Source organism: Geodermatophilus sp. SYSU D00698 (genome assembly GCF_054050335.1).
Genome location: NZ_JBJGZD010000013.1, coordinates 1 through 110,831, shown reverse-complemented (window position 1 = coordinate 110,831; position 110,831 = coordinate 1). Strand labels below are relative to the sequence as shown.

Genomic DNA, 110,831 nt, shown 5'->3' with positions numbered 1-110,831 from the left:
CCGGGCGTCCCGTCGTGCCCGCTGACCAGAGCCCGTCGTCGCCATCGTCGCGCGCTCCCTCCGTGACCGGCCGCCCCGCGGATCCCCGTGATCCCGGCCGCTCGGAGGGCCGTGTACCCGCCGGACGCCCGGTGATCACCTGCTGGTCACCCGCTGGTCACCCGGGCGTCGACCGGAGGAGCCCGCGTGGGGTAGGGGAGGGCCATGTCGATGTGGGAGCCGATGACGCCGAACCGGTACCGCCCGGACGACGAGGTCGCCGCCGCCGACCCGGGCGCCGGCGCACCGCCGCCCGCCGAGGGGTTCGGCGTGGGCGGCGAGGAGCCCGACCGTCCCGAGGAGGGCGGCGGGTCGCCCGCGGGCGCCGAGGGCCAGGACACGGTCTTCCGCACACCCGACCCCGGCGACGTCCGGCGGGGGACGGACGCCGGCTAGAGCAGCGGGCTGGGCGCCGTCCCGGGGACCTCGTCGGCCTGGTCGGGCTCGCGCAGGTCGTGCGCGGCGCGCACCCGGTAGGCGGGGTAGACGTCGATGCTGCCGTCGGAGGTCTCCACCCAGCACCAGCCCTCGGTGAACAGGACGTGGCAGCGCTCGTGCACCTCGCGCGCCGTCGGGAGCCCGCCGGGCTCGGTGATCTCGATGCGGGCGGCTCTGTGCCACTGCCCGGGCCTGACCCTGCGGAAGTCCATGGCGGTCACCGTGGCACCGGCCGGGCGGCGCGGCCAGCCGTGCGCCGGGCGTCTCGTACCGTCGGGGGCGTGGACCTGACCGTGCTGCCCCCGCGGACCGCCGACGAGCTCGACACCATGCGCGAGGCCGGGCGCGTGGTGGCGCGGACGCTGGCCGCGGTGCGGGCGGCGGCGGTCCCCGGCGTGCGGCTGCGCGAGCTCGACGACCTCGCCAAGACCACGATGTACGAGGCGGGCGCGACGTCGTCGTTCCTCGGCTACAAGCCGGCGTGGGCGCCGACGGCCTACAACGGCGTGCTGTGCCTGTCGCCCAACGAGGTCGTCGTGCACGGCCGCCCCAGCGGCCAGCGGCTGAAGGACGGCGACCTGCTCAGCGTGGACTGCGGCACCGTCGTCGACGGCTGGAACGGCGACGCCGCGATCTCGCTGCTGGTGGGGGAGCAGGCCTCGGACGACGACGCGCGGCTGGTCACCGCGACCGAGGAGGCGCTCGCCGCGGGCATCGCCGCCGCGGTGCCCGGCGCGACGCTGCAGGACGTCGCCCGCGCCGTCGACGACGTCGCCCGGCGGTACGGCTACGCGCACCTGCCCGACCACGGGGGGCACGGCATCGGCCGCTCGATGCACGAGCCGCCGTTCGTGCCCAACCGGCCGTCGGCCGGCCTGGACCGGGTGCGCCTGCACACCGGCAGCACCCTGGCCATCGAGCCGATGCTCCTGGCCGGCGGCGACCGGTACAGGCACAAGAAGGACGGCTGGGCGGTGGTCACCGCCGACGGCCGGCGCGCGGCGCACGTCGAGCACACCGTCGCGGTCACCGACGACGGCCCCGTGGTGCTCACCGCTCCCTGAGGTCAGCGGCGCCGGCGCCGGGTCATCGCCCGGCGGACCGCGCGCCGCTGCGCCGCGGCCAGCGGGGGCGGCGCCCACGACGCCGCCGGCGGCTGCAGCGCGGTGCCCAGCTCCACGCGCAGCAGGTCCAGGGCGTCGAGCAGGGCGCCGTGCTGGGACCAGGCGGCGGGATCGGCCCGGGGGTCGACGAGCAGCGCCTCGGCCAGCCGCCCGCGCAGCGCGAGCAGCGTCTCCAGGCAGGCGGGGTCGATGCCGGCGGCCGGCCCGGTGCCGGCCGCCACGGCCGCGGCGTCGCGGAGGGTGGCCGCGACGGCGACCAGCAGGTCGGCCAGCGCCTCCCGCGCCGGCCGCGACCACGCCCGGTCGGCGTCGTCCTCGGGCAGGAAGTAGGTGCGGTCCAGCAGCACGCGGGCGACGTTGCGCAGGGTGACGTGCACCCGCTCGAGGGCGGTCAGCGTGTTCCGCAGCCGCGGCTGGGCCTCCCGCGCCGCCCGCCCGCGCGGGTTGAGGCGGGCGCTCTCCTCGGTGCGGGCGAGCCGGCGGTCGGCGCGGGCCACCTCCGTGCTCACCGCACGGGCGCGGGCCAGCAGCTCGTCGGTGAGGCGGCGCGACCACGGGCCGCGCAGCGCCGCGGCGAGGTCCTCGCAGAGCCCGGCCATGCGCTCGGCGAGCTCCGCGATCGCCTCGCCGGCCGGCTGGACGTAGAGCGGCGGAGCGACCACCAGGTTGACCAGCACCCCGACCGCCGCGCCGACCAGCGTCTCGGTGACGCGGGCCAGCGCCGCGCTCTCCGCCCCGCCGACGGCCAGCACGAGCATCGCGCTGATGGGCACCTCGGCCAGGTGCGGCCCCAGCCGCAGCAGCCGGCCGACGACGAGCGACAGCCCGACGACGAGCCCGAGACTCCACCAGGACAGGCCGACGACGGAGGCGAACAGCGCCGCGATCAGGACGCCGGCGGTGACGCTGGCGATCCGCTCCCAGCCGGTCGCCACCGTCTCGTACATCGTCAGCTGCACGACCAGCAGCGCGGTCAGCGGCGCGAGGACCGGCGAGCTGCTGGTGTCCAGCCAGGTCGCGACCTGGAACGCCAGCACCGCGGCGAGCACGGTCTTCCCGGTGCGCAGCCCGGGCGTGCGCCCGCGCCGGACCAGCCGGGGCAGCCGGCGGGGCAGGGCGTGCGGTCCGGCCACGGTCTCCGGTGTTCCCGCGGAGCGGGCCCGGACACGCGCCGGCCGCCGTCCGCGGGTGCGGACGGCGGCCGGGGACGTGCGGTCAGCCGAGGCCGAGCGCGGTGGTGGCCCGGTCGACCAGGGAGAAGTGCCCGACCGCCCAGATCGCCAGCGCCGCCGCCGCGAGCCCGCCGACGGTCGCCACCGCCGAGCCGGCCGGGTGCTGCCTCGCGTGCTGCCACGCCGCGACCGCCCTGCGGCGGAACGCGGCGAAGAACCGCCGCGCCCAGTCGAACTCCGTCGACCACACCCACAGCCCGGCCAGGACCGGCGGGATCGTGAGCGGCCCGGGCAGCACCGTGAGCGCGACGCCGAGCAGCACGAACAGCAGCCCGGCCACGAGCACCGCGATCCGGTACGCCAGGTGCAGCGGCGGGTTCTGCCGGATGCGGTCGCGCCACGAGCCCGGCGGCACCGGCCGCGGCCGGCCGAGGCCGTCGCTGCAGTGCGCGCAGACGGTGGCGCCGCGGCCACCCGGGCCCGGACCCGCCACGGTGTTGCCGGAGGACGCGGTCGTGCGGGTGTCGGTCCGGGACACGGGTCCCCTTCGGGGTCGGCGCGGGTGGGTCGGTGCCGCGGTCAGCGGCGGGCGACGCCCTTCGCGACCTCGCCGGGCCGCTGCTGCTCACCCGCGTAGGAGCTGACGGCGACGAGCGCGCCGGTCAGCGCCGGGATGACCCACTGCAGCGAGTCCAGCTGCTGCTGCGCGTGGGCGATCTCGGCCTTGGTGCGCTTGGTGGGCTTGGTGCCGGACTTCGCCGACGGGTTGTCCTGGCTGTTGACGACCTGACCCAGCGAGCGGCTGTAGGCGGTGACGCCCAGCGCGGCGGCGGTGAGCAGGGTCTTGACGGCGGACATGCCGGCCACGCCCTCCTGCTGGGCCACCCGGCCGCGGTTGCCGATGAGCTGGCCGACGCTGCCGACCAGGTGCGCGCCGATGGCCAGCGCGTTCACCGGCGTCCACCGGTTCCAGCCGGTGTTGGCGACCCGGCCGGCGTCCCCGCCGGCGTCCGCCGCGGCGGCGTTGAGGGCCACGGCGTTGGCCAGCGTGCCGCCGAACCAGGCGGACAGACCGAGGTCGTGCAGGGCGCGGGACAGGGTGTTGCGGGCCATCGGGACTCTCCTGGAGGGGAAGGGGTCGGGAGACCGCCCCCTACCCGCTCCGCCGGAGGCCATGCCCGGGGAGAGCAAGTGGGTCGTGCACGACCCGCTGGCGTCTCAGGTCCCGTAGCGGACGGCGGCGCGGGCGCGCGCCCTGGCCGCCTCGACCTCGCGGTCCTTCGGCGGGGCCGTCGTCACCAGGGACTCCAGCAGCCGGGCGGACGCGGCGGCCACCTCCTCGACGGCGCGCTCGAAGGCCTCCGCGTTGGCCCGGGACGGGTGCGTGGACCCGCTGATCTTGCGGACGTACTGCAGCGCCGCGGCCCGGACCTCGTCCTCGGTGGCCGGCGGCTCGAAGTTCGACAGGGGGCGGATGTTGCGGCACATGCGGCGCAGCGTATGGCCGGGGTACGACCGCGGGGCCCCGGTCGTCGACGGGGGCCCCGCGGTCGGTCAGACGCCGAAGCCGGCGCGGTCGACCCTGCGGTGGTAGCGGGTGCCGAGCTTGCCGCCGAGCAGGGCACCGGCCAGCGTGACGACCAGGACCGCCGCCAGCGTGACGATCCCGGCGGTGGTCGCGGTGCCCTCGTCGATCGGGATGTGCGGCAGGTTCAGCTGCTCGAGCACGTTGTACTGCGCCCCCAGCACCGTCCCGGCCGCGGCCAGCAGCACGACGACGAGCAGCCCGATCAGCCACACCGCCAGCCCCTGCCGGGCACCGTCGAAGCGGGCCATCCGCCCGGCCACGTACCCACCGGCGAGGTAGGCCAGGAACAGGACGACCAGCAGCGCGATCCCGCCGGCGACGCCGAGGGCGGTGGTCGGGTCGGCCGGGACGTCCTCGACGCCGTCGACCTCGGCGAGGCTGAGCCCCACACCGGCGGCGGCCAGCAGCGCGACGAGGACGACCGCCAGCCCGTTCGCCGAGAGCCAGCCGAAGAAGGCCGCGCCCCACTTGATCCCGCCGAAGCGGTGGCGCTGCGCGTCGATCGCGTCGCGGGCGGCGCCGCGGGTGGCGTGCGCGCCCTCGGTGGTCGCCGTCGCGTCGTGGTCGTGGTGGGTACGGTCGGTGCTCGCCATCGGACCTCCTCGTCTGGGGGAACTGGCGCCCCGGTACCCGCCTCCGGACCTGCGCGAACGAGGTCACCCGCAGGGAGGACACGTGGCCGTCCTGCTCGTCGACGCCGCCAACGTCGTCGGCGCCCGCCCCGACGGCTGGTGGCGCGACCGCGCCGGCGCGACCACCCGGCTGCTGCGGCGGCTGGCCGACGCGGCGCTCCCGGCCGGCGAGCCGGACGTCGGCGGGGTGGACGTCGGCGGGGTGGACGTCGACGAGGTGGTGGTCGTCGTCGAGGGCGCCGCGCGGGAGGTCCCGGCCCCCGAGGGCGTCCGCCTGGTGCGCGCGGCCGGCAGCGGGGACGACGCCCTGGCCGCGGAGGCCGCCGCGCTGGCCGGCACCGGCCGGACGGTGCTCGTGGTGACCGCCGACCGCGGCCTGCGCGCCCGGCTGCCCGCCGGCACCGACGTCCGCGGGCCGGGCTGGCTGCTGGGCGTGCTCGATCGCATGGCGGGCAACCGACCGGGGTAGCGGGGGAGGACCGCCGAGCCGAGGAGTCGTCCCCGCATGCCCCAGACCGTGCTCATCACCGGTGCCTCGAGCGGCATCGGCCGCGCCACCGCCCGCCTGTTCGCCCGGCGGGGCGCGTCGCTGGTCCTGCTGGCACGCGGCCGCGAGGCGCTGGAGGAGACCGCGGCCGAGGTCCGCGCGGAGGGCGCGGCCGACGTCGTCGTCTGCCCGGCCGACGTGCTCGACGAGGACGCGCTGCGCGACGTCGTCGAGGGCACCGTGGTCCGCTCCGGCCGCCTCGACGTCGTCGTCCACGCCGCGCAGGTGGTCGCCTACGGGCGGATCGAGGACGTGCCGAAGGCGGTGTACGAGCGGGTGGTCGACACCGCCCTGCACGGCACGGCCAACCTGGCGCGCGTCGTCCTCCCGCAGTTCCGCCGCCAGGGCACCGGGCACCTGGTGGTGGTGAGCTCGCTGCTCGCCTCGGTGACCACGCCGCTCATGGGCAGCTACATCACCGCCAAGTGGGGCCAGCTCGGGCTGATCCGCGTCCTGCAGCAGGAGACGCGCGACGTCGCGGGCATCCACGTGTCGGCGGTGGCGCCGGGCGGGGTGAACACCCCGATCTACTCGCAGGCCGGCAGCTACATCGGCCTCAAGGGCCGCCCGCCGATCCCGGTCTACTCACCGGAGCGGGTCGCCCGCTCGGTCGTCGCCCGGCTGGACCGGCCGCGCCGGCTGATCCAGTCCGGCTTCGCCAACCCCGCCGTGATCCTCGGCTTCCGGCTGCTCCCGGCGGTCTACGACGCCCTCGTCGGGCCGCTGCTGCGCGTGTTCGCCCTCGCCGACGACCACCGGACGGAGCCGACGGAGGGCAACGTCTTCCGGTCCCGGCCGGCCGGCAACGCCGAGAAGGGGCGCTGGCACGGCATCCCGTGAGCGGCGCGTCCGGTTCCGTCCCGCCCCGTTGACCCGCCGGGCGGCGCCGGGCCACGCTGACCGGGCCGCCGACCCGGGGAGCCGCCGTGACCGTCCGCCGCACGACCCTCGGCGGCTCCACCTACGAGTTCCCCACCCTCGTCGAGCTGCTGGCGAAGGCCACCCCGCTGCGCTCCGGGGACGTGCTCGCCGGGTGCGCGGCCGGGTCGGCCGCCGAGCGGGTGGCCGCCCAGACCGTGCTCGCCGACCTGCCGCTGGCCACCTTCCTCGACGAGCAGGTGGTCGGCTACGACGAGGACGACGTCACCCGGCTGGTGCTCGACACCCACGACGCCGCGGCGTTCGCGCCGGTCGCCTCGCTGACGGTGGGCGAGTTCCGCGACCGCCTGCTGGCCTGGGCGGCGGCCGGCGACGAGGCGTCGATCAGCGCGCTCGCGCCGGGCCTCACCCCGGAGATGGTGGCGGCGACGTCGAAGCTCATGCGCAACGCCGACCTGGTCGCCGTCGGCCGGCGGACGCGGGTGGTGACCGGGCTGCGCAGCACCGTCGGGCTGCCCGGCACGCTCGCCTCCCGGCTGCAGCCCAACCACCCCACCGACGACCCGGTCGGCGTCACCGCCTCGATCGTCGACGGGCTCCTGCACGGCTCCGGCGACGCGGTCATCGGCATCAACCCGGCCACCGACTCCCCGGCCCGCACGGTGGCGCTGCTGGAGCTGGTCGACGCGGTGATCGGCCGCTACGGCATCCCGACGCAGTCGTGCGTGCTCGCCCACGTGACGACGACGCTGCGGGCGCTGGAGCAGGGCGCGCCGGTGGACCTGGTGTTCCAGTCGGTCGCCGGCACCCAGGAGGCCAACCGCGGCTTCGGCGTCACCCTCGACCTGCTCGCCGAGGCCCGCGCGGGGGCGCTCGCGCTGGGCCGCGGCACCGTCGGGGGGAACGTGACCTACTTCGAGACGGGGCAGGGGTCGGCGCTGTCGGCCGGCGCGCACCTCGGCGTCGGCGGGCGGCCGGTGGACCAGCAGACGCTCGAGGCCCGCGCGTACGGCGTCGCCCGGCACTTCCGCCCGCTGCTGGTGAACACCGTCGTCGGGTTCATCGGCCCGGAGTACCTCTACGACGGCAAGCAGGTGCTGCGCGCCGGGTTGGAGGACCACTTCTGCGGCAAGCTGCTCGGCCTGCCGATGGGCGTCGACGTCTGCTACACGAACCACGCCGAGGTCGACGGCGACGACACCGACTCCCTCGTGCTGCTGCTCGGCGCGGCCGGCTGCTCGTTCGTCATCGCCGTCCCGGGCTCGGACGACGTGATGCTGCACTACCAGTCGCTGTCGTTCTCCGACGTCCTCACCACCCGGCAGGTGCTCGGCCTGCGCCCGGCCCCGGAGTTCGAGGCGTGGCTGGCCCGGATGGACCTGCTCGACGACGCCGGCCGGGTGCGGGAGCTCGCCCCCGACGCCCCGGCGGCGCGGGCCCTCCTCGCGGCGGCGTCCTCGTGACCGGCGACCGCCTCCCGCGCGTGGACGGTGATGACCCGTGGGCGGTGCTGCGGGCGGCGACCCGGGCGCGGGTGGCGCTCGGGCGGGCCGGGGACGCGCTGCCCATGCACCGCGAGCTGGAGTTCCGCGCCGCGCACGCCGCCGCCCGGGACGCCGTCCACTCGCCGCTCGACGTCGGCGCGGTCCGCGCGGCGCTCGGTGGGGAGGTCCTGACCGTCGCCTCGGCCGCGCCCGACCGCGCCATCTACCTGCAGCGCCCCGACCTCGGCCGGCAGCTCGCGGAGGGGACGGCGCTGCCGCGGACCGGCGCCGACCTCGCGGTCGTGCTGGCCGACGGGCTGTCCCCGCGGGCGGTGCAGGCGCACGGGCCGGCGCTGGCCGCCGCGCTGCTCGAGCGGCTGCCCGGCTGGTCGGTCGCGCCGCCGGTGGTCGCCACGCAGGCGCGGGTGGCGCTGGGCGACGCGGTGGGGGAGGCCCTCGGCGTGCGCGCGGTCGTGGTGCTGATCGGCGAGCGGCCGGGGCTGTCGTCGGCGGACTCCCTCGGCGTGTACCTCACCTGGGACCCGCGGCCGGGGCGGGTGGACTCCGAGCGCAACTGCGTCTCCAACGTCCGCCCGCCGCACGGGCTGTCCCACGCGCAGGCCGCCGACACCGTGGCCGCCCTGCTGTCGGCCGCCCGCGAGCTGGGCGCCTCCGGCGTCGCGCTCAAGGACGAGGGGCCGGTGCTCCCCGCGGGCGGGGTCAGCTGAGGAACGCGTCCACCGCCGCCTGGTCGGCGTGCGCGTCCCAGACCTCGGCGATCCGCCCGTCCTCGAAGCGGTGCACCTGGGCGGCGAGGACGTCGAGGTGCCGGTCGCCGCGGGAGGCGGTCATGCGGACGACCGCCACGCCGTCGGTGTCGTCGGCGAAGGCGGCCCGCACCTCGACCCGCAGGCTGCCCTCGGTGACCTCGAACGCCAGACCGAAGAGGCCGACGACCTCCTGCGGACCGGTGTAGTCGCCGGCGAGCGGGTGCGCTCCGGGCTCGTGCCAGCGGATGTCGTCGATCCAGAGCTCGGGCAGGCGGTCGAGGTCGCCCTTGCCGAAGGCCTCGTAGGCCTCCAGCAGCACGGTGGCGTGGGGGTGCGGGGAGCCGGCCACGGTCGCCTCCTCGTCGTCGGCGGGCTCAGCTGTAGAACGCGTCCATCGCGGCCTGGTCGGTGTTCGCCTCCCAGAACTCGGCGATCCGCCCGTCCTCGAAGCGGAAGACGTGGGCCGTGAGGACGTCGAGGGCCCGGTCACCGCGGGAGGCCGTGAGCCGCAGGACGCCGACGCCGTCGGTGTCGTCGGCGAAGGCGGCCCGCACCTCGACCCGGAAGGTCCCCTCGGTGATCGCCGCGAGGCGCCCGAACATCCCGAAGACCTCGTCGGCGCCGGTGAACTCGCCGCTGAGCTGGTTCTGCCCGGGCTCGTGCCAGCGGACGTCCTCGGCGAACAGCTCACGGAGGCGGTCGAGGTCACCCTTGCCGAAGGCCGCGTACGCCTCGTGGATCCGGACGACGTTGGGGTGCTCCGGATCCGTCATGCCCGCTGCTCGCCGAAGAAGGCGTCGAGGACGGCCGGCTCGGTGGGGCAGTTCCAGAACTCGGCCAGCTTCCCGTCCCCGTCGAAGCGGGCCACCTGGGCGGTCAGCGTGTCCAGGTGCGCGGTCCCGCGCCGGGCGGTGAACCGGACCAGGGCGATGCCGTGCTCGTCGTCGGCGCACATCTGCAGCGGCTCGGCGCGGAAGCTGTTCTCGGTCAGCTCCATGATCCGGGCGAACATGCCGAAGACGGCCTGCGGTCCCTCGTAGTCGCCGGCCAGCTCGGTGGTGCCCTGCTCGTGCCAGCGGACGTCCTCGCGCCACTGCTCGGTCAGGAAGGCCAGGTCGCCCTTGGCGAACGCCTCGTAGCCCTCGCGGCTGCGGACGAGGTTGGGGTGCTCGGACACGGTGCTCTCCCTCCCGAGGACGGGTCCCCCGTGGACGGCTCCGCCAGTGTCGACCCGCCGGGGGTGCCGGAGGAGGGCCGGTGCGCGACCCGGTGTGGCGGTCGCCGTCCGTCCCCGCGCGGGAGTCCTGCGTCAGCGGTGTCCGCGGCCGTCTCCTGGGTACTGACGGGGAACTGTCGGACCCAGGCGGTAGGCATGACCTCGTTCCCCCCGGCGTTGTACGGGAGCACGGGGGAACCGCCCCTGGAGGCTCGTCATGGCCACCACGACCCTCACCGTCGTCTCCCTCCCCGCGAGCACGCACCCCGGCCCGTCCGACGCCGCCGGGGACCTGCTCGCCGTCGCCTGGGCGCCCGGCACCGCGCCGCCCCGCGAGATCGCCGTCCGGCCGGAGCTGTACGAGCGCCTGTGCGCGCAGCTCGGCCGGCACGGCACCGGTCCGCGCTCGCTCGGTGAGCCGGCCGGCGTGCCGCTCGTCGTCGACCCGCGGCTGCCCGCCAGCCCGGGCTTCGAGGTGCGCCGGGTCCGGCCCGGCGTCCGCCGCTGGTCCGGCGCCGCTGCCGCCTGAGGAAGGACCCCCGCAGGCTCGGGGCGGGCCCCGAGCGGGCCCCGGGCGGGGGCCGGCGGCGCCGGGACGTGCGCCGTCGGATCCCGTCCTCAGCCGGTGAGCACCAGCCGGTCGCCCAGGTCGAGCACGGTGTCCCCGGGCTGCTCGACGGCGTCGTCGTGGGTCACGCAGACGACGACCCGGTCGGCCAGCGCGTCGCGCAGGTCCCGCACCAGGGCGGCCGCCGTCGGCGGGTCCAGGTGCGCGGTCGGCTCGTCGAGCAGGACGACGTCGCGGTCGGCGAGCAGGGCGCGGGCGGCGGCCAGCCGCCGCCGCTCGCCGCCGGACAGCGCGGTGCCGCCGGCGCCGACCGGGGTGTCCAGCCCGTCGGGCAGCCCGGCCAGCAGCGGGCCGAGGCCGGCGGCGGTGAGCGCGGCGGTCATCCGCGCCTCGCCGCCGGGGCCGGCCAGCTCGCCGCGCGGGGCGGCCAGGGCCAGGTTGGCGCGGATCGTCGAGGTGAAGACGTGCGCGTCCTGCGGGAGCCAGGCGGTGCGCGCGCGGACGGCCGCGCCGGTCAGCCGGGCGGTGTCGGTGCCGCCGAGTGCGTAGCACCCCGCCCGCGGGCGCAGCGCCGCGAGCAGCACGGCGAGGAACGTCGACTTGCCGGCGCCGGACGGGCCGCGGACCACCAGCCAGCCGCCGCCGGCGGCCGCCCGCGCGGTGAGGCCGCGCAGCACGTCGGGGCCGCCGGGCCAGCCGGCGACCAGGTCGGCGACGGCGAGGTCGCGCACCGGCGCGGGCGCGGGCAGCGGATCGGCGGGGTCCGCGGGTGCCGGGACGGTGAGGACGGCGCCGAGGCGGGCGCGGGCGTCGGCCAGCGCGCCGCGCCGCTGCAGCGCGGACACCAGGCCGGCCAGCGGCTCGGCCAGCGCCAGCGGGGCCAGGCCGAGGACCGCGACCTCCGGGCCACCCAGGCCCGACGCCGCCCCGACCGCGGTGGCGGCGACGGCGGCCAGCCCGGTGCCGAGGACGACCAGGCCGGTGCCGAGCGCGCCGGCCCGGGCGCCGGCCGCGGCGACGGCGGACCGGCGGCCGGCCACCGCGGCCAGGTCGGCGGCGGTGGCGGCCGCGAGGCCGTGCGCGCGCAGGTCGGCCGCGCCGTCGAGGGCGGTGGTGACGTCGCGCAGCGCGGCCACCCGCAGCGCGCCCTCGGTGCGGGCGGCGCCGGCGTCGACCCGCCGGTGCGCCAGCAGCACGCCGGCCGCGGTGAGCGCGAGGACGGCCGCCGCGGCGCCCGCGGCGGCCGGGGAGAGCAGCGCCAGCGCGGCCAGCGTGAGCCCCGGGACGGCGGCGGCCACCACGGCGGGCGGCACCACCCGCACCGACAGGTCCTGCACCAGTCCGACGTCGCCGACCACGCGGGCCAGCGCGCTGCCCGGCGTCCGGTCGGCGGCCACGCCCTGCGCGGCCAGCGCCCGCCACACCCGCACCCGCAGGCCGGCGGCCGTGCGCAGGGCGGCGTCGTGCGCGGTGAGCCGCTCGACCCAGCGCAGCGCCGCCCGGCCCAGGCCGAAGGCGCGCACGCCGACGATGGCGACCAGCAGCGTGAGGATCGGCGGCATCTCCGCGGCCCGGACGATCAGCCAGCCGCTCACCGCGGTGAGCGCGACGCCCGCGCCGGCCGAGGCGGTGCCGGCGGCGACCGCCCGCAGCAGCGCTCGCCGCGGCCAGCCGAGCCCCGCCGTCGGAGTGGTCGCGGGGGCGGCCGTCGTCGGGCCCGCGAGATCGGCGGTCTCGTGGCCATCAGCCGCCGATCGCCCCGAGACCGCCGATGTCGCGCCGGGGGACGCGGCGACAGCGGGGCCGGACAGCGTGACGGTGCGGTCGGCGAGCGCCGCCGGCGCCGGGTCGTGGGTGACCAGCAGGACCGTGACCGTGCCGCGCAGGCCGGCCAGCACGGCGGCGACGCGGGCCGCCGAGGCCTCGTCGAGGTGCGCGGTGGGCTCGTCGAGCAGCAGCAGCCGGGCGCCGCGGCGCACGCGCACCAGCGCCCGCGCGACCGCCACCCGCTGCAGCTCGCCGGGGGAGAGGGTGGTGCAGTCCCGCCCGGCCAGCGCCTCGGCGCCCACCCGCTGCAGCGCCTCGACGACGAACGCCTCGGCCACCACCGCGTCCACGCCCGGCGAGGCGGCGGCGTGCCGCCGCAGCTCGTCGGCCACCGTGCGCGCCGTCGTCCGCGGGTGCTGCGGCACCAGCGCGATCCCGCCGGCGGGGACGCCGGTGACGGTGCCGGCGACGTCCGCGGCCGGGTCGAGCGCGCCGGTGAGCGCGGCCAGCAGGGTGGACTTGCCCGAGCCGCTGGGGCCGCGGAGCACGACCAGCTCGCCCGGCCGCAGCGCGAGGTCGACCGGCGGGAGGGCGGGCAGCGCGCGGCCGGGGTGGCGCACGGTCAGCCCGGAGACGACGACGTCGGCGCCGCGCGGGTCGTCGTCGTACGCCGCCGGGGGAGCGGGGGCGGCCGGTGCCGACAGCACGGCGCGCGCCTCCGCGGCGGCCAGCGTGGCGGCCTCGCCGGCGTGGTGGGCGGTGCCCAGTGCGCGCAGCGGCGCGAAGGCCTCGGGGGCGAGCAGCAGCGCGGTGAGCCCGACGGCGAGCCCGAGGTCGCCGTGCACCAGCCGCAGGCCCACGGTGACCGCGACCAGCGCCACCGACAGCGTGGCGATCAGCTCGAGCACCAGCGCGGAGAGGAACGCCAGGCGCAGGGTGGCGAGCGTCCGGCGGCGGGTGGCCTCACCCAGCTCGGCGAGCGCGGTGACCTGGTCGGCGGCGCGGCCGAGGCCGACCAGCACCGGCAGCCCGCGGACCAGCTCGGCGACGTGCGCGGCCAGCCGGTCCAGGGCGCGGGCGGCGCCGGTGGTGCCGTCGCGGGTGGCCAGCCCGACCAGCGCCATGAACAGCGGCACCAGCGGCAGGGTGGCCGCGACCAGGCCGGCCGAGAGCAGGTCGGTGGCGGCGAGCACGACCAGCAGCACCGGCGGGACGACGGCGGTCTGCGCGAGCGCCGGCAGGTAGGTGGCGAGGGCGGGCGCGAGGTCGGCCAGCCGGGTGGTGGCCAGCACCGCGGCGGGGGCCGGGCCGCCCGCGGCGGCGACCGCGGCGGGGGAGGCGGCCAGCCGGTCGAGCAGCGCGCGGCGCAGCGCGTCCTCCGCGCGGCGGGCGTCGCGGGCGGCGGCGCGGTCGCCCAGGGTGCCGGCCAGCGCGCGCAGCACGGCGCCGCCGGCGGCGAGCGCGAGCGGGCCGGTCAGGGCGCCGTCGGCGTACCCGGCGGCGCGGGCGACGGCGTGCGCGAGGCCGGCGGCGAGCAGCACCAGCCCCGCCGTCGAGCCGAGGGCGGCGGCCGCCGCCCGGGCCAGCGCGCCGGGCAGCCCCGGCACGCCGGCCAGCGGGGCCAGCGGCCCCCGCGAGGGGCCCCTGTCGTGCACCGGGCTCCTCACGCGGCCACCGGCTCGGACTGCGGCTCGGCGGTCAGGCGGCGGCGGAACACCCAGTACGTCCAGGCCTGGTAGGCGAGCACGACCGGCAGGCCGACCGCGGCCACCCAGGTCATCACGGTGAGCGTGTAGTCGCTGACCGCGGCCTCGGCGACGGTGACGTCGAAGGCCGGGTCGACCGTCGAGGGCACCACCACCGGGTGGGACGAGCCGAACAGCGTGGCCGCCGACGCGAGCAGCACGGTGGCCCAGCCGGCGAAGGCCTGCCCCTCGCGGTCCAGCCGCACCCGGGTCCAGGTGACGACGACGGCGAGCGCGGCCACCAGCCACAGCGCGCCGGTGAGCGCCGTGCCCGAGCGCAGCTGCACCAGCCCGGCCCACACCAGCAGCGGCAGCGCGGCCAGCGGCGACCAGCGCAGCGCGAACGCCCGCGCCCGCAGCCGCACCGGGCCGTCGGTCTTGAGCGCGAGGAACAGCGCGCCGTGCACCAGCGAGTAGCCGACCACCGCGGCCGCGCCGAGCAGCGAGGACCAGCCCAGCCCGGCGAACGCGCCGCCGACCCGGGTGCCCGCCGCGTCGATCGGCAGGCCGAGCGTGGTGGCGGCCAGCGCCGCGCCCACGCCCGCCGCGGCCACCAGCGAGCCGCCGGTGATGACGCGGGTCCAGGTGGCGTCCCAGCGGGGGTCGTGCGAGCTGTGCCGCCACTCGAAGGCCACCGCCCGCACGATCAGGCCGAGCAGCACCAGGACGAAGGGCAGGTACAGCGCCGGCAGCCAGGTGGCGTACCAGCCGGGGAAGGCGGCGAACACCGCGCCGGCGGCGGTGATCAGCCAGACCTCGTTGCCGTCCCAGACCGGGCCGATGGTCCGCAGCATGAGGTGCTTGTCCGCGGTGCGGCGGCCGAGCACCGGCAGCAGCGCCGCGACGCCGAAGTCGAACCCCTCGAGCAGCAGGAAGCCGGTCCACAGCACCGCGACGGCGGCGAACCACAGGGTCTGCAGGTCCATGTCAGGCACTCCGGTCAGTACGCGAAGGAGAGGACGTCGTCGTCGGCCCGGTCGTCGCCCGGACGCGGGTCGTCGTCGTCCCTGTGGGACGACCCGACCGCCGGCGGGGTCGGCGTCGTGTCGCCGGTGGTGACGCCGCGGCGGACCAGCCGGACGAGCAGGAACAGCTCGACCACCGCGAGCGCGCCGTAGAGCAGGCCGAGGCTGATCAGCGAGGTCCAGACCTCGGCGGCGGTGACGCCGGGGGAGACGGCCTGGGCGGTGAAGAAGTACACCTGCTCGCCGACCGGGACGTCCGGGTTCGGGTAGACGACGAAGGGCTGGCGGCCCATCTCGGTGAAGACCCACCCGGTCGCGTTGGCCACGAACGGCGCGCCGACGGCGAGCAGCGAGCCGTACACGCCGATCCGCGACGTCGGCACCCGGCCGCGGCGGGTCGCCCACAGTGCGTAGGCCGCGATGCCGGCCGAGACCGCGCCCATGCCGATCATGAGCCGGAAGCTCCAGTACGTGACCGCCAGCACCGGCGTGTAGTCGATCGGCCGGCCGGCGCGGTCGCCGAAGGACGGGTCGTCGGGGTAGGTGGCGCCGTAGACCGCGGAGTACTCCTCCTGCAGCTCGTTCACGCCGGGGACGGCGGTCTCGAAGTCGCTGTGGGCGAGGAAGGAGAGCAGGCCGGGAACGGTCCAGCTGTGCACGTCGTCGCACTCGTTGGAGCCGAGCTTGCCCCAGGCGAAGACCGAGAACGGCGCGGGCGCCTCGGTCTCGCACAGCGCCTCGGCCGAGCTCATCTTGAGCGGCTGCTGCGCGTACATGAGCTTGCCCTGCCAGTCGCCGGTGACGGCGACCAGGACGAACGCGGCCAGCGACACGTACCCGCCGAGCCGCACCGAGCGGCGCCACACCGAGTGGTCGACGTCGGTGGTGGGGGCGCCGGCCAGCTCGCGCCTGCGCAGCTGGTACAGGCCGATGCCGACGAGCAGGGCGCCGGCGACCATGAGCGCGGCGACGATCGCGTGGCTGAAGGCGGCCAGGGCGGTGTTGTTGGTGAGGACGGCGAGGAAGTCGACCTGCTGCGGGCGGCCGTCGTCGCCGACGGTGACGCCGACCGGGTGCTGCATCCACGAGTTGGCCGCGATGATGAAGTACGCGCTGACGATCGAGCCGATGACCGCGGCCCACAGCGCCGCCAGGTGCAGCTTCTTCGGGATGCGGCCCCAGCCGAAGATCCACAGGCCGAGGAAGGTCGACTCGAGGAAGAAGGCGAGCAGCGCCTCCATCGCCAGCAGCGAGCCGAACACGTCGCCGACGAAGCGCGAGTACTCGCTCCACGCCAGGCCGAACTGGAACTCCTGCACCAGGCCGGTGGCCACGCCGAGCACGAAGTTGACCAGGTAGACGCGGCCCCAGAACCGCGTCATCCGCAGCCACTCCGGCTTGCCGGTGCGCACCCAGAGGGTGTGCATGACCGCCACCAGGATCCCGAGTCCGATGGTCAGCGGGACCATCAGGAAGTGGTAGACGGTCGTGATGCCGAACTGCCACCGGGCGATGTCGAGCACGTCCACGCGCGCCGCTCCTCGTCTGTGCCTTGCGCCGACACCTTCTTTCTACGCCTCGTAGAACTCGTTTTCTACACCGTGTAGACGACCGGCGTGTGAGGTCGCGGACAGGCGGGGACCTCCGTCCGGAGGGGGCGGGGACCTGCGGCACGGCCGGCCGGCGAAGCACGTTCTACGCTGGGTAGAGAAGCCGGGCCGGGGGAGGAGTCGTCGTGGCGTCGCTGGGAGACCTGGAGCGCACCGTCATGGACGTGCTGTGGGCGGCCGACGGGCCGGTCGCGGCGGCCGAGCTGCGCGACGCGCTGGCCGACCGCGAGCTGGCGCTCACCACCGTGCACACCGTGCTGTCCCGGCTGGAGGCCAAGGGCTTCGTCGAGCACGACGACGCCCGGCCGCGCCGCTTCCGGCCGCGGGCGAGCCGCGCCGACCACGCCGCCGAGCTCATGCACGAGGTCCTCGGCCAGGCCGGCGACCGGCAGGCGGTGCTCGCCCGGTTCGTCGGCGGCGTCGACCCGGAGGAGGCCCGCCTCCTGCGGCAGCTGCTCAGCGAGACGGCGCCGGACGCGCGCTGACGTGCTGCCCGCGACCGCCGCGGCGCTCGCGGTCCTCGCCGCCCTGCTGGCCTGGCCGGTGCCGGCGCTGCTCGGCCGTGCCCGGTGGCCCCGGCGCGACCCGCTGGTGGCGCTGGTCTGCTGGCAGGCGATCGGGCTGGCCGGCGGACTGTCGATCATCGGCGCGCTGCTCGTGCACGGGCTGGCGCCCTGGGGGCACTCGCTGCCGGAGGCCGGCTGGGCGGTGCTGAGCGGGCACCCCGCCCGCGACCCGGTCCGGGGCGACCACTGGGTCACCCTCACCCTGGCCGGCGTCCTCGCCGCCGAGCTGCTCGGCGTCCTCGCGCTGTCGTGGGTGCGGACCGCGCGCACGCGGCGGCGGCACCGGGCGCTGCTGGAGCTGGTCGTGCAGCCGTCGCCGGCCGCCCCCGACGCCCGGCTGCTCGAGCACCCCGCGCCGGTGGCGTTCTGCATCCCCGGCGCCCGCCCGCTGCTGGTGCTGTCCTCGGGGATGGTCGCCGAGCTCGACGACGGGCAGCTGGCCGCCGTCGTCGCGCACGAGCGGGCGCACCTGGCCGAGCACCACCACCTCTACCTGCTGCCGTTCGTCGCGTGGGAGGCGGCGCTGCCGGTCCTGCCCGCGGCCGCCCGCGCGCACGCCGCGGTCCGCGAGCTGGTGGAGATGCGCGCCGACGACCGCGCGGTGACCTCGCTGGCCGGGCCCGACCCGCGGCGCACGCTGGCGCAGGCGATCGTCGTCACGGCCGGGGGAGCGGGCGGGGGCGTGCCGAGCGGCGCGCTGGCGGTGACCGGCGGCGCGGTCGCCGCCCGCGTGCTGCGGCTGGTCAGCCCACCCGCCCCGCTGCCGGCCGCCGCCCGGGCCGTCGCCCTGCTCTGCGCCGGCCTGCTCCTGCTGGTCCCGACCGCCCTGCTCCTGCTCCCCGCCCTGTGAGGGGCGCCTCCGCGGAGGTGCTCAGGCCCGGGTGGGCAGCGTCGCGGGGAAGTCGACGCCGGTGAGCTCCGCCGACGCCGTCCACAGCCGGGCCGCCGTCGCGACGTCGCTCGCCGCGTTCGAGCGCCCCACGAGCGTCGGGGCGCCGCGGGTCTCCATCAGCTGCCCCGGGCCGGCGTAGCTGCCGCCGGGGAGGTCGGCGGTCGCGGCGAACAGCGTCGGCAGCGCGCCCTGCTCGGCGGACTGGGCGACCACCCGGTTGCCCAGCAGCGCGAACGCGTCCTTCAGCCGGTTCCCGGTGCGGCCCTGCAGGTTGGTGGCCGCCCAGCCCGGGTGCGCGGCCAGCGCCCGCACCGGCGAGCCGGCGGCGGTGAGCCGGCGCTGCAGCTCCAGGGTGAACAGCAGGTTGGCCAGCTTGGAGGCGCCGTAGGCGCGTTCGGCCGAGTAGCGCCGGGTCTGCCAGTCGAGGTCGGCGAGGTCGAGGCCACCCATCCGGTGCGCCGTCGAGGCGACCGTGACCACCCGGTCGGTGAGGTGCGGCAGCAGCAGGTTGGTGAGCGCGAAGTGGCCGAGGTGGTTGGTGCCGAACTGCAGCTCGAAGCCGTCGGCGGTGCGACCCCGGGGGACCATCATGATCCCGGCGTTGTTCACGAGGACGTCGAGCGGACCGTCCCAGGCGTCGGCGAAGGCACGCACCGAGGCGAGGTCGGCGAGGTCGAGGGAGCGCGCCTCGACGTCGCCCGGCAGGCCGGCGGCGGCCGACTCGCCGCGGGCGGGGTCGCGGACGGCGAGCACGACGCGCGCGCCCCGCTCCGCGAGCGCCCGGGCGGTGGCCAGGCCCAGGCCGCTCGTGGCACCGGTGACGACGACGGTGCGCCCGGTCTGGTCGGGGATGTCGGCGGGGGTCCAGCTGCTCGTCATGCCGGGTCCAACGCGGCGGCGGGCGCCGGTGTGCCGGACGGCACCGCGGAGGTGTCGTTGCCCGGCAGCGGGCGGAACCGGCGCAGCCGCAGGCTGTTGGTGACGACGAAGACGGAGCTGAACGCCATCGCGGCCCCGGCGATCATCGGGTTGAGCAGCCCGGCCATCGCCAGCGGCAGCGCGGCGACGTTGTAGGCGAACGCCCAGAACAGGTTCCCCTTGATCACCGCGAGCGTGCGGCGGGCCAGCCGGACGGCGTCGGCGGCGGCGCGCAGGTCGCCGCGGACGAGGGTGAGGTCGCTGGCCTGGATGGCGACGTCGGTGCCGGTGCCCATCGCCAGCCCCAGGTCGGCCTGGGCCAGCGCGGCCGCGTCGTTGACGCCGTCGCCGACCACCGCCACCGTCGCGCCCTCGGCCTGCAGCCGCCGGACGACGTCGACCTTGTCCTGCGGCAGCACCTCGGCGACCACGTCGTCGACGCCGACCTCGGCGGCGACCGCGCGGGCGGCGGCGGCCGAGTCGCCGGTGAGCAGCACCGGCCGCAGCCCGAGGGCGCGGAACTGCCGCACGGCGGCCGCCGACGTCGGCTTGACGGTGTCGGCGACGACGAGCACGCCGCGCACGGCGCCCTCCCAGCCGACGGCGACCGCGGTGCGCCCGGCGGCGTCCGCGTCGGCGACCGCCGCGGCCAGCTCCGGGGGCAGCGGGCCCACCAGCGCGGGCCGGCCGACGACGACCGGCACCCCCTCGACGGTGCCCCGGACGCCCAGCCCAGCCTCGCTGCGGAACCCGGTGACGGCCGGCAGCGCGCCGGTGCGCTCGCGGGCGGCGGACGCCACGGCCGCGGCGATCGGGTGCTCGGAGGCGTCCTCCAGCGCGCCGGCCCGGCGCAGCACCTCGGCCGCGTCCTCGCCGTCGGCGGCGACGACGCCGGCCAGGCTCATCCGGCCGGTGGTGACGGTGCCGGTCTTGTCGAGCACGACGGTGTCGACCCGCCGCGTGGACTCCAGCACCTCCGGGCCGCGGACCAGGATGCCGAGCTGCGCGCCGCGGCCCGTGCCGACCATCAGCGCGGTCGGCGTGGCCAGCCCGAGGGCGCAGGGGCAGGCGATGATCAGCACGGCGACGGTGGCGGGGAACGCCCCGGCCACGCCGGCGCCGGTGCCGATCCAGAAGCCCAGGGTGGCCAGCGCCAGCGCGAGCACGACCGGCACGAACACCCCGGACACCCGGTCGGCCAGCCGCTGCACCTGCGCCTTGCCGTTCTGCGCCTCCTCGACCAGCCGCGCCATCTGCGCGAGCTGGGTGTCCGCGCCGACCCGGGTGGCCCGCACGACCAGCCGGCCGCCGGCGTTGACCGTGGCGCCGACGACGGCGTCGCCCGGGCCGACCTCCACCGGCACCGACTCGCCGGTGAGCATCGAGGCGTCGACGGCGGAGGAGCCCTCCACGACCTCGCCGTCGGTGGCCACCCGCTCGCCGGGCCGGACGACGAACAGGTCGCCGGCGTGCAGCTGCTCCACCGGCACGCGCACCTCGGCGCCACCGTTGCGGAGGTCACCGCGCAGGACGGACACCTCGCGGGCGCCCATCTCCAGCAGCGCCCGCAGCGCCGACCCGGCCCGCCGCTTGGCGCGCGCCTCGGCGTAGCGGCCGGCCAGCAGGAAGGTGGTGACGCCCGCGGCGGCCTCCAGGTAGACGTCGCCGCTGCCGTCGCCGCGGGTGACGGCCAGCGAGAAGGGGTGCGTCATCCCGGGCTCGCCGGCGGTGCCGAGGAACAGCGCGTACAGCGACCAGCCGAACGCGGCGAGGGTGCCCAGCGAGACGAGGGTGTCCATGGTGGCCGCGCCGTGGCGGAGGTTGGTCCAGGCGGCGCGGTGGAACGGCCGGCCGCCCCACACGACCACCGGGGCGGCCAGCGTCAGCGAGGCCCACTGCCAGTACTCGAACTGCAGCGCGGGGACCATGCCGAGCAGCACGACCGGCAGGCTGAGCGCCGCGGAGACGAGCAGCCGCTGCCGCAGCCCGGCGTCCGGTGGGAGGACCCCGTCCTCCTCACCCCCCGCGGGCTCGGGGCGAGCCTCGGGACGGGGCCGAACGGGGAGGGCGGCGGTGTAGCCGGCCTTCTGCACGGTCGCGACGAGGTCCTCGGGCGCGACGCCGTCGCCGAAGGTGACCCGGGCCTTCTCCGTCGCGTAGTTGACCGTGGCGGTCACGCCGTCGAGCCGGTTGAGCTTCTTCTCGATGCGGGCCGCGCAGGAGGCGCAGGTCATGCCGCCGATCGACAGCTCGATCTGCGTGGGGGTGGTCACGGGGCGCTCCGGGCGGTGAGGGAGAAGGCGGCGGTCCGGACGACGTCGCCGTGGCGGAAGTCGAGGAACAGGCGGTGCTCGCCGGCCGCGGGCACCTCGACGGCGAAGCGCACCTGCCCGCCGGCGTCCCCGGTGGGGTGGACGTGCAGGTAGCCGAGGTCCCCGGCGCGCAGCGCGACCAGGTGGCCGCGGGCACCGAGGTGGGGCTGCAGGTCGGTCACCGGCGCGCCGTCGCGGCTCACGGTGAGCACGACCTCGGACTCCCGGCCGGCCACCAGGTCGCCGTCGAGGGTGACGGTGTAGCCGTCCACCTCCGCGGTCGCCGCGGGGGCGGGCAGCGGCGCGGGCTCCCACGCGCCGCCGACGGCGAGGTCCGCGCCGAGCACGACGTCGCGCCCGAGGTCGGTGGGCGTGGCGTCGGCCAGCACCCGCCAGGCGCCGGGCTCGAGCGCGACCGTCGTCGTCCAGGTGCCGTCGGGGGACAGTTCGGGGTGCACGTGCTGGTAGCCGGTGAGGTCCCGGCGGACGACGACGAGGTGCAGGTCCTGCTCGTGCACGGTCTCGTAGGCGGTCACCGGGTCGCCGTCGGGCCCGAGCAGCCGGAACGACAGCGGGACGGCGGCCCCGGCGGGCAGGACGTCGTCGGCGAGGTCGAGGGTGTGGCCCTCGGCCGAGACGGCGAGCCCGGCGGGCAGGTCGTGCTCCTCGGCGGGAGCCGCCGCCGCGTGCCCGCCCTCGTCCGCGTGCTCCGCGGTGGCGGCCGGCGGCGCGCCCACCGGGCCGGCGAGGGCGCCCACGCCCCAGCCGGCGCCGAGGACGGCGGCCGCGGCGCCGAGCGTGGCGGCGACCCGGGTGGCGGTGCGCACGACGGCTCCCTCCCGACCGGCCGCGTCAGCGACCGGCGACCTCGTAGCCGGCCTCCGCGACGGCGGCGCGCACGGCGGCGTCGTCGACGGGGGCGTCGCTGGTGACGGTCAGGCCGCCGCTGGCCAGGTCGACCTCGACGTCGGTGACGCCGGGGATCCCGCTGACCTCCTCGGTGACCGAGGCGACGCAGTGCTGGCAGGTCATGCCGGTGACGGTGTAGCTGGCGGTGCTCATGGCGGGGTCCTCCGGGCGGGGGTGGGGGTCAGGAACGGACGAGCCGGGCGATCGCGGCGGAGGCCTCGCGGACCTTCGCGTCGGCCTCCGGGCCGCCGGTGGCGACGGCCTCGGCGACGCAGTGCGACAGGTGCTCCTCGAGCAGGCTCAGCGCCACCGACTGCAGCGCGGAGGTCATCGCCGAGACCTGGGTGAGGATGTCGATGCAGTACTTCTCGTCCTCGACCATGCGCTGCAGCCCGCGGGCCTGCCCCTCGATGCGCCGCAGCCGCTTGAGGTGGTCGTCCTTGCGGTGGATGTAGCCGTGGACGTGGCCGGGGGCGCTCTCCGAGTCGGTCACGCGGACGACTGTACCCCTACCCCCAGGGGGTATCAACTCCCGTCCTGCTCCGGCTCCTCCGGGCGGCCGGCGCGCAGGCGGGCGACGGTCTCGCGCAGCCGCACGGTGTCCGCGCGCGCGTCGGCGAGCTCGTCCTGCAGGCCGAGGACGACCTCGGCGGAGGCGAGCGTGTGGCCGTCGTCGAGGAGGCCGCGCAGCCGCGCGGCGAGGACGAGCTGGTGGCGCGAGTAGCGCCGGTGGCCGCCGGGGGAGCGGTGCGGCTGCAGGACCCCGGAGCCGTCGAGGCTGCGCAGGAAGGCGGCCTGGACGCCGAGCAGCGTGGCGGCCTGGCTCATCGTGAGCGCCGGGAAGTCGGGGTCGTCGAGCCGGCGCACGGCGTCGGCCGCCGGGTCGGCCTGCTGCGGCTCGCCCTGCCGGCGGTCGTCGGGGCCGGCCACGGGACCTCCTCCTCCCTGCGGTGCCGGGGCCCGACGGGCCCCGGATGTGGCGCGGGGGCCGGGCCGTACCGGCCCGGCCCCCGCGGACGGGACGCCGATCAGCTCTCGACGGCCCGGGTCTCGCCCTGGGCGGGCTCCTGCTCGCCCTCGATGGTCCGGCTCTCCACCGCGGCCGGCACGTCGGCGCGGGTCACGGTGATCTTGCGGGCGCGGGCCTTCTCCGCCACGGGGATGCTCACGGTGAGCACGCCGTCGTGGTAGCTGGCCTCCAGCCGGTCGGTGTCGAGGCTGCGGCCGAGGACCAGCTGCCGGGTGTAGGCGCCGTAGGGACGCTCGGCGACGGCCCACTCCGCGCCCTCCAGCTGCGGGACGGAGCGCTCGGCGCTGACGGTGAGCGTCGTGCCCTCGATCGACAGGTCGATCGAGCCCGGGTCCACGCCGGGCAGGTCGAAGTGGGCGACGAACTTGTCACCGACGCGGTAGGCGTCCATCGGCATGCCCGACAGGGCACGGGCGGTGCCGGGGCGGCCGGTGAGCTGGTCCAGCGCGCGGAAGGCGGCGGACGTGGCGGCGAACGGGTCGTACGCGGTCAGCATGGCTGGTGAACCTCCTGGGAGATCCGGTGTGGAGTTCGCTGCCCGGGGATTAACCTCCAGTGGCGACTGAAGATTACCTCGATCAGACACCCTTGTAAACGTCTCTCGCCGGCTGTTGTTCCCGGCCGCGCATGGACCGCGGGCAACGGGGGCAGACCCCGGGCATGGACGAGCACCGAGAGACCGGTGGACCCGCGGCCGAGGACCCCGGCGCCGCGCCCCACGAGGGCGAGCCCCAGGTCGACGCCCGGCTCGACGGCGACGTCAGCTGCATCACCGTGACCGGTGAGCTCACCGAGGCCGCCCGCCGGCCGCTGGTCCGCGTGGTCACCGACCAGCTGCTGTCGGTGCCCACGCTCTCGCGCGTGGAGCTGGAGTTGAGCGGCGTCTCCTACATGAACTCCGCCGGGATGGCCGTCCTCGTGCAGCTGCAGCGGATGACCCAGCCGCGGGCGGTCACCGTCGCGCTGGTCGAGCCGCCGGCCGCGGTCGCGCGGCCGCTGCAGCTGACCGGCCTGTGGCGCCGCTTCGAGGTGGTCGGCGAGGGCGCCGGACCGGCCGACGCCGGCGGCGCACCGCCGTCGGGGGGTCCCTCGCGGCGCCCGGACGGGCCGGACGGCCGCAGCGCCTGACCTGCGCCGCGCGACCGCGGTGTCGGGCGGTCCCGGGCCGGGGGCTGCTCCTAGCCTGGCCGGGTGCCGCCCCACACCCACAGCCACGGGCCCGACCCCGACGCGCCCCCGCCGAGCCCGGAGACGCTGACCCGGCGACGCCGCGCGGTCACGCTGATGCTCCTGCTGCTCGTGCCGGTCGGGCTGGCCACCGTGGTCGGCCTGGTCGCGCTCTGGCCCGGCGGCGAGCCGACCCGCGCCGAGCAGGTCGCGGCCACCTTCCTCCCGGCGGGGACCACCTACGCCGACGCGCGGGTGGTCTCGCTGCAGACGCTGCCCTGCGGCGAGGCCGGGACCGGGCAGGCCACCTGCGCCACCGCCGTCGTCGAGGTGCTGGAGGGCGACGGCGCGGGGGACTACCAGCAGGTCGACCTGTCGGCCGAGGTGGTCGCCAACGGGGTGGGCGAGGGCGACACCCTCGTGCTCACCCGCGACCCCGGCGCCGAGGGCGGCCCGGACTACCAGTTCGCCGACTTCGAGCGGACCACGCCGATCGTCGTCCTCGCGGTGGCGTTCGCCCTCGTCGTCGGGGCGGTCGCCCGGCTGCGCGGGCTCGCCGCGCTGGTCGGCCTCGCCTTCGCGTTCTTCGTGCTGCTGCGGTTCGTGCTGCCGGCGCTGCTGGCGGGGTCCTCGCCGACGCTGGTCAGCCTGGTCGGCTCGGCGGCGATCATGTTCGTCGTCCTGTACCTCGCGCACGGCTTCTCCGCCCGGACGACGACGGCGCTGGTGGGCACCCTGTTCGGCCTGGCGCTGGTGACCGTGCTGGGGTCGGTGGCCGTCGACGTCGCGCGGCTGACCGGGCTCACCAGCGAGGAGACCATCCAGCTGCTGACGTTCGACCCGACGCTGGACTTCTCCGGCCTGGTGATCGCCGGGGTCGTCGTCGCCGGGCTCGGCGTGCTCAACGACGTCACGATCACCCAGGCCTCGGCGATCTGGCAGCTCAACGAGGTGGACCCGGCGATGGGGTGGCGGCAGCTGTACCGCCGCGGCATGGCCGTCGGCCGCGACCACATCGCCTCCACCGTCTACACGATCGTCTTCGCCTACGCGGGGGCCGCGCTGCCGCTGCTGCTGCTGTTCGAGGTCTACACGCAGCCCGCCGGCGTCACGCTCACCAGCGCCGCGGTGGCCGAGGAGGTCATCCGCACGCTGGTCGGCGCGATCGCGCTGGTGCTGGCGGTCCCGGTGACGACGGCGGTCGGCGCGTTCTTCGCGACCGCGGCCGGGACGGCGGCCGGCGCGGCCCCCGAGCGACGCCTGTCGGGGCTGCGTGCGAGGTTTGCCCGGTGAACGATCTACTGGCGGCCGCCGAGGCCGCACCCGGGTTCATGCCGGCCGACGAGGGCCGCGCCCTCTACGAGGCCGCCCGCGCGGTGGCGGTGCCCGGCCCGCTGCTGGAGATCGGCTCGTGGATGGGCAAGTCGGCGCTGTACCTCGCCGCCGCGGCGCGGGAGACCGGCCGGCAGGTGGTCACCGTCGACCACCACCGCGGCTCCGAGGAGCACCAGCCCGGCTGGGAGTACCACGACCCGTCGCTGGTCGACCCCGCCGTCGGGCGCATCGACACGCTGCCGCGGTTCCGCCGCACGATCGCCGACGCGGGAGCCGAGGACGTCGTCGTCGCCGTCGTCGCGCGGTCGGAGGTGCTCGCGCCGCTGTGGACGACCCCGCTGGCGCTGCTGTTCCTCGACGGCAGCCACACCGAGGAGTCCGCGCGCCGCGACCAGGACGCCTGGGTGGCCAAGCTCGCCGTCGGAGGCACGCTGGCCATCCACGACGTCTTCCCCGACCCCGCCGACGGCGGCCAGGCGCCCTTCGGCGTGTACCGCCGGGTGCTCGCGTCCGGGGACTTCGAGGAGCTGCCGGGCACCGGCTCACTGCGGCTGCTGCGCCGTGTCCGCTGACGCGCTGGGGGCGGAGCGGGCGGCCGCCCAGGCGCAGATCGAGGCGCTCACCCGCCAGTTCGACGAGATCGTCGCGGCGTCGCGGGCGTCCAACGCCGACGACGAGCACGACCCGGAGGGCGCCACCATCGCCTTCGAGCGGCAGCAGGTGGCGGCGCTGCTGGAGCAGGCGCGCCGCCGGCTGGCCGACGTCGACGCCGCGGTGACCGCCGTCGAGGCCGGCACCTACGGCCGCTGCGAGACCTGCGGCGGGCCGATCGCGCCCGAGCGCCTGGCCGCCCGGCCGACCGCCCGCACCTGCATCAGCTGCGCGCGCTGACCTCCGCTCGCACCGACAGGCGGGGCAGCAGCAGCTGGGTGAGCGGGCCGATGGCGAGGGCGTAGGCGACGGTGGCGACGCCGAGGGTGCCGCCGAGCACCCACCCGGTCGCGACGACGGCGACCTCGATCGTGGTGCGCACCAGCCGCACCGACCCGCCGGTGCGCCGCACGAGCCCGGTCATCAGCCCGTCCCGCGGGCCCGGCCCCAGGTGCACCCCGACGTAGGCGGCCGTGGCGACGGCGTTGAGGACGATGCCCGACACCGCGAACGCCGCCTGCACCGCCAGGTGCGCCGGCGCGGGCAGGACGGCGAGCGTGCCGTCGACGGCGACGCCGATGACGACGACGTTGCTCACCGTGCCGATCCCCGGCCGCTCCCGCAGCGGGATCCACGCGAGCAGGACCAGCGCACCCACGACCACGGTGACCAGCCCGAGCGACCAGCCCAGCCGCTGCGCGAGGCCCTGGTGCAGCACGTCCCACGGCGTGACCCCGAGCGAGGACCGCACCAGCAGGGCCATCGACGCCCCGTACAGCGCGAGGCCGGCGTAGAGCTGGACGAGGCGGCGCGGGAGACGGGCCGACACGGGAACCGGACGGTGCTGCAACACGACCGCCACTCTGCTGCGCGCCCGGCCCGGCTCCTACGGGCCAATCGCCCGGATTGGCCTGGTCCCGGGGCGCCCGTCGTCGACCTGGTGCCGTCTCAGCGGGGCCGGGACAGCAGCAGGTCGACACCGGGCGCCGGAGCGCCGGCGCTCACTCGCCGGTGACGCCGTCCAGGGCCTCGCGGATCAGGTCGGCGTGGCCGTTGTGCCGGGCGTACTCCTCGACCAGGTGCACCAGGATCCAGCGCAGGGAGAACTCGTCGTCACGGCCCCACGGCCGGTCCGCGGTGTCCAGCGGCAGCCGGCCGACGACCGACCGCACCGCCTCCGTGACCGCCCGCCAGGTCGCCCACGCCGCCTCGACGTCGGCCGCCGTGACGGTCGCGGGGTCCACCCGGAACTGCTCGTCGCGGTCCCGCTCCACGTCGGGCCAGAGGTCGAACGGCAGCCCGCCGAACCCGACCAGCCAGCCGGCCTCCACCGCGGCCAGGTGCCGGACCATCCCGAGCAGGGTCAGCTCCGACGTCGGCACCGCCCGGGTCGCCAGCTGCCGCGGCGTCAGCTCCGCGCACTTCCACTCCAGCGTCTGCCGCTGGTACTCGAGGAACCCCAGGAGGGTGGCCGTCTCCTCCGCCACCAGCGGCGGGTCGGTGCGGTGGTCCGGCGGCGTCACGGGAGTCCCCTCAGCTGACGTAGCGGCGGGCGGTGGAGCGGCGCTGGACGGCGTCGAGCGCGGCGAACCGGGCCTCCGCGTGCGGCGGCAGCACTCGCCGCTCGCGCACCAGCCAGGGGATCCCGCGGACGGCGGCCCACAGCCCCTGCGCGGTCACCCGGTCCCGCGGCAGCGTGGCCAGGAGGTGCACGGTGCGCCGCAGCGCCGGGCCCAGCGGGCGCCGCAGCCACGTCGTCCAGAGGGTGTTGCGGATGCCGTCGCGGCGGCGGCGGTGCCCGTCGCGGGCCTTCGACGCCTGGTGGTGCACGGTCAGCTCGGGCAGGTAGCACAGCTCCCAGCCGGCGGCGGCGAGGTCGCCGGCCATGAGCTCCTCCTCCCCGCCCAGCCACAGCCGCTCGCTGAAGCCGCCGACCTCGAGGAACGCCTCCCGCCGGACGACGCTCGCGCCGGCGAGGAAGGACCCGAGCGCCGGGCCGGGCAGCCAGCCGGCGCCGGGGACGGGGGAGTCGCGCAGCTCCGGCACGATCGGGTCCTCCCGGCCGCCGGGCTCGACCAGGATCCGCGCGGTCACCACGGCCAGCCGCGGGTGCGCGTCGAGGACGTCGGCCGCCGTCCGCAGCGACCCCGGGTCCCACCAGGTGTCGTCGTCGCAGAAGGCCACGTACGGCGTGTCCAGCCGGCCGACGCCGACGTTGCGGCCGATCGCGCCCAGGTTCTCCGGGCTGGCGACGAGCTCCACGGCGGGGAAGCGCCGGGCGATCGCCTCCGCGGTCCCGTCGGTGGAGCCGTTGTCGACGACCACCACGCGCGGCCGCTCGGGCAGCGCCCGCAGCCGGGACAGCGCCCCGAGCACCTCGTCGCGGCGCTGGTGGGTGATCACGACGACGGCGACCCGCGGGTCGCTCCCGATCTCCTGCGGCCGTGCGGCGGTGGCCGTCACGCGGCGTCCCCGGCCAGCAGGCGCAGGTCGGCCAGGACGTGGGCGGGCAGCCGGCGACGGCGGCGCAGCGCGGCGGGCAGGTCCGGCAGCGCCCGCCGCAGCCCCTGCCGCGCGGGCGCCCCGGCCCGGAGCGCGGCGCCCACGGTGCGGGCGACGTCGCGCAGCGGCAGTCGCATCACGGCGGTGAGCAGCTTCGAGCGCCAGATCGCGGCCTGCCGGGCGGCGGGGTCGGACCGCCGGACCGAGGGGTGGTGGTGCACGGTCACCGAGTCGACGTAGGCGATGTCCCAGCCGGCGGCGGCCAGGTCCAGTGACAGCCGCTCCTCCTCGCCGGGGAAGCGCACCACCGGGTCGAAGCCGCCGACGGACAGGAACGCCTCGGTGCGCACCATCGCCGCGCACGCGATGAAGCCGAGCAGCCGCGGTCCGGGCAGGTGCGCCGGGGTGCCGAGCGGGCTCGCGGCCAGCTCCGGGCACAGCGGGTCCAGCCGCTCCTCCGGGCCGACGAGGACCCGCGCGTTGAGCACCGCCAGCCGCGGGTGCGCGCGCATGACCGCCGCGGCGCGGGCGAGGTCGCCGGGCGCCCACCACGAGTCGTCGTCGGCGAAGGCCACGAACTCGCTGCCCGCGTGCCCGGCGCCGATCGTGCGGGCGTGGGCCCCGGCGTTCTCGGCCAGCGGCAGCACGGTCACCTGCGGCAGCGCGGCGCGGACGGCGTCGACGGTCCCGTCGGTGGAGCCGTTGTCCACCAGCACGACCGGCGCCTCGTGGCGCGGGAGCGTGGCCAGCAGGTCCGCGCGCCGGTCGCGGCTCATCACGACGACGCTGACGCCGTCGGGGGTGGGGGTGCGGGGGGTGCGGGGCCGTACCGACGTGCGCGTCACGCGGAGGCACTGCCCGGCAGCGTCGCTGCCGAACCGGCGTCCTCGGTGCCCGGCGCGGGCAGCGCCGCCGGGTCGGCGAACAACCCGCAGGCGGGTGTGGCGCCGGCCAGCGCGTCCGCGGCGAGCACCACCGCCGCCGCGGTCCACGTCGTCCGCTCGACCGGCCAGCGCGCGTCGTCGGGGTAGACGAAGCCGGTCCAGTACGAGCCGTCGTCGTGGCGCAGGTGCTGCATGGCCGCCACCTGCTCCAGGGCGGCCTCCGGCTGCCCGGCGACGACGAGCGCCAGCGCCAGCTCGCAGGTCTCCGCGCCGGTCACCCACGGGCGGTCGGCCACGCAGCGGGCGCCCAGGCCCGGGACGACGAAGCGGTCCCAGTCGGCCGCCAGCCGGGCGCGGGCGGGCCCGCCGGTGACCGCGCCGGCCAGCACCGGGTAGTACCAGTCCATCGACCAGCGGGAGCGGTCGGCGAAGGCGGCGGGCTCGGTGCGCAGCGCCGTGCCGAGGCCGGTGACCGCCAGCTCCCAGTCCGGCTGCGACTGCCCGGCCAGCTCCGCCAGCGCGATGCCGCAGCGCAGCGCCTGGAACAGGCTGGCGTTGCCGGTGAGCAGCGCGACGTCGTCCGGCGTGCCGTCGGGCCGCAGTGCCCACCCGATGGCGCCGGAGGCCAGCTGCATGTCCACGACGAGGTCCAGGCCGCGGCGGACGGCCGGCCACAGCTCGCGGACCAGTCGCTCGTCGCCGCTGGCCAACCACGTGTGCCACGCCCCGACGGCGAGGTAGCCGGCGTGGTTGCTCTCGACGGCGGGCTGGGTCTCGGCGCCGTCGCGGTACTCGGCGGCCCAGGAGCCGTCCGGGCGCTGCCGGGCGGCCAGCCAGCGGTAGGCCGCCGCCGCCCGCGCGTGCTCCCCGCCGACGTCGAGGGCCATCGCCGCCTCGACCGAGTCCCACGGGTCCAGCTGCCCGCCGCGGAACCACGGCAGCGACCCGTCGCGGCCCTGCTCGGCCGCGATCGCGGACACGGTGCGCCGCACGGCGGCCCCGTCGAGGACGCCGGGCAGCTCGGGCAGCTCAGCGGACCGCAGCGGTCTTCTCCCGCTCCGGGCGGGCGCCCGCCGCCGGCACCCGGGGCTTGTCCGCGTAGACCACGAGGCTCTTGCCGATCAGCGGGTCGAGCACCCTCTCGGCGAGCCGGGTGACCCACGGCCGCCTCGTCAGGTCCCACACCAGCAGCCGGTGGTAGGCCCGGACGACGGCGGCGTCCCGGTCCACCCCGACGGCGCACTTGAGCCACCAGTAGGGCGCGTGCAGCGCGTGCGCGTGGTGGCTGCGCCCGGGCACCAGACCCGCCACCGACAGCCGGGCGCGCAGCACGTCGCCGCGGTAGATGCGGACGTGCCCGCCCTCGTTGGCGTGGTAGGCGTCCGACAGCGCCCAGCACACCCGCTCGGGGCCGTACCGCGGCACGGTGACGGCGACCCGCCCGCCCGGCTTGAGCACCCGGGCGATCTCGGTCATCGCGGTGCCGTCGTCGGGGATGTGCTCGAGCACCTCCGAGGCGATCACCCGGTCGACGCTGCCGTCGGGGAACGGGAGGTGCCGCAGGTCGCCGCGGACCACCTCGTGGTGTGCCCCGGCCGGTGCCTCGCCGGCCTCGGCGATCGCGCCCAGCCACCGCTTGGTCGTCTCCACCTCGGGCACGCCCCAGTCGACGGCGACCACGGACGCGCCGCGGCGGTAGGCCTCGAAGGCGTGCCGGCCCTCGCCGCAGCCGAGGTCCAGCACGGTCATGCCGGGGCGCAGGTCGAGCAGGTCGTAGTCGACGGTCAGCACGGACGGCCCTCCCGGTCGCGCGTCGGGCCCGGCGTCATCCGCGGCGCCCCTTCCGGTCCAGCACCTCGGCGTACCAGTCCGCGGTCCGCTCCGCGGTCGAGCGCCACGTGTAGGCGGCCAGCACCCGGCGGCGCCCGGCGCGACCGAGCTGCTCCTGCAGCGACGGCTTCTCGAGCACCAGCTTCAGCGCCGCCGTCAGCTCGTCGACGTCCCCGGCACGCACCCGCAGGCCGGCCTGGGAGCCGACCACCTCCGGCAGCGCGCCGGCGTCGGTGGTGACCAGCGGCGTCCCGCAGGCCATGGCCTCGACCGCGGGCAGCGAGAAGCCCTCGTAGAGGGAGGGGATGGCGGCGACGGTGGCCGTCTGCAGCAGCCGCACCAGGTCGGCCTCGGGCAGCGGCCCGGTGAAGCGGACGGCGTCGCGCAGGCCGAGGCGGTCCAGCGCCGACTCGGCGGGACCGCCGGGCCGGGCGGTGCCGACGACGGTCAGCCGCACCGGCCGCTCGGTGCGCAGCTTGGCCACCGCCTCGAGCAGGTGCACCAGCCCCTTGAGCGGGACGTCCGCGCTGGTGGTGACGACGATCGAGTCGGCCTCGCGCGGCCGGTCGGCCGGCGGCGGGGTGAAGACGTCGGGGTCGATGCCGACCGGGATGACCTCGACGGCCGCGGCGGGGACGTGCAGGTGGGTCTCGATGTCGCGCCGCGAGCTCTCCGACACGGTGGTGACCGCGTCCAGCCGGGGGGCCACGCGGGCCTGCATGGCGGTGAAGGCGTACCAGCGGCGCAGGGTCAGCCGGCGGCGCAGCGTGGGCGCGGCGGCGAGCTCGAGCTGCCGGTCGATGGCGACCGGGTGGTGCACCGTGGCCACGGTCGGGACGCCCGCGCGGACCAGCCGCAGCAGCCCGTAGCCCAGGCTCTGGTTGTCGTGCACGACGTCGAACTCGTGCGCGCGGGGGAGCAGCAGCCGGGCGGCGCGCAGCGTGAAGGTCAGCGGCTCGGGGAACGCCGCGGTGCACATCGCCGCCCACTCCAGGACGTCGATCCGGTCGCGGAACTCCGAGGGCCGCGGCGTCCGGAACGGGTCGGGGTCGCGGTAGAGGTCCAGGCTCGGCACCCGGGTGAGCGGGACGCCGTCGTCGAGCTCGGGATAGGGCTGGCCGGAGAGCACCTCGACGTCGTGGCCGAGGGCGGTGAGCTCGCGCGAGAGGGCCCGGACGTAGACGCCCTGGCCACCGCCGTGCGGCTTGCTGCGGTACGACAGCAGTGCGATCCGCAGCCGTCGTCCCATGCGCCGGACCCTACCGACCCCGTCCGGTCCCCTTTCCGGGCCCGCCTGACAGGGTGACCGGCGTGATCCGACACGTCGTGCACTTCACCTGGTCCGACGCCGCCGACGACGCCCGGCGGGCCGAGACGGTGGCCGCGCTGCGCCGGCTGCCGGAGCAGGTGCCCGGGTCGCTGGCGTTCACCGTCGCCCCCGACGCCGGCCTGGTCGAGGGCAACGCGCACACGGTCCTGGTCGCCGACTTCCCCGACGCCGAGACCTTCCGGCGCTACGCCACCGACCCGGTGCACCTCGCGGTCATCGCCGAGCACGTGCGCCCGTACCTGGCCGCCCGCAGCGCCGCCCAGTACGAGCTGTGACCCGATCGGGCGGCTGACCTGCGGTTCTGCCCGGTGCTGGATAGCGTCGGGCGCATGACCGGACGCCGCCCCGTCCTCGCCACCGCCGGCCTGCTCGCCGTCCCGCTGCTCGCGGCCTGCGGCGGGGAGGACGTCCGGGGCGCGGCCTCGCCCGCCTCCACCTCCTCGTCGTCCTCGGCCTCGAGTTCGTCCTCGGCGTCGCCCTCCTCACCGTCCTCGTCGTCGTCCGCCGGGACCGACCTCGCGCCCGGCCTGCTGCCGGCCGAGGCGTTCGGCACGGGCGCGCAGGTCACCCCGCTGACCGAGGCCCAGCTCGCGCAGGGCGCGGCGGTGGCCGGCGGCACGGCCGAGGACCTGCAGGTGACCCCGCCGGAGTGCGGGCCCGCGGTGCAGGGCACCCAGCCGTCCTTCGACGAGTACGACGACGTCGCCGCGCAGGTCGCCGTCACCGGGACGGTCACCACCGTGCAGGCGCTGGCCTCCGGCGGCCCGGCCGAGGACGCGCTGGCCGGCTTCGGGCAGCAGCTCGACCGGTGCCGGGAGGTGCAGGTCAGCGCGCCGCAGGTCGGCACGGTCACCATCGCCTTCGCCGGGCTCGACGTCCCCGCCCTCGGTGACGGCTCCGCCGGGGTCACGTACACGACCACGGTGACCGGGCCCGACGGGCAGCAGCTGACCGTGCCGGCGCTGGTCGGCGTGGTGCAGGACGGGGACCGGGTGGTCGTGCTGCTGACCACCGACACCTCCGGCGGGCGGCCCGATCCCACGGCGTTCACCGGCCTGCTCGAGCAGGCGTACGAGACGCAGGCCGAGGCCCTCGACTAGCCGGGACCGACACCCCCGGTCCCGGCCGTCCACAGGGGCGGCCCCCTCCACAGGCACCCTGCGCGAGCCCGGCGAGGGCCCGTCCGGCCCCAGGGTCGGCCGGGTGGACCAACCCCCCATCCCCGTCATCCGGCTCGGCGACACCGGCGAGGTCGCCGCCGCCCTGCCCCACCTGCTCGGCTTCCACCCCGCCGAGTCGATCGTGCTGGTCGGCCTGCGCGGCCCGAACGGCAGCCGCGTCGGCCTCACCGTGCGCGCCGACCTCCCGCCGCCCGCCGCGGCCCGCGCGCTGGCGGTCACGCTGGCCGGGAAGGTGCTCAGCGACGACCCCGTCGCGGTGCTGCTGGCGGTGGTGTCCGAGGCCCCCGACGACCGGTCGGTATCCGTCCTCCCGTCCGGGCCGGGGGAGCCGGCCCCGGAGCTCCCGCACCGCGACCTGGTGCACGAGCTCGTGCTCGCCCTCGACGCCCGGGACGTGCCGGTGCGCGAGGCGCTGCTGGTCCGGTCGGGCCGCTGGTGGGACTACGACTGCCCGTACCCGTGCTGCGAGCCCGGCTCCGGGACGCCGCTGCCGGCCGGCGCCAGCCCGCTGGCCGCCGCGGCGGTGGCCGGCGGCGCGGTCCTGGCCGCCGATCGCGCCGCGCTCGCCGCGCGGATCACCCCGCCCGACGGCGACCCGGCGGCGCCCGCGATGGCGGCGGCCTGCCTGGCGGAGGGCCGCGAGCACGCCGCCCGGCTCCGGGCGCTCGGCCGGGACGCGGTCGCCGCGGAGGCCGCCGCGGCGATCGCCGCGGCCCTGGCCGACTGCCGGCCCGGACCGGCCACCGCGGCCACCCGGCTCGCCGACGCCCGGGTGGCCCGGGTGCTGTGGGGGCTCACCGTCCCCGACGTCCGCGACCGCGCGCTCGGTCTCGCGCTGGGCGAGGACGCCGCGGCCGCCGAGGTGCTGTGGACCGAGTGCACCCGCCGCGCGCCGGTGCCGCTCGACGGGCCGCCGGCCACGCTGCTCGCGGTCAGCGCCTGGCTGCGCGGCGACGGCGCCACGGCCAACGTGGCCCTGGACCGCGCGCTGGCCGCGGACCCGGACGCCCGGCTGCCCCGGCTGCTCGCCGACGGCCTGGCGCAGTGCCTGCCGCCCGCCCAGCTGCGCGTGCTGATCAGCAGCACCCTCGAGGAGGCCGGGTGAGCGGGCTCAGACGAGCTGGGGGCGCTGCCACCCCTGCCCGAGGACGTGCTCGGCGAGGAAGGCGAGCACCGTCTCGTACCAGACCGTCGCGTTCCCGGGCGTGAGCACCCAGTGGTTCTCGTCCGGGAAGTACAGGAACCTCGACGGGACGCCGCGCTTCTGCAGGTCGTACCAGAGCCGCAGGCCCTCGCCGATCGGCACGCGGTAGTCCTTGTCGCCGTGGATCACCAGCACCGGCGTGCGGATGGCGTCGGCGAACCGGTGCGGGGAGTTCTGCTCGTAGCGCTTGGGCTCGACCAGCGGCGCGCCCCACTCCCGCTCCCAGTAGTAGGCGGCGTCCGTGGTGCCGACGAACGAGTCGAGGTCCCACAGGCTCGCGTGGGTGACGATCGCCCGGAAACGGTCGGTCCGGGTGGCCACCCAGTTGGCCATGTAGCCGCCGAAGGAGCCGCCCATCGCCGCGGTCCGCTCCGCGTCCACCTCGGGCCGCTCGAGGGCGGCGTCCACGGCGGTCATCAGGTCGGTGTAGGGCGCACCGCCCCACTCGCCCCAGCCGCGGCGGACGAAGTCCTGGCCGAACCCCTGCGACAGCGCCGGGTTGGGCAGCAGGACGGCGTAGCCGCGGGCGGCCATCACCCACGGGCACCAGCGCCACGACCAGGAGTTCCAGCTCATCAGCGGCCCGCCGTGGATCCACAGCAGCAGCGGCGCCGGGTCCTCGGCGCCCGCACCCTCGGGCAGCACCAGCCACGACTGCACCTCGGCGCCGTCGGCGGCGGTGGCGCGCACCTCGTGCAGGGTGCCGGGCAGCGGCCCGAGCGCGCCGGGGGCGGGCAGCGGCTCGGGGTGCTGGCCGGTGGCGCGCGGGTCCAGGCGCACCGGCGCCGGCGGCTCGTCGTAGGCCGAGCGCAGCGCGAACAGGGCGCTGCCGTCGCGGGCCACCCGCAGGTCGCTGTAGGCGCCGTCGGCGGTCAGCCGGACCGGGGCGCCGCCGGTGAGCTCCACCCGGAACAGCGCGTGCCGGCCGTCGTCGTCCGCGAGGAAGTAGACGGCGTCGCCCTCGGCACTGAACTGCGGGGCGCTGGGCCACCGGTCGAAGTCCGGGGTCAGGTCGCGGGCGTCCCCGGAGGCGACGTCGACCAGCAGCAGCGTGTAGTCCGGCGGCTCGGCGTAGGTGGTCATCGACTCGCGCACGCAGACCACCCAGGCGCCGTCGGGGGAGAACGCGGCGGCGTACACGTCGGCCAGCGGGTCGTCGACCAGGACCCGGCCGTCACCGGTCGCGGTCTCGACGAGGACCAGCCGGTCGCGCCGGCCGGCCGGGCCGTCGGCGACGGAGTCCACGCGCACCAGCAGCCGGCCGTCGGGCGAGAGGGCCACCGCCTCCCCGGCGCCGAGCGGCGGGAGGGCGTCGGGCGTGAGGTCGCGCAGCGGCACCGGCCCGGCCGGCTCGCCGGCGGGGTCCTCCGCGGGCAGCGCGCCGGCCCAGAACAGGTGCGGGGCCGCCGGCCCGAGGTCGCTGTCCCAGTACCGGACGGGATAGGCCTCGTGCAGCACCGCCGACACCCCGGCGTCGGTGCGGGCCTTGCGGCGCTGCTCGTCCTCGTCCGCGTCAGCGGCGCCGGGCATGGTCGAGGCCACGACGACGACCTCACCGCTGTCGGCGGACACGGCGAACCCGCCCACGCCGCCGGGGCGGGTCACCACCGGCCGGGCCTCCCCGCCGCCGGGCGGCAGCGCCCACAGCGCCGGCTTCGGGTCGCCGCCGTCCTTGCCGGCGGCGGGGTCGGGGCGGGCCGAGAGGAACAGCAGCGTGCCGTCCGGGGCGAACGCCGGCGCCGCCTCCCCGGGTGCGCTGCGGGTCAGCCGGCGCGGCGGGCGGTGCCCGTCGGGGTCGACGTCCCACAGCGCCGAGACCCACTTCTTCCGGTCGGCGTCGAGGGTCTGCACCGAGACCGCCAGCCGGCCGTCGTGGGCCAGCGCCAGGCCGGTCACCCGCGGGATCGCGACGAAGTCGGCCAGCCGGGCGAACGGGTGCGCCGGATCGGGATCGGGAGCGGTCTCGGGCACGGCGTCGGACGGGCTCACCGGGGCTCCTCGCGGGGACGACGGGACGGTGCCGCCCACCGTAACCAGCAGCGCCCGGTCCCCCACCGGAGCGGGGGACCGGGCGCCGGGCTCGGTGACGTGCTGGGACGGCCCCGCTGCGGGGCCCCGCGCCGAGCCCGCGAGGCGTCGGCGGCGGGGTCCTCTCAGAGCTGGGCGGCGGCCTCGACCGGGGTCAGGTCCTCGTCCATGGCCGAGACGAACAGGTGCTGGGCCACGCCCTGCGGCAGCGGGTGCCCGTCGAGGCTGATCGTGCCGTTCACCGACTGCGCCACCATCGTGGCGCCGGGTCGGATGCCCTGGTCGGCGAGCTGCCGGAGCAGCGCGGCGTCCTCCTGGAGCTGCTCGCTGATCCGCCGGATGGTCACCTGCCGGCCCTCGGCGGTCGCGGTGTTCGACAGCAGCGTCAGGGCGTCGAGGACGGCCGAGGTCTCCCCGCCGAGCGCGTCCAGGCCCGGGATCGGGTTGCCGAAGGGCGAGACCGTCGGGTTGCCGAGCAGGGACAGCAGCCGGCGCTCCACCGCCTCGCTCATGACGTGCTCCCAGCGGCAGGCCTCCTCGTGGACCTCGGCGTAGTCCAGGCCGATGACGTCGACGAGCAGGCACTCGGCCAGCCGGTGCTTGCGCATGACCGCGGTGGCGAGGGCGCGTCCGGTCTCCGACAGCTGCAGGTGGCGGTCGCCCTCGACGGTCAGCAGGCCGTCGCGCTCCATGCGGGCCACGGTCTGGGACACCGTCGGGCCGCTCTGGTGCAGCCGCTCGGCGATGCGCGCCCGCAGCGGGACGATGCCCTCCTCCTCCAGCTCGAAGATCGTGCGGAGGTACATCTCGGTGGTGTCGATGAGGTCGTTCACTGGCACTCCTCCGTGTCGGACCCGATCGTACGGTGCGCGGCGCCCCGTTCCGGGGATCGCGGACGGGCTTCCCGGGCGGGCGACCGGGGTCACGGCCGCGGTGCCGTGGAGGGGACGGCCGGAGGGCGCGGCGGTAGCGTCCGGACCGGGCACCACCCGCGCGGGCACCGGCCCGGGCGGCGCGCCCGGCGGGGACGGCGACAGGGAGGGCTCGTGAGCGACTCGGTGGCCGTCGTCTGGGACGACGCCCTGCTCGGCTACACGATGGGCGGTGACCACCCGCTGCACCCGGTGCGGCTGGACCTCACCATGCGGCTGGCCGACGGGCTGGGCGTGCTGGCGCCGGGCCGGGTGGAGGTGGTCCGTCCCACGCCGGCCGGCGAGGACCTGCTCACCCTGGTGCACGACCCCGCCTACCTGGAGGCGGTGCGGCGCGCGCCCACCCACCCCGACGAGGCGTTCGGCCTGGGCACCGCCGACAACCCGGTCTTCGAGGGCATGTACGAGGCGGCCGCGCTCATCACCGGCGGCAGCGTGCAGGCCGCCGAGCTGGTGCACTCCGGCCGGGCGCAGCACGCGGTCAACATCTCCGGCGGCCTGCACCACGCCATGCGCGACCGCGCCTCGGGCTTCTGCGTGTTCAACGACGCCGCGATCGCCATCGCCTGGCTGCTCGGCCAGGGTTACGAGCGGATCGCCTACGTCGACCTCGACGTGCACCACGGCGACGGCGTGCAGGCCGCGTTCTACGACGACCCGCGGGTGCTCACCGTGAGCGTCCACCAGACCCCGCTGACGCTGTTCCCCGGCACCGGCTTCCCCGAGGAGACCGGCGACCCCGAGAAGGCGCTGGGCACCGCGGTCAACCTCGCCCTGCCCAACGGCACCGACGACTCCGGCTGGCTGCGCGCCTTCACCGCCGTCGTCCCCAGCGTGGTGCGCGCGTTCGCCCCGCAGGTCCTGGTCACCCAGTGCGGCTGCGACGCCCACCACGAGGACCCGCTGGCCGACCTCGCGCTCACCGTCGACGGCCAGCGGGCCAGCTACCGGGCGGTGCACGAGCTCGCGCACGAGGTCTGCGACGGCCGCTGGGTCGCCCTCGGCGGCGGCGGGTACGGGCTGGTGCGCTGCGTGCCGCGGGCCTGGACGCACCTGCTCGCCGAGGCGTCGGGGGAGCGGCTGGACCCGGTGACCGCCATCCCGCAGTCCTGGCGCGACGACGTCGTCGCCCGCGGGCTGCGGGCCCGGCCGCCCACGCACATGACCGAGGGCGGCTACACCGGCTTCTCCGCGTGGGACCCGTTCACCGAGTCCCGCGTCGACCGGGCGATCTCCCGCACCCGCAAGGCGTCCTTCCCCTGGTTCGGCCTCGACCCGGACGACCCCCGTGACTGAGCAGCAGACCGTCGACCAGGCCCCCGCCGAGGTGGCGCCGCAGCCGCCCGCGCGCTGGGAGGCCGACATCGTCGCCGCGGACGGCGGCACGGTGCACCTGCGCCCGATCTGCCCGGAGGACGCCGAGGGGCTGACCGGGCTCATGGACCGCAGCTCCGACCAGACCCGCTACTACCGGTTCTTCGGGCCGATGAAGCGGCTGTCGGACAGGGACCTGCACCGGTTCACCCACGTCGACCACGACACCCGCGTGGCGTTCGTCCTGCTGCTCGGCGACCAGCTGATCGGCGTCGGCCGCTACGACCGCCTCCCGGGCACCACCGAGGCCGAGGTCGCCTTCCTCATCGAGGACGCCCACCAGGGCCGCGGGCTCGGCTCGGTGCTGCTCGAGCACCTGGCCGCCGCCGCCCGCGAGCGCGGCATCACCACCTTCGTCGCCGAGGTGCTGTCGCAGAACGGCCGGATGGTCCGGGTCTTCCTCGACGCCGGCTACCAGGCCCGCCGCTCCTACGAGGAGGGCGTGGTCCACCTGACCTTCCCGATCGCCCCCACCGAGACCTCGCTGGCGGTCGCCTACGAGCGCGAGCAGCGCAGCGAGTCCCGGTCGATCGCGCGGCTGCTCACCCCGTCGTCGGTCGCGGTGGTCGGTGCCAGCAACGACGAGGGCAAGATCGGCAACCTCGTCCTGCGCAACCTGCTCGACTACCGCTTCGACGGGCCGGTCTACCCGGTCAACCCCGGCACCCGGCACGTGCGCGGCGTCCCCGCCTACGCCTCCATCGAGGACGTCCCCGGCGACGTCGACCTCGCCGTCGTCGCGGTCCCCGCCGACGAGGTCGCGGACGTGGTGGAGGCCTGCCGGCGCAAGCGGGTCCGCGGCCTGGTGGTCATCTCCGGCGGGTTCGGCGAGACCGGGCCCGGGGGCCGGGAGGCCGAGCGGCGGCTGGTCGCCGCGGCGCGGGCCTCGGGCATGCGGGTGGTCGGCCCCAACTGCCTGGGCATCGTCAACACCGACCCGGCGATCCGGCTCGACGCCAGCCTCGCCCCGCGGGTCCCCGGCCGCGGGCGGGTGGGCTTCTTCGCCCAGTCCGGCGCGCTCGGCGTGGCCCTGCTGGAGCGGGCGGCCAGCCGCAACATCGGCCTGTCGAGCTTCGTCTCGGCCGGCAACCGCGCCGACGTCAGCGGCAACGACCTGCTGCAGTACTGGGCCACCGACCCGGGCACCGAGGTCGTGCTGCTGCACCTGGAGAGCTTCGGCAACCCCCGCAAGTTCGCCCGGCTCGCGCGCAGCGTCGCCCGCACCAAGCCGGTGGTGGCGGTGAAGAGCGGCCGGCACGGCGGGCTCACGCCGGGCCTGGCCGGCACGTCGGTCGCGGTGCCCGAGCAGTCGGTGGCGGCGCTGTTCGCCTCGGCCGGCGTCATCCGGGTGGAGACCGTCGCCCAGCTGTTCGAGGTCGGCATGCTGCTGGCCCACCAGCCGCTGCCGGCGGGCGACCGGGTCGCCGTCGTCGGCAACTCCACGGCGCTGGGCGTGCTGGTCGCCGACGCCGTCCTCGACCAGGGCCTGACCCTGGCGCACGAGGCGCCGGTCGACATCGGCACCGCCGGCACCCCGGAGGCCTTCCGCGCGGCGCTGCAGGAGGCGGTCGACGACGACGGGGTGGACGCCGTCGTCGCGGTGTTCCTCCCGCCGCTGGTGCGGACCTCGCCCGACGCGTACGGCCGGGCGCTGCGCGAGGTGTCGCGGGGCTCGGCCAAGCCGGTGCTCGCGACGTTCCTGTCGGCGGAGGGCATCCCGCCGGAGCTCACCGTGCCCGACGACGAGGGCATGCCCGCCCGCGGCTCGGTCCCGTCCTACGCGACGCCGGAGCGGGCGGTCATCGCGCTGGCGCGGGTCGCCGAGTACGCCCGCTGGCGCCGCCGGCCGGCCGGCACCGTGCCCGAGCTGCCCGGCGTCGACGCCGACCGGGCCCGGTCGGTGGTGCTCGGCGCGATGGCGGGGTCCCCCGGGGGGCGGCAGCTCCGCGACGACGAGGTCATCGCCCTGCTGGGCGCCTACGGGGTGCCGCTGCTCGGCACGCGGACGGCGACCACCGCGGACGAGGCGGTCGCCGCGGCCGACGCGATCGGCTACCCGGTGGTGCTCAAGTCGACGGCGCCGTGGCTGCGGCACCGCACCGACCTCGGCGGCGTGCGGCTGGACCTGCCCGACGCCGGCGCCGTCCGTGCCGCGTTCGAGGCCATCCCGGCCGGCGACCCGGTGATCGTGCAGGAGATGGCCGCGCCCGGCGTGGCCACCGTCATCGAGGTCGTCGACGACCCGTCGTTCGGCGCCCTGGTGAGCTTCGGCCTCGGGGGAGTGGCCACCGAGCTGCTCGGCGACCGCGCCTACCGCACGCTGCCGCTCACCGACCTCGACGCCGCCGAGCTGGTCCGCGCGCCCCGAGCGTGGCCGCTGCTCGACGGCTGGCGGGGGGCCGAGCGGGTCGACGTCGCGGCGCTGGAGGACCTGCTGCTGCGGGTGGCCCGGCTCGCCGAGGACCTGCCCGAGGTGCTCGGCCTCGCCCTGTCGCCGGTGATCGTCGGCCCGGCGAACCCCTGGCACGGCGGCCGGTCGCTCGTGGTCGCCGGCGGCACCGTGCGCGTCGGGCCGCCGACCGCCCGGGTCGATCCGGGTCCCCGCCGCATGCGCGACTGATCACACCGTTGACCACACCGTCGGCCTCCGGCCGACACCGCCCGCGGAGACCTCCGGCCCCCTCGGGCACGACACCGCGGGGTGCGTCACCTCCGCCAGAACAGGTGGTGGGTGACGCCGCTCGGGCTGAGGACGACCTCGTGGTGGAAGCGGTCGAGCAGCTCGTCGGGCGAGGTCCACAGCCGGGAGCCGGCGCCCAGCTCGACCGGTGCGACGGCGACGTGCAGCGTGTCGACGAGGTCGGCGTCGAGGAACTGGCGGATCACCGTGGCGCCGCCCCCGAGCCGGACGTCGGCACCGCCGGCCGCCGCGCGCGCCTTCTCCAGCACCGTGGCCGGGTCGGCGTCGACGAAGTGGAACGTGGTGTCCGACAGCGTGAACGACGGCCGCACGTGGTGGGTCATCACGAAGACCGGCGTGTGGAACGGCGGGTCCTCGCCCCACCAGCCCTGCCACTCGAGGTCCTCCCAGGGGCCGCGGTGGGGCGAGAACTTGTTCCGGCCCATGATCTCGGCGCCGATGCCGTGCGCGAAGTCGCGGGTGAAGTAGTCGTCCAGGCCGCGGCTGCCGCCCGGCCGGGTGCGGTTCGGGAAGCTGGCCGTGGCGACCGCCCAGGCCATCAACGTCATGGGGTCGGCGTGCCCGAACGGCCGCTCCAGGCTCTGGCCCTCGCCGGCGCCGTACCCGTCGCTCGAGACGGTGAAGTTCTGCACCCTCAACAGCTGGCCCACGGTCCCTCCCTCGGTGTCGACGAGGGGCTGACCGCCGGCGGCGCCGGAACTCATCGGCGCGCCTGCCTCAGGGACGGCGGCCGGTGAAGGCGAGCAGCTTCACCCGGTCGTCGGCGTCGTCGGGGACGGTCACCCGCGGGCCGTAGTGGCCGCTGCCGCGCAGCGCGGCGTCCCACGGCTCGATGCCGGCGAGGAACGCCGAGGCCTCCTCGGCGTCGATCGTCTCGTCCTGGCCGGTGGCGCGGGCGAGGTCCCAGGCGTGCACCAGGAGGTCCATGAGGCCGGTCATGGCGACGAGGTCCTCGAGCGGCATGTCCCCGGCCCGGGTGCCGGTCGGCCGGCGGGCGAGGTCCGGGTCGGCGAGCAGGGCACGGATCGCGGCGTCGGTGGCCCGCCAGGCGCCCGCGGGGTCGTCGTCGACCGGGGGGTGCGCGGGCAGCGGGAGGTCCACCGCGGGGAAGTAGAGCGCGGGCATCCACTCCACCAGGTGCCGGACGACGTCGCGGGCCACCCAGCCCTCGCACGGCGCCGGGTCGTCCCAGCGTCCGGCCGGGACGCCGTCGACCCTGCGGCCGAAGTCGTCCGCGAGCCTCGCCCACCGCTCCGCCGTGCCCGCCATGGCCGCCTCCTCAACCGTTCGGTTGAGCACGAGCCTGGCCCGGGTCGCGACCCCTGTCAACGCCGAGAGCCGGCTCCCCGCGAGGGGGAGCCGGCTCTCGGTGCGGCCCCTCTGCGGGGTCCCGCCGCGAGCGTGCGAGCGGTCGGGGCAGAGGGGGCCTTCGTCTACGCCAGGTAGTCGCGCAGGGCGTCGGCGCGCTGCGGGTCGCGCAGCTTGGCCATCGTCTCGCGCTCGATCTGGCGGACCCGCTCGCGCGACAGGCCGAACTGCTTGCCGATCTGCTCGAGCGTGCGGGGCTGGCCGCCGTCGAGGCCGAAGCGCAGCACGACCACGTCGCGCTCGCGCTCCTCCAGCGTGGAGAGGACGTTGCGCACGTCGCCCTTCATCATCTGGAAGGCCACCGCGTCCTCGGCCACCGCGGCGTCGGCGTCCTCGATGAAGTCACCGAGGCGGGACTCCTCGTCGGCGCCGACCGTCTGGTCGAGGCTGACCAGGTCCCGGCTGTACTCAAGCAGCTCGGTGACCCGCTCGGGCGTCATGTCGAGCTCGAGGCCGAGCTCCTCGGCGGTGGGCTCCCGCTCGAGCTCCTGGTGCACCCGCCGGCGGGTCCGCACGACCTTGTTGACCTGCTCGGCCAGGTGCACGGGCAGCCGGATGGTGCGGCCGGAGTCGGCCATCGCGCGGGTGATCGCCTGGCGGATCCACCACGTCGCGTAGGTCGAGAACTTGAAGCCCTTGGTGTAGTCGAACTTCTCGACGGCGCGGATGAGGCCGACGTTGCCCTCCTGGATGAGGTCCAGGAACGTCATGCCGTGGCCGGTGTAGCGCTTGGCCACCGAGACGACCAGGCGCAGGTTGGCCTCGAGCAGGTGCCGCTTGGCGGCCTTGCCGTCGACCGCGAGGGCCTTGTAGTCGCGCTGCAGGGCAGGGGTGAGCTGCCGCTCGGCGAGCAGCCGCTCGGCGTAGAGGCCGGCCTCGATGCGCTTGGCCAGCTCCACCTCCTGCTCGGCGGTCAGCAGGGCGGTCTTGCCGATGGTGTTGAGGTACACGCGCACCAGGTCGGTCGACACCAGGCCACTGGTGTCCGGCTCGCGGCGGGGCGAGCGGACCTCGAGGGCGTCACTGGGGGAAGACTGGAGGAGCGTCACGGGATGTCTTCGTCCTTGCTCGGAGTTCGGATGCACCGCCGGCTGTCCGGTGGCGGTGGCGCACCCGCGTCGGGAGTGGGGCTCCGTTGTCCGGCGGGGCCCCCACGGTTCGTTCGTCCGTTGTGGTCCGTTGTGTTTCGCCCCGTACAACGGTCCCGACGGGGCCGGGTGTTCCACGCGGCCCGGGTTCACAGTGAACGCACAGGCCGTGTGTTCGGTCACCACCCGTACCCGTCCGGTCGCCGGGTCAGACCTCCAGCAGCAAGGTCATCGGCCCCTCGTTGACCGACGCCACCGCCATCCGCGCGCCGAACACGCCGGTCGCCACGCCGGCCCCGCGCCGCCGCAGCTCCGCCACCACCTCGTCCACCAGCGGCTCGGCGACGTCCCCGGGCGCGGCGGCGTCCCAGGACGGGCGGCGGCCCTTCCGCGTGTCCGCGTAGAGGGTGAACTGGCTCACCACGAGCACCGGCAGGCCGAGGTCGCCGGCCGAGCGGGCGCCGTCCCCGGTGGGGAACACCCGCAGCTCGTGGACCTTCCGGGCCAGGGCGCGGGCCCGGTCGGCGTCGTCGTCCCGGCCGACGCCGACCAGCGCGAGCAGGCCCGTCCCGATCTCCCCGACGACGGCCCCGTCGACGGTCACGGAGGCCGAGGACACCCTGCTCACCACCGCGCGCACCGATCCATCCTGCGCGAGCGGTGCGCGGCGACAGGACCCCCCTGGGCGGAACGGGTCAGCGGGCCGCCCCACCGGACACCCCCCGCGGAACCGCACCACCCGGGGCCCGGGGCGTGGGGACGAGAACCGCCGGCGGAGCGGGGACCCGGACGGAGCCCTCCTCCGACCACCAGCGGAGGTGGGTGTCCTCCCCGACGGACTCCGGGGGACCGTGGTCCGCGACGCGTGCGCCCGGAGGGCCTCCGGTTCGCGACGCGCGGTCCGACCGTGCGCGCGGACCTGCAGGGGCACCTCCGCGTCGGGCACGGACGGCGGATGGGCCCCGGGCACCCAGACGGCGGAGCGCTCCACGAGCGGTCCCCGGTGGCGGTGGAAGCTCCCCGTGAGCGTGGCCTGCAGCAGCAGGGTGCGGCCCCCGTCCGCCCGCCCAGCCCGCTCGACCCAGCCCGCTCGACCCAGCCCGCTCGACCCAGCCCGCTCGACCCAGCCCGACACGGCCGCGTGGTCGGGGTGTCCGGCCAGGCCGTCGCGGCCGGAGGTGACCACGGTGTCCGGCGCACGTCTCGAGCAGGGCGCGCACCGCCCGTCCCGGATGCCGACCCACCGGTGGTGGCGGTGACCACGACGGTCCGACCCGGTCTCTGGGTCGGCCAGGCGGCACCCCGCGTCCAGGGGCGGTCGCACCAGGGTCCTCCGGTCACCGTCGACCGGCGTCTCGACGCCCGGTGGCCCCGGTGGGACGCTCGGCCCGCGGGGCGGCAGCCGCCCCGCACCACGGCCAGCAGCATCGTCGAGGGGCCGCCGTGGACGTCGTCGAGGCCGGCGGGTGGACCATCGCCTACCACCGTGCGGGTGCAGGAGCGCCTCTGCTCCTCCTGCACGGCGCGTGGAGCGACGGCCGGGAGTGGCGGCCGCAGCTGGAGGGGCTGTCGGACGGGTTCGACGTGGTCGCCTGGGACGCGCCCGGCTGCGGTGCGTCCCCCGACCCGCCGGCCGACCTGACGCTGGCCGGGTACACCGACGCGGTGGCCGCGCTCGTCGGCGGGCTCGGCCTGGGCCGGGTGCACCTGTGCGGCCTGTCGTTCGGCGGCGGGCTCGCGCTCGCGGGTGTGGCAGCGCCACCCGGAGGTGGTCCGCTCCCTGGTCCTCGCCTCCGCCTACGCCGGGTGGAAGGGGTCGCTGCCCCCGGAGGAGGTCGAGGCCCGGCTGCGGCGGGTGCGCGCGGAGCTCGACCGCCCCCCGGCCGAGTGGGTCGACGGCTACCTGCCCGGCTTCTTCGCCGGCCCCGTGCCGCAGGAGACCCTCGACCTCGTCCGCGCGGTCGTGCTCGACGTCCGTCCGGCCGGGACGCGGTCGATGCTCACCGCGTTCGCCGACGCCGACCTGCGGGACGTGCTGCCGACCGTCGCCGTCCCGACTCTGCTGCTCCACGGCACCGAGGACGTGCGGGCGCCGCGGCCGGTGGCCGAGGCGCTGCACGCCGCGATCCCCGGATCCCAGTTGGTGCTCCTCCCCGGCGTCGGCCACGTCGTCAACCTCGAGGCCCCCGCGGCGTTCGACGCCGCCGTGCGCCGCTTCCTCCTCGCCGTGCCGTGAGCCCGGGACCGTGCCGTGAGCCCCGGGACGCCGCGGCGACACGGCGCTGCGCGCCTGGTGGGGCACGCTGCAGCGCCTCGGCGCCAGCCCCGGGACGGCCGCCGCACGTCCGAGCTCCACCCGCGCATCGACCTGCGCGACGTGCTCCCCTCCATCCGGGTGCCGACCCTGGTGCCGCACCGCCGCGGTGACCTGGTGATCCCGATCGGCATCGGCCGGCACCCGCCCGGCGGCGCACCCCACCACGACGGTGCTGTCGACGGGTGCTGTTCGTCGACGCGGCGGGCTCCACCGAGCTCGTCGCGCGGGTCGGCGACGCCGCCTGGGCCTCCATCCGCGACCGGTTCCTCGCCCCGGCGCGCGGAGCTGTCCCGCTGGGGCGGGCACGAGGTCGACGTCCCCGGGGACGGGCTCCTCGCCACCTTCGACGGGCCGGCGCGCGCCATCCGGTGTGCGATCGCGGTGCGCGAGGCCGCCACCACCGTCGGGCTGGAGGTGCGGGCGGGGGTGCACGCCGGGGACACGCCGGGGAGGTGGAACGGACCGACGGCGGCGGGGTGAGCGGCCTGGCGGTGCACATCGGGGCGCGGGTCGTGGCGGAGGCCGCGCCGGGGGAGGTGCTCGTCTCCGGCACGGTCCGGGACCTCGTCGTCGGCTCGGGCTCGCCTCCGACGACCGCGGCGTCCCCGTCCTGCGCGACGTGCCCGGGAGCCGGCCGCCGTTCTCCGTCTCCGCCTGACGTCGGGCCCTATGCCCCGCCGCTCGCGCGCTCGGCGAGCAGGCCGCGGCAGACGGCGGGGAGGTCGACCAGCCCGACCAGCCGCCGGTCCTGCACCACGGGCGCGTAGACGACGCCGGCCGCGAGCATCTGCTCCGCGGCGTCGGCGACCGGCGTGTCCGGCGCAACCAGCACCATCGGCAGGAGGGGCAGGTCGGTGAGCCGCACCTGCTCGAGGTCCCGCCCGTCCGCGACCGCCTGGGCGACGTCGCCGTCGCAGACCAGGGTGACCGGCTCCTGGGTCGCGCCGTCGGTGACGACGACCAGCGCGTTGTCGTGGTGTTTCTTCATCAGCCACGCGGCCGCGGCCACGTGGGCGTCGCGCTCGACCGTCGTCACCGGGGGCCGCATCACCTCGCCGACGGTCACGTGGCCGGTGGTGGTCGTAGTCATCGGGTCCTCCTCTCGAGCGGGGCCGCCGCAGGAAGGGGAGCCCTCCAGGGGCTCGACACGAGTCTGCTCCCGAGCACGGGCGCGGCACCAGCAGCACCGGGGCCCGGCCTCCTCCCGGTGCCCGAGCAGCGGTGCGGGAGGAGCGGACGACCGTAGGCTGCAGGGAGACGCGGAGGTCGAGCGTGACGGTCCCTGGGGAACTGCGGCGTCGGGTCGCCGACGTGGACTCGTTCCGCGCGGGTCCGGCGCCCCCGGTCCTGGACCCGACCCCGTGCGCGAGGGCGCGTCCGGGTCGTCGGGCAAGGCGTCGAAGACGGCCGCGGAGCAGCGGGCGACCGGCGCTCCCCGGTCCGTGGGCCGGACCGACCCGGCTCCCGGACCGTCGGACCGCCGCGTCCGCGACCGTCACGCAGCACCGGGACCGGGGATGACGCCTGCCGAGCGAAGGAGGGTCGCATGGACCTCGAGGACGTCCGCCTGGCCGTCTACACCGGGTTCGCCCTGGAGGGCCGCCCACCGGCTCCCGACGAGCTCGCCCACCGGTTCGACGTGTCACCGCAGCGCATCCGCGACGCCCTGGAGCAGCTCGCGGCCGCGCGGCACCTGGTCCTCGACCAGGGCGGCAGCATCGTCATGGCCCACCCCTTCTCGGCCATCCCCCTCGGCTTCTCCGTGATGGGCAGCTCGACGCTGTGGTGGGGTGGCTGCGCCTGGGACTCCTTCGCGATGCCCCACCTGCTCCACCGGGAACCGGCACTGCTCGTCGCGACGACCTGCCCCGCCTGCGCGGCCCCGCACGCGTGGAACGTCACGCGCACCGCACCGCCGGAGGGGGACCAGGTCGCCCACTTCCTCGTCCCCGCGGCGCGGATCTGGGACGACGTCGTCCGCACCTGCGGCCATCAGCGGATCTTCTGCGGCGAGACGTGCGTCGACGCGTGGCTCGACCGGACCGGGAACGACCGCGGCTACGTGATGGACCTGACCACGCTCTGGCGCCTCGCCTCGGACTGGTACACCGGCCGCTTCGACCGCGGGTACACCCGCCGCGAGCCCTCCCGGGCCGCCGACTACATGCGCAGCGTCGGTCTCTCCGGCCCCTTCTGGGGGCTCTGAGGGGCCGACGGGCGGGTCCCCTCGACCTCCTCCGGGTCGGCCTGCGTCGAGGTCGGTGATCGCTCCGGATGCCCTCGTCGCACGGTGCGGCAGGATCGGGGGCGTGCCGAGCCTCCGCATCACCCAGGACGACGCCGCCGACGACCTGCTCGGCCGCGACCCGCTCGCCCTCGTCCTCGGCATGCTGTTCGACCAGCAGTTCCCGATGGAGCGCGCCTTCGCCGGCCCGCGGCTGCTCGCCGACCGCATGGGGGTGGACACCCTCTCGGCGGCCGCGATCGCCGACGCCGACCCCGACGTCCTGCTCGCCTGGTTCCAGGGGCCGCCGGCCGTGCACCGCTACCCGGGCTCGATGGCCCAGCGCGCCCAGGCGCTGTGCCGGCTGCTCGTCGACCGCTACGACGGCCGGGCGGAGGGCCTGTGGGACGGCGTCCCGGACGGCGCCGCGCTGCTGCGCCGGATCGGCGAGCTGCCCGGCTTCGGCGCGCAGAAGGCGAAGATCCTCGTGGCGCTGCTCGGCAAGCAGTACGGCGTGACCCCGCCGGGGTGGCGCGAGGCGGCCGGGTCCTACGGCGAGGAGGGCTCGCGCCGGTCGGTCGCCGACATCACCGGCCCGGAGTCGCTGGCCGAGGTCAGGGCCGCGAAGCAGGCCGCCAAGCAGGCCGCCAAGCAGGCCGCCGAGCAGGCGGCCGAGGAGGCGGCGGAGCAGGCCGCCGGATAGGCGGCGGGGAGTCCGTCGCGACACGCTGGATCTGGCCCGCGATCGTCCGCGGAGGCACCTGCACAGCCCCTGTCCCGGTGGCACCATGGGGGCCGGACCGGGGATCCCCGGGGCCGGCCAGCAGGGACCGGACCCGGCCGCGAGGCGACAGCGTCGGGCCCCGGGCCGGCGGAGGGGATGGGTGTCCGTGGCCTCGAGCCAGCAGTCCGCACGACCCCGACGGTCGGAGCCGGTGCTCATCACGCAGGCAGAACCGAGCCTGGCCGAGCAGCACGCGGCCCGGAAGAAGCGGTACGTCCTCACCATGGCCGTCCGCGCCGTCGCCCTGGTGCTGGCCGCGGCGACCTACCAGATCCTGTGGCTGGCGATCGTGTTCGCCGTCCTCGGCACGGTGCTGCCGTGGATCGCCGTGGTCATGGCCAACGACCGGCCGCCGAAGAAGAAGCTCGACGCCCACCGGTACCGGGCGCCGCAGCCCGACCGCATCCTCGACGACCCGGCCCGCCGCCGGCGCGCCATCGAGGGCGGCACCGTCATCGAGGGCTGAGCCCCGGCCTCCGAGCCTCCTCAGCGCGCGCCCGGCCGGCCGACCACCTCGGCGGCCCGGACCAGCCCCGCGTCCAGCGCGGCGGCCGGGTCGGCGTCCGGCCCGCCCAGCCACACCGCGAGCAGCCCGGCGGTGAACGCGTCCCCGGCGCCGGTGGTGTCCACGACCCGGGCGGGGCGCGCCGGGCGGTGCAGCACCGCGGTCCCGGCGGCCCACAGCGCCCCGTCGCCCCCGAGGGTGACCGCGACCGCGCCGTGCCGGGCGGCCAGCGCCCGCGCGGCGTCGGTCACGTCCGCGCAGCCCGACAGCAGCCGCGCCTCGTCGGCGTTGGGCAGCAGCAGGTCGACGCCGGCGGTGTCGGCCAGCCACCGGTCCACGCCGTAGCCGGCCAGCGGGCCCGTCGACGCCGGGTCCAGCGACACCGTGCACCCGGCCGCCCGGGCCGCGGCCAGCGCCGCGAGCCCGGCCGCGCGGGGGCGCTCGTCGAGCAGCGTGTAGCCCGACAGGTGCAGGTGGGCGCCGGGCAGCGGCGGCGGGACGTCGTCGGGCCGCAGGTCCAGGTTGGCGCCGCGGTCGGCGAGCATGCTCCGCTGCCCGTCCGGCTCGACCAGGCTGACGATCGTCCCGCTGGCCGCGCCGGGCACGGTCCGCACCGCCAGGCCCACCCCGGCGGCGGCGAGCCCGGCCACCAGCGCCGCGCCGGCCGGGTCGTCGCCCACGCACCCGGCGAGGGTGACCGGCACCCCGAGCGCGGCCAGGTGCGCGGCGACGTTGGCCCCCGCCCCGCCCCCGCGGGTGCGGATGGCGGCCGGCCGGTCCGAGCCCGGCGCCGGCTCGCCGGACAGGACGGCGACGACGTCCGTGGCCAGGTCGCCGACGACGACGACCGGGCGGGTGCTCAGCGGGCCGCGGCGGCCAGCGCGGCCGCGATCCGCCCGGCGAGCTCCGCGTTGCGCAGCACGAGCCGCACGTTCACCGCGAGCGTCGCGCCCTCGCTGGCCCGGTGCAGGTGGTCGAGGACGAACGGCGTCACCGCCTTGCCGCGCACCCCGGCGGCCTCGGCGGCGGCCAGCGCGTCGGCGATGACCCGGGCGTGCAGCTCCGGGTCCAGCTGCTCGTCGGCCGGCAGCGGGTTGGCGACGACGACCGCGCCCGGCGCCACCGCGCGCCGCGCGGCGAGCACCGCGGCCGCCTGCTCGGGGGACTCGACCGCCCAGTCCACCTGGGCGCCGGAGTCGGCGACGTAGAAGCCGGGGAAGGTGCGGGTGCCGTAGCCGACGACGGTCACCGAGAGGCTCTCCAGCCGCTCCAGCGTGGCGGGGACGTCGAGGATGGACTTCACGCCGGCGCAGACGACGGCCAGCGAGGTGCGCGAGAGCGCGGTGAGGTCGGCGGACTCGTCGAAGGTCTCGGCCGACTGCCGGTGCACCCCGCCCAGGCCGCCGGTGGCGAACACGCCGATCCCCACGGCCTCCGCCAGCAGCGCGGTGCTCGAGACGGTGGTGGCGCCGGACAGGGCGAGCGCGGCGGCCACCGGCAGGTCCCGGACGCCGAGCTTGGCCAGGTCGGGGTCGGCGCACACCCGGTCGACCTGCTCGGCCGTCAGCCCCACGTGCGGCACGCCGTCGAGCACCGCGATCGTGGCCGGCACCGCGCCGCCCGCCCGCACGGCCGCCTCGACGTCGTCGGCGGCGGCGCGGTTGTCCGGCCGCGGCAGGCCGTGGGCGAGCAGCGTGCTCTCCAGGGCGACGACGGGGGCGCCGGCGTCGAGCGCCTCGGCCACCTCGGGGGAGAGGGTCACGGGTGCGGTGGCAGCACGGCGGGGCTCGGTGCGGGGAGCTTCGGGGAGCACCCTGCCATCATGGTGGGCGGGGCGGTCGCGCCCGGCCACCACCTCCGCCGGAGGACGCCGGGGTGCCCGCGCAGGAGACGTCCCCGAGCCAGGGAGAGACCGTGAGCAGCACCGACCTCCTCGAGAAGCCCGACGTCCGCGACTCGGACACCGGCAACGCCAACGAGGTCTTCCACTACGTCCGCAAGAACAAGATCGCAGAGAGCGCCGTCATGGGCACGCTGGTCGAGGCGCTGTGCGGCGAGGTGTTCCCGGTGACCAAGTCGCCCAAGCCCGGCAGCCCCGTCTGCCCGGCCTGCAAGGAGATCTACGAGCAGCTCCGCAAGGACTAGCGGAGTCCGAGGCGCTTGGCCTCGGCCTCGAGTTCGGCGGCGCGGCGGCGCTGCGCCCGGCGGGTGTGCCGGCGCAGCGGCGCCGGCCACCGCTCCTGGACGGTCGCGTTGAGCTCGGCGCCGAGCAGCACCGCCATCCCGAAGAAGAACAGGAACAGCAGCGCCGCGATCGGGGTCGCCAGCGCCCCGTAGGGCAGCGCGGCGACCAGGATGTCGGACACGTACAGCCGCAGCACCGTCGCCGCCACCATGAAGAAGCCGACGGCCAGCAGCGTGCCCGGCAGGTGCCGCCGCCACGGCAGCCGCCGCGGCAGGACCACGTGGTAGAAGCTCGTCAGCGCGAGCAGCAGGCCCACGACCACCACCGGCCAGTAGACGGCGTTGATCAGCACCGTCGCCGTCTCGTGCCACTCCGGCGGGAGCAGCCCGACCAGCACCCCGCGACCGAGCACCAGCAGCGGCAGCATGACCACCGCGAGCACCAGGCCGACGACGAACAGCCACAGCGCCATGAGCCGGGTGGCGATCGGGCCGCGGACGTCGCGCTGGTCGTAGGCGATGACGATCGTGTTCATGAACGTCGCCGTCGCCGAGGACCCGGCCCACAGGGTGAGCAGGAAGCCCACGCTCACGACGTCGAGCCGGCCCGAGGTCAGGATGTCGCTGAGCGTGGGCCGCACCAGCGAGTCGACGACGTCGGCGGTGAGCACCTCGCTGGAGGCGTCGACCAGCGTGTCCTCGATCGTCTGCACCGACTGCGCGCCGATCCAGTCGCCGAGGAAGCCGAGCGACCCGAGCAGCGCGATCAGCAGCGGCGGCACCGAGAGGATCTGCCAGAACGCCGCCTCGCCGGACAGCCCGAGGATGCGGTCCTGCCAGGCCTTGGCCACCGTGCGCCCGAGCACCTGCAGCGGCACCCGGACCACCGGCGGCCAGTGGTCGAGGCGGCCGGGGGCCGGGAGGTCGGCGCGGCTGGCGCCGGCGGGGGGCGGGGCGGCCGCGGGGGCGTGCGTGTCCTCCGCGGCCCCGTCGGTACGGGACCGCCCGCCGGCCCGCACGGTGCTCACCAGGCCAGTGTGCACGCCCGGCGCCCGCCCCTGCCGACGACGGGGCGGGGCCGGGCGTCGGTGGACCCGATCGGGGAGCGGGTCAGGCCGTGGGCCCCGCCGGCGGCGTGCCGCCGTCGGGCGGAGGTGCGGCCGGGTCGGCAGCCGGCGCCGGGGCGACGCAGCGGATGACCGCCTCGGCGGCGTAGCTGGTCTCGAACGTCTCCCGCTTGATCTCCGAGCCGCTCTGCAGGTCGCGGAACACCCGGGTCACGGTGACGTCGAAGCCCTGCACGCCGGACTGCGGGATGCAGTCGCCGTCGTCGACCTTCTCCTGCACCGCCGGCTGCCGGTAGTTCGTCCGCGGGCCCTCGACCGCCTCGATCTCGTAGCGCCGCGTCCCGTAGAAGGTCACCGTGATCGACCCGCCGGAGGCCCCGGGGGTCCACCGGGTGTCGACGAAGATGCCGGTGTCGGAGTCGTTGCGCCACTGCAGGTCGATCTGGCCCTCGTACACCGTGGCCTCGCGGCCGGCGGGGTAGCGGCTGATGTAGAAGCTGTGCGGCTTGTGGTAGATGTCCTCGAGCCCGGCGAAGAAGACCGCGTTGAACATCGTGGTGGCGAACTGGCTGATGCCGCCGCCGACCGCCGTCGACAGCTCGCCGCCGCTGATCACGTTGGCCGGCACGTAGCCCTGCGCGGTGCCGCGCGGGCCGGTGTGGGTGTTGAGGCTGAACGTCTCGCCGGGCAGCACCAGCGCGCCGTCGACCTCCTCGGCCACCGTCCGGATGTTGGTGGCGCTGGCGTTGTTCGTCGTCGTGGTCGTGAAGGAGCTGACCTCCTCGACGATGCCGAGCGCCTGCGCCTCCTCGGTGGTCAGCTCGGCCGGCACCGGGCCCAGCTGCGCGGTGACCGTGCGCGGCGCCGGGTCGTCCAGCACCTCGAGCAGCTGGCCGGACAGGGCCTGCGGGTCCACGCCGGTGCCGTCGACCGACGGCACGACCCGCACGCCGTCGCCCACGACCTCGAAGCGGGCGTCCTGCGCCGGCTCGCCGAAGGCGGTGAAGTCCTCGGCCATGGCCGACTGCAGCGCCGCCGGGTCGACGGCGACGGCGAGCTCGCCGCCGTCCTGCGGGGTGAACGTCAGGGACGCCGCGATCGCCTCGACCGGGACCTCGACCGAGGTGCCGCCGTCCTGGCTGGTCACCGTGACCGGCGCGGCGAGCGCGGGGGTGACGGTCTCGTCGAGGACGCGCTGCGCCTCCTCCGTGCCCACCCGCACCGGCTCGACGTCGACCGGCAGCTCGATCGGCGTCTCCGGGTCGCCGCCGGAGGCCAGCGCCGCGGTGATCGCCTCGGCGGCGCCCTCGCGGTCCAGCGTCCGGCCGTCCGCCGGCTCGACCAGGGTCGGCGTGGTGCCCTCGATCGCGATGGTCGCGTCGACCGGCACCCGGTCCACCTGGGTGGCGATGGTGTCGACCTGGGCGACCAGCGCGGTGTCCTCGCCGGTGATGACCGGGTCGACCTCGCGCTCGCTGAACAGCGACACCAGGCGGGTCCAGGGGTTCAGCGGCTGGTCGTCGGCGGCGTCGACGGTCGCGTCCACGTCGAGGGTGATGCCGGCGGTGGCGGGGGACAGGGTGGCCTCGACGTCGTCGGCGACGACGACGTGGTCGGCGGCCACCCGCGGGGCGAGGTCCTGCTCGAGCCGGTCGGCGGCGGCCGCGGGGGACAGGCCGCCGACGTCGATGCCGGCCACCACCGTGTTGCGGGGGACGTCGTCCCCGGCCACCAGCACGTCGACGCCCCAGGCCAGCCCGAGGACGGCGAGCAGGCCGACGGGGGCCAGGACGGCGGGCCGGCGCCAGCGGGGACGGCGGGCGCCCGCGGGCGGCTGGCCGGGACCGCCGCCGTCGCCCGGGCCGTCGCCGGAGCCGGGCGGGGGGACGGGGGGAGCGGCGGGCGACCGGGGAGCCGGCGGGTCGGCCGGGACGGCGGCACCGCCGAGGACGACGGTGTCCGAGGCCTCCCCGGCGGGAGCCTCGGCAGCGGCCGGCTCGACCGGGTGGGTGGTCCGCTGCCCGGTCTCCGGCGCGGCCGGGCCACCGGTCAGCGCGACGGTGTCGTGGACCGGGTCCGGCCCGGGCGTGTCGCCGGCGTCCGGGGCGGAGTGCCCCGGTGTGTCGGCGGGGGCGGCGGCCGGCGGAGGGGGTGCGTCGGGCCCGACGGGACCGCGGTCGCGGGGGACCGGGCGGGTGTCGTCGGACAGGCCCGCGTGCGCGTCGGCGTCCGCCTCGGGGGCGGTGCCGGTCGACGGGGAGGAGGCAGGGGGCTGCGGCATCGGGGGTTCCTCGGGTCGCCGTCGACCGGGGGACCCCGGGAACGACGGAGCCGCCGGGTCCCCGTCCGCGTCAGGCGGATCGGGGACGCCGGCGGCGGCGTCGGGTGAGGGCATCATCGCGGTGAGCGACGATAGCGCCTCTCTCAGTGTGCGAGGCGCTGCTCGCCGTCGGTCTCGATGATGTCGACGGCGATGTCACGGAGCTTGGACTCGTACTCGCGGGCGTGGTGCCCGCAGAACACGAGGTCGCTGCCACTGGCGAGCACGACACGCACCTTGGCCAGTGCGCCGCACCGGTCGCAGTGGAAGGGCACGACCAGGTCGTCGGCGGCGGGGGTCGTCGTCAGCGTCTGGGTCATCTGGGTCATCACTCGCTCTCTACCGCACGGACCCGCTGCTGCGGATCGGCCTCCTGCACAGCGCCAGGATGGATCCTCCTGTTCCCGTGCCTCGTGTCACTGCGGGCGACTCGCCGGGTTCCGGTGAGCCGGTGACCGCTGGGACCGGTGGGGACGGTGGTCAGCAGGGACCTCTGGGTGGTGCCGGTCTGTTGGTGGTGCTGGGTCGTTCCGGGCGCCGGGCTGGTTTCCGGCTGTGGGTCCGCTGCTGTCTCGACGTCGCCCACGCTACGCCGTCTACCCGGCCGGTGCCGCCGTACACCGCGCCGTCCGCCCGGCAGGGTGAGATCGTGACCATCCCGCAACGCGGCCGACACACGCCGATGGCCGGCACCCGTGCCGGGTGCCGGCCATCGTCGGTGCCGTGCTGGAACGGCCTCCTCGCAGGGACCCGGCCCGAGCGCCAGCGAGGGTCGGGGGGCGAGGAGGTCCTTCGTCAGTCGAGGTAGTCGCGCAGCACCTGGGAGCGGCTGGGGTGGCGCAGCTTCGACATCGTCTTGGACTCGATCTGCCGGATCCGCTCGCGGGTGACCCCGTAGACCTGGCCGATCTCGTCGAGCGTGCGCGGCTGGCCGTCGGTGAGGCCGAACCGCAGCCGGACCACGCCGGCCTCCCGCTCGGACAGCGTCTGCAGCACGCTGGTCAGCTGGTCCTGCATGAGGGTGAAGCTGACCGCGTCGACGGCGACGACCGCCTCGGAGTCCTCGATGAAGTCACCGAGCTGGCTGTCGCCCTCGTCGCCGATGGTCTGGTCGAGGCTGATCGGCTCCCGGGCGTACTGCTGGATCTCCAGCACCTTGTCCGGGGTGATGTCCATCTCCTTGGCCAGCTCCTCCGGGGTCGGCTCGCGCCCGAGGTCCTGGAGCAGCTCGCGCTGGATGCGGCCGAGCTTGTTGATGACCTCGACCATGTGCACCGGGATGCGGATGGTGCGGGCCTGGTCGGCCATGGCACGGGTGATCGCCTGCCGGATCCACCAGGTGGCGTACGTGGAGAACTTGTAGCCCTTGGTGTAGTCGAACTTCTCGACCGCGCGGATCAGGCCGAGGTTGCCCTCCTGGATCAGGTCCAGGAACGCCATGCCGCGGCCGGTGTAGCGCTTGGCGAGGGAGACCACCAGGCGGAGGTTGGCCTCCAGCAGGTGGTTCTTGGCGCGCTCGCCGTCGCGGATGATCCAGTTGAGGTCGCGGCGCATCTGCGGGGAGAGCTTCTGGCCCTCCTCCTCGACCTGGCGCATGCGCTCGGCGGCGTACAGGCCGGCCTCGATGCGCTTGGCCAGGTCGACCTCCTCCTCGGCGTTGAGGAGGGCGACCTTGCCGATCTGCTTGAGGTAGGCGCGGACCGAGTCGGCCGAGGCGGTGAGCTCGGCGTCCTTGCGGGCCTGCCGCAGCGCCTCGGACTCCTCCTCGTCGTCCCACTCGAAGTCGCCGCCCTCGGCGGTCTCCTCGGCGGCGGGCGCCTCGGCCTCGGCGCCGTCCGGACCGGCGACGACGGTCTCGTCGATGGTGAGGCCCTCGGCCCCGGCGTCGACCACCGCGACGGCGGAGTCCTCGGACGCGACGGCGGTCAGCACGGTGCCCTCACCGGTACCGGGGGAGGGGCTGATGCTCGGCTTCGCGGCTCCCTTGGGGGCGGCCGTCTTGGCCTTGCCCGTGGCGGCCCGCTTGCGTGCGGCGGGCTTGGCCGGCGCGTCGTCGGCGACGCCGACGGTGGCGCTGGTCCGGGGAGACCGGGTGCTCGCGGCGACCGTCTTCGAGCGGGTGCTGCTCGCGGCGGTGTCGTCCGGTGCAGGCTTGTCGGCGGGCACTCAGGATCCTTCCCGTGCTGGGTGCGTTCCCCGGGGGCGGTGTGACTCCCGGGCAGCGGCCCCGGCCGTCGGCCGCGGAGCGGGGAGGGCCCCAGAGTCCGGAACGGTGTTTCGCCGCTGCTCGGACGGGGGATGACTCCCGGCTGGGTGGTGACGGGCTGGGGCTCTTCCATTGTAGCGACGGGAGCCGGTGTGACCACCGCCTCGAACGGCGCGGGATCGCCCGGAAGGGCGGGACCGTGCCCCGGTCAGGGCTCCAGTCGCTCCGCGGCGGCCAGCGCGGCCCCGACGATGCCGGCGTCGTTCTGCAGCTGGGCGGGCACCACCGGCGTCCGCGTGCTCAGCAGCGGCACCCACTTGTGGGCCTTCTTGCTCACCCCGCCGCCGACGATGATCAGGTCGGGCCACAGCCCCGCCTCGAGGACGTCGAGGTAACGGTCGACGCGCTTGGCCCAGTGCGGGTAGCTGAGGTCCTCCCGCTCCCGGGCGGCCGCCGACGCGCGCTTCTCGCCGTCCTCGCCGTCGACCTGGATGTGCCCGAACTCGGTGTTGGGCACCAGCCGCCCGTCGACGAACAGCGCGCTGCCGATGCCGGTGCCGAAGGTGAGCATGAGGACGACGCCGTCCTGGTCCCGGCCGGCGCCGTAGCGCATCTCGGCCAGCCCGGCGGCGTCGGCGTCGTTGAGGGTCTCGACGGTCCCGGGCACCAGCGCGCTGAGCCCGGCGTCGACGTCGGTGCCGATCCAGGCCTTGTCCATGTTGGCGGCGGTGTGCGCGACCCCGCGCTTCATCACCCCGGGGTAGGTGACACCGATGCGGCTGGTCCAGCCGAAGGACGACACGATGCCGGCGACGACCTCGTAGACCGCCTCCGGTGTGGACGGCTGGGGCGTCTCCACCCGCACCCGCTCGCCCACGAGCGCACCGGCCTCGAGGTCGACCAGGCACCCCTTGATGCCGCTGCCGCCGATGTCCACGCCGAACCCCTGCACGCCGGTCACCCTAGTGACCGGGACCGCACCCCGGGCGGCGGCTCGGGCAGGATCGCCCGGGTGAGTGCCCCGCCGCCCCCCGCCGAGCTGCTCGGCCTCGCCGTCGCGACCGCCCGCGAGGCGGCCGACCTCGTCGCCCGCGAGCGCGGGTCGGCCGCGGCCGCCGTCGACGTCAAGAGCAGCCCCACCGACGTCGTCACCGCCGTCGACACCGCCTCCGAGCGGCTGATCACCGGCCGGCTGCTCGCCGCCCGGCCCGACGACGGCCTGCTCGGCGAGGAGGGCGCCTCCCGCGCGGGCACCAGCGGCGTGCGGTGGGTGGTCGACCCGATCGACGGCACCGTCAACTTCCTCTACGGGCTGCGCGGGTACGCCGTGTCCATCGCCGCCCAGGTCGACGGCGTCACGGTGGCCGGCGCGGTGCTCGACGTCCCCACCGGCGAGCTGTTCACCGCCACCGCGGGCGGCGGGGCGTTCCTCTCCACCCCGGCGCGGCCGGAGCCGGTGCGGCTGGAGGGCAACCGGCCGCCGTCCCTCGGGCAGACGCTGGTGGCCACCGGGTTCGGGTACCGCGTGGAGCAGCGGCGGGCCCAGGGCGCCGTCGTCGCCCAGCTGCTCCCCGAGGTCCGCGACATCCGCCGGCAGGGCTGCGCGTCGCTGGACCTGTGCTCGGTGGCCGCCGGGCGGGTGGACGCCTACTACGAGCTGGACCTCAAGCCCTGGGACCACGCCGCCGGCGCGCTGGTCGCCGCCGAGGCCGGGCTGGTGGTCACCGGCCTGCCCGGCCGGCCGTTCGCCGAGCCGATGGCGGTCGCCGTCCCCGAGACGGTGGCCGGGCCGCTGCTCGCGCTGCTCGACCGGCTCCACCCGGGGCTGCGCTGACGGGTCGTCAGCAGGCGGCCTCGGCGCTGGCGATCGGGGTGAGGGTGGCCGCGACCTGGTCGGCCGGGGCCAGCCCGGTGAACTGCGGGCCGATCACCAGGTCGACGCGGGCGTCGGCGCGGGTGTCCTGGTAGGCGCCGGCGTCCGGGAGGAACAGCGACAGGTACCGGGCGGCGTCGGTGCCGCGCGCGCCGTGCCGGATCTCGCCCGGGCCGGTCACCTCGCGGTCGGTCGGGTCGTTGGCGACCTCCTCGACGACGAAGCCGCGCGCGGTCAGCTCCCCGGCGACCTCCTGCGCCTTGCCCGCGAGGTCCGAGGCGTTGTAGACGCGCACCGTGACCGTGCTGGGGTCCAGCGACGGCGGCGCCGCCTCGGCGGTCTCGCACGCCGCTGCCTGCGCCGCGTCGCGGGCGCCCTCGTCGGAGAAGACCTTCCACCACACGGCGAGCGCGCCCAGGGCCAGCACGAGCAGGAAGACCAGCGGCGGCAGGTAGCGACGGTCCTTGCGGGGACGCACCGGCGGGGTGGCGGTGCTGGTGCTCACGGTCGTCCTCCTCGGCGGCGACCCGGAGGGGTCCGGCGGGCCGCGCCAGGTCGGGTCGCGCGGAGTCCAGGTCGGGTCGCGCGGAGTCTAGGCACGCCGCCGGCGCTCAGAGGGCACCGTCCTCCAGCGCGGCGCGTCCCAGCTCGACGCACGGGTCGATGCGGTCGGCGTAGCCGGAGGTGTCCTTGCCGGCCATCGCGCCGGCGGCCGAGCGGGCCACGATGCCGGCGACGATCGCGGCGAACTTGAAGAAGGCGAACCCGACGTACCAGTCGAGGTCGGAGAGGTCCACGCCGCTGCGCTCCGCGTACCGCTCGGCGATCTCCCGGCGGGTGGGGAAGCCGGGCAGCGTCGTCACCGGGCTGAGCACCGGGCGGGTCTCCCCGGCCTCGGGCCAGTAGACGAACAGCATCCCGATGTCGGTGAGCGGGTCGCCGAGGGTCGACATCTCCCAGTCGAGGACGGCGCGGACGGCGCCGGGGCGCTCGGGGTCGAGCAGGCAGTTGTCCAGCCGGTAGTCGCCGTGCACGATCCCGGTCCGCTGGGTGGCCGGCACGGTCTCGGCCAGCCGCTCGGCGAGGGCGTCCATGTGCGGGCGGTCGCGGTCGCGCGTGGCGTCCCACTGCTTGGTCCACCGGCGCACCTGCCGGGCGAGGAAGCCCTCGGGCCGGCCGAAGTCGCCCAGGCCCACGGCCTCGGCGTCGACGGCGTGCAGGTCGGCCAGGACGTCGATCAGCCCGTCGCCGATCCGCCGCCGCAGCTCCGGGGTGTCGGCGTAGCCGGCCGGGATCTCGTTCACCACGTGCAGGCCGACGACCCGCTCCATGACGTAGAACGGCGCGCCCAGCACCCCGGTGTCGGTGCACAGGTGCAGCGTCCGCGGTACCGGGACCGACGTCGGCCCGAGCGCGGAGACGACCTTGTGCTCGCGGACCATGTCGTGGGCGGTGGCGAGGACCGCGCCCGTCGGGGGCCGCCGCAGGATCACCGCGTCGTCGGCCGTGCCCCCGGCCGGGGTGACGACGTAGGTGAGGTTGGACATGCCCGCCGCGATCAGCTCGACGCTCACCTCCCGCCAGCGCTCGTCGTTGAGCACGGAGGCGAGATACGGACCGACGACGGCGGGGTCAGCTCCCACGGGACTCGACACGGGCGGCAGGGTAACCTCCGGCACTCCGCCTCCCGACCGCCCGCCCGGGCCGGTCCCGGCGCCCCGGACGGGCCGTCGTCCGTCCTCGTGTGTCCCGCGTGGACAGGCGGGCACAAACCGGGGCCGCACGGCGTTGGGGGGCTGCCGGTCCCGTACCGAGCCGACCCCGTGGTCGGCCGGGAGCAGGTCCGGTCCGTGACCAGCGGCCGCCCCCGGGCGGCCGGCCAGGCCGACGGCGGACCCCGCCGCCGTCGGACGAGGCGGACGCCCTGCGCGTCCGCGAACTACCCCGGAGGAGGGGCACACCCCATGGCCACCGACTACGACGCCCCGCGCCGCAACGAGGCCGACGAGCTCGGCGAGGACTCCCTCGAGGAGCTCAAGGCCCGTCGGGCGGAGGCCCAGTCGGCCTCGGTCGACGTCGACGAGACCGACTTCAACGAGAGCCTCGAGCTGCCCGGCGCGGACCTGTCCAACGAGGAGCTGACCGTCCGCGTGCTGCCGAAGCAGGAGGACGAGTTCACCTGCTCGCGCTGCTTCCTCGTGCAGCACCGCAGCCGGCTCGCCGCCACCCGCGGCGACCAGATGTACTGCCGCGACTGCGCCGCATGAGCCGCACCACCGCTTGACCGGACACGGGGGGAGCAGCCGATGACCGACCCGAGGGAGCGCATCGGCGCGCCCCGCGACGTCCCACCGCCCCGGCCCGTGCAGGACGCGCCCCGGCCGGGGCCGGACCGGTCGGGGGACGGTCCGGCCTGGCTGTCCGAGGACACCGGCCTGGGGCGGGCGGCCCGCACGGTCGCCGACGCCGTGACCCGGCTGCTCGGCGGGGGCGCCGACGAGGCGCCCGCCCCCGGGCAGCCGGACACCCGGCGGTCGGCCGCCGGTGTCCTCCGCGACGTCATCACCGCCCTGGGCGCCGCCGCGGCCGGCGCCGCCCGCCGTCCCGAGCAGCCGGAGGGGAGCGGACCAGACGACGAGGAGTCGGCCCGCGGCCCGGTCGGCGTGCTCGGCGAGCTGCTCACCGCCGCCGCACCCCGGCTGCCCGTCCGCGACGCCGCCCGGCTGCGTGCCGCCTACCCCGGGAAGTCGGACGAGGAGATCGCCGACGCCCTCGTCACCCGCTCGGCGCGGCTCACCGCCGCGGTCGGCGCGGCCACCGGCGGGCTCTCCGCGGCCCACTGGTTCGTGCCCGGGTCGCTGGTGGCGCTGCCGCTCGAGCTCGGCGCCGAGACACTGCTCACCGCCGGCATCGAGGTCGTCCTCCTCGGCGAGCTGCACGAGCTCGCGGGCCGGCCGGCCGGCGGCACACCGGCCGAGCGCGCCGCCGCCTACCTCTCCAGCTGGACCCAGCAGCGCGCCGTCGAGACCGGCGCGCGGGAGGGGCTGGGCGTCGTCCTCGGCACCGCCGGGTTCCGCGCCCTGCGCCGCCGGCTGTCCCGCCGGATGGCCCGCGGCCTCGGCTCGGCCGCGCCGCTGTTCGTCGGCGCGGCGCTCGGCGGCCGGAGCAACCTCAAGGCCACCGAGACCCTCGCCCGCCGGGTCCGCGCCGACCTGCGCCGCGGCCCGGCCTGAGGTCCCGGCCGGTCCGCCGACCCCGCCCCGGCGCGGTTAGGGTCGCCGTCGTGGCCGACCCCCTGGAGGTCCCCGTCCGGCTGACCGCGGCGGGGGCGACACCCCCGCGCTACGCGCTGCCCGGCGACGCGGGCGCCGACCTCACCATCACCGAGGACGTGCACCTGGCGCCGTTCGAGCGCGCGCTCGTGGGCACCGGCGTGGCCGTGGCCATCCCCGAGGGCTACGCCGGGTTCGTGCACCCGCGCTCGGGCCTCGCCGCCCGGCACGGCCTGAGCCTGGTCAACGCCCCCGGCACCATCGACGCCGGCTACCGCGGCGAGATCAAGGTGAACCTCGTGAACCTCGACCCGGCCACCCCGCTGACGCTGCGCGCCGGCGACCGGGTCGCGCAGCTGGTCGTGCAGCCGGTCGTCACCGCCCGCTTCGTACCGGTCGAGGCGCTGCCGGAGAGCGTCCGCGGCGAGGGCGGACACGGGTCCACCGGCGCGGGACAGGAGGCCTGAGATGCCCTTCGGACGACGGCGCAACCGGATCGACCGCAGCCTGCGCGAGCGCGGCGTCCCGCCGGAGCCACAGCACCGCGAGCGCGACGTCGAGGAGACCACCGGCCCCTACGACGAGGCCGACGCCCCCGACGACGGCACGCCCCGCGTCGACCTGGGCTCGCTGCGGCTGCCCGCCGTCCCCGGCACCGAGCTGCGGGTGGACCTCAACCAGCAGCAGAAGGTGATCGGCGCGACCCTGCGCTACGGCGACTCGCTGCTGCAGCTGTCCGCCTTCGCCGCACCCCGCGCCGCCGGCATCTGGGACGACGTCCGCGCCGAGCTGGCGCGCAGCGCCTCCGGCCAGGGCGGGCGGCTGCAGGAGACCGAGGGCCCCTTCGGTCCCGAGCTGGCCGGCACCGTCGTGGTCGCCCCGCCGCCCCAGCCCGGCGGGCCCCCGCCGAAGCCGGTGCGCCGGGCGGCGCGCTTCCTCGGCGTCGACGGGCCCCGCTGGTTCCTCCGGGGGATGATCAGCGGCCCCGCCGCCGAGTCGCCCGAGGCGGCGGCGGTGCTCGAGGACGTCTTCCGCCGGGTGGTCGTGGTCCGGGGCACCTCGCCGATGCCGGTGCGCGAGCAGCTGCCGCTCACCCTCCCGCCGCAGGCCGCCGCGCAGCTGGCCCGCCAGCAGCAGGCGGGGCAGCAGCCGGGGCAGCAGCCGGGGCGACCGGCGGCCCCGCCGCGGCCGACCGGGTGACCCCCGCGGTCGTCGCCTACGGCTCCCACCCCGACCAGTTCCTCGAGCTGACCCTGCCCGGCGGGCACGACCCGGCGCCCGTGGTCGTCGTGCTGCACGGCGGGTTCTGGCGGGCCGCGTACGGCGTCGAGCTGGCCCGCCCGCTGGCCGCCGACCTCGCCGCCGCCGGGTACGCCGCCGTCGCCGTCGAGTACCGGCGGGTCGGCAGCGGCGGCGGGTGGCCGGCCACCCCGGAGGACGTCGCCGCCGCGCTCGACGCGCTGCCGGACCTCCCGGACGCCGGCCGGCTGGACCTCGGCTCGGTCACCGTCGTCGGGCACTCCGCCGGCGGGCACCTGGCCGCGTGGGCCGCCGGGCGGACGCGGCTGCCGGCCGGCGCGCCCGGCGCCGCCCCGCGGGTGCGGGTGACCGCGGCGGTCCTGCAGGCCGGCGTCGTGGACCTGGGCCGGGCGGCGGAGCAGCGCCTGGGCCGCGGCGCGGTCCAGGAGTTCCTCGGCGGCGAGCCGGGTGAGGTGCCCGGCCGCTACGCGGCCGCCGACCCGGTCGGGCTGCTGCCCACCGGCGCCGACGTGCTGTGCGTGCACGGCACCGAGGACGACGTCGTGCCGCCCGAGCAGTCGCAGCGGTACGCGGCGGCGGCCGCGGCGGCCGGCGACCGGGTGACCGTGCGCACCGTCCCGGGCGGTCACCGGGTGCCCATCGACCCGGCGGGGGAGGCCTGGGCGGTGGTCCGCGCGTGGCTGGGGGAACGCACCGCCGGCCGGGTGGGCGGCACTACCCTGGAACCGTGACACAGACCCGTCCCGGCGGCTGGCTCGCACGCACGCTGCAGCGGCTGACCGCCGACGACTCCGCCATCGACGCGCAGGAGCTGCGCGAGGAGTCCGACCGCGCCGGCTGCGAGCCGGTGAGCGCCTGCCGCAAGGGGGCGGTGGTGACCGTGACCGGCCGGCTCAAGTCGGTCGTCTACACCCCGCGCGAGACGGTACCCACCCTGGAGGCGGAGCTGTTCGACGGCTCCGGCTCGGTCACCCTGGTCTGGCTGGGCCGCCGGCGCATCCCGGGCATCGAGCCCGGCCGGACGCTGACCGCCCGCGGCCGGTTCGCCAACTTCGACGGCCGCAAGGTCATCTACAACCCCTGGTACGAGCTGAGCGCGGGGTGATCCCGGCGGCCGACGACGACGGCCGGCGCGATCCGGGGGGAGCAGCACCGCACCAGGAGCCCACGCACGCGGACGGCACCACGACCGAGGACACGGGCCGGGGCGTCACCTTCGACCGGCACCTGGTGCTGGAGCAGCTCGGCGGCTGGCGCGGCATGGTCGACGCCACGCTGCCCACGCTGGCCTTCATCGTCGCCAACTCGATCGGCGACCTGCGCACCGGGATCTGGGCCGCCGTCGGCGCCGCCGTGCTGGTCCTGCTGGTCCGGCTGGTGCGCCGGGAGAGCGTGCAGCAGGCGTTCAGCGGCCTGTTCGGCGTCGCGGTGGCGGTCGCCATCGCCGCCGCCTCGGGGCAGGCGCGCAACTACTTCGTGCCGGGGATCATCCGCAACGCCGTGATCGGCGTGGTGCTGCTCGGCTCCGTGCCGCTGCGCTGGCCGCTGGTCGGCGTGGTCGCCGAGTGGCTCGCGCCGAGCCACCTGGGGTCGATGGCCGCGCACACGCTGCCCGGCCTGCGGCGCCGCGTCGACAGCGCCCGCGCCCGGCTGCACCACCAGCCGCGCCCGCACCCCCCGGAGCCCGGGCCCGCGCAGACCGGGCGCCCGGCCGACCCCGAGCCCGAGCGGCACTGGCGCGACGACCCCCGGATGGTGCGCGCCTACGGCTGGCTGACCGTCGTCTGGGCGGTGACGTTCCTGCTGCGCGTCGCCGTGCAGACGCCGCTCTACCTCGCCGACGAGGAGGACCTGCTCGGCGTCGCCTCGCTCGTCCTCGGCCTGCCGGTGACCGCGGCCGCCCTCGCGCTCACGCTCTGGGTCGTCGCCCGCCTGCACCGCCACCGCGTGGAGACCGACGCCGGCGGCGGGTGAGAGGGCCTCGCACCGGGTGTCCCTGGTCGTGGCGCGAGCCAGGGAGTCGCGTTCACCGGACCTGCCGGGGAGCGACGGGGAGTCAGGAGACCGTCGGCGGCCAGCGATGCCTGCGCCACGCGTCCCATGACGCGTACCCGGCCGGCGGATCGTCGATCGGTTCGTCGCCGTCGAGCTCACCCGGCGTCGGGGGCTGGATGATGCCGGCCCACTCGGCGAGTTCCTCGTCGGACATGGGCCACGTGGTGTGCGGCTCGTCAGCCTGCCGCTGGTCCAGACGCGTCCGCTGTTCCGCCGGGGGCACCTCGAAGTAGCGCATCTCCACGCGTGCGCCGCGGTCCGCTGCTGCCTGTCGTAGCGCGGACCGCTCGTCCCGCCGCCACAGTCCGAAGTCGATCACCACGTCGTTGCCCAGTTCGAGGGCCCGCAACCCGATCTCGATGAGCCGTCCTTCGATCACGTCCGAGGCCGACGGTGGATTCTGCCGCCCGAAGAGGGCCTTCACCCACTCGTCCTTGGTGAGGCGAAGCGCACCGCGCTCGATCTCGAGGGACCGCGCAGCAGTGGTCTTCCCCGTGGCCGGCAACCCCACGGTCAGGAAGAGCGTCGGTCGCCTCGAGACCACCGTCATCACTCTCCCTCGGCTGCGCGAACGCTCCACCGTCGCGGGCCGCGCACTCTCGACGCGCACCCGTGACGGGTCGGGAAGGGAACCGACGTCGGACCGGTCCCCGCACGGTGACCGCCGGCGCCGTCCGTGCACCGGAGGCGCACCCGGTCAGAGAGCGGTCGGCGACAGGACCTGCTGCAGCTGCTCCTCGACGTCGGCGTGCGTGACGAACAGCAGCTCGTCGCCGACCTCGAGCGGCTCGTCCGGGGTGGGCGTGATGACCCGGTCGCCGCGCAGCATCGCCGTCAGCACCGTCTCGCGCGGCAGCGGCACCTCGCGCAGCGGCCGGCCGGCCCACGGGGTGTTCTCGGCGAGGGTGATCTCGACCAGGTTGGCCGCGCCCTTGCGGAAGCTCATCAGTCGGACGACGTCACCGACGGTCACCGCCTCCTCGACCAGCGCGGCGAGCACCCGCGGGGTGGAGACGGCGACGTCGACGCCCCACGCCTCGGTGTAGAGCCACTCGTTGCGCGGGTCCTTGACGCGGGCGACGACGCGGTTGACCGCGAACTCGGTCTTGGCCAGCAGCGAGACGACGAGGTTGGCCTTGTCGTCGCCGGTGGCCGCGACGACGACGTCGCAGGTGGCCAGCTGGGCCTCCTCGAGCGAGGAGACCTCGCAGGCGTCGGCCTGGACCCACTCCGCGCCCGGCACCGCACGGGTGCGGACCTTGCGGCCGTCCTTCTCGATGAGCATCACGGTGTGTCCGTTGTTGAGCAGCTCCCCGGCGATGGAGCGGCCGACCGCCCCGGCGCCCACGATGGCCACGCGCATCAGGCCCTGCCCTCCTCGGGGTGCTCGATCGTCCGGTGCACGCGGTCGGAGATCTCGTCGGTGGCCGCGACGACGAGCTGGTCGCCGTCCTGCAGCACGGTGGACGCGGTGGGCAGCTGCGCCTCCCCGAAGCGGACCAGCCAGGCGGCCCGGGCGCCGGAGGCGGCCTCGAGCTCGGAGAGCCTGCGGCCCACCCAGCCGTCGGTGACGGTCACCCGCATCAGCAGCACCCGGCCGGTGGGTTCCCGCCAGATCTCGCTGACCTTGACCGACAGCAGCTCGCGCAGCAGCCGGTTCACCGTCCACGGCACGGTCGCGACGCTCGGGATGCCCATCCGCTCGAACACCTCGGCGCGCTTGGAGTCGTAGATCCGGGCGACGACGTGCTGGACGCCGAAGGTCTCCCGCGCCACGCGCGCGCTGATGATGTTCGAGTTGTCGCCGCTGCTGACGGCGGCGAAGGCGCCGGCGGAGTCGATGCCGGCGTCGAGCAGCACCTGCCGGTCGAAGCCCAGGCCGGTCACCTGCCGGCCGGTGAACTCGGGCCCGAGCCGGCGGAACGCCTCCGGGTCCTGGTCGATCACCGCGACGCTGTGGCCGATCTGCTCCAGCCGTCGCGCGATGGCCGAGCCGACACGGCCGCAGCCCATGACGACCACGTGCACGTGTCGCTCCCGCATGCCTCGCACGGGCGCCGTCCGCCCGCGGTCCAGGGCGCGAAGCTACACCCGTCCCCGGGTGGTCCGGGGGGTGCGCCGGGACCGCGTGCCCCCTCCGGGCGGGACGCCCGGCGCGGAGCGGCACCGGGTGCCCCCGCGTCCGTACCATCGCCGCCGTGCCCAAGCTGTCCGACCTCGGACAACTCCCCAAACGGCTCGTCGTCGGCCGGCCGGTCCGCAGCGACCGCGCAGGGGAGTCCCTGCTCCCGAAGTCCCTGGCCCTGCCGATCTTCGCCAGCGATCCGCTCTCCTCCGTGGCCTACGCCACCCAGGAGATCCTGATCGTCCTGACGCTGGCCGGCACCGCGTTCCTGTTCCTCGCGCCGTGGCTGGCCGTCGTCGTCGTGCTGCTGCTGGCGACCGTCGTGCTGTCCTACCGCCAGGTGGTGCACGCCTACCCCTCGGGCGGCGGCGACTACGAGGTCGCGATGAAGAACCACGGCCAGTTCGCCGGGCTCACCGTCGCCAGCGCGCTGCTGGTCGACTACGTGCTCACCGTGGCCGTGTCCGTGTCGGCGGGCACCGACAACATCATCTCGGCCTTCCCCACGCTCAACGAGCACCGGGTGCTCATCGCCGTCGGGCTGGTCGCGCTGCTGGCGGCGACCAACCTGCGCGGCGTGCGGGAGTCGGGCAAGACGTTCGCCGTCCCGACGTACCTGTTCGTCGCCGGGATCATGGTCATGATCGTCACGGGGCTGGTCCGCGACCTCTTCACCGACTCCCCGGTCATCGCCGAGAGCGCCGGCTGGTCGGTCCTGCCCGAGGCGGGCTACGACGACCTCGGTGGCGTCGCGCTGGTGTTCTTCGCGCTGCGGGCCTTCGCCTCCGGGTGCACCGCGCTGACCGGCGTTGAGGCCATCGCCAACGGCGTCCCCGCGTTCCGCCCGCCGAAGTCCAGGAACGCCGCCACGACGCTGGCGCTCATGGGCGGGATCGCCGCGACGATGTTCGCCGGCGTCACCGCGCTCGCCCTCTTCGGCGACGTCCGGTACGCGGAGAACACCTGCGACCTCGTCGGCTTCCCGGGCGACTGCGAGACCGACCCCCAGCGCACGGTCATCGCCCAGCTCGCCGCGGCCACCTTCGGCGGGGACACCTCGGTCGGCTTCTTCTACATCCAGGCGGCCACCGCTCTGGTGCTGATCCTCGCCGCCAACACCGCCTTCAACGGCTTCCCGCTGCTGGGCTCGGTGCTCGCGCAGGACCGGTTCCTGCCCCGCCAGCTGCACACCCGCGGCGACAAGCTGGTCTACAGCAACGGCATCCTGCTGCTGGCCGGCTTCGCGGCGCTGCTGATCCTCGCCTTCGAGGCCGACCCGAACCGACTGATCCAGATGTACATCGTCGGGGTCTTCACCAGCTTCACGATCGGCCAGTGGGGCATGGTGCGGCACTGGAACCGGGAGATCCGGCTGTCGGGCGACGCGGCCGAGAAGCGGCGGATGCGCCGCTCGCAGGTCATCAACACCATCGGCGGCAGCCTGACCACCGTCGTGCTGCTGATCATCGTGGTCACGAAGTTCACCCGCGGCGCCTACCTGGTCATCCTCGTGATGCCGGTGCTGTTCCTGCTGATGAAGGCGATCAACCGGCACTACTCGCACGTGGCCTCGCAGCTGGTGCCCGACACCGACGCCCGCATGCTGCCGAGCAAGGTGCACGCGATCGTGCTGGTGTCCAAGGTGCACAAGCCGACGCTGCGGGCGCTGGCCTTCGCCCGCGCCACCCGGCCCGACGTGCTGACCGCGCTGACGGTCAACGTGGACCCGGGTGACACGCGCGCGCTGCAGGCGGACTGGGAGCGCTACGACGTCCCGGTCCCGCTGACCGTGCTGGAGTCGCCGTACCGGGAGATCACCCGGCCGGTCGTCGACTACGTCAAGGGCATCCGCCGGGACAGCCCCCGCGAGCTGGTCATCGTGTTCGTGCCGCAGTACGTCGTCGGCCACTGGTGGGAAAACGTGCTGCACAACCAGAGCGCGCTGCGGCTGCGCGCCCGGCTGCAGTTCCAGCCCGGCGTCATGATCACCACGGTGCCGTGGCAGCTGGAGAGCTCCATCGGCCGCGGCGACGAGGACGACCGCCGTTCCGGCCCCATGCCCGGCGACCTGCGCCGCGGCCTCACCGACGACCAGGTCGAGGCCACCCCCTATGGCTGACCGGCGGCGCCGCCCGGCAGCCCGCCCGGCCCGCCCGCCCCGGCCCGACCGGGGTGCGGGGTGGACCGGCCGGGAGTTCGAGGTGACCGTCGGCCCGGTCGCGCACGGCGGGCACTGCGTGGCCCGGCACGAGGGCCGGGTGGTGTTCGTCCGGCACGCGCTGCCCGGTGAGCGGGTGGTCGTCCGGGTCACCGAGGACCGCCAGCCCGGCTACTGCCGCGCCGACGCCGTCGAGGTGCTCGAGGCCGCGCCCGACCGGGTGGAGCGGCCCTGCCCGCACAGCGGCCCGGGGCGCTGCGGCGGCTGCGACTGGCAGCACGTCTCCTGGGAGGGGCAGCGGCGGCTCAAGGCCGACGTCGTCCGCGAGCAGCTGACCCGGCTCGGCGGCCTGGACGCCGCCGACCCCGTGCTGGCCGGCCTCGCCGTCGAGGCGCTGCCCGGGGGGCCGCTGCGCTGGCGGTCCCGGGCGCGGTTCGCCGTCGGCCGGGACGGGGTGCCCGGGCTGCGCCGGCACCGCTCGCACGACGTGCACGTCCTCGACGACTGCCCGATCACCGTCGAGCCGGCCGCGCGGGCGGTGCTGTCGCGGCGCTGGCCGGGGGCCGGGGCGGTGGACGTCGCCGTCGACTCGGCGGGCACGGTGACCACCACGCGGCTGGACCGCCGCGGCGTGCCGACGTCGACCCGCGTGCTCCGGGCCGGCGACGACGTCCCCGCCGAGCCGGCCGGGCGGGCCGGGCGCCACGCCGCCGGGCGGGACTGGGAGGTCGAGGGCACCGGTTTCTGGCAGGTGCACGAGGCGGCCGCCGACGCGCTGGTGGGCGCGGTGTCCGCGCTGGCCGGCGTGCGGCCGGGGGAGACGGTGCTCGACCTGTACGCCGGCGCCGGGCTGTTCGGCGGCGCGCTGGCGCCCGGGGTGTGGGAGTCCGGCCGGGTGGTGTGCGTGGAGGCCGACGCCGAGGCGTGCGCCGCCGCGGAGGTCAACCTGGGCGACCTGCCGCAGGCCGAGGTGTGGCAGGGCGAGGTGGACGCCGAGGGGCTCACCGGGCTGCTCGAGGAGCTCGGCGGCGTGCCCGACGTCGTGGTGCTGGACCCGCCGCGCGCCGGGGCGGGCGCCGCGGTGAGCCGCGTGCTGGCCGGCACCGGGGCGCGGGCCGTCGTCTACGTCGCCTGCGACCCGGCGTCGCTGGGCCGCGACGTCGCCGCCTTCACCGGTGCCGGGTACCGCCTGGCCGCCCTGCGCGCCTTCGACGCCTTCCCGATGACCGCGCACGTGGAGTGCGTCGCCCTGCTGGTGCCCGCCCCCTGATCGGCCCCACGGGGAGGGCCCGGCACGGTGGGCGGCGGGGCGTGCAGGTCCCCGTCGGCACCCATCCCGGGGTCCTGGTCGACCCGGCCGTGCCGTCCCCGAGGGGGCTGTCCGACGCCCGCCGCGCGCGGCTGCAGCACCTGGTCGCGCTGCCGTGGACGGTCCGGCTGGCGCGGGTCGTCTCCGGCGCCGGGCGCCAGGCCGGTGGGACCGCGGCCGCGCTGCGGAGGCCACCGACCTGACGGTCGCCGTCGACCCGGAGCTCGGGGAGGACGACCGCTCCGCCACCGGTCTCCTGCCGCCCGCGGAGTGCGAGGCGACGGCGGACGCCTCCTCCGCCCGGCCCACCGGGAGCGAGCGGTGGGGGAGCGGAGGGGTGGGCACGTCGTTGCCGTGCCGGGTGCTCGGTGTGCCCATCGCCCGGTGGTGGGACCAGCCCGGGCAGGGGAGCGTCTTCCCCCACGACCCGGCGACCGGCCACGGCGCCGGTTCCTGGGCGCGGCTGGGGCTGCCGGACGGCGCCTCGCTACCGTGTCCTCCGTGACCACCTGGGAGTACGCCTCGGTCATCACGGCCAACGACACCGAGTCGCAGCGCGCGGGGGTGAGCGTCAAGCTCCCCGGCGGCTCGCTGGAGCGGCAGCAGGGGGACACCAGCTCGGTGCTCAACCGGCTCGGCGGCGAGGGCTGGGAGCTGGTCAGCTACCACTCGAGCGGTGCGGGCACCTGGGGTTTCGAGCAGTTCTGGCTGAAGCGACAGCGGGACTGATCGCGCTCCGCCCGTGTCGATCACCGGCTGCGTGCACGCGACGCGCGCCGACACGCCGGTACGGGCGGCACGCAGCCGATGACCAACCCGACCGTGGTCGGGCCGGTCCGTCGGTGATCACGACCGGGTGACGACGGCGCGCCTCCCGTCGAACACGTGTTCGACCTGCGGCAGGATGCCGGACGTGGGTGGGAGCGTGCCTCCGGGTTGGCCGGAGCAGGTGCGGCCCCCGGGCGCCCCCGACTGGGAGCACACCGCGGTGGCCTGGCTGTTCGACCTCGTCCCGCCCGACTACCGCGCCCACGAGGTGCTGCGCCGCTATCCGCTGCTGCTCGCCCGGTTCGCCGGCGACCACGTCGCGGCCGGCCTCGAGGCGGCGCGGGCGGGCTGGCGCACGGTCCGCGTCGAGCTGGCCGACCACCTGCCGCCGGACGCCATCGAGGCCGCTGTCACCGCCTACGAGCGGGAGGGCGCGCGGCTGGCCGCGGCGGCGCGCGGCGTCGAGGTCGTCGCCGGGGCGCTGCGCGGCGAGGTCTGGGTCCCCCGCCTGTGAGTAGTGGCACCCGGGGGCCCGGTCGTCGTCCGCGGGCCCCCGGGGCCCTAGCCGGTCAGCCGGTCGGCCTCCCGGAGCGCGACCGCCAACGCGCCGAGCACCTCCGCGCGGGCCCCGAGCGAGCCGGGGACCACGGTCAGCTGCTCGGCCGCGGCGGGGATGGCGGACTGCTCGAGCGCCCGCCGCAGCGGGTCGACGAGCAGGTCGCCGGCGGTGCCCAGCTCGCCGCCGACGACGATGCGGTCGGGGTTGAGCACGTTGACCAGGCCGCCGAGCACGAAGCCGACCGAGGCCCCGGCGTCGGCGATCAGCCGACGGCAGGCCTGGTCGCCGTCCTGGGCGCCGGCCACCAACGACCGCAGGTCGGTGTAGTGGGGGGCGGCGGTGTTGATGGCCCGCAGCAGCGCGGTGCCGCCGGCGGTCAGCTCCAGGCAGCCGCGGTTGCCGCAGCGGCACAGCGGGCCGGTCGGGTCCAGGCTCACGTGGCCCATCTCGCCGGCGGTGCCGGTGACGCCGCGCAGCAGGTCGCCGTCGATGACCAGCGCCCCGCCGACGCCGGTCGCCATCTTCAGGTAGAGGGTGGCGCACGAGCCGCGGCCGGCGCCCCAGCGGACCTCGGCGACGGCGCCCAGGTTGGCGTCGTTCTCCACGATGACCGGGACGCCGAGCCGCTCCTGCAGCGCCGGCGCCGGCGTCCGGCCCGACCAGCTCGGCAAGATGTTCGACCGCGCCACGGTGCCGCGCGAGCTCGCCGCCCGGCCGACCACCGGCGTCGGCAGGCCGACCACCGCGCCGACGACGTCCTCGGTGCAGGCGCCGGCCCGCCGCAGCTCGGCCCGCACCTGCCCGGCCACGGTGTCGAGGACCGCGTCGGAGTCCAGGTCGGCGACCGGCAGCGTGGTGGTCTCCTCGCCGACGATCTCGTGCGAGAGGTCGGCCACCGCGACCCGGACGTGGGTGCGCCCGATGTCGACCCCGACGACCACGCCGGCCCGGCGCGTCAGGTGCACCAGCCGCGCGGGCCGGCCGCCGGTCTCCACCGCGCCCGCGTCGTCGCCGGGCGCCACCAGCCCGCGGTCGACGAGGTCGGCCACGTAGCCGGAGACCGTGGCGCGGGAGAGCCCCGTCCGCTCGACCAGCTGCGCCCGCGTCGAGGGGCCGCTCACCCGCAGTGCCTCGACCAGCCGCCGCGAGGGGCCCGTGATGTCGGGCAGCCACGGGCGGAGGTCCATGGCGGGCATCGTCCGAGCGTGCTCGTGTTCTGTCAATCACCGACAGAAGGGACGCCCATCGGTCGGGTGAGCGGGATGCGGCGCGTCGGGAGTGACGGAACCGTCCCGTCTCGGACCCGGCTCGACAGGAGGTGTGCGCCGTCGCGCGACTACAGTGGGTCGGCGGCCGTCGGAGGGCCGTGCCCCGCCGCCGACAGAGAGGACACCGCCGCCCCGTGTCGCTCCTGCGCTCGCTCCGCGACCCCGCCGACCTCCGGGCCCTGCCCCCCGAGCAGCTGCCCGCGCTGGCCGCGGAGATCCGTGACGCACTCGTCACCAGCGTCGCCCGCACCGGCGGCCACCTCGGGCCGAACCTCGGCACCGTCGAGCTCACCATCGCGCTGCACCGGGTCTTCGAGTCCCCGCACGAGCCGATCGTCTTCGACACCGGCCACCAGGCCTACGTGCACAAGATGCTCACCGGCCGGGTCGAGGGCTTCGACCGGCTGCGCCAGCGCGGCGGGCTGTCGGGCTACCCGAGCCGCGGCGAGAGCGAGCACGACTGGGTCGAGAACAGCCACGCCTCGACCGCGCTGTCCTACGCCGACGGGCTGGCCAAGGCCTTCGCCGTCCGCGGTGACAAGCGCCCGGTCGTCGCGGTCGTCGGCGACGGCGCGCTGACCGGCGGCATGGCCTGGGAGGCGCTGAACAACATCGCCGCCGCCCAGGACCGGCCGGTGGTCATCGTCGTCAACGACAACGGCCGCTCCTACTCGCCGACCATCGGCGGCGTCGCCGACGCGCTGGCGGGCCTGCGGCTGCGGCCGGGCTACGAGCAGGCGCTGCTGGCCATCCGTCAGGCCCTGCACAAGGCCCCGGTCGTCGGCTCGGCGCTCTACGACGCGCTGCACGGCCTGAAGAAGGGTGTCAAGGACGTCCTGGCGCCGCAGGGCATGTTCGAGGACCTCGGCCTCAAGTACCTCGGTCCGGTCGACGGCCACGACGTCGAGGTGCTCGAGTCCGCGCTGCGCCGGGCTCGGTCGTTCGGCCGCCCGGTGATCGTGCACGCGGTCACCACGAAGGGCTTCGGCTACCCGCCGGCCGAGACCGACCAGATCGACGCCTGGCACGCCACCGGCGTCTTCGACCCCGACAGCGGCACCAGCCCCGCGGTCGCCCGCGACTGGACGACGGCGTTCTCCGACGAGCTGGTGCGCATCGGCGCCGAGCGGAGCGACGTCGTCGCGGTCACCGCGGCGATGCTGCACCCGACGGGCCTGGCCGCCTTCGCCGAGCGCTTCCCCGAGCGGACCTACGACGTCGGCATCGCCGAGCAGCACGCGCTCACCAGCGCGGCCGGCATGGCGATGGGCGGACTGCACCCGGTCGTCGCGGTCTACTCGACCTTCCTCAACCGGGCCTTCGACCAGCTGCTCATGGACGTCGCGCTGCACCGCCAGCCGGTCACCGTCGTCCTCGACCGCGCCGGGGTCACCGGGACCGACGGCGCCTCGCACAACGGCATGTGGGACATGTCGATCTGCTCGGTCGTGCCGGGGCTGCACCTGGCCGCGCCGCGCGACGAGCCGACCCTGCGCGAGGCGCTGCGCGAGGCGGTCGCGATCCCCGACGCGCCGAGCGTGGTGCGCTTCCCCAAGGGCCCGCCGCCGCTGGACATCCCGGCGCTGGAGCGGCGCGGCCCGGTCGACGTGCTGCGGCGCGGGGAGCGGGAGGAGGTGCTGCTGGTCGCCGTCGGCGCGATGGTGCCGATGTGCCTGGCCGCCGCCGAGCGGGCCGCCGACCACGGCATCGAGGTGACCGTCGTCGACCCGCGCTGGGTGCTGCCGGTCTCCGACGAGCTGGTCGAGACGGCCGCCGCGCACCGGCTGGTCGTCACCGTGGAGGACGGCGGCCGGGCCGGCGGCGTCGGGACGACGCTGTCGCAGGCGCTGCAGGACCGCCAGCACGACGTGCCGGTGCGCGCGCTGGGCCTGCCGCAGGCGTTCCTCGACCACGGCAGCCGGGGCCAGGTGCTCGCCGACTGCGGCCTGACCGAGCAGGACGTCGCCCGCCGGATCGCCGAGTGGACCGCGGTGCTCACCGAGCGGGCCGAGCAGCAGCTGGCCGCCGAGCCCGTGGACGGCGCCCAGCAGTAGTAGGAGGACCCCGTCCCCCTCACCCCTCGCAGGCTCGGGGTGAGCCTCCGGACGGGGTCGGCCGGGGACGTCGGACCGGAGGCTGTCGTGCAGGTCATCGCGGAGATCCAGGTCGCGCCGTCGCCGGCCGGGACGCCCGACGACCCGCACGCGTACGTGGAGGCCGCCGTCCGGGTGATCCAGGCGTCCGGCCTGCACTGCGAGGTCGGGGCGCTGGGGACCACGCTGGAGGGCGACGCCGACGCCGTGTGGGCGACCCTGCGGGCCGCGCACGAGGCGATGCTGGCGGCGGGCGCCACCAGCGGCATCTCGCACGTGAAGGTCGCCTCGGTCGACCGCACGATCGAGTCGCTCACCCACAAGTTCCGCTGAGACGGCGAACGGCCCGGGCCCCGCGCGGGGACCCGGGCCGTTCGCCGTCCGGTGTGCACCTCCGCGGAGGTGCACGGCATCACGCCGGGAGGCTGGCCACGCCCCTCGGCAGGAACCGCGAGCCGGTGACCGCCTCGGAGACGCCGGTGCGGTCGAGGTGGGCGGAGATGCCGCCCAGCCAGAACGGCCAGCCGGCGCCCAGCACCATGCACAGGTCGACGTCCTGCACGGCCTGGACGACGCCCTCGTCGAGCATCAGCCGGATCTCCTGGGCCAGCGCCCGCACGGCGCGGTCGCGGACCTCGTCCTCGGTCAACGGGGAGTCGCCCGCGTCGATGCCGGCCAGGTCGGGGTCGACCACGCCGGGCTCGGAGTAGACGCTGGTCTTGCCCAGCTCGACCATCTTCCTCAGTCCCTCGCCGACGGCGAACCGGTCGGGGAAGGCCTCGTGCATCCGCTCGGCCACGTGCAGCGCCACCGGCGGGCCGACCAGCGTGAGCAGCTCGAACGGCGACATCGGCAGGCCCAGCGGGTCCAGCGCCCGGTCGGCGACGGCCACCGGCGTCCCCTGCTCGACGGCCGAGGTGACCTCGCCGAGGAAGCGGGTGAGCAGCCGGTTGACGACGAACGCCGGGGCGTCGGCGACCAGCACGCAGGACTTCTTCAGCGCCTTGCCGACGGCGAAGGCGGTGGCCAGCGCGGCGTCGTCGGTCTGCTCGGCGCGCACGACCTCCACCAGCGGCAGGACCGCGACCGGGTTGAAGAAGTGCAGCCCGACGACCCGCTCGGGGTGCTCGAGCTTGGAGGCCATCTCGGTCACCGACAGCGCCGAGGTGTTGGTCGCCAGCACGCACTCGGGGGAGACGACGGCCTCCACCTCGGCGAACACCTGCTGCTTGACCGACATCTCCTCGAACACGGCCTCGACGACGAGGTCGGCGTCGGCGAAGACGGCCTTGTCCAGCGCGCCGGTGACCAGGCCCTCGAGCCGGTTGAGCTCGTCGGGGGAGAGCCGGCCGCGGGCGGCGAGCTTCTCCAGCTCCCCGTGGACGTAGCCGACGCCCTTGTCCACCCGCGCCTGGTCCACGTCGGTGAGGACGACGGGCACCTGGAGCCGGCGCACGAACAGCAGTGCCAGCTGCGAGGCCATGAGCCCGGCACCCACGACGCCGACCTTGGTGACCTTCCGCGCCAGCGACCTGTCCGGCGCGCCGGCCGGCCGCCTGGCCCGCTTGCTGACCAGGTCGAACGAGTAGAGGGAGGCGCGGAGCTCGTCGCTCATCAGCAGGTCGGTGAGCGCCTGGTCCTCGGCGGCGGTGCCGGCGGTGAACGCCTCGCCCTCGACGCCGTTGCGGGCGAGGTCGAGCAGCTCGACGGCGCGCAGCGCGCCGGGGGAGGCGTCGCGGGTCCGCGCCCGGACGACGGCCCGGGCCCGCTCGATCGCGGCGTCCCAGCCCGACCGGTCCACCGCGGGCCGCGCGACGGTCACGTCGCCGTTGAGGACCGCCACGGCCCACTCCAGCGACCGCTCGAGGAAGTCGGCGGGCTCGAACAGCGCGTCGGCGATCCCCAGCCCCGCCGCCCGCGGGCCGGAGGTGACCTTGTTCTGCGCCAGCGCGTTCTCGACGATCACGGTGACCGCCGGGTCGATCCCGATCAGGTCCGGCAGCAGCTGCGTGCCGCCCCAGCCGGGCACCAGGCCGAGGAACACCTCGGGGAAGGCGACGACGGCGGTGCTCGCGATCGTCCGGTAGGTGCAGTGCAGCGCCAGCTCGAGGCCGCCGCCGAGCGCCGCGCCGTTGACGAACGCGAACGTCGGGACGCCGGCGTCCTTGAGCCGCCGGAACACCCGGTGGCCGGTCTCGGCGATCTCCCGGGCGGCCGCGGCGTCGGTCACCGCCGGGACGCCGGAGAGGTCGGCGCCCACGGCGAACACGAACGGCTTGCCCGTGACGGCGATGGCCGCGGGCGCGGGGGTGTGCGCCGCGATCCCGTCGAGGGCGGCGTCCAGCGAGGCGAGCCCGCCGGGGCCGAAGGTGGACGGCCGGGTGTGGTCGTGCCCGTTGTCCAGCGTGATCAGCGCGATCTCGCCGGCCAGGCCGGGCACCCGCACGTACCGCACCCTGGCGGCGGTGACGACCTCGTTCTCGAAGACGGCGGTGCTCACCTGGCCGCACCCTCCCAGTCGGTGTTCTCCCAGATGACGGTGGCGCCCATGCCCAGGCCCACGCACATGGCGGTCAGGCCGTAGCGGACGTCGGGGCGCTCGGCGAACTGCCGCGACAGCTGGGTCATCAGGCGGACGCCGGAGGAGGCCAGCGGGTGGCCGACGGCGATCGCGCCGCCCCACGGGTTGACCCGCTCGTCGTCGTCGGCGATGCCGAAGTGGTCGAGGAAGGCCAGCACCTGGACGGCGAAGGCCTCGTTGAGCTCGAACAGCCCGATGTCGTCGATGGTCAGGCCGGTGCGGGCCAGCGCGCGCTCGGTCGAGGGGACCGGGCCGACACCCATGACCTCGGGCTCGACGCCGACGAAGCCGTAGCCGACCAGCCGCATGCCGGCGGTCAGGCCCAGCTCCTGCGCGACCTCCTCGGCGGCCAGGATGCAGCCGGTGGCGCCGTCGTTGAGGCCCGCGGCGTTGCCGGCGGTCACGTGCCCGTGCGGGCGGAACGGCGTCTTGAGCGTGCCCAGGCCCTCGAGGGTGGTGTTCGGCCGCGGCGGCTCGTCGGCGGTGGCCAGGCCCCAGCCGTGCTCGGCCGAGCGGGTCGCGACGGGCACCAGCTCCGGGCCGATCTGCCCGTTGGCGAGGGCCTTGGCGTACTTCTGCTGGCTGGTCAGGGCGAACGCGTCGGCGCGCTCCCTGGTCAGGTGCGGGAAGCGGTCGTGCAGGTTCTCCGCGGTGGAGCCCATGACCAGCGCCGAGCCGTCGACGAGCTTCTCGCTGAAGAACCGCGGGTTGGGGTCGGCGCCCTCGCCCATCGGGTGGCGGCCCATGTGCTCGACCCCGCCGGCGATGGCGACGTCGTACGCGCCGAAGGCGATGCCGCTCGCGGTGGTGGTCACGGCGGTCATGGCCCCGGCGCACATGCGGTCGATCGCGTAGCCGGGGACCGACTTCGGCAGCCCGGCCAGCAGCGCGGCGGTGCGGCCGATGGTCAGGCCCTGGTCGCCGATCTGGGTGGTGGCGGCGATGGCCACCTCGTCGACCCGGTCGGCCGGCAGCGCCGGGTTGCGGCGCAGCAGCTCGCGGATCACGCGCACGACCAGGTCGTCGGCGCGCGTCTCCGCGTAGACGCCCTTCGGGCCGGCCTTGCCGAAGGGGGTGCGTACGCCGTCGACGAAGACGACCTCACGCAGCGAGCGGGACATGGGACCTCCGCAGCAGGGGGAGCCGGCCCGGGCACGGGGACGGCGCAGGTGAAGTTACCCGTCGGTAACCGCCGCTCCAAGCGCGACCCGACCCGTGCGGGGCACCGGGGCCCGCGACACCTCACCCGGACGGAGGTCACGGTCCGGCAACGCCACCGACCCGGGGTTGCGACCCGTGTGACCCGGGGCGCATATTGGCCGCCGCACTTCTGCAGATTCCCGACGGAACGGTGGACCCATCCATGGCGCGACGGCGCACCACGATGACGGCCCTGGCGGCCGCCCTGGTCTTCAGCCTCGCTGCGTGCGGCAGCGACAGCGGCGGCGGCGACGGCGGCGGCGGCGACAGCGGCGGCGGCGGTGGCGGCGAGGCCGCCGGCAAGGTCGGCGTGATCCTCCCCGACACCGAGTCCTCGGTGCGGTGGGAGAACTTCGACCGCCCCTACCTCGAGGCGGCCTTCGAGGAGGCCGGTGTCGAGTACGACATCCAGAACGCCGAGGGCGACGCCCAGCGGCAGGCGACCATCGCCGAGCAGATGATCACCGAGGGCGCGACCGTCCTCGCGATCGTCAACCTCGACTCGGCCTCCGGCGCGCAGATCCAGGAGCAGGCCGCCGCCGAGGGCGTCCAGACGATCGACTACGACCGGCTCACCCTCGGTGGCTCGGCCGAGTACTACGTCTCCTTCGACAACACCGAGGTCGGCCGCCTGCAGGGCCAGGGCCTGCAGCAGTGCCTCGAGGCCAACGGCGTCACCCAGGGCAACATCGCGTTCCTCAACGGCTCGCCGGACGACAACAACGCGACGCTGTTCTCCTCGGGCGCGCACGAGATCCTCGACCCGCTGACCCAGTACACCCAGGTCGCCGAGCAGGCCGTGCCCGAGTGGGACAACCAGCAGGCCGCGACGATCTTCGAGCAGATGTACACCCAGGCCGGCGGCAACATCCAGGGTGTGCTGGCCGCCAACGACGGCCTCGCCAACTCGGTCATCCAGATCCTCGGCCGCAACAACGCCGCCGGCCAGGCCAACGTGACCGGTCAGGACGCCACCGTCGAGGGCCTGCAGAACATCCTCAACGGCGACCAGTGCATGACGGTCTACAAGTCGGTCCGCGACGAGGCCAACGCGCTGGCCGAGCTGGCCGTCTCGCTGATCAACGGCGAGGAGGGCGAGACCACCGGCACCGTCGAGGACACCGAGGGCGGCCGCGAGGTCCCGTCGGTCCTGCTGACGCCGCAGGCGATCTTCCGCGACAACGTCAAGGACGTCGTGGACGACGAGTTCGTCACCGCCGAGGAGCTGTGCACCGGCGACTTCGCCGCCGCGTGCCAGGAGCTCGGCATCTCCTAGTGGTCACCAGCCGCCGGGGCGCCCATCATGGACGCCCCGGCGGCTGCTGTCTCAGCCCCACCAGCGCGACCGAGAGGCCCGGTGTGTCCGCTCCCACCGACCGTCCCCAGGACGGCACCCCCACCCTGGAACTCCGCGGCGTCAACAAGAGCTTCGGTGCCATCCAGGTCCTGCACGACGTGCACATGAAGGTCTACCCCGGACAGGTCACCGCGCTCGTCGGCGACAACGGGGCGGGCAAGAGCACGCTCATCAAGTCCATCGCCGGCATCCACGCCATCGACTCCGGCGAGTTCCTCTTCGAGGGACGGCCGGTCACCGTCAGCGGGCCGCGCGAGGCCGCCGCCCTCGGCATCGAGATCGTCTACCAGGACCTCGCCCTGGCCGACAACCTCGACGTCGTCCAGAACATGTTCCTGGGCCGCGAGCGCAAGAACGGCATCCTCCTCGACGAGACGTCGATGGAGGAGGCCGCCCGGGACACGCTGAGCAAGCTCTCCGTCCGGACCCTGAAGTCCGTGCGCCAGCTCGTCTCCAGCCTCTCCGGTGGTCAGCGGCAGACGGTGGCCATCGCGAAGGCCGTGCTCTGGGAGTCCAAGCTCGTCGTCCTCGACGAGCCGACCGCGGCCCTGGGCGTCGCGCAGACCCGGCAGGTCCTCGACCTGGTCCGGCGGCTGGCCGACACCGGTCACGCGGTGGTCTTCATCAGCCACAACATGGTCGACGTCTTCGAGGTCTCCGACCGGATCGCGGCCCTGTACCTGGGCCGCATGGCGGCCGACGTGCCGATCTCGCAGGTCGACCGCCCCCAGGTGATCGAGCTCATCACGGCGGGCCGGTCGGGCGACCTGGGCATCGCACCCGCCGAAGCCGCGGCCGTGGAGGTCTGACCGTGTCCAGCACCATCTCCAAGCCGACCAGCTCGCAGGAGCCGGGTGGGGCCCCGTCGGGCTTCGAGGCCGACCGCGGCGCGGACAGCCTCGGCGCGTCCGTCCGGGCGTACGTCGACCGCGTCCGCGGCGGTGACCTCGGGGCGCTGCCGGCCATCCTCGGCATCGTCGTCCTCGGGCTGCTGTTCTTCGCGCTGCGGCCCGAGACGTTCCTGACCCCGCGCAACATGGCCAACCTGGCCGACCAGGCCGCGCCGATCATCATCCTGGCGATGGGCCTGGTCTTCATCCTGCTGCTGGGCGAGATCGACCTGTCCGCCGGTGTGGTCAGCGGCGTCTGCGCCGCGGTCATGGCCAAGCTGCTCGCCGACGCCGGCTCGCCGTGGTGGATCGCGGTCCTGGCGGCGATCGCCACCGGCGTGGTCATCGGCCTGTTCACCGGCAGCCTCGTCGGGATGGTCGGCATCCCGTCCTTCGTCGTCACCCTCGCGCTGTTCCTGGGCTGGCAGGGCTTCACCCTGCGGCTCATCGGCGAGGGCGGCACGGTGCCGGTGCGCGACCCGGTGATCTCGGCGATCAGCGACAAGAACGTGCCGGTCGCGCTCGGCTGGGTCCTCGCCCTGCTGACCATCGCCGTGTACGCGGCGCTGCAGCTCAACCGGTTCCGGGTCCAGAAGGCGAAGAACCTGGCGCACGCCCCGCTCGCGGTGGTGCTCGTCCGGATCGGCGTGATCGCCGCGGTCGTCGTCCTGGTGACGGCGGTGCTGAGCGTCGACCGCGCCCCGGCCGTCGGCGTGGTGCTCGCCGGCATCCCGTACGCCATCCCGCTCGTGGTCCTGCTGCTGCTGTTCCTGACGTTCGTGCTCGGCCGCACGGGCTTCGGCCGGCACGTCTACGCGGTCGGCGGCAACGCCGAGGCGGCCCGGCGGGCCGGCATCAACGTCACGAAGATCCGGGTGGCCGTGTTCGTGATCGGCTCCACGCTGGCCGCGATCAGCGGCATCGTCGCGGCCGCCCGCCTGGGTTCGGTCGCGCCGGGCTCCGGCGGCGGCAACACGCTGCTCTACGCCGTCGGCGCCGCGGTCATCGGTGGTACCAGCCTCTTCGGTGGCCGGGGCCGGGTGCGCGACGCCGTCCTCGGTGGCCTGGTCGTGGCGATCATCGCCAACGGCCTGGGCCTGCTGGGCACCGAGGCGTACCTGAACTTCATCATCACCGGTGGAGTCCTCCTGCTGGCCGCCAGCGTCGACGCGCTGGCCCGCCGGCGGGCCGCGGCCACGGGGCACTAGGAGGACCCCCTCGCCCCCGCCGCTCGCGGCGGGGGCGAGGGGGCCGTTCCAGCACCTCACGACGGGCCCGCCGTCCGGTACCGGACGGCGGGCCCGTCGTCGTTGCGGGCTAGGCCCGGGAGAGTGCGTCGGTGAGCAGGTCGCGGGTGAGCTCGACCTGCCACTCGCGGGCGCCCCCGGCGCGCAGGGCCGCGGCCACCGTCCCGGCGTCGCGCGGCTCGGGCGGGGTCCACATCAGCCGGCGCACCAGGTCGGGGGAGAGGAGGTTCTCCACCGGCACGCTGAGCTCCTCGGACAGGGCAGCGAGGGCCTTGCGCGCGGTCTGCAGCCGGGTGGCCGCGGCGGGGTCGCGGTCGGCCCAGCGGTTGACCGGCGGCGGCCCGTCACCGGGGCGGCTGTGCGGCGGGAGCTCCGCCTCCGGCAGCGCCCGGCCGCGGGCCAGGGCGCCGAACCAGGTCCCCACCAGCCGCCGGTTGGCCCGGCCGCGGAAGACCGGCAGCTCCAGCAGCGCGGCCTCGGTCTGCGGATCCGCCTGGACGGCGGCGACCATCGCGGCGTCCGGCAGCACCCGGCCGGGGGCGACGTCGCGCCGGCGGGCCATGTCGTCGCGCGCCTCCCACAGCGAACGGAGCATGCCGAGCTGACGGCGGTTGCGCAGGCCGTGCACGCCGGAGGTGCGCCGCCACGGGTCCTGCCGCGGCGCCGGCGGGCCGGCGGCGAGGACGGCGGCGAACTCCTGCCGCGCCCACTCGGTCTTGCCCTGCTGCTCGAGCAGGGCGGCGAGCGCGTCGCGGAGGTCGACGAGCACCTCGACGTCGAGGGCGGCGTAGACCAGCCACTCCTCGGGCAGCGGGCGGGTGCTCCAGTCGGCGGCCGAGTGGCCCTTGACCAGCGAGTACCCGAGCAGCGACTCGACGACGGCGGCCAGCCCCACCCGGGGCAGCCCGGCGAGGCGGGCGGCCAGCTCGGTGTCGAACAGGCGGCTCGGCACCATGCCGATCTCCGCCAGGCAGGGGAGGTCCTGGTTGGCGGCGTGCAACACCCACTCGGCGTCGGCGATCGCGTCCTGCACGACCGACAGGTCCCCGAGCGGGACGGGGTCGACCAGCCCGGTGCCCGCGCCGGCGCGGCGCAGCTGCACCAGGTAGGCGCGCTGGCCGTAGCGGTAGCCGGAGGCCCGCTCGGCGTCCACGGCGACCGGGCCGGTGCCCGCGCGCAGCGCGTCGGCGTAGCGGGCGAGCGCGTCGGGGGTGTCGATGACCGGCGGCAGCCCGTCGCGCGGGGCGAGCAGGGGCACCGGGGCGGGCGCCTCCGGAGCGGACTCCGGGGCGGTCTCCAGGCCGTCGAGGGGGAGGGGCTCGGTGCTCAGTTGCCGTCCACCTACTCGCCGTCCCGTCCGTGCGCGCCAGCGGTCCCGCCGGCTCCCGGGGTGTGCAGGCCGAGCGGCGCGGACCCGGAGGAGTGCGTCCCGTCCCCACCGATGGTAGAGACCGCGGTGGACCGGCCGGTCAGGGGGCGGGCGTCAGGGGGTGCCGGGGACCGGGCCGGACGGGCCGAGCAGGGCGACGCCCGGCGGCGGCAGCCCGGCCGCGTTGGCCAGCACCTGCAGCCAGGCGTCGAGGTGGCGGCCGAGCGCGGTGTCCTCGGCGGTCCAGGAGGCGCGGAGCTCGACGTCGACGGTGTGCTCGGGACCGGCGAGGTCGCCGAAGCGGGTCGAGGCGGTGCGGGTGACCGTGCCGCCGAGCGCGTGCGAGGCCGCGCCGCACTCCTGCAGGGCGTCGGTCAGCCAGCTCCAGGCGACCTCGGAGAACATCGCGTCGTCGACCATGTGCTCGTCGGTGCTCGCCGACAGGTACCCGACGCAGCGGGTGGTGCCGTCCCAGGCCTCGTGGCCCTCGGGGTCGTACAGCACGATGAACCGGGCGACGGCGACCTCGACCTCGTCGTCGCCCTCCCCCTCGACGACCCGGGCGGCCAGCGCGTGCGCGTACGGCGCCAGGCGCTGGGGCGGCGGGATCGTCTCGAGGACGACCTCGGGGCGCACCCGCACCGCGGCCAGGGACTCCAGGCCCGCGAGGAAGGCGGCCGGACGGTCGTCGGAGCCCGCACGCGCACCGGACCCGTCCCGGGACCCGGCCAGGCTGTCTGGCTCCACGCTCGCAGGGTAGGGGCCGCGGGCCCGGTCTGTCTCGGACGCGCCGCCGCTGCGGGGTCTGGGAGGATCGGGCGTCGTGAGCACCGCACCCGCCGTCCCGCCGTCCCCTGCCGACTCGGACCTCGTGCGGGCCGCCCGCGGCCTCCCCGTCGGACGGACGCCGGTGTGGTTCATGCGGCAGGCCGGCCGGTCGCTGCCGGAGTACCGGACGCTGCGCGCCGGGACCGCGATGCTCGAGGCCTGCCAGGACCCCGACCTGGTCACCGAGATCACCCTGCAGCCGGTCCGCCGGCACGGCGTGGACGCCGCGATCCTCTTCTCCGACATCGTGCTCCCGCTGGTGGTGGCCGGGGTGGACATCGAGATCAAGCCGGGCGTCGGCCCGGTGGTGGCCAGCCCGGTGCGCACCGTCGCCGACGTCGACGCGCTGCCCGACCTCGAGCCCGACCGGCTGGAGTTCCTCGCGACGGCGGTGCGCCGGCTGGTCGCCGAGCTCGGCCCGACGCCGCTGATCGGCTTCGCCGGGGCGCCGTTCACGCTGGCGACCTACCTGATCGAGGGCGGCCCGTCGAAGGAGCACGCCCGCACCAAGGCCTTCATGTACGCCGAGCCGGAGGCGTGGAAGCGGCTCCTCGACCGGCTCGCCGTCTCGGCGGCCACCTTCCTGCGCGTGCAGGTCGACAACGGCGCCTCCGCGGTGCAGCTGTTCGACTCCTGGGCCGGGGTGCTGTCCGCCGCCGACTACGGCACCCGGGTGCTGCCGCACTCGCGCGCGGTCTTCGACGGGCTCGGGGACCGCGACGTGCCGCGGGTCCACTTCGGTGTCGGCACCGGCGAGCTGCTCGCGCTGATCGGCGACGCGGGGGCCGACGTCGTCGGCGTCGACTGGCGGGTGCCGCTGGACGAGGCCGCCCGCCGGGTGGGGCCGCAGCGCTCGCTGCAGGGCAACCTCGACCCGGCCGTGCTGCTGGCCGACCGGGAGACCGTCGACCGCGAGGTCCGCCGCGTCGTCGAGCAGGGCCGCGCCGCCCGCGGGCACGTGTTCAACCTCGGCCACGGCGTGCTGCCCGAGACCGACCCCGGCGTGCTCACCCACGTCGTCGAGCTGGTGCACGAGCTCTCGGCGCGGTGATGTCGTCCCGCCCCGCCGCCCCGGCAGCCCGCGTCGTCGTCGTCGGGGCCGGCATCGCCGGGCTCACCGCGGCGTTCGAGTGGCGCCGGCGGCGGCCCGCCGACGAGGTCGTCGTCGTGGAGGCCGGCGGGCGGATCGGCGGCAAGCTGGACCGGGTCGAGCTCGCCGGCGTCTGGTACGACACCGGGCCCGAGGCGGTGCTGGCCCGCGTGCCGGAGGCGGTCGAGCTGGTCGGGGACCTCGGCCTGGCCGACCGGCTGGTCGCGCCGCGCACCACGCAGGCGTCGATCGTGCTCCCCGACGGCCGCCACCCGCTGCCGCCGGGCACCGTGCAGGGCGTGCCGACGTCGGCCGACGGGCTGGACGGCGTGCTCACCCCCGACGGCGTCGCGCGGGTGCGGGCGGAGGCCGAGCTGCCGCCGCTGCGCCTGGAGGGCGACGTCTCGGTCGGCGGGCTGCTGCGCGCGCGGCTGGGCGACGAGGTGGTCGACCGGCTGGTCGAGCCGCTGCTCGGCGGCGTCTACGCGGGCCGCCCCGACGACCTCTCGCTGGCCGCGACCATGCCGGCGCTGGCCGCGCAGCTCGCCCGCGCCGACTCGGTGCTCGCCGCGGCCGTCGCCGCCCGCGACGCCGGCGCCCGCAGCCGCGGCGACGCCGACGGGCCGGTGTTCGTCACCGTCGCCGACGGGATCGGCGCGCTGCCGGCCGCGCTGGTGGCGGCGGCGGGCGCGCAGGTGCGGCTGCGCACGCCCGCGCACGCGATCCGCCGCGCGGGCGGCCGGCTGGAGGTCGCCGTCGGCCCGGTGGCGGCACCGGAGGTCCTGGAGGCCGACGCCGTCGTCGTGACCGCGCCGGCCGGGAAGTCCGCGCGGCTGCTGGCCGGGGTGGCGCCGGACGCCGTCGAGCCGCTGCGCGGCATCCCGTACGCCTCGATGGCCGTGGTCGCGATGGCGTTCCCCGCCCAGCCGGTCGACGCCGGGTCGGGGCTGCTGGTCCCGCCGGTGACCGGGCGGCTGGTCAAGGGCGTGACGGTGTCGTCGTCGAAGTGGCCGCACCTGTCCGGCGACGGCCTGCTGCGCGTCCGCGCGTCGGTGGGCCGCTACGGCGACGAGGTGCAGCTGCAGCGCGACGACGACGACCTGACCGCCGCGGTGGTCGCCGACGTCGCCGACCTGCTCGGCCTCGAGCGCCGTGAGCCGGTGGAGGCGCGCCTGGTGCGCTGGGGCGGCGGGCTGCCGCAGTACCTGGTCGGCCACCCGCAGCGGGTGGTGGCGGTGCGCGACGCCGTCGCCGCGGTGCCCGGGCTGGCGGTCGCGGGCGCGGCGTACGACGGCGTCGGCGTCCCGGCCTGCATCCGCGGCGCGCGCCGCGCCGTGGAGGCGCTGACCTGACCGGGGCTGACAGGGTGTGCCGGTGACCTCCTCCCTCGTCCTGCGGGCCGCGCTGCTCGGGATCGCCGCCGGCGGCCGCAGCTCCCTGGGCCTCGCCGCCCCGGCGCTCACCGCCTCCCGGCGCCGGCCGGTGCGGCTGGCCGCGCTCGCCGCCGTCGCGGGGGAGCTGGTCGCCGACAAGCTGCCGGTCACGCCGTCCCGGACGATCCCGCCGAGCGTCGCCGTCCGGCTCGCGGCGGGTGCCGCCGGCGGCGCGCTGCTGGCCCGCCGGCAGGGCGGCCGGTTGCTGCCGGCGCTCGCGGGCGCGGCCGGCGCCGCGGCGGGGACCCTCGGCGGCGCGCGGTGGCGGGGGCTCGCCGGACGGCGGGTGCCGGACCTGCCGGCGGCGCTGGCCGAGGACGTCGTCGTCGTGACGATCGCCTCGCTGGCCTGCCGGGGGATCGCCGCCGGTCGCTGACCGGCCGCGCGACAATGGGGGCATGAGCGAGCAGACGGAGACCAAGAGCGTCGGCAAGCGGGCCAACGAGCTCAACGCCCTCATCCGCTACACGATGTGGTCGGTGTTCCGCCTCGCCCGGCCGCTGGCCGACGACCGGCGCACCGCCGCCGCCGACGAGGTCACCGGGCTGTTCGAGGAGCTGGCCGGCAAGGGCGTCGTCGTCCGCGGCACCTACGACCTCGCGGGCCTGCGCGCCGACGCCGACCTCATGGTCTGGTGGCACGCCGAGACCCCGGAGGCGCTGCAGGAGGCCTACACCCGGCTGCGCCGCACCGAGCTCGGCCGCGCGCTGGAGCCGGTGTGGTCGCAGATGGCGCTGCACCGCCCGGCGGAGTTCAACCGCAGCCACATCCCGGCGTTCCTCGCCGACGAGGAGCCGCGGCGCTACGTCTGCGTCTACCCGTTCGTGCGGTCCTACGAGTGGTACCTGCTGCCCGACGAGGAGCGGCGGGACATGCTCAAGGAGCACGGCATGCAGGCCCGGCCCTATCCGGACGTGCGGGCCAACACCGTCGCCTCGTTCGGCCTGGGCGACTACGAGTGGATGCTCGCCTTCGAGGCCGACGAGCTGCACCGCATCGTCGACCTCATGCGCGACCTGCGCGCCAGCCGCGCCCGCCGGCACGTGCGCGAGGAGGTGCCGTTCTACACGGGCATGCGCAAGCCGGTCGCCGAGCTCGTTCGCGACCTGGCGTGAGGCCGGGCCCGCGAACGATCAGCTGACCTGATCGTGCTGCGTCCGGGCTCACCGTGGGAGGTGAGCCCGGACGCGTCAGCGTGAGCCAGGACGGCGGGACGGCGTCGGCTCAGCCCTCGGCGGGGACCAGCCGGATGGACACGGAGTTGATGCAGTAGCGGTCGCCGGTCGGCGTCTGCGGGGCGTCGTCGAAGACGTGCCCGAGGTGGCTGTGGCAGGTGCCGCAGACGACCTCGGTGCGGACCATCCCGTGGCTGCGGTCCTCGCGGAGCACCACGTCGTCGGCGGACGACGGCTCGTAGAACGACGGCCAGCCGCAGTGCGAGTCGAACTTGGTCCGCGAGCGGAACAGCTCGGCGCCGCAGGCCCGGCAGGTGTAGACGCCGACGGTCTTCGTGTCGACGTACTCCCCGGTCCACGGCCGCTCGGTGCCGGCCCGGCGCAGCACCGCGTACTCCTGCGGGGACAGCTGGGCGCGCCACTCCTCGTCGCTCTTGGTCACCTTCGGCTGCGAAGCGGACGTCGTCATGCCCGGGAGAACGGCCCGCGCCCCTCCCGGATTCCTCGCCCGATTCCCCGCCTCACCGCCCCAGGCCCGCCTCCCGCGCCCGCACGATGGCCTGCGCGCGGTCGGTGACCTGCAGCTTGGTCAGCACGTTGGAGACGACGTTGCGCACCGTCTTCGGCGACAGGTACAGCACCGCGGCGATCTGCGCGTTCGACCGCCCCGCGGCCACCAGCTCCAGCACCTCGCGCTCGCGGGCGGTCAGCTGCGGGAACGCCGTCTCGGGCCCGGCGGGGCCGGCGGTGAAGAACTCGGCGATCCGCCGGGCCAGCGCCGCGCCGAACACCGCGCCGCCCGACGCGACGGTGGTGATCGCGCGGACCACCTCCTCCTGGTCGGCGCCCTTGAGCAGGTAGCCGCGGGCGCCGGCGCGGACGGCGGCGAACACCGTCCCGTCGTCCTCGCTCATGGTCAGCACCACCACGCCCACCGACGGCGCCTCCCCGGTGATCCGCCGGGTGGCCTCGATGCCGTCGAGCACCGGCATCTGCACGTCCATGACGACGACGTCGGGCAGCTGCTCGCGCACCACCTCGACCGCGGCCGCGCCGTCGGCCGCCGTGCCGACCACCTCCAGGCCCGGCACCGAGCCCAGCAGCAGCGCCAGCCCGTCCCGGTAGACCGGGTGGTCGTCGGCGACGACCACCCGCAGCGGCTCGTCAGGTTCGGTCACCGGTCGCTCCTCCCTCGGCGGGCAGCACCGCCCGCACCTCCGTCCCGCCGTCGGGCGGGCAGCTCACCGTGCACCGGCCACCGAGCTCGGCGGCCCGCTCCCGCAGCGACACCAGCCCGACGCCGGCCGCGCGGTCCGGCGCGATCCCGACGCCGTCGTCGGCCACCGCGACGACCAGGTCGCCGTCCGCGCGGGCCAGCGTGACCCGCACGCGGGAGGCGGCGGCGTGCCGCGCCACGTTGGCCAGCGCCTCGGACGCGATCCGGTAGGCGGCCACCTCGACGGCGGCGGGCAGCTCGTCCAGGCCCTCGGCGTCCACGGTCACCGTGACCGGCGGGGCGAGCAGCCGCTCGGCCTGCTGGCGCACCGCCCCGGCCAGGCCCAGGTCGTCGAGCGCGGGCGGGCGCAGGTCGTGCACGAGCCGCCGGACGTCGGCCAGCGCGGCGGAGACGTCGTCGCGGGCCTGGCGCAGCAGCCGGTCGGCGTCCTCGGGCCGGGCGGCGGCGAGGTTGCGGGCGGTGTCGATGCGCAGCACCACGGCACCGAGCGAGGGGCCCAGGCCGTCGTGCAGGTCCCGGCGCAGCCGGCGGCGCTCCTCCTCCCGCGCGGCGACCAGCTGCTCGCGGCTGGCCTGCAGCTGGGCGGCCAGCGAGCCGGCGCGGGCGGCCGCGGCGGCCTGCCGGACGACGTCCGCGAGCAGCCGCTCGTCGCGCGTGACCAGCTGCGCGCGGACGCCGTCGCGGGGGAGCAGCAGCCGGCCGACCCGCTCGCCGCGGTAGGCGATCGGCAGCGACTGCACCACGGTGGGACGGGTGCCGTGCTCGGCGACCAGCCGGCCGCCGTCGGCGGAGTCCACCTCGACGCCGACGTAGGGCGTGCGGAAGGCCTCGGCGATGCCGGCGGCGACCGCCATGAGCTGCTCCTCGGCGCCGTCGGAGCGCTCCAGCCGCTCGGCCAGGCCGGACACGACGCGGTAGGGGTCCTCGCGCTCGCCGAGCACCCAGCGGCGGACCAGCCGCCACAGCGGCGCGCGCAGCGGCACGTAGACGCCGGCGACGAGCAGCAGGGTGAGCAGCGTGGCGTCGCGACCGCCGAGGGCGTCGCCGAGCAGGGCGCCGGCGGCGGCGAGCACCAGCAGGTCGAGCAGCACCACGCCGACGGCGAGGCCGCCGTGGACGAGGGTGCCGCCCAGCAGCCGGTCGACGTCGACCGCGCGCGGCCGCAGCACGCCGACCGCGACCGCCGACCCGGTCAGCGCCACGGCGACGGCCAGCGCCAGGGTGCTCGGGTCGGCGGGCAGCAGCAGCGTGGCGAGCATGACGAGGACGTCGACGACGGCGGCCCACAGCAGCCAGCGCATCCGGGTGCGGTCCTCCCCGTCCGCCCGCCGGTACCGGGCGACCACCGAGGCGGCCGGGACCGCGATGCCCAGCACCGCGAGCGGGAAGCCGATCCGCAGCAGCGGCAGCGCGACGGCCGCCGGCAGCGGCAGCGAGGTGAGGTCCAGGTCGAGGGCGCCGTGGAGGGGGGCGATCGCCGTCCCCTCGTCGGCGGTGAAGGCGACGTCCGCGGGGACGACGAGCAGCAGTGCCGGCAGCAGCGCGGTCGAGGCGAGGCTGGCCACGCTCAGCGGGCGCCACCGGCCGCCGGGCAGCCGGCCGTCGGGGTAGAGCAGGAGCAGCAGCGGCAGCCCCAGCAGCAGGGCCGAGCCGAGCCGCTCGACGGTCCAGAACGCCAGGCTGCCGCCGACGCGCGGGGTGCCGTCCTGCAGCGACCACGACACCCACGACTCGGCGAGCCCGTCGACGGCCCAGAACGCGGCCGTGCCCGCCACCACCCACGAGACGGCGTTGCGCGGCGCGCGCAGCAGCAGGAGCACCGCGGGGACGGCGAGCGCGAGGCCGGGCAGGGTGGCCGGCCAGCCCGGCTCGCGGCCCAGCGCCGCCCGCACCGCCGGCGGCGTGGTGGCGTCGAGGACCGCGGCGGTGACCGCCGAGCCGACGACGACGGCGAGGACCCCCGCGGCCGCCGTCGTCCGCGCCCACCGCCGCCCGCCGGCACCGGGCCGGGGGAGGGGCTCCGGTGCCGGATCGGTCCGCCCGTCCACCGGGGCCTGCGCCTGCACGCGCGCATCCTCGCCTGCCGGTGTCCCGACGGGCACGAGGCAGCCGTCCCGTGTCCCCCGGGACACGGGACGGGACCGGATCCGTGGCGGCCGGCCCTGGGTGCCCGGGACGCGTTCCCGCGACGGTTCTCCCCGGACGGCGCACAGGGCGCCGCAGACGACGGAGGACCCGATGTCCCTCACCACCGCCCCCGCTCCCGCCCGCACCGACCTCGCCGCAGCGGCCGGCGCCCGGCCGGCCGCCTCGATCCGCTCGGTCCGCACGGCCGGGATCGCGGTGACCGCCGGCTCCGCCTCCTGGGCGGCCGCCTGCGCCCTGCTCGGGACCACGCCGCCGGCCGGCACCTGGCAGGCCACGGTGGTCAACCTGACCGCGTTCGCCTTCCAGGTCGGTCTCGTGTTCCTCGTGTCGGCGCAGATGCGCACCGGGGCGATCGGCACCGGCCGGCTGGCCCGGACGCTGCTGCACGTCGAGCACGCGCTGCTCGCGGTGGCGATGGTGTCGTCGCTGATGTGGGCCCTCACGCCCTCGCTCTACGACACCGGCCTCTTCTTCGTGATCGACCTGTTCTGGCCGCTGTCGATGCTCGGCATGGCCGCCATCGGTGTCCGCATCGCGATCGCCGGGCGGTGGACGGGCGTGGCCCGCTACTGGCCGGTGGTCGCCGAGAGCTGGGCGCCGGTCACCGTGCCCACGGCCTTCCTGCTGCCCTCGGTCACCCAGTACGTCGGCGCCGCCCACCTGCTCGTCGGCTACGTGGTCCTGGGGATCGTCCTGGCCACCCGCCCCCACCTGACCGGCGCGCGCTGAACCCGACCGCGGCGCCCCGCCACCCCGTGACCCCGGGTGGCGGGGCGCCGTCGCGTGCGGCGGAGACTTCCCGGGTGACACCTCCTGGCCAGCCGCCGCTCGACCGGCCCCTGCCCGACACCTGGTTCCGTCGCGACCTGCCCGTGCTGCGGGCCATCGCCCGGCTGGTCGACGAGCCGAGGCACGGCGGCGCGCCGTACCTGCTCGGCTCGGTCGTCCCCGGCAGCGGGCTGCCGAAGGCCGACGTCATCGCCGCGGCCAAGGCGCTCGCCGCCGCCGGCTACATCGAGCCGCTGACCAACCACGCCGGTGACATCGTCCGCATCACCGGGATCTCCGCCGAGGCCCGCCGGCTCGCGGGGCTGTGGCCGACCCCGCAGGGGGAGTGGGAGCGGCTGCTGGAGCAGGCGGCCACCCGGGCGGAGAAGGCGCCGACCGACGTCGAGCGGCAGCGCTGGCGGGCCTTCGCCGACGCCGCCCAGGCGGTGGGCCCGGACGCGGGGGCGCTGTTCATGCAGGCGCTCGTCGGCGGCTACGTGCCCCGGGCCCGCTGAACCGGCCCCGGACGCGACAGCGCCCCCGCCCGGCGGACCGGACGGGGGCGCTGACGGAGGCTCAGGCGATCAGAGCGGGGTGACGTTCGCCGCCTGCGGGCCCTTCTGACCCTGCTCGACGTCGAACGAGATGCGCTGCCCCTCGTCGAGCGTGCGGTAACCGCTGGTCTGGATGGCCGAGTAGTGGACGAAGACGTCCGGTCCGCCACCGTCAGGGGTGGCGAAGCCGAACCCCTTCTCCGCGTTGAACCACTTGACAGTTCCTTCGGGCATTGCGCTCGCTCCTAGCTGCGATGGTGCATCGGGGTCCTGCCAGTGCGCAGGGCCTTCCCGACGCGCAGACCATAGCCGTCCCGGCCCCTTCTGGTCGCCCCGGGGCCGCGCGCGTCGGGGCGCGGACCTGCCGGGACCGGTCTTGCGGGAACCCTGCGGTTCTGTGGAGGGAGGGCTGCGGGAGGCCGGTCAGGGTCGTCGGTGCCGGGACGGACCCCGGCCCGCCGACCCGAGGAGCCCGTCATGGAGACCACCGCGCGTCCCGCCGAGCCGCTGGTGCTCGTGGAGCTCGCCGACCTCGACACGGCCGACCTCGACGCCCTGCTGGCCGGGGAGCTGGAGGAGCGCCCGGTCGAGCTCGCCGAGCTGCTCGCCGACGTCCTGCGCTCCACCGGCGCCGCCGCGGCCCTGGCGCACCGCCTGGGCGCGCACGCCGCGCTGCTCGCCGACTGAGCACCCCTCGATCTCGCCGGCCCGACCCGCGCCACGGGGGTGGGGGTCGGGCCGGCGGTCACGACTCGCAGCCGACGCCGTCGTGGTCGCGGTCGAACTTCTCGTCCCAGCCGGGGTCCCCGGGGTGGATGGGAGCCGCCCCGGCGGCGCGGACGGCGTCGCAGTTGGCGTAGCCGACCGAGGTGTCGGGCACCGGCGCGGGCACGGGTGCGGGCGCGGGGGCCGGCGCAGGAGTGGGCGCCGGGGCCGGCGTGGTCGGCCGGGGGGTCGTGGGCACCAGGGCGGTCGGCGCCGCCGTCCGCGGCACGGCGGCGACCACGCCGCCGGGCAGCGGCTCGGCCGGGCAGGTGCTCAGCACGGTGGCGACCGCGTTGCGCTCGGCCCGCGTCATCCAGAGTCCGTAGCTGACCTTCACCGCCACCTGCCGGGCGACGTAGGCGCAGCGGTAGGAGCGGTCCGGCGGCAGCCAGGTCGCGGCGTCGCCGTCGCCCTTCTGCGTGTTCAGCGGCCCGTCGACGGCGAGCAGGTTGAGCGGGTCGTTGGCGAACTGCGCGCGGCGGGCGCCGTCCCACTGCTGGGCGCCCTTCTGCCACGCGTCCGACAGCGCGACGACGTGGTCGATCTGGACGTCGTCGCTGGTGGTCTGCCCGCGCTGGAAGGCGATGGTCCGGCCGGAGTAGGGGTCGTCGAGGGTCCCGGTCACGACGACGCAGTCCCGCGTGCCCGGCTTGAACGTCTCCCCGGTCAGGTCGCGGGCGAGCACGTCGTTGCGGGTGTCGCAGCCGTTCCGGTCGGTGTCCACCCAGCCGTTGCCGAACAGGTCACGGTCGTAGCCGGTGCGCGGCGCCCGGCCCTGCACCGGGACGGCGGCGAGGGCGGCCAGCGCGGTGGTCGGGGCGGCGGACCCGACGGCGTCGTCGGTGGCGTCGTCGGAGAGCAGCCCGGTGGCGGAGTCGACCGCGGGGACGGCGGTCTCGGCGGTCTCGGTCTGCGCCAGCGCGTCCTCGGCGGCCTCGGTGGCGGCCTCCGCGGCGGCGCTCTCCTCGGCCGCGGAGGGGGTGGGCGCGGCCGGGGAGGGGCGCGCGGGGGCCGAGGCGGCGGTCGGTTCGGCGCGCGGCGCCGTCACCCCGCCGACGACGACGGCCGCCAGACCCGCCGCGACCACGGCCCCGCCGACCCGGCGGGAGGCGATGAACGCCCACCGCGCCCGGCCGGTGACGACCGCGCCGAGGCCGACGAGCAGCGCCACGAGACCCAGCGCCAGCAGCCCACCGGGGACGCCCGAGGTCGTGGTCCCGGCGACCACGAGCAGCACGGCGACCGCGGCGACGACGCCGAGGACCGTCCGCTGCCGCCGGGCCCCGGCGGGGACGGGCACCGGCGGGAGGACCGGCGCGGGCGGGAGGAACGGTGCCGGCGCGCGGTCCGCCTCGGCGGAGAAGGCCACCAGGACGTCGAACGGGTCGCTGCCGGCGAAGGGGAACCGGACGTCCACCCGGGTCGGGTCGGCGCCGGGCAGCGCGGCGGCGAAGGCGCGCTCCGCGGGGGAGGGCGAGGTGAGCTGCCGGCCGTCCACCAGGAGCGTGACGCTGCGCCCCGACGGCGCCCGCCGCACCAGGCGCAGCGTGGGCTCGGTCCCCCACGGCTCGGGCGCGACGTCGTAGCCGAGGGCCGCGGCCTTGGACACGACCGCGCGCATCGGCGTCCCCGGGGACCGTCCGGTGTGGTGCCGCAGGACGGCCTCGACGGCAGGGTCGGACGACGACGCCATGTGTGCTCTCCCCGTGGGTGCTCCGGTGCGGCGGCCCGTCATCGTCCGACGAGCGGACCCGTGGGTACAGGAACCGCAGCGGCCCCGGGGCGTGTGGGGTCAGAGGGGCGAGCCGTGACCTCCGCGCGCTGTGTCTCGCCACCGGGCGCGGACCCATCGACCCCGGTGCCGCCCGGTCGTAGCGTTCGAGGTCCCACGGGGGCCGGACAGACGCCGTCGGCGGGGAGGTACGCCATGTTCGCTCAGGTCATCCAGGGCAGGACGACGGACACCGAGGCCGTGTTCTCGGCCGTGGAGGACTGGGTGGCACAGCTGTCGCCCGCCGCGGAGGGGTGGCTCGGCAGCACGACCGGCGTCACCGACGACGGCTGGTTCGTGACCGTCGTCCGCTTCGAGTCGGCCGACGCCGCCCGCCGCAACTCCGACCGTCCCGAGCAGGGCCGGTGGTGGGAGGGGGTCCGGCACCTGTTCGAGGGCGAGCCCGCGTTCCTCGACAGCGAGGACGTGACCGTCGACCTGTTCGGGGACCCGGACCGCGCCGGCTTCGTCCAGGTCATGCAGGGCCAGACCACCGACCTCGAGCGCGCCAGGGAGCTCGTGCGGCAGATGCCGCGGGAGCGGCTGGCCGAGTACCGGCCCGACGTCCTGGCCACCATGCGCATCGGCTCCGACGACGGGCGCTGGGTCCAGGTCACCTGGTTCACGTCGGAGGACGAGGCCCGCGAGGGCGAACGCAGGGAGCCCCCGGCGGAGTGGCGGGAGGTCGTCGAGGAACTGACGCGGCTGGCCAAGGAGCCGCCCACCTACCTCGACCTCCGCGGGCCCCTCCTGCACTCACCCGGCTGAGCCGGCGCCGGGTCCTGGTGCCCTGTCCCCGCCTCTCGGGAGCGGTCTACGTTCGCGGGTGCCGGCTCTCCCGTCCGGACGGTGCGACATGACCGAGCACCAGTACGACGCCGTCGTCGTCGGAGCCCGCTGTGCAGGCTCCGCCACCGCGATGCTGCTGGCCCGCCAGGGCCACCGGGTCCTGGTCGTCGACCGGGCCACCTTCCCCAGTGACACGGTCTCCACCCACCTGGTCCACCCCCCGGGGGTGGCGGCGCTGCAGCGCTGGGGCCTCCTCGACCGGGTCGTCGCCTCGGGGTGTCCGGCGATCGACACCTACGCGTTCGACTTCGGGCACTTCACCCTCGCCGGCGCGCCGGGCACCCCGGAGAGCCCGGTCGCGTACGCCCCGCGGCGGACGGTGCTGGACGAGCTGCTGGTCGAGGCGGCTGCCGAGGCGGGCGCCGAGGTCCGGCAGGGCTTCCCGGTCGACGAGCTGCTCGTCGAGGACGGCGAGGTCGTCGGGGTCCGCGGCCACGGCCGGGACGAGCGCCGCCCGGTCGACGAGCGCGCGCGGGTGGTCGTCGGCGCGGACGGTCTGCACTCGCTCGTGGCCCGGGTCGTCCGCCCGGAGCAGTACCGGGAGCACCCGCCGCTGCTGTGCGGCTACTACGCCTACTGGAGCGGCCTGCCGATGCACGGCCGCTGGGAGGCCTACGACCGTCCGGAGCGGGCCTTCGCCGCGTGGGCCACGAACGACGACCTGACGCTGGTCATCGCCGGGTGGCCGTACCGGGAGTTCCGGGCCAGGAAGCAGGACCTCGAGGGCGCGTACCTGCAGACCCTCGGCCTGGCTCCGTCGTTCGCCGAGCGGCTCCGTGCAGCCACCCGCGAGACCCGCCTCGTCGGTGCGGTCGTGCCGAACTACCTCCGCAAGCCCCACGGGCCCGGCTGGGTCCTGGTGGGCGACGCCGGCTACAACAAGGACTTCGTCACGGCGCAGGGCATCCAGGACGCCTTCCTGGACGCGGAGCTGTGCGCCACCGCGCTGCACGAGAGCCTCACCGGCGGGCGTCCGTTCGACGCCGCCCTGGGCGAGTACCACTCCCGCCGGGACGCACGCGTCCTGCCGATGTACGAGTTCACCCTGCAGTTCGCGTCCCTGGAGCCGGCCCCGCCCGAGCTCCAGCGGTTGCTCGCCGCCGCCGCCGGCAACCGGGAGGCGATGGACCGGTTCGCGCGGGTCAACGCCGGGGTCGAGTCACCTGCCGAGTTCTTCGCGCCGGACAACGTCGCCCGCATCCTGGCCGCGGCCGAGCCGCCACCGGGTCCCCGCACACCGGACGGCCCGGTCGCGGTCGGTTGACCCCGCACCGGCCGGGCCGAGCCCGGTCCGGTCAGGGCTGGTCGAACAGCAGGGAGTCGAGGCCGCGGCGGACGCCGGTCGCCTCGGCCACCCGCCGGACGGCCAGCAGGGTGCCGGCGACGTAGGGGTCCGGGGACTCGCCGGCGTCGTGTCGGATGACCAGTCGCTCCCCGGTGCCGCCGAAGACGACCTCGGTGCTGACCACGAAGCTCGGCAGCCGGACGGAGTGGACGCGGCTGCCGGCCACCTCCGCGCCCCGCGCCTCGACGGGGCCGTGCAGCTCCGGCAGCGGGACGGCGGAGGCCGGCCTGCGGACCGCACCGAGGGCCTCGGCGAGCTGGCGGGCGGTGCCGCTGGGCACGTCGGGCTTGCCGGCGCTCGCGTAGTCGACGATCTCCCAGCGGTCGAGGAGCCCGGCGGCCAGCGTGGCGGCCCGCTGCAGGACCGCTGCCTGGACGGAGAAGTTGCCCGCGGCGATCACCCCGACGCCCCGGTCACGGGCGAGCCGGTCCAGCCGGGTGTAGTCGTCGTCGGTCAGCCCGCTGGAGCCGACGACCGCGTGCACACCGGCCTGCACGGCGGTCCACACGTTCTCCTCGACGGCGGTGGCGCTGGTGTAGTCGACCAGCACGTCGACCTCGGCCGAGTGGAGCGCGTCGGCGACGGATCCGAAGACCCTGCCCTCGCTGCGCGACGCCGTCACCTCCGACAGCGCCCGGCCGGCCGCGGAGCGGGACACCCCCGCGGTGAGGACCAGGTCGTCGGCGGCGTCGACGGCGGCCAGGATCGGCGGCGCGGTCCAGCCGGTCACGCCGGCGAAGCAGACCCGGATCACGGACCGACCCTAGGTCGGCGCCCCGTCGTCCCCCGGCACGAGGCTCCGCGAGGTACGGGTCGTCCCTCGGATCCCTGGAGGAGCACGCCATGAGCACGGTCGAGTACGAGCAGCGGGACGGCGTCGCGCGGATCCGGCTGGCCGACCCGGAGCGGGGCAACCCCCTCACGCCGGCGACGGTCGGGGAGCTGGGCCGCGCGGTGCGCCGGGCCCGCGCCGACGACGTGCACGTCGTGGTGCTCTCCGCCGCCGGCCGGACCTTCAGCGTGGGCGGGGACGTGTCGGCCTTCGCCGCCGCCGAGGACGTCGAGCAGATGGTCGACGACCTGGCCGAGTCGCTGCACCGCGTGGTCAGCGACCTGCACCGGATGGACGCGGTGGTGGTCTCGGTGGTGCAGGGCACCGCGGCCGGAGCCGGGGTGCCGCTGGCCGCGGCGGCCGACCTCGTGCTCGCCGCCGAGTCGGCTCGGTTCACCCTCGCCTACACGCGGATCGGCTTCTCCCCGGACGGCGGCAGCACGCTGCTGACGGCCTCGCTCGGGCTGCACCGGGCGCTGCACCTGGCGCTGCTCAACCCCGTGCTGTCCGCGGACGAGGCGCGGGCCGTGGGCCTGGTGGCCCGGGTCCACCCGGACGCGGAGCTCGACGCCGCCGTCGAGGACGTGGTCGCGACGCTGCGGTCGGGCTCGCGGACGGCGCAGGTGGCCGCCAAGCACCTCCTGCGGGAGACCGCCATCCCCGCCGCGGAGGCGGCGCTGCGCCGCGAGACCCTGTCGATCCGGGCCCGGGCGGCGAGCGCGGACGGGCGGGAGGGCGTGGCGGCCTTCCTGGGGAAGCGCCCGCCGCACTTCCCCAGCAGCACGCCCTGACACCGGCGCAGGGTCCTCCAGCGCAGGGTCCTCCCAGGACGGATCGTCAGCCGGTGACGTCGGCGCGGTGCGAGGTGCGCCCGCCCTCGACGAGGACCTCGGCCCCGCGGAGCGAGCGGATGACGGGGTGACGGCGTCGTCGAGCGGACCCGCGGTCCCGATCCCGGGCCGTCCGTGCGCCGGACGGCCGAGGAGAGGTCCGCGGAGGTCCCCCGGGCGGTCCTGTGCCGGTGCCCGTCCGGTTCAGCCTGTTCCCTCGCCTCGTCCCCAGGGCGGGCGGATGCGTGGCCCCTTGTTGCAGCCCCTCTGCGATGACCTCTCGTGCGGCGCGGTGCGCAACCGCGTGCAGGTGTCCTCCACGTCACCTCGATGTGACGTGAGGCCACCTCGGGGCGAGACTGTGTAAAAGGTCACTTTCGGCCCTTGTTCCCCCGTCGACACTCTGGTTCCCTCATGCGAAGTCGGTCTCGGATGACGCAACAGAGTTGGGGGACGTCATGGAGAACCCGCACGAGCCCGCCTCGCCCCCTTCCCGGCCGAAACGGTCAGGACCCCTCGGGGCGGATCCGACGCCCGGCGGGGGCGCTGCGGCCGGGGAGGACCACCCCACGGTCCACGCCTCGGACGTCACCGTGACCGGGACCCACCCGGCGATCGCGGAGCCGCCGCCCTGCGTCGCCGACCGGCACTGGGCCGTGGACCGGGTCCTGTTCGCCATCGCCGCGGTCATGGCGCTGGGCTTCGTCGTCTGGGGTTTCGCCACCCCGACGGGCCTCGGCACCGCGAGCGGTTCGGTCCTGGACTGGATCACCGGCAACCTCGGCTGGCTGTTCGTGCTGCTGGCGTCGGCGTTCGTCATCTACGTGATCTGGCTGGCGGCCGGCAAGTACGGGCGGATCCCGCTGGGGCGCGACGACGAGCGGCCGGAATTCCGGACGATCTCGTGGATCGCGATGATGTTCAGCGCGGGCATGGGGATCGGCCTGATGTTCTTCGGGGTCGCCGAGCCGCTGTCGCACTACGTCTCCCCACCGCCGCTCACGACCGAGGCCGGGTCGTCCGAGGCGATCCAGACGGCGATGGCGACCACGCTGTTCCACTGGACGCTGCACCCGTGGGCGATGTACGCCGTCGTCGGGCTGGCGATCGCCTACGGCACCTTCCGGAAGGGCCGCCGGCAGCTGATCAGCTCCGCCTTCATCCCGCTGCTCGGCCGGCGGCGGGCCGAGGGGCCGGCCGGCCGGGTCATCGACGTCCTGGCCATCTTCGCCACGCTGTTCGGCTCGGCGGCCTCCCTCGGCCTGGGCGCGCTGCAGATCGGCAGCGGGGTGGAGATCCTGGGCTGGGCCGGCGACGTGGGCAACGGCGTCCTGGTCGGGATCATCGCGGTGCTGACCGCGGCGTTCGTCGCCTCGGCGGTCTCCGGCATCGAGCGCGGGATCCAGTGGCTGTCCAACACCAACATGGTCCTGGCCCTGGTCCTCGCCGTGTTCGTCTTCGTCCTCGGGCCGACGATCTTCATCCTCAACCTGATCCCCGACGCGGTCGGCAGCTACTTCTCCGACCTCGGCGAGATGGCCGCGCGCACCGAGGCCACGGGTGGCGATCCCATGGCCACCTGGCTGCGGGGCTGGACGGTCTTCTACTGGGCCTGGTGGATCAGCTGGACACCGTTCGTCGGGTTGTTCATCGCCCGCATCAGCCGCGGCCGCACCATCCGGCAGTTCGTCACCGGCGTGCTGCTCGTCCCCAGCCTGGTCAGCCTGCTGTGGTTCGCCGTCTTCGGCGGGGCGGGGATCGCCGCCCAGCGCGACGGCGTCGACGTCGCCGGTCAGGGCACGACGGAGGGCCAGCTGTTCTCCGTCCTGGAGCAGTACCCCCTGGCCACCGCCGCGACCGTGCTCGTGATGGTCCTCGTGGCGATCTTCTTCGTGTCCGGTGCGGACGCGGCCTCGATCGTCATGGGTTCGCTCTCGCAGCGCGGCACCCTGGAGCCGAGCCGCTGGGTCGTCGTCTTCTGGGGCGTGGTGATGGGCTCGGTGGCAGCGATCATGCTGCTGCTGGGAGAGGACGGGGCCGCGCTGACGGGGCTGCAGAACCTGACCATCATCGCGGCGCTGCCGTTCGCCCTGGTGATGGCGGCGATGGCGGTGAGTCTGGTCAAGGACCTCCGCCACGACCCCATCGTGCTGCGCGGCAACTACGCCTCCCTGGCGATCGAGCAGGCCGTCGTCGACGGCATCAGCCGCCACGGCGACGACTTCGTCCTGGTCGTGGAGAAGACGCCGAACCCGCCGTCGGACACCGCGGCCGGGGCGGGACATCCGCCGCTCGGGAACCCGGAGGTCACCGGCCAGCCGTTGGTCAGTCCGGGCGGCAACTTCGTGGCACCTGCAGGAGGTGACCCGTCCGTCCCCGCGCAGGGCCAACCCAGGGCGGAGGCGATGGGCCGGCCGTCGGATCCGCGCCCCTAGCGCCCCGGCCGGCAGGGGGAGCCTCCCGGCGCGCCGGAGCTGCTGCGGTCGCTCCGGTGCCGGGGGTCCCCTGCGTCGGGTCAGCCGGGGGGCTGGGCCGGGCGCACCTGACCGGCGAGCCAGCCGGCCGCCGTCCGCCGCGCACGGTGCAGCGGGTCGCCGGTGTCCAGCCCCGGTGTGGCCGCCTGGCGTGCGAGGCGGGCCAGCGCTCCGTCGTAGAGGGCCAGCAGGCCGTCGGCGATCCCGGTGGGGTCCCCGACGCCGGCGGCCTCGGCGAGGTCGTGGAGCCGCTCGGTCAACAGCCGGGAGTCGGCGGCCAGCCACTGCCGGCCGGGATGGCCCGGCGCCAGCTCGACGGCCGCGGCGAGGAACGCGCAACCGCGGCGGGTGCCCTCGACCTCGCGGTAGCGCACCACCGCGTCGAAGACCGACAGCAGCCGGTCGACCGGGTCGGTCCGCTCGTCGAGGACCTCGTCCCAGATCTCCCGCCACTGGGCGAAGCGCTGTTCGAGATAGGCCGCCACCAACCCGTCCTTGCCGGAGAAGTGTGCGTACAGGGTCGCCGGTGAGACCCGCGCCCGGGCCAGGACGGCGTCCACCCCGGTCGCGGCGATGCCGGACTCGTAGAAGAGCTCGCCGGCGGCGTCGAGCAGCCGCTGCCGGGCCGGTCGGCTCGCGGCGTTCCCGGACACGGACCTAGCATAACGACCGTTATGCTGAAACGATCGTTACAGCCGATCCCCGGCACGCGAGCGCCGCACGTGCTGGTGGTCAGCGGGCTGGCCGTGATCGCCGTGACCTACGGCCTGACCCGGTACGGCTTCGGCCTCTACCTGCCGCAGTTCCGCGCCGACCTGGGGCTGACCTCCGGCGCCGCCGGCGGCATCGCCGCGGGCAGCTATCTCGCCTACTGCGTCGCCGCCGCCCTGGGTCTGTACCTCGTCGACCGTGGTCGGGCCCGTCGGGCCCTGTGGTCGGCGGGGGTCAGTGCCGCCGGGGGTGCGCTGGTGGTCGCCGCCGCGGAGGCGACGCCGGTCCTGGCGATCGGGGCACTGGTCGCCGGCAGCGGAGCAGGAGCCGCCAGTCCGGCGCTGGTGGCCGCCGTGGCCCGGACGGTGCCGCCGTCCGCGGAGCCCCGGTCGCAGGCGGTGGTGAACAGCGGCACCGGGGCCGGGGTGCTGGCAGGGGGCGTGGTGGTCCTCGCCTGGCCGGCGGAGTGGCGGTGGGCGTGGCTCGGCTTCGCCGGTGGTGCGCTGCTCGTGACCTGGTGGGTCGACCGATCCGCGTGCTGGTCACCCCCGGTCGACCCCGGCCGGCCGGGCTCCGGCCTGCGGCCGCTGCGCCTCGTCCGCCCGCTGACCGCTGGGCTGCTCGCCGGGGCCGGCGGGGCGGGGGTCTGGACCTTCGGCCCGGACGTGACGACCCGGAGCGGACTGTCTCCCCAGGTCACCGGGCTGTTGTGGTGCCTGCTCGGTGCAGCCGCCCTCCTCGGCGGCCTGAGCGGGAGCGCCGTGCGCCGAGCCGGCCCGGCCGCCGCCTGGCGGGTCGCGGCGGCGATCACCGCCACCGGCACGGTGCTGCTCGCCTGGTGGCCGGGCTCCGGTGTGGTCGCCGCCGGGGCGCTGGCGCTGTTCGGCTGCGGCTTCGTGGCCCTGAGCGGCGTGCTGATCGCCTGGGGCGGCCGACTGGCGCCCGAGGCGCCCGCACAGGCCACGGCTCTGCTGTTCATCGCGCTGACCACCGGTCAGGCAGCCGGTGCCGCCCTCCTCGGCGCGCTCGCCGACGCCGCCGGTGCACCGGTCACCTTCGTCGCCGCCGCGGGCCTGCTGGCGACCGCCGCGCTCGCGGCTCCCCGCGATCGTCGCCGGACGCCACCGGCCGCGCGGTCAGGAGGCCGCCGGCACCGATGAGCGCAGTTGCCGGCGCCACCGGGTGAACGGGCGGGGTTTGTTCATCCCGAGGACGGCCACGGGGTGCCCGTCACGCTCGTAGACCACCAGGAAGCTGCGGTCGGCACAGCTGCCCTCCACCACCCGGGCGACGTCCCCCTCGCGGCGCCAACCGGCGAACTGGATGCGGGCGCCGTACTGGTCGGACCAGAAGTAGGGCACGGGCGTCGGCGCGGGCCCCTGGGTGCCCAGCAGGGTGGCGGTCGCGGTGGCCGGCTGCTCGAGCGCGTGGGTCCAGTGCTCGGTGCGGACGTGCCGCTCCGCGGCGACCGACCACGTCGCGGCGCAGTCACCGACCGCGACCACGCCGGGGACGTCGGTCGCGCCGCGTGCGTCGGTGAGGACGCCGTTCCCCAGGGCCACGCCGGAGCCGGCCAGCCACTCGGTGTTCGGGACGGCGCCGATGCCCACGACCACCACGTCGGCTGGCAGGCGTGTGCCGTCGGTCAGCTCGACCGCCTCGACCCTGCCGGTGCCGACCAGCGCGGCGACCCCGGTGCCGACCAGCAGGCGCGTGCCGTGGTCGGCGTGCAGCCCGGCGCAGACCGCGCCCATCTCCGTGCCCAGCGGGCGGGCCAGGGGAACGGGCTGGGTCTCGACGACGGTGACGTCGAGACCCAGCGTGCGGGCGGTGGAGGCGACCTCGGCCCCGATGAAGCCGGCGCCGATCACCACCAGACGGCCGCCGGCGGCGAGGTCCTCCCGCAGGGCGATCGCGTCGTCCAGGGAGCGCAGCACGTGCACGCCGTCCAGGCGCCGGCTGCCGGGGAGGTGCCGGGCGCGGGCGCCCGTGGCGAGGACGACGCCGTCGGCCCGGACCTCGCTGCCGTCGGCCAGCAGCACCGAGCGGCCGAGGCGGTCCAGGCCGACCGCCGTGGTGCGCAGCCGCCACTCGAGGCCGAGGTCCTCGTCGTCCGGTCCGCCCAGGGCGATGTCGTCCAGGGAGGCGGTGCCGGCCAGGAACTCCTTGGACAGGGGAGGGCGGTCGTAGGGGGCGTGCACCTCGTCGCCGATGACCACGATGCGCCCGTCGTAGGACTGCTCACGCAGTGCCCGGGCAGCGGAGAGGCCGGCCAGGGAGGCCCCGACGACGGCGACGGTCGAGCTCACGCGGCCCCCTCCGCGGCGGTGCCGGGCTGCACGAAGAGCATGCCGTCGGCCACGACGACCCGGTGCGTGCGGACCGCCGTCTTGGCCGGCGGGCCGGACACCTTCCCGGTGCGCAGGTCGAAGCAGGAGGCGTGCAGCGGGCACTCCACCGCGCAGCCGTCCAGCCAGCCGTCGGCCAGCGAGGCGTCCTGGTGGGTGCACGTGTCGTCGATCGCGTAGAACTCGCCGTCGACGTTGAAGACGGCGATGGGCTCCTCGGCCTCTACGCGGATCGCCTCACCAGGCGGCAGCGCGGTGGTGGGGCAGACCGGGATCATGAGCGCTCCAGGCTGTCGGTGTTGCGGATGTCGCAACGCTCTGCCGATGGCGCAACAGCATGGTCGTTGCGGGCAGCTCCGTCAAGAGGCGGGTCGACCCTGCGGTCCGCCACCTACGCTGAGGTCATGAGCGGGCCGCGGGAAGAGAGCGCAGAGCGGGGCGCGGTCGCCGTCGTCCAGTCCGTGGACCGGGCCCTGAGCGTCCTGGAGATCCTCGCGGCCCAGGGGGAGGCCGGCGTCACCGACATCGCCGCCGAACTGGGCGTGCACAAGTCCACGGCGTTCCGGCTGGTGGCGGCGCTGGAGAGCCGGGGCTTCGTCGAGCAGTTGGCCGACCGCGGCAAGTACCGGCTGGGCTTCGGCGTCGTGCGCCTGGCCGGCGCGGCCGCCGCGCAGCTGGACATCGCCCGGGAGGGGCGGCCGATCTGCCAGACGCTGGCCGCCGACCTGGGGGAGACCGTCAACATCGCCATCCTGGACGGCGACCGGGCGGTGAACGTCAGCCAGGCGCGGGGGCCGGCGGCGCTCAGCACGCACAACTGGGTGGGACAGGGCACCCCGCTGCACGCGACGTCGAGCGGCAAGGTCCTCCTGGCCCACGCGCCCGACGACGTCCGCAAGGGCGTCCTCTCCCGGGAGTTGCCGCGTTACACCGCCACCACGGTCACCGACCCCGAGGTGCTGCGGCAGGACCTGGACCGGATCGTCGGGCAGGGCTGGGGCTCCACCGTCGAGGAGTACGAGGGCGGGCTCAACGCCGTCGCCGCGCCCGTTCGGGGGGCGGACGGGGACGTGGTCGCCGCCCTCAGCGTCTCGGGGCCGTCCTTCCGGATGGACCCGGAGGACTACCCGAGGCTCGCCCGGCGAGTGGTGTCGGGCGCCGACGAGCTGAGCCGGAGGCTGGGCTTCTTCGGTCAGCGCCGCTGACCGGGCGGAGGTCGGGCCGCCCCGGGTCGGGGTGGGCCAGGTCGCCGCGTGCCCCTGACAGGAAGGGCGTGGGGCACCGGCGGGCACGCGACGTCCCGCCCGTGGTGCCGGGGGTGCTCCCGTGGATTCGGGCCTTCTGCCCAGGGAGACTGTTGCGCCTAGCGCGATCCGCTGAATAGTGTGCAACACCTCGGTCGTCAGGAGCCGGCTGGCGGGCGACCGTGGCTCGTCGCGGACGCTGCGTCGTGCGACGTCCGGCGTGTCCTCCACACCGCATCGCCCGACGGAACCCCGAGGTGCCGTATGACCACCACCGACCAGCCCGCGAGCCTCATCTCCACGTTGCCGGGGCACTACTACACCGATCCCGCCGTCTTCGCGCTCGAGCAGTCCCGCGTCTTCGAGGACATGTGGTTCTGCGTGGTCCGCTCGAGTGACCTGCCGACGCCCGGCTCCTTCCAGAAGGTCCAGGTGGGTCGGGAGAGCGTGCTCGTCGTCCGCAGTCGGGACGGAGGCCTGCGCGCGTTCCTCAACGTCTGCCGGCACCGCGGTGCGCAGATCTGCACGGAGGACTCGGGTGCGGTCAAGCGTGCGTTCCAGTGCCCGTACCACGCCTGGACCTACGACCTCGAGGGCAAGCTGATCGCGGCGCCCAACCTGACGAAGATGCCCGACATCGACCGCGTGGAGTACGGCCTGGTGCCGGTGGCGCTGCGCGAGTGGCTGGGCTATGCGTGGGTGTGCCTGGCGAAGGAGCCCCCGTCGTTCGAGGACGACGTCGTCCGAGACGTCGCGGAGCGCCTCGGGAGCGCGGAGACGATCGACCGGTACGACCTCGACTCGCTGTCCGTGGGGCGCCGCATCACCTACGACGTCCGGGCGAACTGGAAGCTCATCATCGAGAACTTCATGGAGTGCTACCACTGCGCGACGATCCACCCGGAGCTCACCGAGGTGCTCCCCGAGTTCGCCGACGGCTACGCCGCGCAGTTCTTCGTCGGGCACGGCGCGGAGTTCGGTGAGGAGGTCCAGGGCTTCACCGTCGACGGCAGCGAGGGTTTCGACCGGCTCCCGGGCGTCGCCGAGGACCAGGACCGTCGCTACTACGCCATCACGGTCAAGCCGACGGTCTTCGTCAACCTGGTCCCCGACCACGTCATCTTCCACCGCATGTTCCCGGTCTCGGCGGACCGGACGATCGTGGTGTGCGACTGGCTGTACTCCCACGAGGTGGTGGAGTCGGGCAGGGACGTGACACGGTCGGTGGAGCTGTTCCACCGGGTCAACGAGCAGGACTTCGCCGCCTGCGAGCGGACCCAGCCGGCGATGTCCTCCCGCGCCTATGCCGACGGCGGCGTCCTCGTGCCCTCCGAGCACCACATCGGGCTCTTCCACGAGTGGCTGGTGCAGCGCCTGTCCGGCTGAGCCCCTCGTGGTGCGTCGGGTGCGGTGGTGCCACGACGCGCGCGTACCGGACACCGGGCCGGCGGCGTCCGGTGCTGACCCGTGTCCGTGGGGAGAGGCGGGCCAGCCGGTCCTGGCGCCACGCTCCCGTCCGCGCCACCTCGTCGAACGTGGAGGAGTGGAAGCCCTGCAGGTCGTGCTCGGGACTCCCAAGGGCGGGGGCGAGACCTCCGACGAACCGGTCCGGCCGGTGACCGCGGGGCAGGGAGGAGCGCCGGAACACGCTGTGCTGCTCCGACAGGAACCGGGCCGACTGCCCGAGACCCGGCCGGTCCGAGATGGGCACCAGCTCCCGGCGGGTCACCGCACCGGGGAGGCCGATCCGGATCGGCAGGTCGACGCCCCGCCGCGCGACCTGCCGTGCCCAGGCCGTCGTCGCGGCGGGGAGGCACAGCTGGGTGACGACGTGGGTGGCGTGTGGGGCCTTCCGCCCGAGGGCGCGCTCGACCAGCGCCGTGTCGATGTGGCGGTGCCCCTCGGGACAGCCGCCGATCCCCACGTGCCGGGAGGAGTGGCCGGCGGTCTCCGGCGCTCCAGCAGGCCGAGGGCGTCGGGGCCGTCCGGGATCTCGACGGACACGGCCTGCCCCCGTGGCGAGGGGGGTCTCCCCGCCGTGGCCGGCCGTGACGCCCGCGTCCTCGGGGAGCCCGCGAGCCCGCTCACCCGTCCAACACCACCACGGAGCGCAGCACCTCGCCGTTCTGCATCTTCTCGAACGCGGCCTCGACGTCGTCGATGCCGACGGTCTCGCTGACGAAGTCCTCCAGCGGGAAGCGGCCCTGCCGGTAGAGGTCGACCAGCATCGGGAAGTCCCGCGAGGGCAGGCAGTCGCCGTACCAGGAGGACTTCAGCGCCCCGCCGCGGCCGAACAGCTCGATCATCGGCAGGGTGAGCTGCATGTCCGGGGTCGGAACGCCGACCAGCACCACCCGGCCGGCCAGGTCGCGGGCGTAGAAGGCCTGCTCGAACACCTCCGGGCGGCCGACCGCGTCGATCGCGACGTCCACGCCGAACCCGCCGGTGACCCCCCTGATCGCCTCGACGGCGTCGGTCTGCCGGGAGTTGACGGTGTGGGTGGCGCCGAACCGCTCCGCCCACGCCAGCTTCCGGTCGTCGACGTCGACGGCGACGATCGTCGTCGCGCCGACCAGCCTCGCTCCGGCGATCGCGGCGTTGCCGACGCCGCCGCAGCCGAACACCGCCACCGACTCCCCCCGCTGCACCCCGCCGGTGTTGATCGCCGCGCCCACCCCGGCCATCACGCCGC

General features: G+C 76.2%; 116 protein-coding genes and 1 pseudogene (1 of these 117 running past the window's edge). 56 read left to right on the top strand and 61 right to left on the bottom strand.

Features of this window, described 5'->3' with window-relative positions:
• Positions 1-45: the start of a DUF6328 family protein gene (locus ACI8AB_RS13720; protein ID WP_456950554.1), read on the bottom strand. Its footprint begins 507 nt before the window's first position; the window shows 45 of its 552 coding nt (coding positions 1-45); the start codon lies at positions 43-45; the stop codon falls past the left edge of the window.
• A 177-nt stretch (positions 46-222) separates the two neighbouring features.
• On the opposite strand from ACI8AB_RS13720, the gene ACI8AB_RS13715 reads away from it, so the two are divergent.
• A complete protein-coding gene (locus ACI8AB_RS13715) occupies positions 223-435 on the top strand; it encodes a hypothetical protein (protein WP_456950553.1) in 213 nt (70 codons plus the stop codon).
• Here ACI8AB_RS13715 and ACI8AB_RS13710 read toward each other — a convergent pair.
• On the bottom strand, positions 432-689 hold the full coding sequence (locus ACI8AB_RS13710; protein WP_456950552.1) for a hypothetical protein: 258 nt from the start codon (positions 687-689) through the stop codon (positions 432-434). The genes ACI8AB_RS13715 and ACI8AB_RS13710 overlap by 4 nt on opposite strands.
• A 69-nt stretch (positions 690-758) precedes the next feature.
• Here ACI8AB_RS13710 and map point away from each other — a divergent pair, with 69 nt between their 5' ends.
• Positions 759-1,541 (top strand): type I methionyl aminopeptidase, encoded by a 783-nt coding sequence (gene map / locus ACI8AB_RS13705; RefSeq protein ID WP_456950551.1) that lies wholly within the window; start codon positions 759-761, stop codon positions 1,539-1,541.
• A gap of 2 nt (positions 1,542-1,543) precedes the next feature.
• Here map and ACI8AB_RS13700 read toward each other — a convergent pair whose 3' ends face one another.
• From ACI8AB_RS13700 to ACI8AB_RS13680, 5 genes are all read right to left on the bottom strand, one after another.
• Positions 1,544-2,734, bottom strand: a complete 1,191-nt coding sequence (locus ACI8AB_RS13700; protein ID WP_456950550.1) for an FUSC family protein — start codon at positions 2,732-2,734, stop codon at positions 1,544-1,546.
• An 82-nt stretch (positions 2,735-2,816) separates the two neighbouring features.
• Complete coding sequence (locus ACI8AB_RS13695) at positions 2,817-3,311, bottom strand: PGPGW domain-containing protein (RefSeq protein WP_456950549.1); 495 nt, start codon at positions 3,309-3,311, stop codon at positions 2,817-2,819.
• A 41-nt stretch (positions 3,312-3,352) separates the two neighbouring features.
• A complete protein-coding gene (locus tag ACI8AB_RS13690; protein ID WP_456926927.1) occupies positions 3,353-3,886 on the bottom strand; it encodes a hypothetical protein in 534 nt (177 codons plus the stop codon).
• A 105-nt stretch (positions 3,887-3,991) separates the two neighbouring features.
• Positions 3,992-4,261 (bottom strand): DUF2277 domain-containing protein, encoded by a 270-nt coding sequence (locus ACI8AB_RS13685; protein ID WP_387988839.1) that lies wholly within the window; start codon positions 4,259-4,261, stop codon positions 3,992-3,994.
• 66 nt (positions 4,262-4,327) lie between these two features.
• Positions 4,328-4,954, bottom strand: coding sequence for a hypothetical protein (locus ACI8AB_RS13680; protein WP_456950548.1), 627 nt, complete (start codon positions 4,952-4,954; stop codon positions 4,328-4,330).
• Positions 4,955-5,036: 82 nt separating this feature from the next.
• On the opposite strand from ACI8AB_RS13680, the gene ACI8AB_RS13675 reads away from it, so the two are divergent.
• The 4 genes from ACI8AB_RS13675 (at position 5,037) to eutC (ending at position 8,631) form a co-directional block, all read left to right on the top strand.
• The gene (locus tag ACI8AB_RS13675) at positions 5,037-5,462 is read left to right on the top strand and encodes a hypothetical protein (RefSeq protein WP_456950547.1); all 426 of its coding nucleotides are present in this window, start codon (positions 5,037-5,039) and stop codon (positions 5,460-5,462) included.
• A 36-nt stretch (positions 5,463-5,498) separates the two neighbouring features.
• Positions 5,499-6,380, top strand: coding sequence for an SDR family NAD(P)-dependent oxidoreductase (locus tag ACI8AB_RS13670; RefSeq protein WP_456901823.1), 882 nt, complete (start codon positions 5,499-5,501; stop codon positions 6,378-6,380).
• Between the two features lie 86 nt (positions 6,381-6,466).
• On the top strand, positions 6,467-7,882 hold the full coding sequence (locus ACI8AB_RS13665) for an ethanolamine ammonia-lyase subunit EutB (protein ID WP_456950546.1): 1,416 nt from the start codon (positions 6,467-6,469) through the stop codon (positions 7,880-7,882).
• 20 nt (positions 7,883-7,902) lie between these two features.
• Positions 7,903-8,631, top strand: a complete 729-nt coding sequence (gene eutC / locus ACI8AB_RS13660; RefSeq protein WP_456950545.1) for an ethanolamine ammonia-lyase subunit EutC — start codon at positions 7,903-7,905, stop codon at positions 8,629-8,631.
• Here the strand turns inward: eutC and ACI8AB_RS13655 are convergent.
• Genes ACI8AB_RS13655 through ACI8AB_RS13645 form a run of 3 tightly spaced genes read right to left on the bottom strand, consistent with a single transcriptional unit; the run spans position 8,624 to position 9,850 of the window.
• Positions 8,624-9,022, bottom strand: a complete 399-nt coding sequence (locus ACI8AB_RS13655) for a nuclear transport factor 2 family protein (protein ID WP_456950544.1) — start codon at positions 9,020-9,022, stop codon at positions 8,624-8,626. The genes eutC and ACI8AB_RS13655 overlap by 8 nt on opposite strands.
• A gap of 25 nt (positions 9,023-9,047) precedes the next feature.
• Positions 9,048-9,446: a nuclear transport factor 2 family protein gene (locus ACI8AB_RS13650; protein ID WP_387988846.1), complete on the bottom strand. Its 399-nt coding sequence runs from the start codon at positions 9,444-9,446 to the stop codon at positions 9,048-9,050.
• A complete protein-coding gene (locus tag ACI8AB_RS13645) occupies positions 9,443-9,850 on the bottom strand; it encodes a nuclear transport factor 2 family protein (protein WP_456950543.1) in 408 nt (135 codons plus the stop codon). The genes ACI8AB_RS13650 and ACI8AB_RS13645 overlap by 4 nt, the downstream gene beginning before the upstream one ends.
• A 256-nt stretch (positions 9,851-10,106) precedes the next feature.
• On the opposite strand from ACI8AB_RS13645, the gene ACI8AB_RS13640 reads away from it, so the two are divergent.
• Entirely contained in the window at positions 10,107-10,418 is a 312-nt protein-coding gene (locus tag ACI8AB_RS13640) for a hypothetical protein (RefSeq protein ID WP_387988848.1), read from the top strand.
• Between the two features lie 89 nt (positions 10,419-10,507).
• On the opposite strand, the gene cydC is transcribed toward ACI8AB_RS13640, so the two are convergent.
• The 3 genes from cydC to ACI8AB_RS13625 are packed head-to-tail and all read right to left on the bottom strand — an operon-like array spanning position 10,508 to position 16,463.
• Entirely contained in the window at positions 10,508-13,879 is a 3,372-nt protein-coding gene (gene cydC / locus ACI8AB_RS13635) for a thiol reductant ABC exporter subunit CydC (RefSeq protein WP_456950542.1), read from the bottom strand.
• Positions 13,880-13,887: 8 nt separating this feature from the next.
• Entirely contained in the window at positions 13,888-14,895 is a 1,008-nt protein-coding gene (cydB, locus tag ACI8AB_RS13630) for a cytochrome d ubiquinol oxidase subunit II (RefSeq protein ID WP_456950541.1), read from the bottom strand.
• 14 nt (positions 14,896-14,909) lie between these two features.
• Positions 14,910-16,463 (bottom strand): cytochrome ubiquinol oxidase subunit I, encoded by a 1,554-nt coding sequence (locus ACI8AB_RS13625; protein WP_456950540.1) that lies wholly within the window; start codon positions 16,461-16,463, stop codon positions 14,910-14,912.
• A gap of 206 nt (positions 16,464-16,669) precedes the next feature.
• On the opposite strand from ACI8AB_RS13625, the gene ACI8AB_RS13620 reads away from it, so the two are divergent.
• Entirely contained in the window at positions 16,670-17,029 is a 360-nt protein-coding gene (locus ACI8AB_RS13620; RefSeq protein WP_387990711.1) for a BlaI/MecI/CopY family transcriptional regulator, read from the top strand.
• Position 17,030: 1 nt separating this feature from the next.
• On the top strand, positions 17,031-17,960 hold the full coding sequence (locus ACI8AB_RS13615; protein ID WP_456950539.1) for a M56 family metallopeptidase: 930 nt from the start codon (positions 17,031-17,033) through the stop codon (positions 17,958-17,960).
• Between the two features lie 21 nt (positions 17,961-17,981).
• Here ACI8AB_RS13615 and ACI8AB_RS13610 read toward each other — a convergent pair whose 3' ends face one another.
• The 7 genes from ACI8AB_RS13610 to ACI8AB_RS13580 form a co-directional block, all read right to left on the bottom strand.
• The gene (locus ACI8AB_RS13610) at positions 17,982-18,881 is read right to left on the bottom strand and encodes an oxidoreductase (protein ID WP_456950538.1); all 900 of its coding nucleotides are present in this window, start codon (positions 18,879-18,881) and stop codon (positions 17,982-17,984) included.
• Positions 18,878-21,193 (bottom strand): heavy metal translocating P-type ATPase, encoded by a 2,316-nt coding sequence (locus ACI8AB_RS13605; RefSeq protein ID WP_456950537.1) that lies wholly within the window; start codon positions 21,191-21,193, stop codon positions 18,878-18,880. The genes ACI8AB_RS13610 and ACI8AB_RS13605 overlap by 4 nt, the downstream gene beginning before the upstream one ends.
• Positions 21,190-22,059 carry a hypothetical protein gene (locus tag ACI8AB_RS13600; RefSeq protein ID WP_456950536.1) on the bottom strand — a complete coding sequence of 290 codons (870 nt, stop codon included), beginning with the start codon at positions 22,057-22,059 and terminating at the stop codon, positions 21,190-21,192. The genes ACI8AB_RS13605 and ACI8AB_RS13600 overlap by 4 nt, the downstream gene beginning before the upstream one ends.
• Positions 22,060-22,084: 25 nt before the next feature.
• Complete coding sequence (locus ACI8AB_RS13595) at positions 22,085-22,294, bottom strand: heavy-metal-associated domain-containing protein (protein ID WP_387990726.1); 210 nt, start codon at positions 22,292-22,294, stop codon at positions 22,085-22,087.
• Between the two features lie 28 nt (positions 22,295-22,322).
• Positions 22,323-22,634 (bottom strand): metal-sensitive transcriptional regulator, encoded by a 312-nt coding sequence (locus tag ACI8AB_RS13590; protein ID WP_387990729.1) that lies wholly within the window; start codon positions 22,632-22,634, stop codon positions 22,323-22,325.
• A gap of 32 nt (positions 22,635-22,666) precedes the next feature.
• The gene (locus ACI8AB_RS13585) at positions 22,667-23,071 is read right to left on the bottom strand and encodes a helix-turn-helix domain-containing protein (protein ID WP_456950535.1); all 405 of its coding nucleotides are present in this window, start codon (positions 23,069-23,071) and stop codon (positions 22,667-22,669) included.
• 98 nt (positions 23,072-23,169) lie between these two features.
• Entirely contained in the window at positions 23,170-23,667 is a 498-nt protein-coding gene (locus ACI8AB_RS13580; protein ID WP_387990735.1) for an Hsp20/alpha crystallin family protein, read from the bottom strand.
• 164 nt (positions 23,668-23,831) lie between these two features.
• On the opposite strand from ACI8AB_RS13580, the gene ACI8AB_RS13575 reads away from it, so the two are divergent.
• From ACI8AB_RS13575 to ACI8AB_RS13560, 4 genes are all read left to right on the top strand, one after another.
• Complete coding sequence (locus tag ACI8AB_RS13575) at positions 23,832-24,299, top strand: STAS domain-containing protein (RefSeq protein ID WP_387990737.1); 468 nt, start codon at positions 23,832-23,834, stop codon at positions 24,297-24,299.
• 63 nt (positions 24,300-24,362) lie between these two features.
• Positions 24,363-25,631, top strand: a complete 1,269-nt coding sequence (locus ACI8AB_RS13570) for a YibE/F family protein (protein ID WP_456950534.1) — start codon at positions 24,363-24,365, stop codon at positions 25,629-25,631.
• Entirely contained in the window at positions 25,628-26,245 is a 618-nt protein-coding gene (locus tag ACI8AB_RS13565) for a class I SAM-dependent methyltransferase (protein ID WP_456950533.1), read from the top strand. The genes ACI8AB_RS13570 and ACI8AB_RS13565 overlap by 4 nt, the downstream gene beginning before the upstream one ends.
• A complete protein-coding gene (locus ACI8AB_RS13560; RefSeq protein ID WP_387990745.1) occupies positions 26,235-26,564 on the top strand; it encodes a TraR/DksA family transcriptional regulator in 330 nt (109 codons plus the stop codon). Before ACI8AB_RS13565 ends, ACI8AB_RS13560 begins: the two co-directional genes overlap by 11 nt.
• Here the strand turns inward: ACI8AB_RS13560 and yczE are convergent.
• From yczE to ACI8AB_RS13525, 7 genes are all read right to left on the bottom strand, one after another.
• Positions 26,548-27,153, bottom strand: coding sequence for a membrane protein YczE (gene yczE, locus ACI8AB_RS13555; protein ID WP_456950532.1), 606 nt, complete (start codon positions 27,151-27,153; stop codon positions 26,548-26,550). The genes ACI8AB_RS13560 and yczE overlap by 17 nt on opposite strands.
• Before the next feature lie 172 nt (positions 27,154-27,325).
• Positions 27,326-27,847: a DinB family protein gene (locus ACI8AB_RS13550; protein ID WP_456950531.1), complete on the bottom strand. Its 522-nt coding sequence runs from the start codon at positions 27,845-27,847 to the stop codon at positions 27,326-27,328.
• A 10-nt stretch (positions 27,848-27,857) separates the two neighbouring features.
• On the bottom strand, positions 27,858-28,787 hold the full coding sequence (locus ACI8AB_RS13545) for a glycosyltransferase family 2 protein (RefSeq protein ID WP_456950530.1): 930 nt from the start codon (positions 28,785-28,787) through the stop codon (positions 27,858-27,860).
• The gene (locus tag ACI8AB_RS13540) at positions 28,784-29,602 is read right to left on the bottom strand and encodes a glycosyltransferase (protein ID WP_456950529.1); all 819 of its coding nucleotides are present in this window, start codon (positions 29,600-29,602) and stop codon (positions 28,784-28,786) included. The genes ACI8AB_RS13545 and ACI8AB_RS13540 overlap by 4 nt, the downstream gene beginning before the upstream one ends.
• 65 nt (positions 29,603-29,667) lie before the next feature.
• The gene (locus ACI8AB_RS13535; protein ID WP_456901804.1) at positions 29,668-30,702 is read right to left on the bottom strand and encodes a prenyltransferase; all 1,035 of its coding nucleotides are present in this window, start codon (positions 30,700-30,702) and stop codon (positions 29,668-29,670) included.
• 37 nt (positions 30,703-30,739) lie between these two features.
• On the bottom strand, positions 30,740-31,501 hold the full coding sequence (locus tag ACI8AB_RS13530; protein WP_387990762.1) for a class I SAM-dependent methyltransferase: 762 nt from the start codon (positions 31,499-31,501) through the stop codon (positions 30,740-30,742).
• 34 nt (positions 31,502-31,535) lie between these two features.
• Positions 31,536-32,789 carry a glycosyltransferase family 4 protein gene (locus ACI8AB_RS13525; protein ID WP_456950528.1) on the bottom strand — a complete coding sequence of 418 codons (1,254 nt, stop codon included), beginning with the start codon at positions 32,787-32,789 and terminating at the stop codon, positions 31,536-31,538.
• 62 nt (positions 32,790-32,851) lie between these two features.
• Here ACI8AB_RS13525 and ACI8AB_RS13520 point away from each other — a divergent pair, with 62 nt between their 5' ends.
• The 3 genes from ACI8AB_RS13520 to ACI8AB_RS13510 all read left to right on the top strand — a co-directional run bounded on the left by ACI8AB_RS13520 (position 32,852) and on the right by ACI8AB_RS13510 (position 35,156).
• Positions 32,852-33,145: a Dabb family protein gene (locus ACI8AB_RS13520; RefSeq protein ID WP_456950527.1), complete on the top strand. Its 294-nt coding sequence runs from the start codon at positions 32,852-32,854 to the stop codon at positions 33,143-33,145.
• 54 nt (positions 33,146-33,199) lie between these two features.
• Positions 33,200-33,970, top strand: coding sequence for a hypothetical protein (locus ACI8AB_RS13515; protein WP_456950526.1), 771 nt, complete (start codon positions 33,200-33,202; stop codon positions 33,968-33,970).
• 103 nt (positions 33,971-34,073) lie between these two features.
• Complete coding sequence (locus tag ACI8AB_RS13510) at positions 34,074-35,156, top strand: DUF4192 domain-containing protein (RefSeq protein WP_456950525.1); 1,083 nt, start codon at positions 34,074-34,076, stop codon at positions 35,154-35,156.
• 6 nt (positions 35,157-35,162) lie between these two features.
• On the opposite strand, the gene ACI8AB_RS13505 is transcribed toward ACI8AB_RS13510, so the two are convergent.
• Together ACI8AB_RS13505 and ACI8AB_RS13500 are read right to left on the bottom strand one after the other, a co-directional pair.
• The gene (locus ACI8AB_RS13505; protein WP_456950524.1) at positions 35,163-37,244 is read right to left on the bottom strand and encodes a S9 family peptidase; all 2,082 of its coding nucleotides are present in this window, start codon (positions 37,242-37,244) and stop codon (positions 35,163-35,165) included.
• A gap of 164 nt (positions 37,245-37,408) precedes the next feature.
• Complete coding sequence (locus tag ACI8AB_RS13500; protein WP_387990778.1) at positions 37,409-38,116, bottom strand: metal-dependent transcriptional regulator; 708 nt, start codon at positions 38,114-38,116, stop codon at positions 37,409-37,411.
• Between the two features lie 213 nt (positions 38,117-38,329).
• On the opposite strand from ACI8AB_RS13500, the gene ACI8AB_RS13495 reads away from it, so the two are divergent.
• Positions 38,330-39,511, top strand: a complete 1,182-nt coding sequence (locus ACI8AB_RS13495; RefSeq protein WP_387990780.1) for an acetoin utilization protein AcuC — start codon at positions 38,330-38,332, stop codon at positions 39,509-39,511.
• Positions 39,504-42,209, top strand: a complete 2,706-nt coding sequence (locus tag ACI8AB_RS13490) for a bifunctional acetate--CoA ligase family protein/GNAT family N-acetyltransferase (RefSeq protein WP_456950523.1) — start codon at positions 39,504-39,506, stop codon at positions 42,207-42,209. Before ACI8AB_RS13495 ends, ACI8AB_RS13490 begins: the two co-directional genes overlap by 8 nt.
• A gap of 86 nt (positions 42,210-42,295) precedes the next feature.
• Here the strand turns inward: ACI8AB_RS13490 and ACI8AB_RS13485 are convergent, their stop codons facing one another.
• The 4 genes from ACI8AB_RS13485 to dtd form a co-directional block, all read right to left on the bottom strand.
• Complete coding sequence (locus tag ACI8AB_RS13485; protein ID WP_456950522.1) at positions 42,296-42,940, bottom strand: dihydrofolate reductase family protein; 645 nt, start codon at positions 42,938-42,940, stop codon at positions 42,296-42,298.
• Positions 42,941-43,007: 67 nt separating this feature from the next.
• Complete coding sequence (locus tag ACI8AB_RS13480) at positions 43,008-43,559, bottom strand: TIGR03086 family metal-binding protein (protein ID WP_456950521.1); 552 nt, start codon at positions 43,557-43,559, stop codon at positions 43,008-43,010.
• Between the two features lie 164 nt (positions 43,560-43,723).
• Positions 43,724-44,707, bottom strand: a complete 984-nt coding sequence (gene sigB / locus ACI8AB_RS13475; protein WP_387990790.1) for an RNA polymerase sigma factor SigB — start codon at positions 44,705-44,707, stop codon at positions 43,724-43,726.
• Positions 44,708-44,954: 247 nt separating this feature from the next.
• The gene (dtd, locus tag ACI8AB_RS13470) at positions 44,955-45,374 is read right to left on the bottom strand and encodes a D-aminoacyl-tRNA deacylase (RefSeq protein ID WP_456950570.1); all 420 of its coding nucleotides are present in this window, start codon (positions 45,372-45,374) and stop codon (positions 44,955-44,957) included.
• Between the two features lie 737 nt (positions 45,375-46,111).
• On the opposite strand from dtd, the pseudogene ACI8AB_RS13465 reads away from it, so the two are divergent.
• Together ACI8AB_RS13465 and ACI8AB_RS13460 are read left to right on the top strand one after the other, a co-directional pair.
• Positions 46,112-46,480, top strand: a pseudogene (locus ACI8AB_RS13465) (alpha/beta fold hydrolase); the annotation flags it as partial.
• Between the two features lie 34 nt (positions 46,481-46,514).
• Complete coding sequence (locus ACI8AB_RS13460; RefSeq protein ID WP_456950520.1) at positions 46,515-46,982, top strand: alpha/beta fold hydrolase; 468 nt, start codon at positions 46,515-46,517, stop codon at positions 46,980-46,982.
• Between the two features lie 748 nt (positions 46,983-47,730).
• On the opposite strand, the gene ACI8AB_RS13455 is transcribed toward ACI8AB_RS13460, so the two are convergent.
• Positions 47,731-48,153, bottom strand: coding sequence for a CBS domain-containing protein (locus ACI8AB_RS13455; protein WP_387990805.1), 423 nt, complete (start codon positions 48,151-48,153; stop codon positions 47,731-47,733).
• 456 nt (positions 48,154-48,609) lie between these two features.
• Between ACI8AB_RS13455 and merB the strand changes: the two genes are divergently transcribed.
• The 3 genes from merB (at position 48,610) to ACI8AB_RS13440 (ending at position 50,537) form a co-directional block, all read left to right on the top strand.
• A complete protein-coding gene (gene merB / locus ACI8AB_RS13450) occupies positions 48,610-49,269 on the top strand; it encodes an organomercurial lyase (RefSeq protein ID WP_456950519.1) in 660 nt (219 codons plus the stop codon).
• Between the two features lie 103 nt (positions 49,270-49,372).
• The gene (locus ACI8AB_RS13445) at positions 49,373-49,990 is read left to right on the top strand and encodes an HhH-GPD-type base excision DNA repair protein (protein ID WP_456950518.1); all 618 of its coding nucleotides are present in this window, start codon (positions 49,373-49,375) and stop codon (positions 49,988-49,990) included.
• Positions 49,991-50,222: 232 nt separating this feature from the next.
• Positions 50,223-50,537, top strand: a complete 315-nt coding sequence (locus ACI8AB_RS13440; RefSeq protein ID WP_387990813.1) for a DUF3099 domain-containing protein — start codon at positions 50,223-50,225, stop codon at positions 50,535-50,537.
• 20 nt (positions 50,538-50,557) lie between these two features.
• Here ACI8AB_RS13440 and ACI8AB_RS13435 read toward each other — a convergent pair whose 3' ends face one another.
• Together ACI8AB_RS13435 and ACI8AB_RS13430 are read right to left on the bottom strand one after the other, a co-directional pair.
• Positions 50,558-51,439, bottom strand: coding sequence for a carbohydrate kinase family protein (locus ACI8AB_RS13435; protein ID WP_456950569.1), 882 nt, complete (start codon positions 51,437-51,439; stop codon positions 50,558-50,560).
• On the bottom strand, positions 51,436-52,338 hold the full coding sequence (locus tag ACI8AB_RS13430; protein ID WP_456950517.1) for a pseudouridine-5'-phosphate glycosidase: 903 nt from the start codon (positions 52,336-52,338) through the stop codon (positions 51,436-51,438). Before ACI8AB_RS13430 ends, ACI8AB_RS13435 begins: the two co-directional genes overlap by 4 nt.
• Positions 52,339-52,490: 152 nt before the next feature.
• Here ACI8AB_RS13430 and ACI8AB_RS13425 point away from each other — a divergent pair, with 152 nt between their 5' ends.
• A complete protein-coding gene (locus ACI8AB_RS13425) occupies positions 52,491-52,721 on the top strand; it encodes a DUF3039 domain-containing protein (RefSeq protein WP_456903269.1) in 231 nt (76 codons plus the stop codon).
• Here the strand turns inward: ACI8AB_RS13425 and ACI8AB_RS13420 are convergent.
• The 5 genes from ACI8AB_RS13420 to ppgK all read right to left on the bottom strand — a co-directional run bounded on the left by ACI8AB_RS13420 (position 52,718) and on the right by ppgK (position 59,305).
• Entirely contained in the window at positions 52,718-53,788 is a 1,071-nt protein-coding gene (locus tag ACI8AB_RS13420) for a YihY/virulence factor BrkB family protein (RefSeq protein ID WP_456950516.1), read from the bottom strand. The genes ACI8AB_RS13425 and ACI8AB_RS13420 overlap by 4 nt on opposite strands.
• Positions 53,789-53,870: 82 nt before the next feature.
• Positions 53,871-56,108 carry a VanW family protein gene (locus ACI8AB_RS13415; protein ID WP_456950515.1) on the bottom strand — a complete coding sequence of 746 codons (2,238 nt, stop codon included), beginning with the start codon at positions 56,106-56,108 and terminating at the stop codon, positions 53,871-53,873.
• A 143-nt stretch (positions 56,109-56,251) separates the two neighbouring features.
• Positions 56,252-56,476 (bottom strand): DUF7455 domain-containing protein, encoded by a 225-nt coding sequence (locus ACI8AB_RS13410; protein ID WP_143108228.1) that lies wholly within the window; start codon positions 56,474-56,476, stop codon positions 56,252-56,254.
• Positions 56,477-56,942: 466 nt separating this feature from the next.
• The gene (locus tag ACI8AB_RS13405; RefSeq protein WP_456950514.1) at positions 56,943-58,313 is read right to left on the bottom strand and encodes an RNA polymerase sigma factor; all 1,371 of its coding nucleotides are present in this window, start codon (positions 58,311-58,313) and stop codon (positions 56,943-56,945) included.
• Positions 58,314-58,561: 248 nt separating this feature from the next.
• Positions 58,562-59,305, bottom strand: coding sequence for a polyphosphate--glucose phosphotransferase (gene ppgK / locus ACI8AB_RS13400; RefSeq protein WP_456950513.1), 744 nt, complete (start codon positions 59,303-59,305; stop codon positions 58,562-58,564).
• Positions 59,306-59,365: 60 nt separating this feature from the next.
• Between ppgK and ACI8AB_RS13395 the strand changes: the two genes are divergently transcribed.
• Positions 59,366-60,187, top strand: coding sequence for an inositol monophosphatase family protein (locus tag ACI8AB_RS13395; RefSeq protein ID WP_456950512.1), 822 nt, complete (start codon positions 59,366-59,368; stop codon positions 60,185-60,187).
• A gap of 7 nt (positions 60,188-60,194) precedes the next feature.
• Here the strand turns inward: ACI8AB_RS13395 and ACI8AB_RS13390 are convergent, their stop codons facing one another.
• Positions 60,195-60,731: a LytR C-terminal domain-containing protein gene (locus ACI8AB_RS13390; protein ID WP_456950511.1), complete on the bottom strand. Its 537-nt coding sequence runs from the start codon at positions 60,729-60,731 to the stop codon at positions 60,195-60,197.
• Between the two features lie 106 nt (positions 60,732-60,837).
• The gene (locus ACI8AB_RS13385; RefSeq protein WP_456903264.1) at positions 60,838-61,881 is read right to left on the bottom strand and encodes a phosphotransferase family protein; all 1,044 of its coding nucleotides are present in this window, start codon (positions 61,879-61,881) and stop codon (positions 60,838-60,840) included.
• A gap of 309 nt (positions 61,882-62,190) precedes the next feature.
• On the opposite strand from ACI8AB_RS13385, the gene ACI8AB_RS13380 reads away from it, so the two are divergent.
• Genes ACI8AB_RS13380 through ACI8AB_RS13350 form a run of 7 tightly spaced genes read left to right on the top strand, consistent with a single transcriptional unit; the run spans position 62,191 to position 66,732 of the window.
• Complete coding sequence (locus ACI8AB_RS13380; RefSeq protein WP_204693870.1) at positions 62,191-62,493, top strand: DUF4193 domain-containing protein; 303 nt, start codon at positions 62,191-62,193, stop codon at positions 62,491-62,493.
• A 39-nt stretch (positions 62,494-62,532) separates the two neighbouring features.
• A complete protein-coding gene (locus tag ACI8AB_RS13375) occupies positions 62,533-63,459 on the top strand; it encodes a hypothetical protein (protein ID WP_456950510.1) in 927 nt (308 codons plus the stop codon).
• A gap of 50 nt (positions 63,460-63,509) precedes the next feature.
• Entirely contained in the window at positions 63,510-63,965 is a 456-nt protein-coding gene (gene dut, locus ACI8AB_RS13370) for a dUTP diphosphatase (RefSeq protein WP_387990845.1), read from the top strand.
• A gap of 1 nt (position 63,966) precedes the next feature.
• Positions 63,967-64,698 carry a DUF3710 domain-containing protein gene (locus ACI8AB_RS13365; protein WP_456950509.1) on the top strand — a complete coding sequence of 244 codons (732 nt, stop codon included), beginning with the start codon at positions 63,967-63,969 and terminating at the stop codon, positions 64,696-64,698.
• A complete protein-coding gene (locus tag ACI8AB_RS13360) occupies positions 64,695-65,489 on the top strand; it encodes an alpha/beta hydrolase family protein (RefSeq protein WP_456950508.1) in 795 nt (264 codons plus the stop codon). The genes ACI8AB_RS13365 and ACI8AB_RS13360 overlap by 4 nt, the downstream gene beginning before the upstream one ends.
• Positions 65,486-65,863, top strand: coding sequence for an OB-fold nucleic acid binding domain-containing protein (locus tag ACI8AB_RS13355; protein WP_387990854.1), 378 nt, complete (start codon positions 65,486-65,488; stop codon positions 65,861-65,863). Before ACI8AB_RS13360 ends, ACI8AB_RS13355 begins: the two co-directional genes overlap by 4 nt.
• Positions 65,860-66,732 (top strand): DUF3159 domain-containing protein, encoded by an 873-nt coding sequence (locus ACI8AB_RS13350; protein WP_456950507.1) that lies wholly within the window; start codon positions 65,860-65,862, stop codon positions 66,730-66,732. Before ACI8AB_RS13355 ends, ACI8AB_RS13350 begins: the two co-directional genes overlap by 4 nt.
• Positions 66,733-66,814: 82 nt before the next feature.
• Here ACI8AB_RS13350 and ACI8AB_RS13345 read toward each other — a convergent pair whose 3' ends face one another.
• From ACI8AB_RS13345 to ACI8AB_RS13335, 3 genes are all read right to left on the bottom strand, one after another.
• The gene (locus ACI8AB_RS13345) at positions 66,815-67,363 is read right to left on the bottom strand and encodes an AAA family ATPase (protein ID WP_456950506.1); all 549 of its coding nucleotides are present in this window, start codon (positions 67,361-67,363) and stop codon (positions 66,815-66,817) included.
• A gap of 147 nt (positions 67,364-67,510) precedes the next feature.
• Positions 67,511-68,176 (bottom strand): potassium channel family protein, encoded by a 666-nt coding sequence (locus tag ACI8AB_RS13340; protein WP_387990860.1) that lies wholly within the window; start codon positions 68,174-68,176, stop codon positions 67,511-67,513.
• Positions 68,176-68,841, bottom strand: a complete 666-nt coding sequence (locus tag ACI8AB_RS13335; RefSeq protein WP_387990863.1) for a potassium channel family protein — start codon at positions 68,839-68,841, stop codon at positions 68,176-68,178. The genes ACI8AB_RS13340 and ACI8AB_RS13335 overlap by 1 nt, the downstream gene beginning before the upstream one ends.
• A 170-nt stretch (positions 68,842-69,011) precedes the next feature.
• Between ACI8AB_RS13335 and ACI8AB_RS13330 the strand changes: the two genes are divergently transcribed.
• The 5 genes from ACI8AB_RS13330 (at position 69,012) to ACI8AB_RS13310 (ending at position 73,687) form a co-directional block, all read left to right on the top strand.
• Complete coding sequence (locus ACI8AB_RS13330; RefSeq protein WP_456950505.1) at positions 69,012-71,057, top strand: APC family permease; 2,046 nt, start codon at positions 69,012-69,014, stop codon at positions 71,055-71,057.
• Positions 71,050-72,366, top strand: coding sequence for a class I SAM-dependent RNA methyltransferase (locus tag ACI8AB_RS13325; protein WP_456950504.1), 1,317 nt, complete (start codon positions 71,050-71,052; stop codon positions 72,364-72,366). Before ACI8AB_RS13330 ends, ACI8AB_RS13325 begins: the two co-directional genes overlap by 8 nt.
• A 41-nt stretch (positions 72,367-72,407) precedes the next feature.
• Positions 72,408-72,608 (top strand): hypothetical protein, encoded by a 201-nt coding sequence (locus tag ACI8AB_RS13320; RefSeq protein WP_456950503.1) that lies wholly within the window; start codon positions 72,408-72,410, stop codon positions 72,606-72,608.
• A gap of 298 nt (positions 72,609-72,906) precedes the next feature.
• Positions 72,907-73,134, top strand: coding sequence for a DUF4177 domain-containing protein (locus tag ACI8AB_RS13315; RefSeq protein WP_387990871.1), 228 nt, complete (start codon positions 72,907-72,909; stop codon positions 73,132-73,134).
• A gap of 196 nt (positions 73,135-73,330) precedes the next feature.
• The gene (locus tag ACI8AB_RS13310; protein ID WP_456950502.1) at positions 73,331-73,687 is read left to right on the top strand and encodes a hypothetical protein; all 357 of its coding nucleotides are present in this window, start codon (positions 73,331-73,333) and stop codon (positions 73,685-73,687) included.
• A 47-nt stretch (positions 73,688-73,734) separates the two neighbouring features.
• Here the strand turns inward: ACI8AB_RS13310 and ACI8AB_RS13305 are convergent, their stop codons facing one another.
• Complete coding sequence (locus ACI8AB_RS13305; RefSeq protein WP_456950501.1) at positions 73,735-74,919, bottom strand: ROK family protein; 1,185 nt, start codon at positions 74,917-74,919, stop codon at positions 73,735-73,737.
• A gap of 215 nt (positions 74,920-75,134) precedes the next feature.
• Here ACI8AB_RS13305 and dxs point away from each other — a divergent pair, with 215 nt between their 5' ends.
• Both dxs and ACI8AB_RS13295 read left to right on the top strand, forming a co-directional pair.
• Positions 75,135-77,054 (top strand): 1-deoxy-D-xylulose-5-phosphate synthase, encoded by a 1,920-nt coding sequence (gene dxs / locus ACI8AB_RS13300; RefSeq protein ID WP_456950500.1) that lies wholly within the window; start codon positions 75,135-75,137, stop codon positions 77,052-77,054.
• Positions 77,055-77,141: 87 nt separating this feature from the next.
• Positions 77,142-77,426, top strand: a complete 285-nt coding sequence (locus ACI8AB_RS13295; RefSeq protein ID WP_387990883.1) for a thiamine-binding protein — start codon at positions 77,142-77,144, stop codon at positions 77,424-77,426.
• Between the two features lie 79 nt (positions 77,427-77,505).
• Here the strand turns inward: ACI8AB_RS13295 and ACI8AB_RS13290 are convergent, their stop codons facing one another.
• The gene (locus ACI8AB_RS13290; protein ID WP_456950499.1) at positions 77,506-79,593 is read right to left on the bottom strand and encodes a 3-hydroxyacyl-CoA dehydrogenase NAD-binding domain-containing protein; all 2,088 of its coding nucleotides are present in this window, start codon (positions 79,591-79,593) and stop codon (positions 77,506-77,508) included.
• Positions 79,590-80,795: a thiolase family protein gene (locus tag ACI8AB_RS13285; protein WP_456950498.1), complete on the bottom strand. Its 1,206-nt coding sequence runs from the start codon at positions 80,793-80,795 to the stop codon at positions 79,590-79,592. Before ACI8AB_RS13285 ends, ACI8AB_RS13290 begins: the two co-directional genes overlap by 4 nt.
• A 242-nt stretch (positions 80,796-81,037) precedes the next feature.
• Here ACI8AB_RS13285 and ACI8AB_RS13280 point away from each other — a divergent pair, with 242 nt between their 5' ends.
• The 3 genes from ACI8AB_RS13280 (at position 81,038) to ACI8AB_RS13270 (ending at position 84,329) form a co-directional block, all read left to right on the top strand.
• On the top strand, positions 81,038-82,150 hold the full coding sequence (locus ACI8AB_RS13280; protein ID WP_456950497.1) for a sugar ABC transporter substrate-binding protein: 1,113 nt from the start codon (positions 81,038-81,040) through the stop codon (positions 82,148-82,150).
• 83 nt (positions 82,151-82,233) lie between these two features.
• On the top strand, positions 82,234-83,040 hold the full coding sequence (locus tag ACI8AB_RS13275; RefSeq protein WP_387990895.1) for an ATP-binding cassette domain-containing protein: 807 nt from the start codon (positions 82,234-82,236) through the stop codon (positions 83,038-83,040).
• A gap of 2 nt (positions 83,041-83,042) precedes the next feature.
• Positions 83,043-84,329, top strand: a complete 1,287-nt coding sequence (locus ACI8AB_RS13270) for a sugar ABC transporter permease (RefSeq protein ID WP_456950496.1) — start codon at positions 83,043-83,045, stop codon at positions 84,327-84,329.
• 109 nt (positions 84,330-84,438) lie between these two features.
• Here ACI8AB_RS13270 and ACI8AB_RS13265 read toward each other — a convergent pair whose 3' ends face one another.
• Together ACI8AB_RS13265 and ACI8AB_RS13260 are read right to left on the bottom strand one after the other, a co-directional pair.
• A complete protein-coding gene (locus ACI8AB_RS13265; RefSeq protein ID WP_456950495.1) occupies positions 84,439-85,626 on the bottom strand; it encodes a ribonuclease D in 1,188 nt (395 codons plus the stop codon).
• 225 nt (positions 85,627-85,851) lie between these two features.
• Positions 85,852-86,484, bottom strand: coding sequence for a DUF3000 domain-containing protein (locus tag ACI8AB_RS13260; protein ID WP_456950494.1), 633 nt, complete (start codon positions 86,482-86,484; stop codon positions 85,852-85,854).
• A gap of 76 nt (positions 86,485-86,560) precedes the next feature.
• On the opposite strand from ACI8AB_RS13260, the gene hemE reads away from it, so the two are divergent.
• From hemE to hemQ, 4 genes are read left to right on the top strand one after another with little or no spacing between them, the layout of a single operon-like run.
• Positions 86,561-87,616 (top strand): uroporphyrinogen decarboxylase, encoded by a 1,056-nt coding sequence (hemE, locus tag ACI8AB_RS13255; RefSeq protein ID WP_456950493.1) that lies wholly within the window; start codon positions 86,561-86,563, stop codon positions 87,614-87,616.
• Positions 87,616-89,007, top strand: coding sequence for a protoporphyrinogen oxidase (gene hemG, locus ACI8AB_RS13250; RefSeq protein ID WP_456950492.1), 1,392 nt, complete (start codon positions 87,616-87,618; stop codon positions 89,005-89,007). Before hemE ends, hemG begins: the two co-directional genes overlap by 1 nt.
• Before the next feature lie 22 nt (positions 89,008-89,029).
• The gene (locus ACI8AB_RS13245) at positions 89,030-89,464 is read left to right on the top strand and encodes a hypothetical protein (protein ID WP_456950491.1); all 435 of its coding nucleotides are present in this window, start codon (positions 89,030-89,032) and stop codon (positions 89,462-89,464) included.
• Positions 89,465-89,486: 22 nt separating this feature from the next.
• The gene (gene hemQ, locus ACI8AB_RS13240) at positions 89,487-90,203 is read left to right on the top strand and encodes a hydrogen peroxide-dependent heme synthase (protein WP_387990915.1); all 717 of its coding nucleotides are present in this window, start codon (positions 89,487-89,489) and stop codon (positions 90,201-90,203) included.
• A 109-nt stretch (positions 90,204-90,312) separates the two neighbouring features.
• Here hemQ and msrB read toward each other — a convergent pair whose 3' ends face one another.
• The 3 genes from msrB to ACI8AB_RS13225 are packed head-to-tail and all read right to left on the bottom strand — an operon-like array spanning position 90,313 to position 93,566.
• The gene (gene msrB / locus ACI8AB_RS13235; RefSeq protein ID WP_456950490.1) at positions 90,313-90,732 is read right to left on the bottom strand and encodes a peptide-methionine (R)-S-oxide reductase MsrB; all 420 of its coding nucleotides are present in this window, start codon (positions 90,730-90,732) and stop codon (positions 90,313-90,315) included.
• Between the two features lie 52 nt (positions 90,733-90,784).
• Positions 90,785-91,441, bottom strand: coding sequence for a response regulator (locus tag ACI8AB_RS13230; RefSeq protein WP_387990920.1), 657 nt, complete (start codon positions 91,439-91,441; stop codon positions 90,785-90,787).
• Positions 91,428-93,566 carry a sensor histidine kinase gene (locus ACI8AB_RS13225; RefSeq protein ID WP_456950489.1) on the bottom strand — a complete coding sequence of 713 codons (2,139 nt, stop codon included), beginning with the start codon at positions 93,564-93,566 and terminating at the stop codon, positions 91,428-91,430. Before ACI8AB_RS13225 ends, ACI8AB_RS13230 begins: the two co-directional genes overlap by 14 nt.
• A 172-nt stretch (positions 93,567-93,738) precedes the next feature.
• Between ACI8AB_RS13225 and ACI8AB_RS13220 the strand changes: the two genes are divergently transcribed.
• Positions 93,739-94,377 (top strand): hypothetical protein, encoded by a 639-nt coding sequence (locus ACI8AB_RS13220; protein WP_456950488.1) that lies wholly within the window; start codon positions 93,739-93,741, stop codon positions 94,375-94,377.
• A 74-nt stretch (positions 94,378-94,451) separates the two neighbouring features.
• Positions 94,452-94,931: a hypothetical protein gene (locus tag ACI8AB_RS13215; RefSeq protein ID WP_387990929.1), complete on the top strand. Its 480-nt coding sequence runs from the start codon at positions 94,452-94,454 to the stop codon at positions 94,929-94,931.
• Positions 94,932-95,000: 69 nt separating this feature from the next.
• Here ACI8AB_RS13215 and ACI8AB_RS13210 read toward each other — a convergent pair whose 3' ends face one another.
• Positions 95,001-95,204 carry a cold-shock protein gene (locus tag ACI8AB_RS13210; RefSeq protein ID WP_387990932.1) on the bottom strand — a complete coding sequence of 68 codons (204 nt, stop codon included), beginning with the start codon at positions 95,202-95,204 and terminating at the stop codon, positions 95,001-95,003.
• A gap of 243 nt (positions 95,205-95,447) precedes the next feature.
• On the opposite strand from ACI8AB_RS13210, the gene ACI8AB_RS13205 reads away from it, so the two are divergent.
• The gene (locus ACI8AB_RS13205; protein WP_387990935.1) at positions 95,448-95,657 is read left to right on the top strand and encodes a hypothetical protein; all 210 of its coding nucleotides are present in this window, start codon (positions 95,448-95,450) and stop codon (positions 95,655-95,657) included.
• A 58-nt stretch (positions 95,658-95,715) separates the two neighbouring features.
• Here the strand turns inward: ACI8AB_RS13205 and ACI8AB_RS13200 are convergent, their stop codons facing one another.
• A complete protein-coding gene (locus tag ACI8AB_RS13200; protein WP_456950487.1) occupies positions 95,716-97,428 on the bottom strand; it encodes a GmrSD restriction endonuclease domain-containing protein in 1,713 nt (570 codons plus the stop codon).
• Between the two features lie 234 nt (positions 97,429-97,662).
• Here ACI8AB_RS13200 and ACI8AB_RS13195 point away from each other — a divergent pair, with 234 nt between their 5' ends.
• Positions 97,663-98,274, top strand: a complete 612-nt coding sequence (locus ACI8AB_RS13195; RefSeq protein ID WP_456950486.1) for a hypothetical protein — start codon at positions 97,663-97,665, stop codon at positions 98,272-98,274.
• 88 nt (positions 98,275-98,362) lie between these two features.
• Entirely contained in the window at positions 98,363-99,619 is a 1,257-nt protein-coding gene (locus ACI8AB_RS13190) for an NAD(P)/FAD-dependent oxidoreductase (protein WP_456950485.1), read from the top strand.
• A gap of 31 nt (positions 99,620-99,650) precedes the next feature.
• Here the strand turns inward: ACI8AB_RS13190 and dapB are convergent, their stop codons facing one another.
• Positions 99,651-100,454 carry a 4-hydroxy-tetrahydrodipicolinate reductase gene (dapB, locus tag ACI8AB_RS13185; protein WP_456950484.1) on the bottom strand — a complete coding sequence of 268 codons (804 nt, stop codon included), beginning with the start codon at positions 100,452-100,454 and terminating at the stop codon, positions 99,651-99,653.
• 89 nt (positions 100,455-100,543) lie between these two features.
• On the opposite strand from dapB, the gene ACI8AB_RS13180 reads away from it, so the two are divergent.
• Together ACI8AB_RS13180 and ACI8AB_RS13175 are read left to right on the top strand one after the other, a co-directional pair.
• The gene (locus ACI8AB_RS13180) at positions 100,544-101,323 is read left to right on the top strand and encodes an enoyl-CoA hydratase-related protein (RefSeq protein ID WP_456950483.1); all 780 of its coding nucleotides are present in this window, start codon (positions 100,544-100,546) and stop codon (positions 101,321-101,323) included.
• Between the two features lie 632 nt (positions 101,324-101,955).
• On the top strand, positions 101,956-103,797 hold the full coding sequence (locus tag ACI8AB_RS13175; RefSeq protein ID WP_456950482.1) for a BCCT family transporter: 1,842 nt from the start codon (positions 101,956-101,958) through the stop codon (positions 103,795-103,797).
• 80 nt (positions 103,798-103,877) lie between these two features.
• On the opposite strand, the gene ACI8AB_RS13170 is transcribed toward ACI8AB_RS13175, so the two are convergent.
• A complete protein-coding gene (locus ACI8AB_RS13170; protein WP_456950481.1) occupies positions 103,878-104,489 on the bottom strand; it encodes a TetR/AcrR family transcriptional regulator in 612 nt (203 codons plus the stop codon).
• A 69-nt stretch (positions 104,490-104,558) separates the two neighbouring features.
• On the opposite strand from ACI8AB_RS13170, the gene ACI8AB_RS13165 reads away from it, so the two are divergent.
• Positions 104,559-105,707 (top strand): MFS transporter, encoded by a 1,149-nt coding sequence (locus ACI8AB_RS13165; protein WP_456950480.1) that lies wholly within the window; start codon positions 104,559-104,561, stop codon positions 105,705-105,707.
• Here ACI8AB_RS13165 and ACI8AB_RS13160 read toward each other — a convergent pair.
• Together ACI8AB_RS13160 and ACI8AB_RS13155 are read right to left on the bottom strand one after the other, a co-directional pair.
• The gene (locus tag ACI8AB_RS13160) at positions 105,684-106,856 is read right to left on the bottom strand and encodes an NAD(P)/FAD-dependent oxidoreductase (protein WP_456950479.1); all 1,173 of its coding nucleotides are present in this window, start codon (positions 106,854-106,856) and stop codon (positions 105,684-105,686) included. The genes ACI8AB_RS13165 and ACI8AB_RS13160 overlap by 24 nt on opposite strands.
• Positions 106,853-107,173 carry a bifunctional 3-phenylpropionate/cinnamic acid dioxygenase ferredoxin subunit gene (locus tag ACI8AB_RS13155; protein ID WP_387991025.1) on the bottom strand — a complete coding sequence of 107 codons (321 nt, stop codon included), beginning with the start codon at positions 107,171-107,173 and terminating at the stop codon, positions 106,853-106,855. Before ACI8AB_RS13155 ends, ACI8AB_RS13160 begins: the two co-directional genes overlap by 4 nt.
• A gap of 126 nt (positions 107,174-107,299) precedes the next feature.
• On the opposite strand from ACI8AB_RS13155, the gene ACI8AB_RS13150 reads away from it, so the two are divergent.
• Both ACI8AB_RS13150 and ACI8AB_RS13145 read left to right on the top strand, forming a co-directional pair.
• On the top strand, positions 107,300-108,100 hold the full coding sequence (locus tag ACI8AB_RS13150) for an IclR family transcriptional regulator (protein WP_456950478.1): 801 nt from the start codon (positions 107,300-107,302) through the stop codon (positions 108,098-108,100).
• 303 nt (positions 108,101-108,403) lie between these two features.
• Complete coding sequence (locus ACI8AB_RS13145) at positions 108,404-109,525, top strand: aromatic ring-hydroxylating oxygenase subunit alpha (protein ID WP_456950477.1); 1,122 nt, start codon at positions 108,404-108,406, stop codon at positions 109,523-109,525.
• A gap of 698 nt (positions 109,526-110,223) precedes the next feature.
• Here the strand turns inward: ACI8AB_RS13145 and ACI8AB_RS13140 are convergent.
• On the bottom strand, positions 110,224-110,831 hold a 608-nt coding region (locus ACI8AB_RS13140; protein ID WP_456950476.1), incomplete at its 5' end, for a zinc-binding dehydrogenase.

Bases quoted from the DNA above. Each gene is read 5' to 3' on its own strand.
- ACI8AB_RS13715 (WP_456950553.1), top strand. From the start codon at position 223: ATGACGCCGAACCGGTACCGCCCGGACGACGAGGTCGCCGCCGCCGAC.
- ACI8AB_RS13710 (WP_456950552.1), bottom strand. From the start codon at position 689: ATGGACTTCCGCAGGGTCAGGCCCGGGCAGTGGCACAGAGCCGCCCGC.
- ACI8AB_RS13690 (WP_456926927.1), bottom strand. From the start codon at position 3,886: ATGGCCCGCAACACCCTGTCCCGCGCCCTGCACGACCTCGGTCTGTCC.
- ACI8AB_RS13685 (WP_387988839.1), bottom strand. From the start codon at position 4,261: ATGTGCCGCAACATCCGCCCCCTGTCGAACTTCGAGCCGCCGGCCACC.
- ACI8AB_RS13680 (WP_456950548.1), bottom strand. From the start codon at position 4,954: ATGGCGAGCACCGACCGTACCCACCACGACCACGACGCGACGGCGACC.
- ACI8AB_RS13670 (WP_456901823.1), top strand. From the start codon at position 5,499: ATGCCCCAGACCGTGCTCATCACCGGTGCCTCGAGCGGCATCGGCCGC.
- ACI8AB_RS13650 (WP_387988846.1), bottom strand. From the start codon at position 9,446: ATGACGGATCCGGAGCACCCCAACGTCGTCCGGATCCACGAGGCGTAC.
- ACI8AB_RS13640 (WP_387988848.1), top strand. From the start codon at position 10,107: ATGGCCACCACGACCCTCACCGTCGTCTCCCTCCCCGCGAGCACGCAC.
- cydB (WP_456950541.1), bottom strand. From the start codon at position 14,895: ATGGACCTGCAGACCCTGTGGTTCGCCGCCGTCGCGGTGCTGTGGACC.
- ACI8AB_RS13610 (WP_456950538.1), bottom strand. From the start codon at position 18,881: ATGACGAGCAGCTGGACCCCCGCCGACATCCCCGACCAGACCGGGCGC.
- ACI8AB_RS13595 (WP_387990726.1), bottom strand. From the start codon at position 22,294: ATGAGCACCGCCAGCTACACCGTCACCGGCATGACCTGCCAGCACTGC.
- ACI8AB_RS13580 (WP_387990735.1), bottom strand. From the start codon at position 23,667: ATGCTGACCGCGTACGACCCGTTCGCCGCCACGTCCGCCGCCTTCCGC.
- ACI8AB_RS13575 (WP_387990737.1), top strand. From the start codon at position 23,832: ATGGACGAGCACCGAGAGACCGGTGGACCCGCGGCCGAGGACCCCGGC.
- ACI8AB_RS13540 (WP_456950529.1), bottom strand. From the start codon at position 29,602: ATGAGCCGCGACCGGCGCGCGGACCTGCTGGCCACGCTCCCGCGCCAC.
- ACI8AB_RS13525 (WP_456950528.1), bottom strand. From the start codon at position 32,789: ATGGGACGACGGCTGCGGATCGCACTGCTGTCGTACCGCAGCAAGCCG.
- ACI8AB_RS13515 (WP_456950526.1), top strand. From the start codon at position 33,200: ATGACCGGACGCCGCCCCGTCCTCGCCACCGCCGGCCTGCTCGCCGTC.
- ACI8AB_RS13480 (WP_456950521.1), bottom strand. From the start codon at position 43,559: ATGGCGGGCACGGCGGAGCGGTGGGCGAGGCTCGCGGACGACTTCGGC.
- ACI8AB_RS13455 (WP_387990805.1), bottom strand. From the start codon at position 48,153: ATGACTACGACCACCACCGGCCACGTGACCGTCGGCGAGGTGATGCGG.
- merB (WP_456950519.1), top strand. From the start codon at position 48,610: ATGGACCTCGAGGACGTCCGCCTGGCCGTCTACACCGGGTTCGCCCTG.
- ACI8AB_RS13415 (WP_456950515.1), bottom strand. From the start codon at position 56,108: ATGCCGCAGCCCCCTGCCTCCTCCCCGTCGACCGGCACCGCCCCCGAG.
- ACI8AB_RS13410 (WP_143108228.1), bottom strand. From the start codon at position 56,476: ATGACCCAGATGACCCAGACGCTGACGACGACCCCCGCCGCCGACGAC.
- ACI8AB_RS13380 (WP_204693870.1), top strand. From the start codon at position 62,191: ATGGCCACCGACTACGACGCCCCGCGCCGCAACGAGGCCGACGAGCTC.
- ACI8AB_RS13375 (WP_456950510.1), top strand. From the start codon at position 62,533: ATGACCGACCCGAGGGAGCGCATCGGCGCGCCCCGCGACGTCCCACCG.
- ACI8AB_RS13365 (WP_456950509.1), top strand. From the start codon at position 63,967: ATGCCCTTCGGACGACGGCGCAACCGGATCGACCGCAGCCTGCGCGAG.
- ACI8AB_RS13345 (WP_456950506.1), bottom strand. From the start codon at position 67,363: ATGACGGTGGTCTCGAGGCGACCGACGCTCTTCCTGACCGTGGGGTTG.
- ACI8AB_RS13340 (WP_387990860.1), bottom strand. From the start codon at position 68,176: ATGCGCGTGGCCATCGTGGGCGCCGGGGCGGTCGGCCGCTCCATCGCC.
- ACI8AB_RS13325 (WP_456950504.1), top strand. From the start codon at position 71,050: ATGGCTGACCGGCGGCGCCGCCCGGCAGCCCGCCCGGCCCGCCCGCCC.
- ACI8AB_RS13305 (WP_456950501.1), bottom strand. From the start codon at position 74,919: ATGGACCTCCGCCCGTGGCTGCCCGACATCACGGGCCCCTCGCGGCGG.
- ACI8AB_RS13285 (WP_456950498.1), bottom strand. From the start codon at position 80,795: ATGTCCCGCTCGCTGCGTGAGGTCGTCTTCGTCGACGGCGTACGCACC.
- ACI8AB_RS13280 (WP_456950497.1), top strand. From the start codon at position 81,038: ATGGCGCGACGGCGCACCACGATGACGGCCCTGGCGGCCGCCCTGGTC.
- hemG (WP_456950492.1), top strand. From the start codon at position 87,616: ATGTCGTCCCGCCCCGCCGCCCCGGCAGCCCGCGTCGTCGTCGTCGGG.
- hemQ (WP_387990915.1), top strand. From the start codon at position 89,487: ATGAGCGAGCAGACGGAGACCAAGAGCGTCGGCAAGCGGGCCAACGAG.
- msrB (WP_456950490.1), bottom strand. From the start codon at position 90,732: ATGACGACGTCCGCTTCGCAGCCGAAGGTGACCAAGAGCGACGAGGAG.
- ACI8AB_RS13220 (WP_456950488.1), top strand. From the start codon at position 93,739: ATGTCCCTCACCACCGCCCCCGCTCCCGCCCGCACCGACCTCGCCGCA.
- ACI8AB_RS13210 (WP_387990932.1), bottom strand. From the start codon at position 95,204: ATGCCCGAAGGAACTGTCAAGTGGTTCAACGCGGAGAAGGGGTTCGGC.
- ACI8AB_RS13205 (WP_387990935.1), top strand. From the start codon at position 95,448: ATGGAGACCACCGCGCGTCCCGCCGAGCCGCTGGTGCTCGTGGAGCTC.
- ACI8AB_RS13200 (WP_456950487.1), bottom strand. From the start codon at position 97,428: ATGGCGTCGTCGTCCGACCCTGCCGTCGAGGCCGTCCTGCGGCACCAC.
- ACI8AB_RS13195 (WP_456950486.1), top strand. From the start codon at position 97,663: ATGTTCGCTCAGGTCATCCAGGGCAGGACGACGGACACCGAGGCCGTG.
- ACI8AB_RS13190 (WP_456950485.1), top strand. From the start codon at position 98,363: ATGACCGAGCACCAGTACGACGCCGTCGTCGTCGGAGCCCGCTGTGCA.
- ACI8AB_RS13180 (WP_456950483.1), top strand. From the start codon at position 100,544: ATGAGCACGGTCGAGTACGAGCAGCGGGACGGCGTCGCGCGGATCCGG.
- ACI8AB_RS13155 (WP_387991025.1), bottom strand. From the start codon at position 107,173: ATGATCCCGGTCTGCCCCACCACCGCGCTGCCGCCTGGTGAGGCGATC.
- ACI8AB_RS13150 (WP_456950478.1), top strand. From the start codon at position 107,300: ATGAGCGGGCCGCGGGAAGAGAGCGCAGAGCGGGGCGCGGTCGCCGTC.
- ACI8AB_RS13145 (WP_456950477.1), top strand. From the start codon at position 108,404: ATGACCACCACCGACCAGCCCGCGAGCCTCATCTCCACGTTGCCGGGG.